Genomic DNA, 98479 nt, shown 5'->3' with positions numbered 1-98479 from the left:
ACCGGAAGACATGTGTCCGCGGACCCGGAGAAACCGTGTCCGCGGACCCGGCGGCCCACTGTCCGCCCATCCGGGGCATCAGATGACCGTTGACACTGATCAACATGTCTGGTTACGTGATCGTGAAACGGACCATCCCCGCGTGCGCGGGGAGCACTCCGGGCCGATGGCGTGCGCCCAGGCGGCGAACGGACCATCCCCGCGTGCGCGGGGAGCACCGTCGGCATGAGGTCCTGTCGGATGACCGGTGAGGACCATCCCCGCGTGCGCGGGGAGCACAGAGGGGGGCTCGGCTGCTGCGGTGGTCGGGCCGGACCATCCCCGCGTGCGCGGGGAGCACGAGCGTGAGCTGAATGCGGTGCGGGCCACAATGGGGACCATCCCCGCGTGCGCGGGGAGCACCGCCACTCCGGGCGAGATCGCGCGGCTCAAACGGGGACCATCCCCGCGTGCGCGGGGAGCACGGTCGCGTGCCAAGCTTCGCCGCATCCTCGTCCGGACCATCCCCGCGTGCGCGGGGAGCACGGTCAGGCTGCGGCTGCGGTGACGGTCAACCTGGGACCATCCCCGCGTGCGCGGGGAGCACACTTGTTGACCTGGAGGTCTATAGATCAACAGTCCGGATTTCGTTCACTTTGGTTCAGCCACCCCCAGCGGAGCAAACAACGAACACATCACTCGCCGCCCCGTCACGCACATTGCACACCAGTCCCGCGTCGCCGGATGACGTGTCCCGCCCGTGACGGTGAGCACCGTACCACCAAATCGCCATACCCCGATTCCTCCGCCAGCAGCAGTCCAGGCGCAGCACACACTCACATCACCACATCCAACCCTCCGCAGCAAGCAGGATGACGTGACACCACCGCCACACCCAGGTCAGCGCGCCAGCCACGACCGGCAACAGGGCATCGACGCCCGCCACAAGACTGGAAACGATCCCACCCTCCACCAGCCAGACCCAGCCCAATCAATCACCGGATAAGGCATGCCCACACGCCCGCAAGGCAGGCAGCGACGTCGCGCCCGCGGAACCTTTCGGTGTGCCTTTAGGGCCGCGGTAGTTCCTCATCGGCGGATCGACCGACTACGGACGCCTGGCTTGTACGCCACCAGGGCCGGCGATGGAGATCCGGCCGAATCCCTTGCCGGTCAACTTGACCACGGGCACGTTTCCCCGCAGGGGCCAGGTGCGACCTTGGCGGATCTCAGCGTGTCCCGCCTTGCCGGCCGGCGCCCTCGACATCAACGCAGTCGCGCCGCCGGCCCGCCATGCGTGCCACCACGCGCGCCGACTTGGTCGAGACCTTCAGCCGCGCCGCTACGTCAAAGACAATCCCGGCACGAACAGCACCGCCGCCTGCCGGCGTATCAACTCGCGTTTTGCCCACCCGGCCGGGCTCAACCCGCCGTCGTCCGCGGTTCGCGCATATCGATGACAGCAATCGTCCTAAGTAAAAAACGCGACACGCGAACCTGGTACATCGTTGTTCTCGAGTGCGTGGCGTCAAGCGTCCCGGTCGACGCGGACTAGGAGCGTGCCCGAGGTGAGGCCCTCGCTGATTTCGCGGGCGAGTGTTGTTCCTGCCGCTGCGGCCAGTTCAAGCCCCGCGCGGAACTCGGCCAGTTGGCGGAATGCCTCCCCATACGCCCGCTGGTCCTGCAATTTAAGCACTGGAATGGTGAGGCGCTTGAGGTCGATTCGTTGGGTGCCGCTGCCGGTGCTGGATGCTCGCCCGGCGACGCGGAGGTTGTCGGTGCGTGAGAGGACGCCGGCGACGAACCATGGATCGAATCGAGTTGGATCGACCCGTAGTAACTGCACGCCCGGTCCCAGTTGGGCGCCGACCTGTTCACGGGTTGCCACTCGGACGACGATCTCGCGGCCGGCGATGGGGATTAGGAGGTCGCCAGGGTGTACCCGCGGTGTGTTGTCGTCTTCCGCGGTGCGGGCGGCGGTGCCGGTCGGCGGTCCGCCGGAGAGGATGTCGGCGGATGTCAGCACTGTGTTGTCGGCGGTGCTGCCGGTGGATTCGGTACGGGTGGTTGTGCGCAGTATCGACATGCTGCCCGAGCGGACCAGGTCGACGAGGCTGGCCTGTGGCGCGCTCCCCAGGGCCGTCGCCTTTGCCAGCCGTACGTCGGGTAGTCCGTGCCGGAGTTCGGTGAGCAGCCGGCCGAGGTCGCTGATGCTGGCCATCGTGCGGGTCGGGTCGGTGACGAACTCGCCGGGTGACGGCAGGTAGCGCTGGGGGGTCAGGTCCACCTGGTCGTCGAGGACTTCGATGCTGGGGACGGTGCGCTGGATACCCGGTATATCGGTGTGGCTGCCGGACCGGTAGTCGCGCCACGCCGCCTCGACCAGTTCGGTGAGCGGTTGACTGCTGGCGGCGGCGTTGATGAACAGGAGTCGATCGGCGGGCGGTTGGTGTTCGTCGGGCTGGATGAGCGTCCAGATGTGCAGGCCGATACCGGCCGGTGGCATGAGGCCGGCGGGCAACGCGACGACGGCACGCAGCGCGCCGCGGCGGACGAGTTCGGCCCGGATGCGCCGGCCGGCTGGGCGCAGCGCTGCGGCTGGAGGCATCAGAACGACGGCGGTGCCGCCTGGAGAGAGGTGGGCCAGGGCATGCTGTACCCACGCCAGCTCCGGTTCGGTGCGTGGGGGCATGCCGTATACCCAGCGGGGGTCGTACGCGAGCTGGTCGTGGCCCCAGTCGTGGATGCCGAACGGGAAGTTCGCCACCACGGCTTCGGCCCGCAGGTCGGCGAAGGCATCGGCGAGCAGGCTGTCACCGACGTGCAGCACGGGCGGTGCCGTCGGGGCTCCGGCTCGCTGTGCGCGCCGATGGACGAACCACAGGCGCAGCAGGGCGATCAGCGCATACTGCGGCTTGATCTCCTGGGCGAAGCAGTGGATCGCGGTTCCGGTGCGCAGCGCCTGGTCGGCGGCCATCCGCAGGATCGATCCGGTGCCGCAGGTGAAGTCCAGGGTGCGTGCACCGTGGCCGGCGATGGTCAGCATCACCTCGACGACCGTGTCAGGGGTGCTGGCCAGGCCGGACATCGACTGGGCCGATGTCGTGTACTGGCTGTGCAGGTATTCGAAGGCGGTCTCCGGGTCCTGCTCCAGCCCCAATTGGTCGACCGTGCGCAACACGGTGGTCAGTTGTGGTCCCCATCGCTCCGGAAGTACGCCGCTGACCAGCGTAGCGAGGCCGCGGTCGACCGCGCGCAGCCGGTTGACGAGTTGTTTCGGGGTGAGCAGGTCGGTGCCAAGGGTGGGCTGGGCGGATCGGGCCAGCAGGTAGGCGCCCGCGACGCCCAGGGCGTCACCGATCTGCGCCGCGGGCTGGTAGCTCTCGAGATACCGCCAGGCCCACTGCTCGGTGCCGGCCTGATGAAGTTTTCCCTGACGGCGCAGCCACTGCTCCACCTCGCGTGCGTTGAAGCTGGGGCTGTTCGGCGTGCCACCGACAGGGGCAGGAAAGTCCGCGTAGCGGCGGCGCCAGTTACTCACAGCCGCCCGGCCGACGTTGGCCAGGCGTGCGATACCGCTGGCGGTGAGGGTGGCGTCGCCAATGGCGGTGTACTGCTCGCTTGTCACACGTGAACGCTATCACCTAGCATCTCCTTGTTGCCATAGTTCACAAGTGTCATGATGCACCGAGACGGTTCACAGACGGGAGAGATCATGGCGCGGCGTGGGCGCAGCACCACCATCGGAAAGTTCGCCAAGATTCACCAGGATCGTCGGGTCTCCGAGATCCGTGTCCTCGGTGAGTTGCTGCGTCACGAGCAGCGGACGGCGCCGATCGGGCACCCGGCCCCCGACGCGTTGTCCGGCCGACCGGACGTCTCCCACCCTCACGACTGAAGGAGGACCATGAACACCCTTGCTCGTATCCACCCTGTCAGCCACGGCAACATCGCGCTTCGAGCCGGTCGCATATCTGGTCGACGGCGCACGCCGATTCGGTAGACGGCGCCGTCACGCAACGGAGTATCCGCGGGTATGTTTCGATCCGGCGCTGGGCCGGGCCATCGCGGACGCATACATGACGGCGCCGCGCCGGGACGAACGGGCCTTCGCCGCCTACGCCGCACTCTGCGCACAGACCGTGCAGCAGTACCACTTCCTAGTGGGCCGGGTCGATTTCGGTGGGCTGGGCGTGGCGGTCTGGATCGTCGACGAGGATCCGTATCCGGATGCCGAGGCGATGGTTGAGGACGTCCGCCGGCGGCGGCTCAAGGTGTATGCCAGCGCGGCCACCGGCAATCCACATCCATACCTGAGTGATGTTGAGAACGACATGTTCCGCGCAGTTCACGATGCCTTCGGTCACGCGGCCAGCGGTCGTGGCTTCGATCCGCACGGCGAGGAGGCGGCCTGGCTGAAGCACAGCGCGATGTACTCGCCGCTGGCGCGCCGTGCTCTGGCCACCGAAATCCGTGGGCAGACCTGTGCGCGGGTGTTCCACTACGGGGGCACGGGGTTTCCGGAGCAGAAGGCGGTACTGCTACCGCGCTGGTTCAGCGATCCACGGTCGGTGCGCGTCGGGTAGTGGCGCGCAGCTCAGCGATCTCCTGCCGCAGTTCCAGGGTCGCCGGATGGTCGGGGCCTTGCACCTGGATCCGCTCCTGCAGGAGGGTCTCGAGCTGGCGCGTCGCCCGGTCGTGTTCGCCGAGGGCCAGGTGTGCGCGGGCGGCGCGCAGCCGGCAGTCGAACACCAGCGGGTGGTCGCGACCGTGCCGCTGGGCGTGCCGCTCGGCGAGTTGCCGCCAGCAGCGGGCGGCGGCTCGGAACTTGCCGGCGGCGAACAGCGCTTCGGCTTCCGCGACGGCGGCGTCGGGGTCGAGGTCGGGGCGCCGAGCTGGGGATGGCGCTGCGACGGTGCGGAGCGCGGGCTGCCGTCCGACGACGGCGGCGTAGCGCCGCACGGCGTCGACGCCGTCGCTGACCACCCCGGGAATCGGCGGCAACTGGTCGACGAGCGGGGCCAGCGCGTCGTATACCTCGACGGCGCTGGCCGGCCGGTCTTCCGGCCGTTCGGCCAGCAGTGCGTGCACCAGATCGTCGAGTGCTTCTGGCGTATCGGGGCGCAGCTGCGAAGGGCGTGGTGGCGGGTCGCCGAGTTGGTGTCGCAGCGTGGTCCCGGTGCTGGCGCCATCGAACGGTGCCTGGCCGGTCAGCAGGTGGGACAGTGTGCCGCCCAGCCCGTACAGGTCGGCGCGGTGATCGGTGGGCTCCCCCAGGATCTGCTCGGGTGCCATGTACCCGACGGTGCCCGGGCTCTCGCCGGTCCGGGTGATCCGGGAGTAGCGGTCGTCGTCGTGTATCACGGCCACGCCGAAGTCGAGGACTTTCACGGCGCCGCTCGGCTCCAGCATGACGTTGCTCGGCTTGAGGTCCCGATGTACCAGACCGATGCCGTGGGCGGCGATGAGCACGCTGCTGATCTGCGCTCCGATGGCAGCCACCCAGGCGATCGGCAGCGGGTCCTGCTCGGCGGTCAGGTCCGCCAAGGTGATCCCCTCGATCCGCTGCAGGACGAGATAGAGGCGCCCGTGGTCTTCGCCGAGGTCGAAGATGGCGGGTACGCCGGGGTGGTCGAGCCGTGCGGTCAGCAGCGCCTCGCGTCGGAATCGCCGTGCGAGGTCCGAGTTCGTCGCGGCCAGCGACTTGACGATCACGGGTCGCTCCAGCAGCGCGTCCCAGGCCCGCCAGACTTCACCCATGCCACTGTGGGCCAGTGGGAGACGATCCACAACGTATCGGCCCTTGAGGCGTGCGTCCGCCATCACGTCCGTGAGCTTACCGGCGCCATCGACCACAGCCGGAGTCCGTGAGCCGTTCGGTGGATCAGCCATCAGTCATTCGTGAACTATATATTTTGCTAACTTGCTTGTAGCCAGTGTTCACAATAGGCTGACATCGAACAGCTGGACGGGTTCGCGAGGAGGCGACAGCGTGGCCGAGCTGGGCATCGATCGGGAGTTTCTGCGCCGCTACGCCAAACTGCCCCGGCCCGTGCAACGGGCGGTTGACGCGGCGATCGGCAAGTTCGCCGAGCACACCCAGGCCGGCCTGCACCTGGAAAAGCTGACCGGCGCGCGCGACCCGAACGTCCGCACCATCCGGATCACGGACTTCTGGCGCGGCATCGTGCTGGCGCTCGGCGGCGCGAAGTACCTTCTGCAAGACGTGCTGCCGCACGACGACGCGAATGCCTACGCGGTGAGCCGGATCTTCTCGGTCAACCAGGCGCTGGGTGTCCTGGAGGTCCGCGACCAGGTGGGCATCGAGGAGTTCGCACGCACGCTGCCGGAGGCACCGCCCACCGAGGGGCTGCTCGACCATGTGTCCAACGCCGACCTGCGCCGGCTGGGCGTCGACCCCGGGCTGTTCCCGTTGCTGCCGCGGATCAACTCCGACGAGCAGCTGGAGAGCCTGTGCCGGCTGCTGCCCGAGGCGCAGCGCAACGCCCTGACCGGGCTGGCTGCCGGAATGTCCCCGGACGAGGTCATGCAGGAGGTGATCGGGCTGATCCTCGCCGGCGAGGACCCTGGCAAGGTCGACACCGGCGATCTGGAAGCGGCCGCCCGCCGCACGCCGGACCGGATCGCGTTCGTCTCCGGTCCGGTGGAGCTGGCCGCCATCCTGGCCCGCCCGTTCGACCTCTGGCGGACTTTTCTGCACCCGACCCAGCGCGATGTCGCCTACCGTGAGGTCTACAGCGGGCCGGCGCTGGTCACCGGCAGCGCGGGCACTGGCAAGACCGTCACCGGCCTGCACCGCGCGGTCTTCCTCGCCGGCAGGCTGCCTGACGACGGTTCGAAGGTGCTGCTCACCACGTTCACCCGCGCGCTGGCGGAGGCGCTCGGCAAGCAGCTGTACCGGCTCACCGACGACCCGGCGGTGCGCTCCCGCATCGACGTCGTGAGCATCGACAAGCTGGCGTACGAGATCGTGGCCCGCGTCCGGAGGGTCACGATCGCCGACGACGACGTCCTCGATCCCCTCTGGGACGCGGCCGCCGCGGCCGGGCCGACGTACCACAACCGGGCCGGCCAGGTGACCAGGTTCAGCGGCGCCTTCCTCCGGCGGGAATGGGAGCAGGTCGTGCTGGCCCAGCAATTGGCCAGCATGGAGGCCTACCGGGACGCTCGGCGTGGCGGCCGCGGTGAGGGACTGCGGGCGACGCAGCGCGACCAGGTGTGGGCTGCGATGCAGGGCGTCGCCGGCCAGCTGACCAAGAAAGGTTTGCGCACCCACACCCAGCTCGCCGACGAGGCGGCCGAGATCGCGCTGCGCTCGGCCCCGCCGTACCGGCACGTGGTGGTGGACGAGGGGCAGGACCTGCACCCGGCTCAGTGGCGATTGTTGCGGGCGCTGGTCGCCCCAGAACCCAACGACCTGTTCCTGCTGGCCGATCCGTACCAGCGCATCTACGACAACCACGTGTCGCTGGCCCAGCTGGGCATCCACGTGCGAGGCAGGACCCGCCGGCTGACCGTCAACTATCGGACCACCCACGAGATCCTGGACCTGTCGGTGCGGGTTCTCAGTGGCGACGCGGTCCTCGGTCTCGACGATCAGGACGACACCCTCCGCGGGTACCGTTCAGTCACCCACGGCGGCGCCCCCGAGGTGACCGCGCACGCCGACCGGGACGTGGAGCTCGACGCGCTGATCGAGCGCGTCGGCACCTGGCTCGACCAAGGCGTCGAGCCGCACGCGATCGGCGTCGCCGCCCGCACCGGAAACCTGGTCAAGACCATCGGCCGGGTATTGAGCGAGGCCCACATCGACGTGGCGGACGACCGGCGCGGCGTCAGCGGGGTACGGGTGTCCACCATGCACCGGATGAAGGGTCTGGAGTTCCAGTGCTTGGCCGTGGTCGGCCTGGACGCCGCGATCATGCCCGCACCGAACGCGGTCACCTCGGCGGCTGAGGACCCACACGGTCACCGACAGGACCTCCAACGCGAGCGCTGCCTGTTGTTCGTCGCACTGACCCGGGCCCGCGACGTCCTGTATCTGTCGCACAGCGGCTCGCCCAGCACGCTCCTGCCGGCGGTGGCGCAATGAGCACCGCGACGCTGGGGGCCGGGCCGCAGCTGGGCGAGGCGGCACGATCCGTCTGGGGCAAGACCGACCGCACGGGCACGTCGCCGGTGGGCTGGCTGCCGCTGTGGCGGCACCTGGCCGACGCCGCCGACGTGGCCGGACGACTCTGGGACGACTGGCTCAGCCCGGCGACGCGCCGGCGAGTCGCCGAGGAGCTGCCCGGTGGCGACGCCGACGGCCGTGCGCTCGCAGTCTGGCTGGCCGGGGTGCACGACATCGGCAAGGCTACCCCCGCGTTCGCCATCCAGGCCCCGTTGCTCGCCGAGCGGATGCGAGACCGCGGCCTCGGGTACGACTCCAGGCAGATCAAGGCCGACCGCCGCCTCGCACCGCACGCCACCGCGGGCCATTTCGTGCTCGCCGACTGGCTGCGGCAGCAGGGCTGGGAGGACCCGGATCCGTACGCCGTCGTGGTCGGTGGGCACCACGGCGTGCCGCCCACCGACGAGCAGCTGAAGGGTGTGATGGCGCGGCGGCACCTGCTCGGCGACGCCGCTTGGGAGCAGGTGCAGCGGGAGCTGCTCACCTGGATGACCGAGCGGTCCGCAGTCGGCGACCGACTCGCCGAATGGCGGGACGCGCCGCTGTCGCAGCCGGTCCAGGCGGCTCTCACCGGCCTGGTCATCGTCGCCGACTGGATCGCCAGCGCCGAGGAGTTCTTTCCGTACATCTTGGACACTGCCGACGCCAACCGGCTGCGCTCCGGCTGGGAACGGCTGAACCTGCCGATGCCCTGGCTGCCGGCCAGCCCACCGTCCGATGTGGACGACCTGTTTGCCGCGCGGTTCGACTTGCCGGCCGGCGCGACGCCGCGCCCGGTCCAGCGCACCGTCGCCGGGCTGGCCGAGACCATGCCGGCGTCGGGCATGATGATTGTCGAGGCCGCCATGGGTGAGGGCAAGACCGAGGCCGCGCTGGCCGCGGTGGAGATCCTCGCCAGGCGTACCAACGCGTCCGGCTGCTACCTCGCGCTGCCCACCCGGGCCACCAGCGACGCCATGTTCGGCCGGATGCTGTCCTGGCTACGCCGACTGCCCGACGCTCAGGTCAGCCGCGGCGACCGTGACGTGCGGCTCGCGCACGGCAAGGCGGCGCTCAATCCCGAATACGACAAGCTCCGGTTCACCTCGCTGCCCAGTGGCATCGCCCAGGACGCCGGCGGCGTCGACATCGGCGTCCACGACTGGCTGGCCGGCCGTAAGCGCACCCTGCTGTCAAGCTTCGTGGTGGGCACCATCGACCAGCTGCTGTTCGCCGCGCTGCGCGGCAAGCACCTCGCGCTGCGCCACCTTGGCCTCGCCGGCAAGGTGGTGGTCATCGACGAGGCCCACGCCTACGACGTGTTCATGAGCAGCTTCCTGGACCGGGCCCTCGAATGGCTCGGCGGATACGGCGTGCCCGTGGTGGTGCTCTCCGCGACGCTGCCCGCGCACCGCCGCGCCAAACTCATGGAGGCGTACGACCGCGGCCGGCTCGGCCCGCCGCCCCCGCTCACCTGGCGCGACCGGGGCAAACCGCGGACCGACCCCTACGCCGCCCTGCGCAGCGACCTGCGGTACCCGCTGGTGACCGTATCCGGCGAACAACGCGGCGCCACCGCGACCAGCTGCGCCGACTCGGGCCGCGGCGTCGACGTGCGGCTACGACGTCTCGACGACGACTTACCGACGCTGGCCGACCTGCTCCGCGAACAGCTGTCCGACGGGGGCTGCGCGCTGGTGGTACGCAACACCGTGGCGCGGGTACAGGAAACGGCCGCGGCCCTGCGCGCCGCGCTCGGTCCCGGCATTGCGGTGTCGGTAGCGCACTCCCGGTTCATGGCCGTCGACCGGGCCGCGAAAGACCGCTGGCTGCGGGAAACGTTCGGGCCGCCCGGCAGCGCCGAACGCCCGCACCGGCACGTCGTCGTGGCCAGCCAGGTGGCCGAGCAGTCGCTCGACATCGACTTCGACCTGCTCGTCACCGACCTTGCCCCGGTAGACCTGGTCCTGCAGCGCATCGGCCGGCTGCACCGGCATCCCCGCGCCGACCGCCCAGCCCCGCTCGCCACGGCGGCCTGCTGGCTCACCGGGGCCGAGTGGAACGAGGAGCCGCCGCAGCCCGTGCCGGGCTCGCGCCGCGTCTACCAGACGTCCACACTGCTGCGAAGCGCCGCGGTACTACTGCCACACCTGGACGGTGAGCCGCTGTGCCTGCCGGCCGACATCGCGCCGCTCACCCAGGCCGCCTACGGCGACGCGCCGGTCGGCCCGCCGTCCTGGCACCCGGCGATGGACGAGGCCGAGGCACGACGGCAGGACGAGCAGGCCGACAAGGAACAGAAGGCGGACGGGTTCCGGCTGGCCGCTCTGGGCGAGCGCGGGACATCGCTGATCGGGTGGCTCTCCGGCGGCGTCGGCGACACGGACGAACGCACGGCGCAGGGCCACGTCCGCGACACCGACGGCGAGTCACTGGAGGTCCTGCTCCTCGTCCGAACCCCGGAGGGACTAGTTGTACCGCCATGGATCGACGGGGGTGGGGTACCCGTGCCCACCGACAGCGTCCCCTCCTGGCCATTGTCCCGCCGGATCGCCCGGTGCACCCTGCCGCTGCCCCGGATGATGTCCGCCCCCGAGGTTGTCGACGACGTCATCGCGGACCTGGAGCGTCGCATTGACCTGCGCGCCTGGCAGGCCAGCCCGTGGCTGGCCGGCGAACTCGTACTTGACGTTGACGGTCAAGGTCAGGCGCGCGTGGCTGCCTTCTTCGTTCACTACGACCTCCATGAGGGTCTTCGTGTTTCCCGGATTGAGTAGAAAGCCCCGCATAGCGCGGGGAACAGTGCTGCGACCCACTATGCCTGCGGACCACCCCTCGGTTGGAGGGACCTGCAGCAGCGCCCCAGGGGGCGACGGCGAGACGTTATACCGGAGGGACGACACGACGCAAGACGCGTTAGACAGTATAGGCAACGACGCACTATGCCTGGTTAGATGATTCCGTGGGAAGGGTGGATAACTTGACCAGTCGCCTGGAGGGCCAGGGGTTCTCGCTCGTGGATGAGGCGTGGATTCCGGTGCTGGACGCCGCGGGACAGCGGCGTGACGTCTCGCTGGTGGAACTGTTCGAGCAGGCCGGCGAGCTGCGCATGATCGCGTGCGAGCTGCCCACGCAGACGTTCGCGATCCTGCGGCTGGCGCTGGCGGTCCTGCACCGCGCCAGCGGCGGGCCAGCCGGTGAGGCCGCCTGGCGGGCGCTGTGGCGGGATCGCCGGCTTCCCCTGCCCGACATCGCCGACTACCTCGGCGCGTTTTGCGACCGGTTCGACCTACTTCACCCGCAGCAACCGTTCTACCAGGTCGCCGACCTGCGCGCGGACAAGGACAACACCTACGGGTTGGAGCGGCTGATCGCCGACGTGCCCAACGGCATGCCGTTCCTGACCGCCCGCGCCGGGCACGGCATGGAGTCGATTTCGCCCGCCGAGGCGGCCCGCTGGCTCGTACACTGCCAGGCCTTTGATCCCTCCGGCATCAAGACCGGTGCGGTCGGTGATCCCCGGGTCAAGGGAGGCAAGGGATACCCCCAAGGCGTTGCTTCGGTCGGCGCACTTGGCGGCGTCTACCTGGAGGGCGCCGACCTGCTGGAGACGCTCCTGCTCAATCTGATACCTGTCGCGCCCGGCTGGCAGCGCGCCGACGAACGGGACCTGCCGGCCTGGGAACGGGAACCGCAGAGCGCCGTCGAGGAGCCGAACGCCACCCGCGGGCCGTACGGCCTGCTGAGCCTCTACACCTGGCAGTCCCGGCGGATCCGGCTCTTCGGCGACCGCGGCGGCATCACCGGCGCCATGATCGCCTACGGCGACCAGCTCGACTGGCAGGACCGGCACCTGCTGGAACCGATGAGCGTCTGGGGCCGCAGCGGGCCGAGAGAGAAGGAGCAGAAGCGGACTCCGGTGTACCTCCCCCGGCCGCACGACCACACGCGTGCCCTGTGGCGCGGCCTGCAGACGCTGCTGCCGCCACCGCCGTCCGGCAACGAACCGGCGCAGCGGCTCTCGCCCCTCATGCTGCAGTGGCTGGCCCGGGTGACGGTCAGCCAGGCCGTTGGGCAGAACTTTCAGGTGCGTCCACGCGCCACCAGCGTCACCTACGGTACCCAGCAAGCGGTCGTCGACGAGGTGTTCGGCGATGCGCTGACGATGAACGTGCTGGTGTTGGTCGAGGGGTCTCCCCTACGTACCGCCGCCGTGGATGCTGCCGCCGACGCGGAGGCCGCGGTCGGGGTCCTGGGCCGGCTCGCCACCAACCTCGTCCGCGCCGCAGGCGGCGACCCGGGCGGCGCGGCGGAGCGGGCGGCCGAACGGGGGTACTCCGAGCTGGACCGCGAGTTTCGGGACTGGCTGGCCGACCTGGGCCCGGACAGCGACCCGGCCGCCGAGCGGGCGGCATGGCAGCGCACGGTGTGGCGGGCCGTCAGGCAGCTCGGCGAGGAATTGGTCGAGGCCGCCGGGCCGAAAGCCTGGGTTGGCCGACTGATCGACGACAAGAACGGCAAGCAGGTCCATTACTCCAGCTACCAGGCCGAGGCGTGGTTCCGGACCGGGCTGGCAAAGGCGCTACCGCTGGCCTTCGACCACACGGAACAGACCCAGGAGGTACCACAATGACCGCGGTCTCAACGGATCAGGCACGCAAGGCACCCGGACGCCGCAGGGGCAAGCTGGGCGATCATGTCGCCCGGACCGTCGGCTCCTTGCAAGCGCAGGTGCTGCGTGAACCGCCCCGGCCGGAGGCGGTGAGCGCGCTGGCCCGGCTGCGTCGCGGCATCGGCCGTGCCCCCGGCTTCGACTACACCCTGGAGACCTACCTGTGGGTCCCGGACGGTCTGCTGGATCGCCGGCCGGCCGACAAGGCCGACGACGCCGAATACGCGGTGCACGACGCGGTCACCCTCTACGCGCTGCACCAGCAGTCCCGCCGGGAAGCGATGCACGTCGACGGACACGGTCTGGGCCGGGCCCTGGCTCGCCTGGTGCACGCCTCCGACGGGCCCGACGGTGTGCGCCGTCGCTTCGCCGCGCTCGGCACCGCCAGCACCTATACCGAAGGCATATATCACCTGCGCAGCCTCGTCACCATGCTGCGCGAGCACCAGGTCCCCCTCGATTACGGCCTGCTCGCCGACGACCTTCGGCGGCTGCGCCAGCCCACGAGACGCGCCGACGTACAAGCCGCGTGGGGCCGGGAGTTCTTCCGCAACCGCGTCGACGAGTCCACCGCCCAGACCCAAGAGGAGAACGCCGCATGAACCGCACCATCATCGATGTGTACGTGCTGCAGACCGTGCCGCCGAGCAACCTCAACCGGGACGACACCGGCTCGCCGAAGACCGCCGTCTACGGCGGCGTGCGCCGCGCCCGGGTGTCCAGCCAAGCATGGAAGCGCGCGGTCCGGCTGGCCTTCGCCGACCTGCTGGACAGGTCCGTCCTCGGCGAGCGGACCAAGCGGGTGGGAGAGTCGCTCGCCGTCCGGATCAGGACGCTGGACCCGATTCTGAGCGGCGAGGACGCGTCCGCGCTGGCCGCCGAGGTGTTCGCCGCGTCGGGTCTGGCCAAGGCCGAGAAGAAGAAGGGCGAGGCGAAGGACGTCGAGTCCGGCTACCTGCTGTTCCTCAGCCACCGTCAACTTGACAACATCGCGGCCGCCGCGCTGGAGTCGAAGCGCGCCGGAGCGGCCCTGGACAAGAAGCGGTTCAAGGAACTGGTGAACACCGAGCACTCGGTGGACATCGCCATGTTCGGCCGCATGGTGGCCGACATGGCCGACATCAATGTGGACGCCGCCTGCCAGGTCGCACACGCCATCAGCGTGCACGCGGTCGATAACGAGTTCGACTACTTCACCGCCGTCGACGATCGTAAGAAAGACGCCGCCGAGACCGGCGCGGGCATGATCGGCACCATCGAGTTCAACTCCTCCACCCTGTACCGATACGCCACCGTCAACGTGCACGCGCTCCACGAAACCCTCGGCGACGCGGCCGCCACCCGAGCAGCCGTGGAGGCGTTCCTGGTCGCCTTCGCACGCAGCGTGCCGACCGGCAAGCAGAACACGTTCGCCCACCGGACCCTGCCCGACGCGGTCGTGGTACGGGTCCGCGACACGCAGCCGATCAACATGGTCGGCGCGTTCGAAACCGCGATTCAGGAGACGGAGTCCGCCGGCCGGGTCAAGCTCGCCTCCGCTGCCCTGGCCGACCACGTGCTCGCGGTGGAGAACGCATACGGCGAGCGGCCGGTCGGCAGCTGGGTCACCCAGGTCGGCGAGCAGACCGCGGTGCTGGCTGACCTCGGCAAGGCGGTGACGTTCGGCGAGCTCGTCACCGGGGTTGGCGAGCAGGTCGCTCTTGCGCTCGGCCAGCCGGCATGAGCGGTACGGAGCGAAGCGGAGTGGCCGCTCATCAGGAACGCAGGTTCAGCTCATGCCGCTGCCGCAGCGAAGCGGAGGTGACGGCATGAGCGTCCTCGTACTGCGGCTGGCAGCACCGCTGCAGTCGTGGGGCTCGTCCAGCCGGTTCGCCCGCCGGGGCACCGAGGTCGCGCCGACCAAGAGCGGCGTGATCGGGCTGCTCGCCGCAGCTAGGGGCATCCGCCGTACCGAGCCGCTGACCGAGCTCCTCAGCCTGGAGTTCGGGGTGCGGCTGGATCAGCCCGGTCAGATCCTGCGTGACTTCCAGACCGCGCGAACCCTGGACGGGCAGGCCAGCGCTCCCCTGACGTACCGCTTCTATCTGGCCGACGCAGCGTTCCTCGCCGTTATCGGCGGCGACCGGGAACTGCTGACCGGGTTGGCCGAGGCGCTACAGCGGCCACGGTTCCCGCTCTACCTGGGGCGCCGCTCCTGCCCGCCGGTCGGCCCGGTCAGCCTCGGCGTGCACGACGACACACTGGACGACGCGCTGAATTCGTGGCCCTGGATCGCCGCCGACTGGTACCGACGACGGGCCTCCCGCTCCGTGCGACTGGAAATCATCCGGGATGCCCGGCCGGGCGAGCCGACCACCGAGACCGTGCACGACGAGCCGGTCAGCTTCGACCCGGCGCATCGCCAGCACACCTGGCGGGCGGTGCATCGCGGACATGTCGACATCGTCAATGAACTCGCCGAACGTGCTGGTGTCGCCGAGCACGACCCGTTGAGCCTGCTGGGAGGCTGAGCATGTTCCTCACCCGGTTCACGATCGACCCGGCTCGCCGTGGGGCGCGGAAACTCCTCGCCTCACCACAGGCGATGCACGCCGCGGTCCGGGCCGCCTTCGCCGCGCCCGAAGACCACGACCGGCCCGGCGCCCGCACCCTGTGGCGGCTGGACACCACGGTGGGCGGGTCCATCCAGCTGTACCTCGTCAGCCCCGGACGGCCCGACCTCACGCACCTGGTCGACCAGGCCGGTGCCGCCACAGCCGAGGCCTGGACGACCCGCGCGTACGACGGGCTGCTGGCGTCGCTGCGCCCCGGCCAGCGGTGGGCGTTCCGGCTCACCGCCAATCCGACACACAGCGGCCGCAAGACCTCCGAATCGAAAGACACGCAACGCTTCGGCCGCCTGCAAGCCGCAGAACAGACGCAGTGGCTGGTCGACCGGTCCGCCCGGTGCGGCTTCGCCGTGGCGGCACAGCAGGACGGCCAGCCCAACCTGATGCTGCACCGCCGCCAGACCCTGACGTTCAAACGGGGTATGCATACGGTCACCCTCACCACGGCTACCTACGATGGCGTACTGGACGTCACCGACGCCGACGCATTCCGCCAGGCGTTGACCCTCGGCATCGGGCACGCCAAAGCGTATGGCTGCGGTCTGCTGACCATCGCCCCAGCACACTGAGACCTCGCCAGGCAATGCAAATCCCTGGAGTGCCGCCAGCCGAACTCGCCGATCTCACTCGTGCCGAGGACCGGATCAGCTTCCTCTACCTCGAACGCAGCGTCATCCACCGAGACAGCAACGCGCTCACCGCCACCGATGACCGGGGAGTCGTGCACATCCCGGCCGCCTCCGTCGGCGTGTTGCTGCTCGGACCCGGCACCAGCATCACCCACCAAGCCGTCGCCCTGCTCGCCGACCACGGCGCCACTGCCGTCTGGGTCGGCGAGCGGGGCGTGCGCTACTACGCCCACGGCCGGTCGCTGGCCGCGTCCAGCCGGTTGCTCATCGCCCAAGCGGGGGCCGTCAGCCACCGCGGCCGCCGGCTCGCCGTGGCCCGCACCATGTATGCGATGCGCTTCCCAGGCGAGGACACCGCCAACCTCACGATGCAGCAACTCCGCGGCAAGGAAGGCTCCCGGGTCCGCCGTACCTACCGTGAGCACGCCGCCCGGACCGGGATCGCCTGGGACCAGCGCCAGTACGATCGGAACGACTTCGGCTCCGGCGACCTCATCAACCAGGCGTTGTCCGCCGCGCATGCCTGTCTGTACGGCATCGTCCACGCCGTCATCGTCGCGATCGGCGCTGCCCCCGGGCTAGGCTTCGTCCACACCGGACACGAACGCGCCTTCGTGTACGACATCGCAGACCTCTACAAGGCCGAGATAACCATTCCGGTCGCCTTCGATGTGGTGGCCAGCGGCTCCACCGACATCAGCGCGGACACCCGCCGGGCAGTCCGCGACCGAGTCCACGACGGTGCCATTCTCACCCGATGCGTCCGGGACATCCGAGCGCTGTTGCTCCAACCGCAGCCCACTGGTGAAATCGAGGAAGAGGACTCACTGGGCCTGTGGGACGACAACGGCTTCGAGGTGCCCGCGGGTCATAACTATGCCGGCGGGGAGGACATCGACTTCTGATGACGGTCATCATCCTCACCGCCTGCCCGCCCGGGCTACGTGGCCACCTCACCCAGTGGCTGCTGGAAGTCTCCGCCGGGGTGTACGTCGGGCATGTCAACGCACGGGTACGGGGCCGGTTGTGGGCGCGGGTGGTCGACATGGCCGGACCAGGCCGTGCGCTGATGGTGTTTCAGGTCAACGGTGAGCAGCGGCTATCCTTCAAGGTGCACGATCACCACTGGACGCCGATCGATCTGGACGGAGTAACGCTGATGCGCCGCCCCAGTGAACCCGTCTTCAACGCGGCCATGCCAACCGGCTGGAGCAAAGCAGCACGCCGCCGCCGATTCGGTCGCCGCGCGCCGTCCGCCTCGCCCACGTCCGAAAGCAAGTGAATAGAATACGGGATCTGGATCTTCATTGCCCCAGGTGAACAAGTGTGCTCCCCGCGCACGCGGGGATGGTCCCGAGCAGAGCTTATCCTCACCATATTTGGTCCCGTGCTCCCCGCGCACGCGGGGATGGTCCATGTTACGCACATTGGCCGAAGAACTGCGGAGGGTGCTCCCCGCGCACGCGGGGATGGTCCCATCACACGTACCCGGATGGTCGACGCCGTATCGTGCTCCCCGCGCACGCGGGGATGGTCCGCTCTTGTGCCAGAGCAGTTCGTCTAGCGCCTTGTGCTCCCCGCGCACGCGGGGATGGTCCGGACAAACGCGATCAGGGACCTGGTCGATGGATGTGCTCCCCGCGCACGCGGGGATGGTCCGCTCCGATAGCCATCAGCGCCACCCCGAGCAGCGTGCTCCCCGCGCACGCGGGGATGGTCCGTACGCCTGGAGGACCACTGCGGCTGGCCAGAGTGCTCCCCGCGCACGCGGGGATGGTCCTGTAGTTACCCACACGCGTAAGCCGAATAGTGTGTGCTCCCCGCGCACGCGGGGATGGTCCTCGCAATAGCTGAGTCGGGCGGAGATACCAACGGTGCTCCCCGCGCACGCGGGGATGGTCCCAGTGAGAATGAAGTCAAGTAGATCGAAAGTGTGTGCTCCCCGCGCACGCGGGGATGGTCCTGCGACGCCTGCGAATACATGTTGCGTGATACCGTGCTCCCCGCGCACGCGGGGATGGTCCCTCCCCTACGCGCGGACGCTGACCGCCAGGCAAGTGCTCCCCGCGCACGCGGGGATGGTCCTGGGCCACCGGTACGACCACCCGCAGGACACGTGCTCCCCGCGCACGCGGGGATGGTCCGCGTGGGTTGACGCAATCGAGGGTGGTTTGAACGTGCTCCCCGCGCACGCGGGGATGGTCCGGTGGCCGGTGCCTGGTGGCTGCTGACGCTGACGTGCTCCCCGCGCACGCGGGGATGGTCCCCACGACGCGCTATCTCCAAGCCCGAGCCCGCCGTGCTCCCCGCGCACGCGGGGATGGTCCGTCCTTCAAGCGTTCCCGCATTGTCTTTGCAGGGTGCTCCCCGCGCACGCGGGGATGGTCCTCCTCGGCATTGAACTTCCTTATAGTTCGCGTTGTGCTCCCCGCGCACGCGGGGATGGTCCGTGCAGGACGACCAGGCGGGCCAGGACGCGGCCGTGCTCCCCGCGCACGCGGGGATGGTCCGGCGGAGTCAACAAGTCCTGCAAGACTTCCTTGGTGCTCCCCGCGCACGCGGGGATGGTCCGCTTCACAAGAAAACCACAAAGGAAATCGTTCCGTGCTCCCCGCGCACGCGGGGATGGTCCGCAATAACGAACGTGTGAGCGATGCGGCCGAGAGTGCTCCCCGCGCACGCGGGGATGGTCCCGGGGACACCACGGCGCCGGGCGATCTCGTGCAGGTGCTCCCCGCGCACGCGGGGATGGTCCCAGGCGGACCAGCGCCGACAGGTGCCAGTCGATGTGCTCCCCGCGCACGCGGGGATGGTCCCCTCGAGGGCTCCGCCCGGTGGACGCAGACGTCGTGCTCCCCGCGCACGCGGGGATGGTCCCGCGAACACCCCGCTCCCGGCCGTCACAGCTCAGGTGCTCCCCGCGCACGCGGGGATGGTCCCTCGGCGAACGTCACGTTTGCGTCGCGCGGCCCGTGCTCCCCGCGCACGCGGGGATGGTCCCCCGGCGAGCGACTACGAGATCGACCTGATGCTGTGCTCCCCGCGCACGCGGGGATGGTCCCTCCACGCGCTCGGGGCCTGGCTGGATGACAGGGTGCTCCCCGCGCACGCGGGGATGGTCCCGTAGTGGTCAGCCGCGACGCGGCTGGCGTGGATGTGCTCCCCGCGCACGCGGGGATGGTCCGTGAAAGGGATGGGACCTAGCGCCGTGCGCGCGGTGCTCCCCGCGCACGCGGGGATGGTCCGTACCAGCGCGACGTGCTCGGCCGGGTCCCGTCGTGCTCCCCGCGCACGCGGGGATGGTCCGGCGGACACGGGCACGGGCAGGACGCGGGACATGTGCTCCCCGCGCACGCGGGGATGGTCCGTCCGGGTTCCCGTGTCTGAGACGGACGAGGGGGTGCTCCCCGCGCACGCGGGGATGGTCCTCCGTACGATGGATCGCGAAAGCCGTACAAAAGGTGCTCCCCGCGCACGCGGGGATGGTCCTGTCTCCCGGACTCGATCGATTGCGCTCTCTGAGTGCTCCCCGCGCACGCGGGGATGGTCCGGTCGGCGGCCAGATATCGAGCGCCTTCTATGGATGCTCCCCGCGCACGCGGGGATGGTCCGGCCGCTACGCGCTCAGAAGGCCAGCCTGATACGTGCTCCCCGCGCACGCGGGGATGGTCCCAGCACGTGGGCGGCGCACTACCGGCAGTCGGCGTGCTCCCCGTGCACGCGGGGATGGTCCCCACATCTCCTACAGCCACACGAAGACCGACATGTGCTCCCCGCGCACGCGGGGATGCTCCCCCCATCGGCAAAGCCGCCGTCATCGCGATCACAGTGCTCCCCGCGCACGCGGGGATGGTCCGTGGCTGTGCTTTGAGTGCCGCATCGTTGTGCCGTGCTCCCCGCGCGCGCGGGGATGGTCCCGAGGAAGCCCGTTCGGTCCGGCAGATCGTGCATAGGCTTGTACTCATCGACACCGGGCGAGATCCACAACGGAGGACCGCATGGACGAGTACGGCTATGGCTACGAAGGCAGCGGCGACTACGGATATGACGGCAACGACAGTGACGCCTACGGCCTCGGTGATTTCGACCCCGGCGCGACGAGTCTGATCAGCGACGGCAGCGGCGACATCGGATACGAAGGCGACTTCGACCCGGCCGCGGGCAGCATGATCGGCAACAGTGACATCACCGACGTGCTGTAGCGACCGTCGCGGCAGAACACCGGCCGCGTTCCGAACCGCGCGCCATGGCCGCTCTGGCCGCACGGCGGCTGGGTCGGCGCTACCACCGCGCCGCGCCGACGGTGGCGACGAAGTCGTCGGCCGCCGGGCGAACTTGCCACCTGAGGCTGCGCGCGTTACTTCTGTGCGGGGCGGCGACGGCCTCGGCGCCGCGGGGCAACAGCAGCCCGAGGGCGAAGGTGATCGCGGAGATGCTGAGCACGCACAGCGTCAGGGTTTGACGCCGCGCTGGGCAAGTGGCCCAGTCAGGTCGACCGGCGTCGCGACGGCGAGCGCCCTGCCGCCGACGGGAACGGATCGCGACCGCGGCGGCCTTCGAACGCCACGTGCTGGCCGAGGAACTGCCGGACTTCTTCACCACCGACGCGTACACCCGCCATCTCGTCGCGGTGGGATGAGACCTGTACGATTGGCGGCCTCCCCCAAGGATGGTGTCGGTGGCAGGTGTGGCGAACGGCGGGTCGGCGAAGCCCGCGACCTCGGCCAGGATCTATGACTACTTCCTGGGCGGCACCCACAACTTCCCGGCCGACCGGGAGGCCGCCCAGGCGGTGGCCCTCCGGTTCCCGCTCACCGCGGCGCTGGCCCGCAACAACCGGGCGTTCCTGCGCCGCTCCGTTCGATACCTCGCCGGCGTCGGGGTGACCCAGTTCCTGGACATCGGCTCCGGCATCCCCACTGAGGGCAACGTCCACGAGATTGCCGCCGGCGTCACCCCGGATGCCCGGGTGGTCTACGTCGACATCGACCCGGTCGCCGTGGCCGAGAGCCTGGAGATCCTCGACAACAACGCCCGGACGACCGCGGTCCTCGGCGACCTGCGCGACCCGGAGTCGATCCTCGCCCACCCCAAGGTGCGTGGCCTGCTCGACTTCGGCCGCCCGATCGGGCTCCTGCTCAATGCGGTGCTGCACTTCGTCCCCGACGACACCGAGGCCGACGCCGCCGTCGGCCGGCTGCTCGCCGCGCTGGCGCCGGGCAGTCACCTGGCCGTGTCCCATGTCTCGATCGACGGCCAGGAGGTCGACCGCAACGACCTCAACTTCGTGCAGAACACCTACCGGCAGAAGACCACGACGCCGTTCCGGCCCCGCACCCACGCCCAGATCGAGCGATTCTTCACCGGCCTGGAAATGGTCGAGCCGGGCCTGGTGTGGCTGCCGCAGTGGCGGCCGAGCACTGAGGACCCAACGGACTTCACCGCCGCGCCACCGACGAGCTCTTGCCTGGCCGGCGTCGGCCGGCTCAGGTAGCTGCTGGGTGCGGAACGAGCACCTACACATCGAGCTTGGCGCAGGGCTTGCCCTGTAGGGCCGAGAGCAGCTCGGCGAGGTTTTAAGGGCGTAGAGGTCGACGCCCGGTGTCGGTCAGGAGACGAACTGTTACCCGTCGTCGGCGACGTCCGCGGGGCTCCACGACGCGGCCAATCGGGAGGGTCGCGCGGGCGGCCGGACCTACAGTTCCACGACGACGGTTCCCAGATGGCGCCCCTCGATGACCTGCAGCAGCGCCTCTGGTGCGCGGTCGATGCCGGTGATGCGTACGCAGGGGAAGGCGATGCCGCCGGATCGGAGCCAGTCACCGAACCGCCGAAGCCACTCCGAGCGCACCTCGGGGTCGTCATCAGCGCTGTAGCCCCGGATGCTGATCTTCTTCATCAGAAGCTGGAAGGAGTCCAGCTCGACTGGGGCGGTCCGCCCGGTACCGCAGGGAGCCAGCTGTCCCGACAGAGCGCCGACCAGGATGAATCGTGCACCATCTCTGGCCGCGGTGACGGCCGCCTGCAGTTGGTCGCCGCCGACGTTGTCCAGGAAGACATCGATGCCCCCGGGAGCGGCCTTGACCAGCTGCGCGGCTAGGGGTTCGTCGGTACCGCGGACCACGGCCGCGTCGTATCCGAGTTCACTGATGAGCCGTTCGGCCTTGTCCGGCGAGCCGGTACTGCCGATCACCCGGTCGGCACCCAGCAGCCGAGCGATCTGCCCGGCCATCGAACCGATCGCGCTGCCACCGGCGGAGACGAACACCGTGTCGCCAGGACGGACGTGCACTCCTCTGGTCAGCGCCGCATAGGCCGTCTGGCCAGGTCCCAGGTAAGCGGCCGGGTCAGGCAGCGTCCCCTCCAACCGGGTGCACGCTGTCTCATCCACGACGGCGTACTCGCGCCATCCCAGGAAGTGCGCCACCAGGTCACCGGGGCACAGTCCGCTTCCCGTGGGCGCCGAGACGACCTCGCCCACTGCCTCCTCCCTGAGGGTGTCTCCAGGGCTCAGCGCGGGGAACGGTACGCCCCGCACTTCCTCGGCGCCTTGGCTGATCATCATGCGCAGGGAGGCGGAGACGCGAAAGAAACGGTTGCGCACCAGCACCTGGCCGGCCGCCGGGCGGGGCAGCGGGATCGTCACGACGTCGAAGTGCTCGGGCCGGGGCAGGCCCTCGGGCCTGGCGGCGAGCCGGACTTCACGGCAGGTCGGTGGCAGTTCGGACATCAAGTGCTCCTCACAGCGGTGGGATCGCAGGGGCCGGACGGCCCGTCTTCACGATGGCCCTCACCGCACGCGCGGCCCACTCAGCCGCCGACATGCGCCGAATTTCGACACCGATAGGCTGCGCAGACGTGGATCCACTCGACCGGCAGCTCATCCATGCGCTCCACGTTGACGGCCGGGCGCCGTTCAGCCAGATCGCCGAGGTCCTCGACGTCTCCGACCAGACGATCGCCCGCCGCTACCGCCGGCTGCGCCAGGTGGGCGCGCTCCGCGTACTCGGCCGGCTCGACCCCTGCCGCATCGGGCACGTGGAATGGGTGATCCGGCTGCAGTGCACACCCGGCGCCTCGGCTCGTGTCGCCGAGGCCCTCGCCCGGCGGGACGACACCTACTGGGTGCGTCTGGCGTCCGGCGGGACAGAAGTCGTCTGCAACGTCCGAGCCGCCAACGACCACGAGCGTGACGCACTCCTGCTCGACAAGCTCCCCGCCACCCGCCCAGTGACAGCGATCAGCGCGCACTGCGTCCTGCACACCTTCTGGGGCGGCCCGACCGGCTGGAAGGGAGTCACCTCGTACCTCACCGACCATCAGATCGCCCAGCTCGCGCCGCCGGCCACGGCACCGGACAGGCTGCTGGCACCGATCGAACTGGACGATGGCGATCGCGTTCTCCTGACAGAGCTGGCCCGCGACGGCCGCATCACCCACACCGAGCTGGCTGCGGCCACCGGCTGGCACGAGGCCACGATCCGCCGCCGGATCGCATCACTGCGGGCGAGCAAAGCACTGTACTTCGACATTGACGTCGACGACCGGCTCCTCGGCTACACCGGCACCGCACTGCTGTGGATCTCCGTCCAGCCAGACCGGCTGGCCGCTGTAGGAAAGTCACTCGCCCAGCATCCGGAGGTCTCTTTCGTCGCCGCCACCAGCGGCCCCACCAACCTGCTCGGCTCAGTCCTGTGCCCGGACGTCTATGCCTTGTACGACTATATCGCCGATCGAGTCGGCCCCCTCGCGGGTGTCCGCGAGATCGAAACCACTCCCATCCTTCGCACCGTCAAACGCGTCGGGGCAGTCAACCTTGAACCGCCCCGAGTTTCTCGGAGGCTCCGAAACCTGGAAAGGTTGGACGGCCGCTGATGGAACAGGATCGGACTTACGGCGCGCAGCACCAAGCAGAGACAAAGTGGCGCAGCTGGTGCTGCGTCCAGCCCTGTACCCGGCGCACCGGGTACAGGGCTGAGGAAACGTTCACCACATCGACGGGATGCCGGGCTGCCGGCTGTGACCACAGACGACGTGGCGCGCGCTTACGACACCTGCTCTTCGGGAACCTCGAGCACGAGGCCGTCGAGCTCCTCCGTGATGCGGATCTGGCAGGACAGCCGGCTGTTCGGCCGCCGCTCAGCGGCGGCCTCCCCCAGCATCTCGTCCTCCTCTTCGGACACCTCGGGCAGGTACTCCAGGTATTTCTCGCCGACGTACACGTGGCACGTCGCGCACATGGCCTGCCCGCCGCACTCGCCGAGGATCCCGTCGACGCCCTGGGACTGTGCCGCCAGCATCAGCGATTTACCGACAGCGAAGTCATAGGTCGCCGACGCTCCGTCGGCCTGGACGAAGGTCACCTTGGGCATGTTCCTCTTCCACTTCGTGTGTGTATCCACTTGTGCCGCGGTCACAATCCGCGTGTTCGGGTCGCTCGCGCTGGGGCCGCTACTGCGAGATCGGCATCCGCAGGATGGTCGCGGTGCCCGCCTCGACACCGACCAGTTGGTGGGTCTCGGTGGCGTCGGAGAAGATCAGCGTGCGGGCGCCAACGGTACGACCATCGATCTCCACCGAGCCCGAGGAGACCCAGACGATGAACGTTCGCTCGGGGGTCAGGTCGATCGTGCCGCCGGCCTCCCACTGGTGTGTGGTGACCCCGATGTCGCCCTCGGTGAAGTGGCCCAGGTCCTTGACCTCGGCGTTCTCGCCGGCCGGCTGCCACTCATAGGCATCGGAGTGCATGATGATCGGCGTTGCGTACTTCGGCTTCGGGATCACCATCGGCCGCTGGTAGATCGCTTCGAAGACGGCGTTGGCGCCGTCCTTGCGCACCTCGTTGCCATTCTCGTCGGTCGTCACATAGAAGCCGTCTTTGAAGGTGCCCTTCTCGGACAGCGCCTTGTATGCGGCGTCGTTCTGCTCGCGGGTGATCCAGGTCTTGCTCCACTGGATCAGGAAGATCTCCGCCTCTTCGAACCGCTCGGGTCCGTAGTAGGCGCCGGCGGGGAAGAACGCCACGTCGCCGGGCTCAGCGACCTGCAGGTGGCCGTAGTCGGTGGTGCCTTCGATGGTGAGCCGGATCTGGTCGAAGTCGTGCCGGTGCTGCGGAGCCGTGAACACCTCGTCACCACGGTGGTAGTGGACGAGGTCGCAGGTGTAGCCGACGCCCTTCGCGAGCTCGCTCTCGCGGATGAACTTGCGCGTGATCTTGCCGGTGCGGGTGTTGGCTCTCACCGGCTCCCAGGGAATGGTTTCAGTCTCCAGGATGAACATATGGTGCCTTCCTCGTCGTACGAGTCGTTCGTCGTAAGCGTCGTTCGAGCAGCGCCGGTCTGATCAGAGCCGGGCGAGCACGTCGTCGGCGGTGCCCACCTCGCCGAGGTTGGGGAAGATCCGGGTGACGCTGTTCTCGTGGGCAGCCGCGTCGAGGTCGCCGATCGCGTCGGACACCACGACGACGTTGTAGTTGCGCTCGTAGGCGGCCCGGGCCGTCGACTCGACCGCGTAGCTGGTCGTCACGCCGGTGAGCACGACCTGCTCCACGTTCAGCTCCTGCAGCAGCGAGTGCAGGCGGTCGTCGTGGAAGGCGCCCCAGGCCTGCTTGGCCAGCTTCTTGTCCGAGGGCTGTACGCCGAGTTCGTCCAGCAGCTCGGCCCAGTTCGCCGGCAGGTCAGGCGCCGCGCCCTGGTTGTCGACGCGACCCGACACACCACCGTCGACGGTGACCCAGATGACCGGAAGACCCTTGTCGCGGAAGGCGTTCGCCAGCCGCGTCGAGCGCTCGATGATCTCGGGGGCCGTGTTCGGCGTGGTCGGCAGGGAGGCGGTCGCCACCTGCAGGTCGAGCACGATGAGTGCAGCCTTGTCGATGGCTGTCACTGCCATGGGAATCTCCTATGTTATCGGTGGAAACATGGACGGTTAGGGCGTGTGGCTCAGGCCTCGAAGATGAGCTCCGCGTCGTACCAGCTGTGCCGCAGCACGTGGACGATCGGAGTCGGCTCCTTGACCTTGCGGACCGAGGAGAACTTGTCGAGGAACTGGTTGAGGAAGGTGCGCATCTGCATGCGGACCAGCTGCGCCGCGATGCAGGAGTGCGGGCCGAACCCGAAGGCGACGTTCTGCTGGGCGTTCTTGCGGCCGACGTCGTACACGAACGGGTTCTCGAACGCCTCCTCGTCGAAGTTCCCTGCGGCGTAGAGCAGGAAGATCCGCTGGCCGGCCTTGATCTCCTTGCCTCGGATCGTGGTGTCGGCGGTCGCCGTGCGCACGAAGGAGCGCGCCGGGGTGACCCAGCGCAGGGACTCCTCGATCGCGGTGTTGACCAGCGTCCGGTCCTGCTTGACCCGCGTCAGCTGGTCTGGGAAGTCGGCGAAGGCAAGCATCGTCCCGGTGAGCAGCGCACGAGTCGTGTCGCTGCCCGCGGCCAGGACGGTGGTGCAGTAGGTGAGGATGTTCGACTCGGAGACAGGCTCGCCGTCCAGCGTCGCGTTAAGCATGCTGGAGACCAGCCCGTCGCCCGGCTTGCCGCGCTTGGTCTTGAACTCCTCCTCGAAGACCGAGTTCATGCCGGCGAAGGTCCGCTTGGCCTGCTCGATCTCCTCACGGGTGTCCACCGAGTTCATCGCCTCGAGAGCGTCGCTCCACTCCTTGACAGTGTCGATGTCGAGGCCCTCGATGCCGAGCAGTCGCTGGGCGATCATGATCGGCAGGTGGTCGGCGACCTCGGCGACGAAGTCGATCGGTCTGCCGGGCTCGATCCGTCCCAGCAGCTCCTCGATGTACCCGTCGATCACGGGCCGCATCGCGTTGAGGTTCTTGGCTGCGAACGCCGGTGTGATGAGGCCGCGCAGGGTCTTGTGGCGCGGCGGGTCGGCGAAGGCGAAGTGCTCGGCGTCGGCCGGGAAGAAGCCGTCGAAGACGGACGGGCCACCGGATGATTCCTTCATCATCCGCAGGTCGTTGAGGAACAGACCATGCCCGGACGAGAAGAGCTCGCCCTGGGAGGCCGCTTCGCGGATGTCCTCGATCTTGGTCAGGATGAAGACGTCCAGCGGTTCGTAGTAGTGGACCGGGTCCTCACGCTGCAGCCGAGTCAGCACGGGATACGGGTCGTCGACGTAGAATTGGGGGTCTTCGAAGGGAATAGGCTCCCGCACGATCTCAGTCGCCATCTCAGTTCCTCACCCTGGTTCTGGTCTTGTCGTTCTCGGTGGCGGCGCCGGAGGTTATAGGGGCGGGCCGGCCAGCTGGCCGCCGTCGACGAAGAACGCTGATCCGGTCGCGAAGCCGCTTTCGTCGGAGGCCAGGAAGACCGCCGCGCCCGTGATCTCGTGTGGCTGGGCGATGCGGGGGATGGGCAACCGCCGGTAGAAGGCGTCCTGGTCGAAGCCGTCGAACAGCGAGCTCTGGCTCATCGGGGTCTGCACCCCACCGGGGTGCAGGGAGTTGACCCGGATGCCCAGCGGTCCCAGCTCGATGGCGGCCGATTTGGCCAGGGACATGTTCGCCGCCTTGCTCGCGGCGTAGGGCGCGAGCCCCGGCGTGCCGACCATGGCGGCTGTCGAGGACACGATGATCACCGATCCGCCGCCGCGCTCCTTCATGCTCTCGAGCGTCGCCTGCATGCCGAAGACAGCCCCCAGGACGTTGATGTCGAAGCTGTCCCGATAGGCCGTCCCGTCGGTGTCGGCGATCGGTCCGGCCAGCATCACCCCGGCGTTGTTGACCAGGACGTTGGGCGGGCCGAAGACCGTCCGGCAGCGCTCCACCGCCCTCGCCCAATCTTCCCGGCTGCGTACGTCGAGAGGCACGGTCACCAGCCGCTGCGAGATTCCATCCATCTCAGCGAGCTGATCCGCGAGCAGGTCGGCGGCAACCACCTGGGCACCTTCGGCGACGAACCGCTCAACGATAGCCCGACCGATGCCGCGCGCACCCCCGGTGACGATAGCGACCGATCCAGCAAGCCGACCTTCGCGCTCCATTACCACTCCCTACCTCGCGGTTGGGATACCGTATCCCATTGGTGTGGCCTGCACAACACTTGCCGCTGGAGTCGTCACTCGTCCCCGCGAAGCAGGTCAGAACCAGCTTGCGCGGCCTCGGCAGGAGGGCTCGCCGGCCTGCCATTGGCAGGCCGGCGAGCGCGGCGATGACGCGGGCACGGTGGCCACGATGCCCTCACGGTAGCCCTTGAGCTCGCGGGGGCTGAAGATCTCCAGTCACCACCGGTGACGGCGAAGTGCCTCGGTCACTTCCCGACTCCGCCGTTGCCTCGTCATGCCCATCGCCTCACTTCCCGCCTGTGCCGCTGAGCGCCGACGCGTCGAGCTCGCGCAGGTAGCCCTCGACGGCCTGCCCAGCGCGCTGCGCCGACTCGTCCTTGACCGAGTCGTAGCCGCGGATCAACTCGGGGGCGGTCGCGATGTCGACGACCGTCTCGTAGCGGGCGTCGTTGAGATCCCGAAGCAGGCCGGTCAGCGTCCGCTCGTACTCGTCGATGCGTCGGCGCTCGGCGCGGCGGTGCTCGGTCAGGCCGAACACGTCGAGCTTGGTGCCGCGCAGCCGGCGCATCGCGGCCATCACCTTGAACGGCTGCTGCAACGCCCAGAACGGGATCTCCCACTTGCGCGCACGTCCGCTCAGGGGGTCGCGCGGGTTGAAGATCTGGGGGGCGAGGTTCAGCTTGATCTTGAAGTCACCCTCGAACTCCTCGCGAATACCGCGCTTGAAGTCCGGGTCGGTGTACATCCGAGCGACCTCGTACTCGTCCTTGTAGGCCATGAGCTTGAAGAAGTACGTCGCGACCGCCCTGGACAGGTCGCCGTCGGCGTGTCCGAGCCGGTCATCGGCGGCGCGCGCTTGCTCCACGAGGGCGAGGTAACGCTGGGCGTAGGCCTCGTTCTGGTAGCGCACCAGCCTCTCCCGGCGGTCGGCGACGAGCTGCGCCACCGACTGCATGAGCCCTTCCTTGGTGGACGGCTCGACCTGGGTGAGCAGGTTGATCACCGACTCCTCCCCCACCGCGAGCAGCCGGCCGAGACGCAGGGCCTGCAGGTTCTTCTCGACGCTCGCGCCGTTGAGCTCGATCGCCGACGCGATGGAGGTGACGCTCAGCGGCAGGAGCCCCCGCTGGGCGGCGAAGCCGATCAGGAGCACGTTGGCGTAGATCTCGTCGCCGAACGCCATGACGGCGATACGGTTGGCGTCAACCAGGTCCAGCCGTCCGTCGGTGGCCGCCTTCAGCGTGTCGACCATGTGGTCGCCCGCGAGGTCGAGGTCGGGGTTGTCGGCGAAGGCGACGGTCGGCTTGACGTCCCGGTTCACCACGGCGCTCGTGGTCCGCTGGTTGTAGAGCCCGAGCGTGGCGGGCGCCGAGGCGACGACGATGTCACCGCCGATGACCAGATCGGCGTCCGCGGCAGCGATGCGCGGGGACAGCTGTGCCGTCGGCAGCGTGCTGATCCGGACGTGGCTCTGGACGTTGCCGTTCTTCTGCGCCATGCCGGTCTCGTTCAGCACCGAGACGCTGCGGCCCTCGACGAAGGCCGCGCGTCCGAGGATCGCGCCGATGGTCAGCACACCGCTGCCGCCGATGCCGCCGACGACGATGTTGTAGGTGTCCTTCCCGGCCGAGACGACCGGGTCCGGCAGGTCGACCCCGGCGAGCGAGGACAGGCCCGCGACGCTGCGCTTGCGTGGGGTGGCGCCGTAGAGCGTCACGAAGCTGGGGCAGTAGCCGTCGACGCAGCTGAAGTCCTTGTTGCACGACGACTGGTCGATGCGGCGCTTGCGTCCGAGTGAGGTCTCGACCGGCTCCACCGAGATGCAGTTCGAGACCGTATTGCAGTCACCGCAGCCCTCGCAGACCTCGGTGTTGATGTAGGTGCGCTTGTCGGGGTCAACGGCCTTGCCGCGCTTGCGCATGCGGCGCAGCTCGGCCGCGCACTCCTGGTCGTAGATCAGCACGCTGACGCCTCGCACCTTGGCCAGCTCAGCCTCGACCTGCAAGAACTTGCGACGGTGCACGACCTTCACGCCGCGCGGCAGCGAGCCGTGGCGGCGGACCCGAGCGGGGTTCTCGGTGACCACCACGACCTTCGAGGCGCCCTCGGCGAGCACCTGCCGGCAGATCTGCGGCGTGTCCTGCTGACCGGGGATCTCCTGGCCGCCGGTCATCGAGATGAAGCCGTTGACCAGGATCTTGTAGGTGATGTCCACGCCTGCCGCGACGGCGCCGCGCAGCGCGAGGGACGCCGAGTGGGCAAATGTTCCGTCGCCTACGTTCTGGAACATGTGGTCACGGTCGGCGAACTTCGACATCCCGATCCACATGGCGCCCTCGCCGCCCATGTGGTGCAGGATCTCGGTCTGACGGCCGGTCATCTGCCGCATGGTGGCCATGGCATGGCAGCCGGTGCCGCCGAGGTTCATCTCGCCAGCGGGCACGCGCGTCGAGGTGTTGTGCGGGCATCCCGAGCAGAACCCCGCGGCCCGGACGAGCCCGTTGCTCACCGGGGTGATGCTCAGCGTCGTACGAACCTCGGCCGGCGCCGACCGCAGTCCCGGCAGCTCGACCTTCGCGCGGCGCAGCCGCGCCCGCAGCACGGTAGCGACGATCTCCGCGTCGAGGCCTCCGGTCTCGGGCACCAGGCGCAGGCCGCGCTCGTCCGTCTTGCCGACGATGAGCGGCCGCTGGCCGGACGGGAGCCGGTTCGCGATCCGGTTCAGCTGGTCCTCGACGAGCGGGTGCTTGGCCTCGATCACGATGACCTCGTCGCGGCCGCGCATGAACTCCAGCGCACCCTGGTCCTCCAGCGGCCAGAGCATGCCGACCTTGTAGACGGCGATTCCCGCCTGCGCGGCCTGCTCCTCGGACAGACCCAGCCGGGCGAGCGCGTCGATCACGTCGAGGTAGGCCTTGCCGCCGACGACGATGCCGATCTTGCGATGGGGCGAGTCGGCACCGACAGCGATGCGATCAAGCTGATTGAGTCGAGCGAACCGCTGCGCCGCCGGCACCCGGATGTGCCGGATGTCGTGCTCGATCTCGAGCAGGCTCTTGCCCAGCTGGATCGGTGGCGCCCCCCGGTCGCCCGGGTCGATGAAGGTCGGCAGCGCGCCGAGGTCGACGGTCGCGGCCGCATCGGCCAGGTCGTTGAGGCAGATCATGCCCACCCAGAGCTTGCTGTAGCGCGAGAGCGCCCAGCCGGCAAGCCCGTACTGCAGGAACTCCTGCAGGGTGGCGGGGCTGAGGATGGGCATGCCCATGTGGAGGAACAGCGTCTCGCTCTGCTGTGCGGTCACCGTGCTTCGGGCGTCGTGGTCGTCGCCCGCCAGCGCGAGCACGCCGCCGTACTGGGCGGTGCCGAAGTAGCTGGCGGTGCGCATCGGGTCGGTGGAGCGCTCGACGCCGGGGCCCTTTCCGTACCACATGCCGAAGACCCCGTCGTACGGCGTGGTGACGCCGCCGACGTCGAGGTTCTGCGTTCCCCACAGGGCGGTCGCGGCCAGGTCCTCGTTCACCGCGGCGTCGAACTCGACGCCCAGGTCGCTGAGGCGCCGCTGCTCCCGGCGCAGCATCGAGTCCAGCCCGCTGAGGGGCGAGCCGGGATAGCCGCTGACGTACCCCTTCGTGTTGTGCCCGGCGATGAGGTCCAGCTTGCGCTGGATGGCCGGGAGCCGCAGCAGGATGTCGGTGCCGGTCAGATAGGCCAGGCCCTCGGTGCAGTCGAGCTCATCGAGCGCCGTATCGTGCTGCCGGCCTTTGGGTGTTGCCATGCGGGATTTCGGCCTCTCGGTACGTCGGGGGTGCGCGAACGGCGAGTCCGCCATCTACGCGACGAGGCTGCGAGCCACGTCCCCGAGCTCAGTTGAACGGGTGCTCCTCGGGCGGGAGCGGAGGATTCATGCGGAACGTCCGGTTGTGGCAGACGGGCGACGGCCAGGCTGACGTCCGGATCCGCCCAGCGGTCTCAAGCGCCGCCTGCAGGCGGTCTTCAACGGTTCCGTTCACATGCCCGACCCCCCTCCCATCGGCATTGATCGATCTACAGCCCGCCTGATCGCGGGCACGGATCAGATCCATACGCCTCAGCCGACAGCCGGCCTGTCATTCTGATGTAGCCGACAGCCAAACGGTATACGGGATATCTTTCCGGTGACAAGCATCTCACGGCGTCAACTCTGCGCACCGCGGCGGCTAAATTCAGGGAATCTGCGGACATCGCTAGCCACGATGGACAGCCCACGCGCCGCGAGGCGCCGCATCCAGCACGTCCAGTGCAGCTTCGCCCACAGCCAATCCGCAGTCTGCCTGCTGTCAGTCGATCACAAGGGGGCTGCCGTGATGGCTTCGAACGTTGCTGACGGCCGGTTCGGAATCGGGGTCCAGCTCAACTCGACCGGTGCCGGCGAACTCCGCCGCCAAGGCGCCGCCGCGGAAGAGGCGGGCTTCACCTTCGTCTCCGTCGGCGACAACCCCGAGCACATGCGCGACACCTTCGTCTCGCTGACGCAGCTCGCCCACGCCACCGCTCACTGCTCGATCGGCACCACCATCACCACGCCCCACCATCGCGATCCGCTCGTCGTGGCCAGCGCGTTCTCCTCGGTGGCCGAGCTTGCCCCAGGACGGGTCTTCGTCGGCATCGGGACGGGGCGTGCCCGGCGCCCCGCGCGCATCAGTGAGTTGCGCGAGCACCTGCAGGCTCTGCGTGCGCTGTGGTCACGCGAGGAGGTGCTCCACCGGGGCGAGACGTTGCGGCTGTCCTGGGAAGCGGCGCCGGTCCCGATCGTCGTCTGCGGGTCTGGGCCACGGGCGTTGGAGACGGCCGGGGAATACGCCGACGGCGTCATCATCGAGACGGGACTCAGCGAGGACCTCGTCGCCCGGGCGCGCGAGTGGGTCGCGGCCGGCGCGCGAAGGTCGGGACGCCGTCTCGAGGACCTGCAGCTGTGGTGGTACGCGCGCACCAGTATCGGCACCACCGCGGCGGAGGCCCACGCCGAGAGCGACGTCTCGATGGCCGCCGCCGGCGCGAACCTGGCACGACACGACCCGGGCCTGACCGACGTACCCGAGCGCTACCGCGCCGGCCTGCGAGAGCTGGGCGAGCGCTACGACATGTCAGCGCACCTGCGCACGGACGCCGACAACCCCAACCGCGGCCTGATCGGCGACGAGCTGCGCGAGTATCTGACCGACCGCATCGGTGTCGTCGGCGCACCCTCCGACTGGCTCGGCAGGATCGCTCAGCTGCGCGACAGGGGGGTCGACAACATCCTGTGCATCGGCGCGAGCGGCGATAAGAACAAGCTCATCCGGCTCGTTGGGGAACACGTGATACCGCACCTCGGTGGTCCTCGCGGTCCCATCGGCTTCGCCGCGGATCACGCAGCGCGCTAGACCCCGAGTACACCCGCCCTAGAACGAACGCGTGCCGCCCGGACTTCCGATGAGTCCGGGCGGCACGTCGATGCTGTTACTGCGGCCGGATGGTCCGCAGGGTCTGGCGCTCAGCGGCCACCGTTGACGTCGATGGTCTGTCCGGTGATGTAGGACGCCTCGTCCGACGCCAGGAACGTCACGACGTCGGAGATCTCCTTCACCTCGCCGTACCGACGCAGGGGGGTCATCTTCTTGGCGCTGTACTCGTCCTGCTCGTGGGCCTTGAAGTACTCGCGTCCACGGTCGGTCAGGATCGGACCCGGGGCGACGGCGTTCACGTTGATGCCGTACTCCGACAACTCGAGCGCCACATCACGGGTGAAGCCGTGGATGCCCGCCTTCGACGTCGAGTAGGCGGATGCGCCGAGGTAATACGACTGCCACGGCGATCCGTGCCGCGCACCCGAAGAGATGCTGATGATCCGTCCGGAGCGTTGCGCGACCATGTGGGGCGCCGCGGCCCGTGTGCAGCAGAACATGCTGCGGAGATTGAGCCGGATCACGAAGTCCCAGTCCTCGTCGGAGAACTCCCAGATCTTTCCGACCCTCGCCCCGCCGACGTTGTTGACCAGGATGTCGATGCGCCCCAGATCCTGCACAGCGGTCTCGACGAGCGTGTTCGCGACCTCTGCCTCCGTCGAGTCACCGACGACCGTGCGAACCTGCCGGCCGAGCGCGGAGACACCTTGAGCGGTCTCCTGCAGGCCCTCGGCATCGATGTCGCCGAGCACGACATCGGCGCCCTGCTCGGCAAGACTGATCGCGATGGCTCGACCGATACCCTGTGCGGCGCCGGTCACTACGGCGATGCGGTTGGCGAGTCTGCCCATTTCAACTCCTTCTTCGACAACGTCGGTTTGTTCCAAGCCAGATGCACCGGGTCAGCGCAGCGGCCTACCAGATCTCGTCCACGTAGCCGTCGCGGTGGAACAGCTTGTGCGAGCGCTCGCCGCTCCGCAGCTCCTTGGTGAGGGCGATGTCGATGTCGAACGTCTGCGGGTCCAGCACCACGCCGTAGTCCCGCCGGGCGCCCTCGACGCTGACGAAACCGCCGAGAACGTCCTCCCGGACCAGGTCGGGGGTACGCAGGAAGGGATCGCCCCAGCCCCCTCCCCCGCTGGTAAGGATCCGGATGACGTCGCCCTCTTCGACGGCGTTGCCGTCGCTCATCGGTGCGAGCTCTCTCGCCTGGGGAGTTCCGGGATTGATCGTTATCGAACCGGATCGCCCGGACATTCCGCCGGAGACACCCCACGGCGGGAACTGCACGTTGTCGATACGGATGGCGATCTGACCGGCGGGGCGCAGGAAGGTGAACTCACGCACGACCCCGCAGCCGCCACGGTGCAGTCCGGGGCCGCCGGAGTCGGGGTGGATGGAGTACTCCTCCAGCCGCACGGGGTAGGACATCTCGATGTACTCGATCGGGTAGTTCTTCTGCCCCACGTGATAGATCGCGTCGGAGCCATCGGCGTACGGCCTGGCACCTCGCCCAGACGCCATGCCGTCGGTGACCAGCAGCCAGCGGCCGGTGGCGGGATCGAACGACCGCAGCATGTAGAGGCAGTAGTTCGCCGACGCCGCGGTGGAGTCGCCCTCGGTGGCTTGCGCGAGCACGCCCTGGATCGCCGAGGCGAAGCGCTGCCAGGCCGAGCCCCGGCTCCCGAGAGCCGCCGGGAAGCGGGGCTGGACGATGGAGCCCTCTCGCAGCTGGACGACATCGGCGATGTCCGCGGCGCCGCCGTTGAACACGATCGAGGAGTCCTGCGGCAGCACGGACTGAGCGAGTGCCAGCGGGGGAACGGACGTGTGCATGAGGAAGTTCGCCGGTCCCAGCGACTGGTCGCTGCTCTCGGTGAGGTCCAGCCTGACCGAGTCACCGTCCCGCTGCACCTCCAGCCGGATCCAATGCGGTCCGTCGGCCGAGCTGGTCTCGATCGGCTCGGCGAAGCGGAGCGTTCCCTGCGGCAGCACCTCGCGGACCCGGGCACGCAGGGCCTCGGTCGTCTGCGAGAGGAACGTGTCCATCGCCTGGCGCAGCGTCTGCGCCCCGAACCGCTCGGCCGCCTCCACCAGCCGGGTCACCCCCATCTGGACGGCCGCCGTCATCGCCCGGATGTCGCCTTCGAGCATCTCCGGGAACCGGGAGTTGCGGATGAAGAGCCTGATCAGGTCCTCGTTCCACTGGCCGTCCCGGAACACGCGAACGGGCGGGACGATGATCCCCTCCTGGAAGATCTCGGTCGCATCCGGGGACAGGCTCCCCGGCCGCATCCCGCCGATGTCCCAGAAGTGCCCGAACACCTCGCAGAAGCCCACCAGCGTGTCGCCGGCGAACGCGGGTGAGATGAAGACCAGGTCCGGGGAGTGCGTGACACCACCCTGCGAGGCGTAGCAGTCGTTGTACCAGTAGATGTCGCCGTGCTGCATCGTTTCCGCGGGGTAGATGTCGAGCAGCGCCTCCACCTTGTTCGCGCCCACGGGGTTACGCAGCAGCAGCGCCCTGCCCGAAGCGTCGGTGTATCCCGCGTCGTAGTCCTTCTTCTCGTTGATGAACGGAGACATGCTCGTGCGTTCGATCAGCGTCTCGATCTCGGCCACCGCCGACGCCAAAACACCCCTGACGAGGCCCAGCGTCACCGCGTCGGGACCTGACGTCGTGCTGCCACTCACCGAATGTCCTCCTCGTCCCGTGCCGGTCATCCGCGGCCGCTCGAGTTCTGAATGATGATGTTGCCCGTGTCGTCGACCCGCGCGGTCTGACCCGGAAGCACGACCGTCGTCGTGTCCATCTGGTCGATGACCGCCGGACCCGAGAACTCGTCGTGCGGCGAAAGCCCGGCACGCTCGAAGATGGGGCACTCAACGTACCCGCCGGTCTCACGGAAATAGACCGGGCGCGTGCCGCTCGCAACGGGGCCCTCCGAGCCCGGTTCCGCGCGCAAGGCGGCCAGCTCGCCGCCCAACCTGCCGATCGCCGCGGTGCGCAGGGTCACCACCTCCACCGGGGAGGTGGGTGAGTCATAGGTGTACAGGCGCCGATGCTCGGCGTGGAAGGTCTCCACCATGCCGGCACGCTGCTCCAGATCGAACGGCCCGATCTCGACCGGGATCGTGATCTCGAACTGCTGGTTCTGGTAGCGAAGATCGGCCGACCACTGGACGGTCTGGCGCTCGCGGGGGACGCCTTCCCCTTCGAGCCAGGCCCGGGCATCGGCATCGAGCTCCTGGAAGCGCTTCGCCACTGCCTCGTCGAGCGGATCCACCGCCACGCTGGAGCTGGCGAAGTCGTTTCGGATGTCGCTGGCGATGAGACCCAGCGTGGAAAGCACGCCAGGGCTCTCCGGCAGGACCACGAACGGGATGTCCAGCAGCCGCGCGATCGGCGAGGTCTGCAGCGGACCCGCGCCGCCGAAGCCGATCAGGGCGAAGGCCCTGGGGTCGATGCCCCGCTCCACCGTGAGCACACGGATGGCCCCCGCCATACTCTCGTTCACGATGTCGAGGATCCCGATCGCGGCCTCTTCCACGCTGATCCCGAGTGGCCCCGCGACATGCTCCTGGATCGCGTTGACGGAGGCGTCGACATCCAGCTGGAGACTGCCGCCGGCAAGACTGCGCGGCAGGCGCCCCAGCGCCAGGTTGGCGTCGGTGACCGTCGGGCGCACTCCGCCCCGCCCGTAGCAGGCGGGTCCGGGAACGGCCCCGGCGCTGGCGGGACCCACGACCAGGTTCCCCGAGTCGGTGACCGAGGCGATGCTGCCCCCGCCCGCGCCGATCGTGTGAATGTCGATCATCGGCGTGGCGAGCGGCCAGCTGCCGATCTGCCCCTCGGTGGTCGAGGCGGGCACGCCCTCCCTGATCAGGCTCACGTCGGCACTGGTACCGCCGACATCGATCGAGATCAGCCCGTCGAAGTGGGCGTCGCGTCCCACCTTGCCCGCGCCGACGACGCCGGCCGCCGGTCCGGACAGCGCGGTGAGGATGGGCTGCTCCATCGCGGTCTCGGCACTGATCACCCCGCCGTTGGACTTCATGATGTAGAGCGGCGCCTCGATCGATCGCGCCTTGAGCTCGTCTCGGAGCTGGCCGATGTAGCTGCTGACGGCCGGCATCACGTAGCCGTTCAGCACGGTGGCCATCGACCGCTCGTACTCGCGGAACACGGGCAGCACCGTCGAGGACAGTGAGTACCACGCCTCGGGGTGGACCTCCGCCATGACGTCCCGCGCCCGCCGCTCGTGCGCGGGGTTGGCGTAGGAGTTGAGGAAGCAGATGGCGATGGCGTCGATGCCCCGTGACCGGTAGAAGAGGGCGGCCTGGCGGCAGTCCTCCTCGTTCAGGTCACGCAGCACGGCCCCGGACGCCAGTGTGCGCTCGGCGACCTCGCGGACCAGTTCCGGAGCGACAGGACGCGCCGGCTTGATCCAGGTGTAGATGTTCGAGCCACGGGGGACGTCATGCCGCCCGATCTCCAGCACGTGACGGAAGCCCTTGGTGGTGACCAGGCCGGTCGGGGCCCCTTGCGCTTCCAGGATGGCGTTGGTCGCGGTCGTGGTCCCATGCACGATCCGCGCCACCTCCCCGGGCTGCGCTCCGGCCAGGGCCAGCGCCTGGTCGACCGCGGCCAGGAACCCCTGTGACGGGTTGTGCGGTGTCGTCGCCGTCTTACAGCTCCAGGACTGTCCCGAGGCGAGGTCCGCGATGGTGACGTCGGTGAACGTCCCGCCGACGTCGACGCCGATGGCAAGGTTACGCACTGGGTCTATTACCTCCTGAGTTCCGCTTCTTGCAGTGGGCATGTCAAGCCCTGTCATGTCCGGGTGTCGGCGTGGGCGCGGACCAGACCTCTCGCCCACCCACGTAGGTGGCGACGATGGGCATCGACCGCAGCGTGTCGCCGTCGGCGGTCAGCGGGTCGCCGGAGAAGACCGTGAGGTCGGCGAACTTTCCGGCCTCGATCGTTCCCGAGGTCCGCTCCGAGAAGCCCAGCCACGCTGAGCTGGCTGTGATCGCCGTCAGGGACTCGTAGTTGGTGATGGCCTGGTCGAGTGCCACCTCGGTGCCGTCGATCGCCCGCCTGGAGATCGCGACGGCGGCGTCGCGGAGAGGGTCGATCGGCCAGTAGATGGGAGAGTCAGCACCGAACGTCAGGTCGAAGCCGGCATCGAGGAGTTGCCGGAACGGGAAGGACCCCTCGGTGCGAGGGGAGCCCAGGGTCTGGTTCGCCTCGTTCGCCAAGTAGTACATGAAGGCCGGGTTCGGAACGGGTGTCACGCCGAGAGCCTTCGTCCGGCGGATCCTGGTCTCGTCCATGAGCCAGTTCCCCATGTGCTCGATACGGTGCCGCAGATCGCGGCTGTCGTCCCCGATGAGCGCCTTCTCGTAGCTCTGCAGCACCATGTCCGCGGCGCGATCGCCGATGGCGTGGACACAGATGCGGATCCCGGCGTCGTGGTAGGCGGCGACCACCTCGTCGAGCTCGTCCTGCTCGATGCGAATCACCGGGTGGTTGCCGCAGGGCTCCCCGTCGACCGGGGTCCAGGCCGACATGCGGCCGGTGAACCCGCCGTCGATGCTCATCTTGATCCCAGCGAACCGCAGCATGTCGCTGCCGAAGCCACCCTGCAGGCCGAGCTCCAGCACCGCCCACTTGGAGATCTCAGACTCGATGACCCGCACGATCAGGTCGACCCGCAGCGGCAGCCGCCCCTCGCGCTCCAGCTCCTGGTAGGCACGGATCTCCTTGGCGTTGGTCACCATCTCGTGGATGGAGGTCACCCCGCGAGCCGCGGCCCCCAGCAGGTGGGCCTCGATCGAGGTCTTGTACTCCTCGAAGCCGCCCTCCAGCAGGTAGGGGCGCAGCGGAAGCTGGGCCCGCTCGTGCAGGACGCCGGTCGCTCGACCTTGCCGGTCACGGGCGATGAAGCCCCCCGCCGGGTCCGGTGTGGAGTTGGAGATCTCCAGCAGCTTCAGGGTCTGCGAGTTGACCACGCTGATGTGACCACCGAACCTGACGGCGACCGCCCGGCCGGGGACGGCCTCGTCGAGCTCCGCGAGCGTGGGCAGCCGGCGCTCCTGCAGACGGAACTCCTGCATGGGACTCGCCATCACGTGCAGGAGCTCTTGATCGGGGGCCGAGTCCGCCTCCGCGCGCAGGATCTCCAGGAGGTCGTTCACGGTCTTGATCGGACGGTAGAAGTCGCGGCAGTCCACGAACGACGACCCTGTCGCGGTCGCACCGAGGTGAGTGTGGGTGTCGACCAGGCCCGGCGTCACCACCCGGCCGGCCAGTTCGACGACACGCGCCCCGGGGGACACCGTCGGTACGACGTCCTCTCGACGCCCCACGGCGCGAATGGTGCCGCCACTGATTGCGATGGAGTCCGCGCTGTAGCTCGGCCCGTCGGCCATGGTGAGGATTCGGCCGCCGAGCAGAAGCAGTTCCGACGGTTCTGGCATGGGGATTCTCCCGTTCTCGCCTCGGGTGCGGGCATGTGACACGCCGGGGCGGGGCTGGACGAGGTCCAGCCCCGGCCCCGGGGCGTCAGCCCACGTCGACTGTGGTGGGGCAGTGCATTTGGCTACTCCTCGCCGGGCGCCGCACCCACGCCCAGATAGCCGCGCACGATCGCGTCCTCGTCGAGCTCGGAGGGCAGGCCGTCGAACGCCACCGCCCCGCGGTGCAGCATCACCACCCGGTCCGCCATCGCCAGCGCGCGGGTCACGTACTGCTCGACCAGCAGCAACGCCGCACCCGTGGCGGCCAGCTTCTGCAGCACCTGGAAGATCTCCTCGACGATGCGGGGCGCCAGACCCATCGACACCTCGTCGAGCAGGACGATGTTGGCCTGCGACAGGAACGCCCGGGACAGTGCGAGCATCTGCTGCTCACCGCCCGACATCGTCCCTGCGACCTGGTTGATCCGGCGCTGAAGGATCGGGAACATCTCGATCACTTCGTCGACGCGGTCCGCCGTGGCCCACTTCGGGACCTGAAGGCGGAGGTTCTCCCGCACGGTGAGCGATCGCCAGATCCCCCGGCCCTCCGGAATCAGGCAGAGACCGGCCTTCGCCCGGCGTGCCGCGGAAGCCGTCGTCAGATCGGTGCCGTTGACGGCGATCGTGCCGGCGGACGGCCTGAGCAGACCGCTGGCAGTGCGCAGCAGCGTCGTCTTCCCGGCACCGTTCGGCCCCAGCAGGGCCACGATCTGGCCACGCGGAACCGTGAAGGACACGTCATGCAGGACCGTCGTGGTCCCGTATCCCCCACTCACCGAGCGCAGTTCCAGGGCAGCCTCCGGCAGGGCGGCACCACGCTTCACCGTTGTCGCGGACTCAGCTGTCATCACACCGTCTCCGTCGCGCTCGCGGACTTGGCGGCCTTCTCGGTCGCCGATGCGGTCTCCAACTCGTCACCGAGGTAGGCCGCCCGAACGATCGGCGAACTGATCACATCGGCGGCGTCGCCCTGATAGATCAGCTTCCCGAATTCGATCACGTAGATGTACTCGCAGATCTCCGACACCAGCGCGATGTCGTGCTCGACGAGCAGGATTCCCACGCCCCGCTCAGCGACGACACGCTGCAGGATCTCGCCGAACTGCGCCGTCTCGGCACGATCGAGCCCGGAGGACGGCTCGTCCAGGAGCAGGATCTTGAACGGCCCGGCCAGGCACCGAGCCAGCTCCACCAGGCGGCGCTGACCGGTGGACAGACCACCCGGGGTCAACTCGGCCAGGTCTTCGATATGACACAAGGCCAGGGCCGCGTCCGCGGAGGCCAGCGCCTTCTGCCTGACCGTCCGGGACCCCATCATGTGACTGAGGATTTTGGTGCCGGCGAACCTGGCCTCATACCCCAGTGCCACGTTCTCGCGCACGGTGAGACTGTCGAACAGCTCCATGCGCTGGAAGGTGCGGCCGATGCCGTTCCGGGCGCGCCTGGCGACCCCGAAACGTGTCACATCCTTGTCCTGGAAGAGCACCCGGCCACGCGACGGCCGCAGGAAGCCGGAGGCCACGTTGAAGATCGTCGTCTTTCCCGCCCCGTTCGGCCCGATGAGCCCGGTGATGACCCCGGTCCTCGCGGTCAGCGAGACGCCGTCGACTGCGGCCAGGCCACCGAACTGGACCCGCAGGTCGTTGAGCTCGAACGTCGCGGGCTCCGCCCGCAGTACCGGCGGCGCGACCGCGGCCGCCGCACGACGCACCAACGCCTTCGGCTTGCGGAACACACCGTCGAGGAACCGACGCAACGGCTCCGGCGTGTCACCGGCATCCTGAACCTTCTTCAGCGTGTAACCGAGCGCACCGAGCCCGAAACCGAGCTGCAGCCAGGCGGCCGCGGAGGCGTTGCTCCAGTACGACGGGATCAGGGTGCTACCCATCGCCGCGCCGAGCGCGTACCACGGCGCGTTGCCCAGGTTGATGATGATCAGGCAGAAGAAGGTCAGCGACATGAGCGGCATGTACGCCGTCTCCGTGGCGATCCCGAGCCCGCCCGCCTCCAGCACACCACCGATGGCGGCCAGGAACGCCGAGATGCAGAACACCAGCAGACGCGTCAGATGGATGGAGGTACCGCTCGCCGACAGGCCCGCCGAGCTGTCGGCCAGGGCCCGCAGCAGCCGGCCCAGGCGGCCACCCACGATCGCCAGCACCAGCACCAGCGTCAGGACCGCCATCAGCAGGACGAAGTAGTAGTACGTGGTGTCCGTGTCGGGCAGACCGATCGAGGCGAAGTCCGGACGCGGCACGTCGACGCCGACGCCCATCTTCCCGAACATGTACCCGCTGCCGTACATGATGTACTGCAGCATCAGCCCGAAGCCGAACGTCGCCAGCGCCAGGTAGAGGCCCGAGAGTCGCATGGCGGGGATCGCGAGCAGCGCCCCGATCGGCACCGCGATCAGCCCGGCCACAAGGACCGCGGCCAACCAGGGCCAGCCGTGAACCACCATCAACCTGGAAAGGGTGCACGCCCCGATCGCCATGAAGCTGACATGACACAGCGAAACCTGCCCGGAGGTACGCACGAGCAGCCCGAGCGACAGGAAGACGATCACCATCGCCAGGGTCCGTGACCAGTCCGTCAGATGCAGACCGGCGAACTGAGGAACGAACAGCAGGACCACCAGCAGCACCGCACCGAACCCGGCCTGCACCTGCCACGGCCCCTTCCACGCCGCCGCGGCACGAGGCAGCAACGGCGCCGCATCGGCAAGGTGACGACGCGGAGAGACCAGCAGCACCAGGAACAGGATCAGGAACGGCAGCGCGGCGGAAAGCCCCGCCCACAACCCGGTCGTGAACCACTTCGTCGCGAAGGCGGCCGCGACGCCGATGATGAGCGCGCCGGCATAGGTTCCCGGCAGGCTGCGGAACTGGCCGATCGCCGCCGCACCGAACGACGCGATGACCAGGAACGTGAGCGTCGTCGCGTCGAGGGCGATGAACGGGACGATCAACAGGCCCGACACAGACGCGAACACGGAGCCGATGACCCACGCGGTACGACGCACGACCGTCGGGCGCATGCCGGCGATATCGAGCAGCGACGGGTCCTGAACGACCGCGCGCATCGCCAGACCCATGCGGGCGTAACGCAGGAACAGGTAGAGGACGGCGGTGGCCACCAGACCGGTGCCGATCACGATCAACTGGTCGGTGGTGACCACAGCGCCACCGACATGGATCGGATCAGTGGGCAGGAACTTCGGGACGTAGCGGACCTCGTGGCCCCAGATGATGACCGCGATGGCCTGGACCATCAGCAGGATGCCGATCGTGGCCGTCACCCGCATCACGAGACTCTGGCCCTCAAGCCGCCGAGCCACGAGTTCCAAGGCCAGACCGAGCAACGGCGCCGCGATCAGCACACAGATGACCGCGGACAACTGCCACGACAAGCCCTGCTGGACATGCAGGAAGTAGAAGAGATACGCGGCCGCGGTGGCCAACGCACCATGGGCGAAATTGAATAAGCCCGATGTTCGATAGGTGAGGACGAGCCCGACCCCACTGACGGCATAGGCAGAGCCGAGCGTCAAGCCGGCAATGATAAAGGGTATCAAAGTCGTCGTCCCCTTAGGTTCACGTAAATGCGCCGATTCATCGCTAATCGGCCTTTCTCAGGGTTGGGCCGAGGCCGTGGACACGACCTCCGTGCTGCCGCTCTCTCACAGCACTGCGACCGGTCCGGCAAGCTGGCCACCATCGACGATGATTCGACTGCCGGTCGTATAGGAACTCGCGTCGGAGGCGAGGAAGAGAGCCGCCTGAGCCACCTCCTCGGCCAGGCCGATCCGAGGAATCGGCAGACCGCCATACCAGGCGTCCTTGTCGATGGCTTCGAACTCCGGGCTGCGACTCATGTCCGTGTCGACCCCACCGGGGTGGATGGAGTTGACCCTGATCCCGGTGCCGGCATACTCGACCGCCGCGTTCCGGGCGAGGGATGCGTTGGCGGCCTTGCTGGTGCCGTAGGCGGCGTGGGCGGCGATGCCCGTGTCGCTCGCCGCCGAGGACATCACGACGATCGACCCGCCACCCTTGCTCCGCATCACCGGCGCGACGGTCTTGATGCCCAGGAAGGCGCCGATCACGTTGACCTGGAACACCCGCGTGAGGTCGTCGACGGTCAGGTCCGCGATCAGCTTGGGACAGTTGACGCCGGCGTTGGCCACCAGGATGTCCGGCGGGCCGAACGCTTCGGTGCAAAACCGAACCGCCTGCTCCCACGCGGCCGGCTGGGTGACATCCAGATCGGTGTAGGCGGCTTCAGGCCCCAATTCCTCCGCCAGGGCAAGACCCTCGTCGCGGAGGACGTCGGCGATCACGACCGACGCTCCCTCCGCGACGAACAGCCTTGCGATTGCCGCGCCAATTCCTCGTGCGGCGCCGGTGACGACCGACACCTTGGCCTCGAGACGACCACTGCCGTGCATTTCGGTCCTTTATCATCTAGTGGTGCGATCCGATGAGTTCGCGAACGAACAGGCTCGACGGCGGTGGCCGCCCCGAGGGCAGCGCACTAGCCCTTGAGGGAGGCGACGATCTTCGCGATCTCGTCGGCGGGCGCACACTTCGGCTTCACACCGTCAGGCGTGCCGAACTTGCCGGCGTTCAACGAGTACGTGTAGTAGCAGTTGTTCTGGAACGGCTCGCCGGGCTTGAAGTTCAGCGGTCCGGTAAGGCCACCGAGCGTCTCGTCCTTGAGGGCGTAGAGACCCTTCTTGACGCTTTCAGCGGTGATCTCGCCCTCGGGGGAAGCCTTGACAGCGGCCTCGAAGAGCTTGCCGGAGACCCAGATGCCCGGGTCGATGAAGTTCAGCGGCTTGTCCTTGCTGCCCAGTTTGGGAGCGAACTCCCGAAGCGCGTCGTGGAACTCCTTGGTAGCCGGCGTCGACTCGTCGAAGAACGGGAACCGCGCGTCGACGAACTGGACGTTGTTGAACCCGGGCTGACCGGCCAGACGGCCACTCGCGGTCTGCGAGATCATCGGGATGTCAAGGCCCTGGGTCTCACACTGCTCCGCGAACCGCTTGGCGACGTCGGAGGTGAGGCTGATGGAGAAGCTCTTCGCTCCCGAGCCCTTGACTGACTGACAGAGCGCGGTGAAGTCGGGGAGGGACCCGTCCACGGCACTGGAGTAGGCGACCTTGACACCCAACGGCCCACCGAGCGCGTTGAGCAGGTCGACGGTCGTCTTGCAGGTTGCCGAGCCCGCGCAGTAGAGCTGCGCCATCTTGTCGCCGTTCTTGGCCGCGGCCTCGGCCGTGCCGTAGAACAGCGCGATCAGGTTCGCCGAGGTCGAGAAGTACATCGGCGAGAGCATCGCGTTCATGTTGGAGCCGTTGCCGCCGACGAAGGGCACGCCGGCCTTCTCCAGCGCCGGCGCCCAAGCGCTCTCGCCGGAACCCTGGGCGTTCGAGCCGACGACCGCGACGACCTTGTCCACGTTGATGAGCTCGTTGATGTACTTGGCCGACAGGGCGGTGTTGCCCTGGTCGTCCTTGATCACGAGCTCGATCGGGCGGCCCCTGAGGCCACCGTGCTTGTTGACCCAGGATGCCCACGCCTTCGACACCTCGGCACCGGACGCGGCGTCCGCGGAGAGGGGGCCGGTCAGGGTGTGGATCGCACCGACCTTGATGGGCTCGCCGGTGAGGCCGCCCTTGTCCCCGCCTCCATTGTCGTCGCTGCACCCCGCCAAGGCGGTCGCAGCCACCAGCGTCAGGGCCACCAGGGAACGCTTGGCAGCGCCCTGAAGGCTGCGCGTTTTACCGATCACTTTTTTCTCCATTTGGTCAGTTGGGCGAGGCCGGCGCGGCCCGCACACAGCCGATTACGGCGACGACCGCTCGGACGGCTTCGCGATCCCCTTTGCGAGGGCCCTTCGCGGAAGAGTTTGCATACCGTATACGGTATGTGATGAGCACAACAAGAGGTATCCCATCACAATTTCGTATACCGTGTACAGAGGAATTCGGCTACCAGGAGACGCACCTATGGAACGAATCTGGGATCAGTTCTTAACCGACCGTGATCGGCAGTGGCTGGAGCGGTTTCCCCGGCGCCCGCGCATGGGCTTCGGCTCCCGACCGGCGCTGGTCATCGTCGACAACATCAACAAAACAGTGGGGCCGCGGGGCGAGGACATCCTCGCGACCATGCGGGACCAGGTCTTCAGCATGGGCCACGAGGCCTGGGCCGGAATCGACGCCACCGCGGCCCTGCTCGATCTCGTTCGCCGGATCGGTCTCCCCGTCGTTCACGTCTCGACGATCTCCGGCATCAACAGCCCGTGGGACTTCCTGACGTACCAGCGCCGTCCCGACGTGACCTTCGCGCGCGATCAGCACGAGCCCGAGGCCGAGTGGAGGATCGTCGAGGCCCTCACACCACGGCCCGACGAGCTGCACATCCAGAAGGCCGCCCCCAGCGCGTTCTTCGGCACTCCCCTGCTGCCCTCGCTCATCCGCTTCGGTGTCGACACGCTCGTCATCTGCGGCAACAGCACCAGCGGATGCATCCGAGCGACGGTCCTCGACGCGGCCTCGCACGCCTTCAAGGTCGTCATTCCGGAAGAGTGCGTCTTCGACCGCACCCAGGCGTCGCACGCGATGAATCTGTTCGACATGGACCAGAAGTACGCGGACGTGCTGGGTGTCGAGGAGGTCGCTCGACGTCTAACGGAGTTCGGGGCTGACTGATCGCGCTGCGCGCCCGCTCACCAACTGCCGGTGCGCGCGACGTAGTCCTCGGCGACGCCGAGCTCGGCCAGTATGTCGACCAGAGCCCGCACCCGCTCGCCCGCGACCTCGTCGCCGCCCGGCAGGTCCAGCAGAAGACCGTCGATGAGCTTGTCGGCAGCAAGATCACGAACCCGGGATGCCAAGGCACGAAGCGCCGTGTCCGCCTCACCGGAAACGAGCGAGGTCCGCAGGTGGATCCGAGGAGCCGCACGGCCTGCCCGCTGCGCACCCTCGGCCAGGGCGGCCCGGGCCGAGACGAGCGCATCCGGGCTGGGGTCCTCGGCGATCCACACATCCAGGCTCGCCCCAGCCAGGGACCGGGCTGCCGCGGAATCACCGACGCCGAAGATCGGCGGACGAGGAAGCTGGGTGGGGAACGGTCGTTTGGAGTGTCCGTGGACCCGGACATGCCGGCCTTCGAACTCGACACCCTGCTCGCGGCCCTGCCAGATGGCTTCGACCGCCGCGACCACCTCCGCGGCCCTGTCGACCTGCGCCTCCACCGGCAGTTCCTCGTCCAGGCCGTAGAGCCGGGCGGCCTCGTCTCCCCTGCCCGTGGCGACGCACCAACCCCAGCGACCCTGCGACAACCAGTCCAGGTGGGCGCCGAATCGGGCGACATGGGTGGGCGCCGTGAAGTTGGTGCGCAGCACGGTGACCACCCCGAGCCGCTCCGTGGCAAGGATGACCGGGACCGCCCAGAGCACCGAACGCAGCCCACGCTCCGCGGAACCCCCGCCAGCGTATCCGTCGGTCAGCAGCACGTAGTCGATGCCGGCGCGTTCGAGCGCCTTCGCCGACTCCACGTGACGCGTCCACTCGAGCTGGCCCGGGTCGAGCCCGGCGGTGCCGCCGGCATCGCCCGCCAGGTCGGCGCGCCACAGGGCCCCGATTTTGAACGTCGGCTCCTGGCCGGCGAGCGTCGCGCGGCGGGACGGCTGGACGACGGGCGGCTGCTCCCACCGGACCGCCACGGCCGCGTCGATCCGAGCCTCGAGGTCGGGTGACGTCGCCGCGCTCTCCACGATGTCGGGACCTGTCACCACAGCGAGCTCCTCTGCGCGATCGGCTGCCAGACGCCCGCCTCTTGCAGGCGCGCGAACATCCGGCCGTAGCGCGGCATCTCTCCGGCGGTCCAGTACGGCGTGTTGACCAGAATGCCCCGATAGCCATGATCGTGATAGAGCTCGATCAGCTCCTCGGCCACCGTCTCAGGGGTTCCGACAAGCGGATTCAAGGCACCCTCCTTCCTCTCAGCCTGCAGCGCCCCACGCCCACTGTTGGTCGCGTACGCGGCACCCTTGCTTCCCTGGGCGATCGTCTTGGCGAAGACGTTGAGCTCCTTCGAAGCATCCATCGACGCCTTCACGACCTCCCACTCGTCCCGCGCCTCCTGCGCGTCGTCGCGCAGCAGGCAGCGAACACCGGCGAGGACCTTCGCGCTCCTGTCACGGCCCGCGTTCTCGGCCTCCTCCCGCATCCGCTGGTTGAGGCGCTCAAGGTGGGCATGGTCCACCACCGGGGCGAACAGGTAGTCGCAGTAGCGACCCGCGAGACGCAGACCCTGATCGGAAGCACCGGCATTGACCATCGCCGGTCCCCCGGGAGTCGCCGGCCCCGGACCCGGAAGCCGGCCACTCAGACTCACCCACGTGCCCCGCTGCTCGACCTGCGGACGGTCCTGCGCCCAGAGCTTGCGGACCGCGACCACGGCCTCCTCGGCGATCCCGTACCGCTCGTCGTGGTCAGCGAGGCCGTCAGCACCGAACAGCCGCGGCTCATCCGGCCGGTAGCCCGTGGTGACGTTCCAGCCCCACCGCCCGTTGCTGACATAGTCGAGCTGAGCACCGAACTGAGCGAGATCGATCGCGTCGATGAACGTCGGATGCATCGTCGAGATCAGACCCATCCTCGACGTCACCGAGAACAGGGCCATCGCCCACACCACGGCGTGAATGGACGGATCATGATGCCCGATGCGCGACGACTCCTCAGAGACTGTCCCATAGGCATCGGCGAGGACTCCGAAATCGAATCCCGCCGCCTCGGTCTCGACAGCCAGTCGCTGTTGGGCCGCTAGGTCCAGTGCTTCAGGGTTCTGCTCACACACATAGGCGGTCGGGAAGACCGTGCGCGACGTCGGCCAGAACAAGCCGACGCGCAGCAGGTCGTCGGAGCCAGATCGATCAACCAAGGTTCCTCCAGAATTCATCGACTATTAGCATACGGTATCCAATGTACCGTCTACCATGGTCGGTTGGCCAGACACGGACCGGAAAACGATCGAGTCCGCACCGGCGAACACTCCCGCCGACAGAGGGCGGACCGGGTAAGAAGGTTTCACTGACGAGGTGCCCCTCTCGGGTCGGCCGGATGCTGACGTCGCAATCAACATCGCCCCTGTTCAGGAGGGCATTCAGGTGCTACGACACGCGCACACCAGCGCCGACGCCCGGTGGATCAGGGCTGGGCGGGACACGGTTGGATGACGACTTTCGTCGAGGTCGTCAAACCCTCGTGGAAAAGGCCCCGGAGTTGCCTCGCGAACGGGTAAGCGACTGGCGCCGAACAGGTTGCGCAGAAGAATGTCTTGACGACATATCGATCCTCGGTTCACCACATACCGAATGCCACGGAATGGTCACCCGTCGCAAGTCGCCTGCAGCAGCCTGAATCGCGTCTGGTGATAGATGAGCGGGTTGGCCGACTCGGCGACGCTGACCGCGTGCACCCTGAACACGACGACCTCATGGTCGCCGGCCTCCGTCACGGCCGCGATCGAGCAATCCAGCCAGCTGATCGCCTCCTGAACGAAGACCGCCCCCGCCTCCCCCGACTCGGTCACCAGGCCTCGGAAACGGTCCTGCCCCCGGGCGGACAGCTGCTGGCAGACCGCACTCTGGTGCTCACTGAGGATGGAGATACCGATGTGGGGCGCCCGGCGCAGCACCGGCCAGGTCTGGGAATCCTTGCGCACCGAGAACAACACCATCGGAGGGTCGTAGGAGACACCCACCGCGATGGAAGAGGCGATCAACCCGGTGCGCTCACCGTCGACCAGGGCACAGACCGCCCCGACCGCGGCGGGAAACTGGTTGAACGCGGCCTTGACCTGAGCCGAATGAGGGTCGGCGGGAAGCATGCCGCCCAGATCGTGCACGAACTCGCCCGACCGCCGGTCGCTGACCGCGGCGCTCATCGCGCTCCTCCCGCCACCGCACCGGCCTTGGCCTTCGCGATGGCCCTGATCGCCTCGAGGCCGATCGCGTTCTCCGCGACCCACTCACGCAGCAGCACGTCGGCTCGATCCATGAGCGGAGTCTCGAAGTACAGCCCGCGCGTCGGGACGATGGCGCCCAGCTCGACGAGCAGCGGCCGTAAATTGACCTCGGGACCCATGGCGTGGGTACGGTTGGCGCCGGTCATCACTGGAATGGCGCAGACGTCCTTCAGGCCGGCCGCGGGATACCGATCCAGGAAGCCCTTGAGCAATCCCGTGTAGGTCGCCTTATAGGTGGGCGATCCAAAGATCACCAGATCACTCGCCGCAACTGCCTCGTTCAGTTCCGACAACTCCTCGGACGGCCACTCGAAGATGCGGTGGGCGTACCGCGCGAGGTCGACGACCCGAGGCTCGGATCCGTGCTCGATGAGCGACGCCAGGCCAACGGCCAACTGGAGGGTCCGGGAGTCGGGCTTGGGATTACCGACAACAACCGTTATCAACATGTCGTAGTCCATCTGTCGAGTGCGTACCGGATCGAGACAGCGATTCGGCGTGGGCGAAAGAGGAGCCAGATTCATCCACTGGCCTGGGCCCGCCGACTTGGGTGACTCAATCGAGGTCTTTTGTCTCGAGAGATGTGCGACGGCTTACGTCGCTGGCACAAGTGTGCGGCGCCGCGCCGCATTGGCGCAACCCGTCCGGTATGAAGGTTTGCATTGTCGAACTCGCCCGGAGCACGTCGCTCGGGCCGCGACCCCCAGGGGTCACCACGCTCGGTGTTGATTGACGATATCCCGTATACGGTTTACTGTCCAGCCATCCACCGGCCTGCGCAGCCAGAGTGCCGCGCACTCAAGAGCCTGCCCTCAGCGGGCACACGCCGGGCCTTCACTACCGAGAGGTGACCCATGGATATCGGAGTGTTTCTACCCATCGCGAACAATGGCTGGTTCGTTTCGAAGACCGCCCCGCAATACAAGCCCACCTTCGAGCTCAACCGCCGCATCGTCGAGAGCGCCGAGGAGCACGGACTGGACTTCGCCCTGTCGATGGTGAAGCTTCGTGGGTACGGCGGGGAGACCGAGTTCTGGAACTACGCCCTCGAGTCGTTCACCCTCATGGCCGGACTGGCCGCGGCGACCGAACGAATCAAACTGTTCGCATCGACCCCGGTCCTGGCGCTGTCGCCGGCCCTCGCGGCACGCATGGCGGTGACCATCGACTCGATCGCACCCGGACGATTCGGCATCAACCTCGTGTCCGGCTGGCAGAAGGCCGAGTACCAGCAGCTCGACCTCTGGCCAGGGGACGAGCACTACAGCCGTCGCTACGACTACGCCGGCGAGTACGTGACGATCCTCCGAGAGCTCCTCGAGACCGGCCGATCCTCCTTCCAAGGCGACTACTTCCACTTCGACGACTGCCAGTTGCAGCCGCTGCCCAGCGCACCGATCCCGCTGGTCGGCGCCGGCCAGAGCCAACGCGGCATCGACTTCTGCGCGCAATACGGCGACTTCAACTTCGTCAACATCAACGGCATCAACCAGCCCACCTCGTTCGCGCCGCTGGCCGAGCGCGTCGCCGCCGCGGGAAGCGCGGCGCAGCGCGACGTCGGTGTGTACGTCCTGGTGGCGATCATCGCCGCCGAGACGGACGAGGAGGCCTGGGCCAGGTGGCGGCACATCCAGGGCGGGGTGGACGTGAAGGCGCTGGAGGGAATCGGCAGCCAGATGTCGCTGGACACCGTCCACAGGGATCAGGAAACCTCTTCCGTGAAGCGCGCCCTCAAGGTTGTCGAGGACACCAGCTCGTCGGTCTGCGGCCTGCTCATCGGCTCCTACCAGAGCGTGGCCTCGATGCTCGACGAGATGGCCGCCGTCGAGGGAACGGCGGGCATCATGGTCGTCTTCGACGACTTCCTCGACGGACTCGACGCCTTCGGCAAGCACATTCAGCCGCTCATGACCTGTCGGGCAGATCGTTAACACGCTGTTTGTCCCTCCGCTCTGACCCGAAGGGCCCCGTCCGGCTCCACCACCGGACGGGGCCCTTCCACACGAGCAGCGGCCGGCGTATCGGCCGATCGCAGGCAACGAGTGCTGTCAGGCCACCCCGTAGGTCTTGATGTTGGCGAACTGATCCATCCCTGACCGCCCGAGCTCGCGCCCGAGTCCAGAGGCCTTGGTGCCGCCGAAGGGGATCTCGATCGGTGCGCCCAGAATCCTGTTGATGCCGACCCCGCCGGTGTCGAGCCGGCGGGCGACCCGGTGCGCCTGGTCGAGGTCCTCGGCGTAGACGGTCCCTCCCAACCCGAACATCGAACTGTTGGCCGACGCCACAGCCGCGTCCTCGTCCGAGACGCGATAGATGATCGCCAGCGGTCCGAACGCCTCCTCGGAGTAGAGCCGCATCTCAGGGGTGATGTCGGTCAGCACGGCGGGGGCGAAGAAGAAGCCCGCGCCCGGAAGCCGTCCGCCCGGCACGAGAACCGTCGCACCCTTGGCAACCGCGTCGTCGTACTGCTCCTGAAGCAGCTCCGCGGCCTTTTCGCTGGCCATTGGACCGACAACGGTCGCAGGGTCCTGCGGGTCTCCCACCTGGTGTGTACGGAAAGCCTCGACGAAGGTGTCGATGAACTCGCCGGCAACCGGCTCTTCCACGATGATGCGCTTGGGAGAGGTGCACACCTGGCCGCTGATCAGCAGTCGGCACAAGGCAGCCGTCTGCGCGGCCTGGCTGACGTCCGCCGAGGAAAGGACGATGAACGCATCCGACCCGCCGAGCTCCAGAACCACCGGTTTGATGTGCCGACCGGCCTGCTCGGCGATGCGCGTCCCAGCGCGGTGCGAACCCGTCAACGTCACCGCCCTGACCCGCGGGTCGGCGAGGTAGGCGGAGACCTGATCGAACGTCAGAAGAGCCGTTTGATAGGCACCCTCGGGAAATCCCGACTCCACGAAGAGCCGGTCGAGCAGGAGTGAGGACCCTGGGCAGATCTCTGCCGGCTTCACGATGATCGTGTTGCCGAGCATCAGGTTCGGGGCCGCCGCCCTCGCCGCCTGGCCCAACGGCCCGTTCCACGGCTCGATCGCCAAGGTGACGCCCATGGGCTCCCGCCGCGTGATCAGGCTCGTGAACCCCGCGGCCTTCGCCTCCTCGTCGGCGAGCAACTCGGATGCGTGGTCGGCGTAGTAGCGGAAGATCTCGACGAACGAGTCGACCTCAGCCCTTGCGAAGAACTGGGTCTTGCCCATCTCCTCTGTGACCTTGTCTGCGAGCTCGTCGCGCCTTTCGGCGACAGCGTCCGCGACGCGGCGGAAGAGCTCGACCCGGTGCTCCACCGTGGTTTCGCGCCAGCCGGCATAGACCTCGTGCGCTCGGGCCAGAGCGGCCTCGGCCGTCTGGTCGTCATAGGCCGGAAACTCCTGAACGAGCTCACCCGTGCTCGGGTTGATCGTGCGATACGCGTCCTGCTGCAGGTTCATTCGCGCAGACTCCTTGTCGGTCGTCAGAACGTGACCACGCCGCGAATGTTCTTTCCATCCAGCATGTCCTGGTAGCCCTGGTTGATGTCCTTGAGCGCATAGCGCGTGGTGACCATCTCGTCGAGCTTGAGGGTCCCCGCCTGGTACAGGTCGATCAGGCGCTGCATCGACCGCCGCGGCGATCCGGTGCCGTAGATGACGCCCTGGATCCGCTTCTGGTACATCCCGAGCTCGGTGAGGTTGAGGCGCACCACGTCGTCCCCCGCCAGCGAGCCCTGCGCCGTGACGACGACGGTGCCGGCCTTGCGGATGGACCTGAAGGCCTCCTCGACCCGTTCACCGTGGACGTTACCGACGGTGATGACGGTGGCGTCGGCTCCCTGGCCGTGCGTCAGGCTCTTCGCGTACTCGGTGGCCTGGTCCATGTCGGCGAACGCCGCGGTCGCGCCGAGGGTGAGCGCCGTGTCGCGCTTGAAGGCGACGGGGTCCACCGCGATGACATGGGTGGCCCCAGCGTGGCTGGCACCCTGCACCGCACTCATGCCGACACCGCCACACCCCATCACGATCACGGTGCCTCCGGGCTGGGCATTGGCCGCGTTCACGGCCGAGCCCCATCCCGTGGTGACGGCACAAGCCACGATGCAGACGACATCGAGGGGAAGCGACGAATCGATCTTCACCAGTGAGGTCTCGTCGTAGACCTGCCACTCGGAGAAAGTGCCGATGCCCGTCCCCACGGGCTTGCCCTGGTACTGCATCGGATAGGTGACACCGTCGAGCTGAGCTCCCGACATCACGTTGGCGCCGCTGTCGCACAGATTCTGCTTGCCCTCGGCACACCACCGACACCGGCCGCAGGAGGGAATGAACACGGTGAGCACGGAGTCGCCGACTTTGAGATTGCGCACGCCTCGCCCGACCTCGCGCACGACGCCCGCACCCTCGTGGCCTCCGCACCACGGAGTGATGCCACCGAACACATTGAAGTCGGAGGCCCCGTTGGCCATGTGCTCGTCCGAGTGGCACAGGCCCGTGGCCACCATCTCGACGAGAACCTCGCCCTCGCCGGGTCCGTCGAGGTCGACCTCAGTGACCTCCCACCGGCCGGGCTGCTGGAACAACAGGGCTGCATTGGTCTTCATGGCTACCACCCAGGGATCGGCTACTTCATTTGACCGGCACGGCGAAGAACGCAGTGCAACGGCGGGCTACTGCATTCCGGATACCGTATATCGTTGTGAGTGGGATGTCCATCACATCCGCACCGCCGAGCCGACCGTCGGTGCTAGATCATCTGTCGAACCGACGATCTTGCGTGAACGGGATCGGTCCAGGTGTGCCCGCCGAGGGCCGAGATCACTGGGCGGACGACCGGATCCACCAGCCGTTTCGGCGGTCAGCGCGCGAGACGGAGCGCGGGTGCGGTAGCGGCGCGAGCCAACCGGGAAGCGACCAAATCGTGATCTTCGGCTACCAGGCCGACCGTCACCCGCAGATGTGGCGGCATTGGACCGACCGTGAAAGCCGCGCCCGCCGCGGCGCTGATACCGTCACCGGCCAACGAGAGCAGAGCCGCCTGCTCGTCCGCCACGGGAAGCCAGAGATTCAGCCCGTCACCGACCGGCAGTTCGAAGCCGGCACGTGACAGCGCTTTGACCATGCAGCGTCGCCTGCGGGCGTACTCCTCACGCGCGTTGCGGACCGCAGCGACCGACGAGGGCTCGGTGAGCAGGCGCGCCATCAGCTGCTGAAGCAACCGGCTGGTCCAGCCCTGGCCGAGCAGGCGCCTCTCCAGCACCGGGTCGAGCACCGCGGCGGGGCCGCCGACGGCCGCGAGCCGCAGATCCGGGCCGTGGGACTTGGAGAAGCTGCTCACGTGCACGGTCTGCATCGGCAGGGAGGCGCCGATCGAGTACAGCGGCGCCATGGAGATGTCACCGGCCGAGTCGTCCTCGATAACGCAGACCGCGGGATGCCTCGCCAGCACGAGGGCCAGCTCCGCCGCGCGCTTCTTCGACCAGGAGGCGCCCGTGGGGTTGAGCGCGCGAGGTTGCAGGAACACCGCGACCGGGCGCTCCATCAGCGCCGCCGCCAGCCTGTCGGGCAGGATTCCCTGAGCGTCGGTGTCCACGCCCACCGGCCGAGTGCCGATCGCCTCGAGCAGGTCGAGCAACGGCGGAAAACTGGGTCTTTCCACGACGACCCGATCACCCATGCGCAGCAGAGCCGAGGCGATCTGGTCAATCGCATCCATCGCACCGTCGAAGACGCCGATGCGTTCGGGTTCGTAGGGCCAGCGCTCGCGCAGCAGCACCGCGAGCTCGGGATGGACTGGCTCGTCGAGATAGCTGCCCGGCACGGGGAAGATCCCGGTCAGGGGCGGCAATGGTGGCAGCAGCTGTGGATCTGGCACGCCGGTGGAGAGGTCCAGCGGGAATCCAGTGCGGCTGCGCAGGGCTGCGCGATACCGACCTGGCCCACCCGTGCGAGTCTCGGCGATGGTCGTGCCGCGGCGCCCGTCGGTGCGGATGGTGCCCGAGCGCCGCAGCAGTTGCCAGGCCGCCCCCACCGTCGTCGGGGAGACCTGCAGCGCGTCGGCGACCTGACGCACGGGCGGCAGCTTCGCTCCGGCGCTGAGCCGGCCCTGCCCCACCGCCTGGCTCACCGCCTCCGCAAGTCCGCGAGCCGTCGGCTCGCGCAGCAGTTCCCGCAGCACGTCAAGCATTTTGAAACAGTACAATTTCAATATTGTACGGTCAACGGCTGTTACGTAATCTCCGAAGCATGCCTCGCATCGCACACTGGATCGGCGGCGCCGAAACCGCCGGCACCTCGGGCCGCGTCGGCCCCGTCTTCAACCCAGCCACCGGCGAGCAGATCGCCGAGGTCGACCTGGCCTCGACCGCCGAGGTCGGCCACGCGGTCAAGGCCGCCACCGAGGCGGCCCGGGTGTGGCGCTCGTCGTCGCTGTCCCGACGGGCGGCAGTGCTGTTCAAATTCCGCGAACTGCTCGCCGAACGGTCCGGCGAACTCGCCCAGATCATCACCCGGGAGCACGGCAAGGTGCTGTCCGACGCGGCCGGCGAAATCGCCCGCGGACTTGAGAACGCGGAGTTCGCCACCGGCGTGCCGCACCTGCTGAAGGGTTCATACTCCGAACAGGCGTCGACCGGCGTCGACGTCTACTCGATCCGCCAGCCACTGGGCGTGGTCGCCGGGATCACACCGTTCAACTTCCCAGCCATGGTGCCGCTCTGGATGTGCACCACCGCGATCGCGGCCGGCAACGCGTTCGTGCTCAAGCCGAGCGAGAAGGACCCATCCGCGTCGCTGTTCCTCGCCCGGCTCTGGCAGGAGGCGGGACTTCCGGCCGGCGTCTTCACCGTCATCCAAGGCGACAAGGAAGCCGTCGACGCCATCCTGGCCCATCCCGACATCGCCGCGGTCAGCTTCGTCGGCTCAACCCCCGTCGCCAAGTACATCTATACGACCGGCACCGCGCACGGCAAACGGGTACAGGCACTCGGCGGAGCCAAGAACCACATGCTGGTGCTGCCCGACGCCGACATCGACGCCGCCGCGGACGCCGCGGTAAGCGCGGCCTACGGATCAGCCGGCGAGCGTTGCATGGCGATCTCGATCGTGGTCGCGGTCGGCGACGTGGCCGACCCACTGGTGGACGCCATCGCGAGCCGGCTGCCCAAACTGCGCATCGGCGACGGCACCGACCCGGACGCCCAGATGGGCCCCCTGGTCACCCGAGAACACCGGGACAAGGTCGCCGGATATGTCGAGCGCGGCGCAGCAGCCGGCGCGACCGTGATCACCGACGGCCGGACCGCGGACGTGCCCAAGAACGGCTTCTTCCTCGGGGTCACGCTGCTCGATCACGTCACGCCCGAGATGGACGTCTACCGCGACGAAATCTTCGGACCGGTCCTGGGAGTGGTCCGCGCCTCGACGTACGCCGAGGCGCTCGCCCTGATCAACGACAACGAGTACGGCAACGGCACCGCGATCTTCACACGCGACGGCGGGGCAGCCCGGCGGTTCCAGCTGGACGTCAACGCCGGCATGGTCGGGGTGAACGTGCCGATCCCGGTCCCGGTCGCCTACTACTCCTTCGGCGGGTGGAAGGCGTCGCTGTTCGGCGACACTCACATGTACGGCCCGGATGGCATCCACTTCTACACCCGCACCAAGGTCGTCACCTCACGCTGGCCAGACCCGGGCACCTCATCAATCGATCTCGGCTTCCCCCAGACCCGGTAGAGGACCAGAGCGATGAACGACAAGACCGTGCGCGCCAACGACCGCGCCCATGTCTTTCATTCCTGGGCGGCTCAAGGCCTGATCGACCCGTTGCCGGTGGCGGGTGCCTCGGGAAGCTACTTCTGGGACTACGCGGGCAAGCGGTACCTCGACTTCTCCTCCCAGCTCATCAACGTCAACATCGGCCACCAGCACCCACGGCTGGTCGCGGCGATCCAGGAGCAGGCGGCCCGGCTCTGCACCATCGCGCCGGCCTTCGCCAACGACAAGCGTGGCGAGGCGGCCCAACTGATCGCCGAGCTCGCCCCGGCGCCCCTGAACAAGGTGTTCTTCACCAACGGCGGCGCCGAGGCGAACGAGAACGCGATCCGGATGGCCCGGCTCCACACCGGCCGGCACAAGGTACTGGCCACCTACCGCAGCTACCACGGCGCCACCGCCACCGCGATAACCGCCACCGGCGACCCGCGACGCTGGCCCAACGAGCCGGTCGCGCTGGGCGTCGTGCACTTCTGGGGACCGTACCCGTACAGGTCGCCGTTCCATGCCGCCGACGAGGCGCAGGAGTGCACCCGGGCGCTGCAGCACCTACGCGACACGATCGTCTTCGAGGGCCCGGCGACAGTTGCCGCGGTGTTGCTGGAGACCGTGGTCGGCACCAACGGCATCCTGGTGCCACCGCCGGGTTACCTGGCCGGGGTACGCGAGATCTGCGACGAGTTCGGCATCGTCTTCATCGCCGACGAGGTGATGGCCGGGTTCGGCCGGTGCGGCGAGTGGTTCGCGGTCGACCGGTGGGGAGTAGCCCCCGACCTGATCACGTTCGCCAAAGGGGTGAACTCGGGCTATCTGCCGCTCGGCGGCGTGGTCATCTCGGACGAGATCGCCGACACCTTCCGCGAGCGGTCGTTCCCGGGCGGGCTGACCTATTCCGGGCACCCGCTCGCCTGCGCCTCGGCGGTAGCCTCGATCCAGATCTTCAAGGAGGAGGGGATCGTCGAGCACGCCCGGTCGATCGGCGAGGATGTTCTCGCCCCGGGCCTGGCCGAGCTGGCCGCCAAGCACCCCTGCGTGGGCGACGTACGCGGCCTGGGCGTCTTCTGGGCGCTTGAGCTGGTGCGCGACCGCGAAACCCGGGAACCGCTCGTGCCGTTCAACGCGGCCGGCGCGGACGCGAACCCGATGAACGAGCTGGCAGCGGCCTGCAAGCAGCGCGGGCTGTGGCCGTTCACCCACTTCAACCGGGTGCATGTGGCGCCGCCGTGCACGGTCAGCGCCGCTGAGGTTCACGAGGGCCTGGCGATCCTCGACGAGGCGCTCACGGTCGCTGATCGGTACTCCACCGCACAGGACCAGTGAGACCACGAGGTTTTCTGGTGTCCGGCGGGCCGAAGAAGCCACGGTCCGCCGGGCACGACGACGGTCATGGTCTTCCTTGAAGAGCTGACGCAGGTTGGCCCGGGTCGCGGCGGCCGACGGCAGTCGCGCCGGCGACCGTCGCGGCGAAGCCTGCGAAACCGACCAGCGCCATGACGTCGAACACCCGGCTGTCGAGATCGGCGGCGAGGCGGGGCCCGAGCAGGCCGCGCGGATCGACGACCACGTCGACCGGGCTGCCGTACTCGTACACAACCGTGTCGCGGAACTCGCCCGGCAGCGGGGCGCCGGATGCGTCGTGCAGCGTGTAGCGGTACAGGCACCGGCCGTGGCGGGTCGAAGTCTCCAGGCAGGACATCTCGCGGACCGTCGCGGTGGTGCGGGTGCCCGCGGCGCGCAGGTACCAGTCGCCCGGGCCGGCGTACGCGGTCAGCAGCAGCACGAACACGAAAGCGAACGCCACCCAGGTCGGCCAGGTCCGCTCGCCGCTGAGCCAGAACAACAGGATCGGCGCGACGAGCAGGGCCGCGGTCGGCAACGCCGCCACCGCCCACCACACCCAGCTACCCAGCGCACCCGCCACGCCAGCGATCAGCCAGACCAGCGCGGTGGCGCCGACCAGCAGCGCGGCGTGCGGCCAGCTGCCCCGCCCCACGAGCCTCTTCATGATCGAATTGTGGCACCGGTACCGCCGCCGGGGCTGTCGGCTATCGGTCGTTTCGTGGTGATGCGGCGGTCTGTTCGCCGTCTTGCGTGGCGCGGCGGCACGTCTTGCGCCGCGTGGATCAGCTCGCGGCCAGTTGGGTGCGGACCAGTTCGCTGAAGGCTCCGGGCCTGGCGAGCAGGTCGTCGGGGCGGCCGGTCTCAACGACACGGCCGTGGTCGAGCATGACGATCCGGTCGGCGGTGCGGATGGTGGAGAGCCGGTGAGCGATGACGAGCGTGGTCCGTTCGGCGCTGGTCGCCTGGATCGCGGTCGTGAGCTCGCGTTCGCTTTGGGCGTCGAGGTTGGAGACGGCCTCGTCGAGGACGAGGATCGGGGCGCCGGTGAGCAGTGCGCGAGCGATGGCGAGGCGTTGCCGTTGCCCTCCGGAGAGCAGGTTGCCGAGTTCCCCGGCGATGGTGTCGTAGCCGTCGGGCAGGTCCTGGATGAAGCCGTGGGCGTGGGCGAGTTCGGCGGCCTTCTCGATCTCCGCCTGGGTGGCCTCGGGGCGACCGAGGCGGAGATTGTCGGCGATGGAGATGTTGAACAGGTGGACGTCCTGGGGGACGTAGGCGATGAGCCGGCGCAGGTCCTCACGGGCGATGGTTCGCAGGTCGTGACCGCCGATGGTGATGGCGCCGGCGCCGACATCCCAGAGCCGCAGGAGCAGGTGGGCGCAGGTGGACTTGCCTGCTCCGGAGTGCCCGACGAGTGCGACGGTTTCGCCGGGCTCGATGGTGAAGCTGATGTCCTGGACCGCCTGCGGGAGCGCGGGGGCATAACGGAAGCTGACCTGGTCGAAACCGACCCGGGTGTCGATGTGCTCGACACGGGCCGGGTGGCCGGGTTCGGGTACGGCCTGCTCCACCGCAAGGAGGTCGCGGACGCGGGCCGCGGCGGCCGAGACGATGCTGAGGTCGCGGGCGACGTCGACGACGGCGGTCACCGGCGCCAGGGAGAAGGCGGCGAGGACGACCGCAGCGGGCAGCAGGTCCACGGGGAGCCGGCCGGACGCGGTGAGTGCGCTGCCGACGAGGAGGGCGACGAGCACGCCGAGCGTGACGAGGGCGTCGGTGGCGGCGAGTTCGACGCCGGCGCGCCGGCTGTGCCGGGTCCGTGCGGCGTCAAGCGCGCGGCCACGATGCCGCAGCCGTGCCGCCTGAGCCTCGCCGGCGCCGAAGGCGAGGATCTCGCGGAGGCCCTGGAGTGCGTCGACGGCTTCGGCGTTCAGCGCGCCGGCCTCGGCTCGGACCGCGTCGCCGTGGGCTTCCGCCCGGCGGCGCAGCCAGATCGGGATGCTGGCCAGAGCCAGCAGCACGGGCAGCAGCGCCAGGGACAGGGCGGGGTCGACGAAGGCGAGGGCGATCAGGGCCCCGGCGGGTACGACAGCGGCGGAGACGAGCGGGCTGAGCGTGTGCGCGAAGAAGGTTTCCAGCAGTTCGACGTCGCTGATCGCGGTGGAGCCGAGTTCGCCGGAGCGGCGGGCGAGCAGGTCACCGGGTGACATCCGGGCGAATGCGTCGTAGACCCGGCCGCGCAGGTCGACCAGGACGCGGAACGCCACGACGTGGGCGAGTTGGGTTTCCAGCCAGGGCGCGACGACGAGCGGGATAACGAGTGCGAGCAGGACCGCGAACCCGCCGCGCAGGCCGGTGGGGTTCGCGCCGGTCAGCGCGCGGCCGACGAGGATCGCGCCGAGGACGGCACTGGCGATGGTGAAGACGTGCGTGGCGATGCCGCTGAGGACGGCGAGGGCGAGGATCCGCCGGTGGCCGCGCAGCAGCCGGAGCAGCGGCAGGAGCCGGGGCGTGTAGCCGGCCGGCGCGGTGGTCGGGGCGTGGCTCATGCGATGGACTCCTGGGTGGCGACCAGCCGGGCGAAGGTGCCGGACCTGGCCATGAGCTCGTCGTGGCTGCCGATCTCGGTGATCGACCCGTGGTCGAGGACCACGATGCGGTCCGCGGCGCGGACGGTGGACAGCCGGTGGGCGATGGTCAGCGTGGTTCGTCCTGCGGCGGCCCGGCGCAGTGCTTCGGCGATCGTGCGTTCGTTGGCTCCGTCGACGCTGGAGGTCGCTTCGTCGAGAATGAGCACGGGCGCGTCGGCCAGGAGCGCGCGGGCGATGGAGAGCCGCTGGCGTTCGCCGCCGGAGAGTTTCATGCCGCGTTCGCCCACGACGGTGCTGAGCCCGTCGGGCAGCGCGGTCACGAACGCGCGGGCGTTGGCCGCGTCAAGGGCCTGCCATACCTCGTCGTCGGTGGCGTCCGGGCGGGCCAGGGTGAGGTTGTCGCGTACGGAGCGGTGGAAGAGGTACGTGTCCTGCGACACGACCGCGATGCGGTGCCGCAGTTCGTCCAGCGGCCAGTCGGTGACGGGGATGCCGCCGAGGCTCACCGAGCCGTGTTGGGGGTCGAACCAGCGCAGCATGAGGCCGATCAGGGTGGTCTTGCCCGCGCCGGAGCGGCCGACCACGGCCACGTGCTCGCCGGGGGCGATGTCCAGGGTCAGGTCACGGACCGCCGGTTCGGTGCGGCCGGGGTAGGTGAAGCGGACCCGGTCGAAGGCGACCGCCAGCGGGGTGCGGGACGGGCCGGCGGGTGTACGCGCGGCGGCGGGGCTCTTGACCGGCGGGTCCGCGTCGAGGATCTCGAAGATGCCGGCCGCGGCGGACAGCGCCGGGGCGCCGGCGTGGAAGGCGTTCTGCAGGTCGCGCAGGGGACGGAAGCACTCCCGGGTCAGCAGCAGGATCATCAGCAGGGCGAGCGCTCCGATGGCCGCCTCGGCGTGCCGGACGGCGCCGAGGCCGGCGGCGAACGCGGTGCCGAACCCGACGGCGAGCCCGACCACGCCGACGTAGAGGACCGTCACGGCGCACAACCGGATGGAGGCGCGGCAGAAGTCCTGGGCTCGCGCGGTGAGTTCCAGTCCGCGCCGCTGAGCCGCGCCGAACACCTTCAGCGTGGCCATGCCCTGGATGGCGTCGAGGTTCTCGGCGTAGAGGGCACGATAGGCGGCCATCCACGGATCCATCCGGCTGGCCAGGACCCGTTGCGACAGCTGCGGTACCAGCGGCACGATCAGGCCGCAGGCCAGGACGACGCCGCCGACCACCGGGTCCAGGGCGAGCAGGAAGCCGGCGATCGCGGCCGCGCCGATGACGGCGGCGACCGCCTGTGGCAGGAACTTGCCCACGTACGCGTCCAGGGCCTCCACGCCGTCGACGAGGATGGACTGCATCTCTCCGGTACGCCGCTGGCGCACGTCGGCGGGGCCGAGGCGCCGCAGTTGCTGATACACCTCGGCCCGGACCGACTCCTTCACTGTGGCGGCGGCGCTGCTCGCGGCCACCTCCCGCCGCCACAGCAGCCCCGCCCGGACCACCTGGACGAGCACCAGCCCCAGCACACCCGGAATCGCCCCGGTGGGGCTAGCGCCGCCGATGACGTCGTCCACGACCACCGCGAGGAGCAGGCCCTGGGCGGCGTAGGTGGCGGTGATGGCGACCGAGAGGCCGACCAGTTCGGCCATCCGCCGCCTGGCCCGCATCGCCCATCCCAGCAGGCGAACGTTCGCGCTCGCCCGTGCCTGCGGCCGGCTCATCGGACGGCGAGCAGGACGCGGTCGTCGAGGTTCTGCCAGATCGTGGCGATCTCCCCGAACCCGGCCTCGGTCAGGGCGGTGACGTGCGTGGCCAGCGAGGTCAGCCGGTCACCGTCGCGCGGGCCGTACACCTGGTCGGCCAGTTCGCGCCGGGCCGTGCGTTCCCGGGCCGCCGAGGCGAGCAGGTCGTTGCCGGCGGCCTCGGACCACCACCGCTCCCAGTCGGGCACGCCGGCAATGGTGAACGCCTCCCGGGCGGCACGCTCGTTGGCCGCCTCGGCGAGCCGCTCGTGGGTGGCCTGCCCGGGGTCGTACGGCATGTTGTCGCCGTTGAGCAGGATCCCGCCGGGGCGAAGCAGTTGCGCCACCCGGCGGTAGACCGCGAACAGGACGCCCGGCTCCAGCCAGTGCAGTGCGGTGGTGGACACGACGACGTCGACGCTGTCGACACCCAGGCTCTCGTGCCAGTGCGGATCGCGCAGGTCGGCGTCGACCCAACGCAGCCGGTCGGCGTAATCCGACAGGGCGTGCCGGCCGAGCTCCATCAGCAGCGGGTCGGCGTCGACGGCGATGGCGGTGGCAGCGGGGTGGGCGGCGAGGATGCGCTGCGACAGCGAGCCCGGCCCGCAGCCGAGGTCGAGGGCGACGAAGCTGTCGCCGATCACCTCGCCGATGGTCCGGGTCATCATCGCGAAGCGTTCCTCGCGGCGGGGCAGGTAGCCGGTCTGCTGGTCGTCCCAGGACGCCAGCAGCTTCTGCCACGGGTCGACGGCTGCGGTCATGTCGATGGTCCTTTCGATGGAGGTACGGGTTGGTGGACGGAGTCCATGCGGAAGAAGTCGCGGGCGGCGACGAGTTCCCGGCTGGTCCGGTGCCGCGCGGTGGTCGCCATGGCGCCGAGGTGAAGCTCGTCGACGATCCGGCCGCCGTGCATGACGGCGATGCGGTCGGCGACGTGCTCGACGACACCGAGGTCGTGGGAGATCACGACCATGGCCAGGCCGTCGTCGCGAAGGCTGCGCAGGAGGTTGATGACGTCGGCCCGGTGCACGCAGTCCAGGGCACTGACGGGTTCGTCGAGGATCAGCAGATCGGGGTCGCAGGCCAGGGCCCGAGCGATGACCGCGCGCTGGCGTTCCCCGCCGGACAGTTGCCACGGTCGGCGCCGGCCGTGCTCGGCGGTGAGACCGACCCGCCGCAACAGCGCCGTTTGCCGGGCCGGCAGGTCGATGGCGCGGACACCGTGCAGGTGCAGCGCTTCGGTGAGCGCGCCGCCGATGCTCTGGCGGCGATCCAGGGCTGCGGCCGGGTCCTGGAATACCAGGTGGACGCGCTGGCGCCGGGGGTCGACCGGTCGTCCGTCGAGTTCGACCGTCCCCCGCAGCCGTGGCTCCAGCCCGGCCAGGGACCTGGCCAGGGTCGACTTGCCGCAGCCGGAGTTGCCGACCAGGCCGACCACCTCGCCGCGGTGCACGGTCAGGTCGGCCCCGGCCAGTGCCGGCACCGCCGGGCGGCAGCCGTGGGCCGGATGGACGAGGTGCAGGTCCCGTGCCGTGAGCAGGACCGGGGTATCCCCGGTGTCCCGGCCGGACCGCGGTGGTGGAAGGTCGGCGGCGGCGATCAGCCGCCGGGTCACCGGGTGCTGCGGGGCGTGCAGTACCGCGTGCGTGTCGCCGGTCTCGACCACGCGGCCCCGGTCGAACACGGCGAGGGTGTCGGCCAGCCGCGCGGCGACGCCCAGCTCGTGCGTGATGATCACGAGGCTGGTGCTGAGCCGGTCCCGGATCTCGCCGAACAGCTCGACGAGCCCGACTGCGGCAGTCGCGTCCAGGGAACTGGTCGGCTCGTCGGCGACCACCAGGGCGGGCTCACCGGCGAGCGCGGCCGCGAGCAGCACCCGTTGGCGCATCCCGCCGGACAGTTCGCCCGGGCGCTGGCGGGCGACACGGGCCGGGTCGTCGATGCCGACGAGGGCGAGCAGTTCCAGTGCGCGGCGCTCGGCGGCTCGGCGGCGAAGTCCGCGGTGCAACACGACGACGTCGGCGACCTGGGCGCCCACCCGCCGCAGCGGGTGCAGCGCGCCACCGACATCCTGCGGGATGTAGGCGACGATCCGGCCACGCACCTGGCGCAGCGCCTTCTCGTCGAGTCCGACGAGTTCCCGTCCGGCGAGGCGGACCGAGCCAGTCACCCGCGCCGACACCTGCGGCGGGAGCAGGTCGAGCATGGCGAGCACGGTCATGGTCTTGCCGCTGCCACTGGCGCCGACGATCGCGAGGGTTCCGCCCGCCGGTACGGACATCGTCACGCCGTCGACCACACGGGTGTATCCGTTGCCGTCGTGCAGATCGACGGACAGCTCGGTCACCTGTAGCCGGGCCTCGGCCGGGATGTCGGTGGCCGCCGCCCGGGTGGCGGGCCGCGCTGCCGTTGCCGGGCGGGTCACGGCGCCGGCGCGGACGCCGTGGGTGAACCAGGTACCCAGCCGGTCGGCCAGCAGGTTGCACGCCACGGCGACGACGGTGACGGCGACCGCCGGTGCCAGGAACAGCCAGGGCGCCGACGACAGGTACGGACGCGACTCGACCAGCATCGAGCCCCACTCCGGTATGGGCGGGCGGGCACCGAGCCCCAGGAAGCTCAGGGTCGCGACCCCGACGATGACCTCCGCGGCGGTGATCCCGAGCAGTACCGTGACCGGGCCCCCCAGCGCCGGCAGCACGTGCCGGAGGAGGATTCGCGGTGGCCGCGCCCCCAGCAGCAGCAGCGCCTGGTTGCTCGGCGCGTCGCGCCGCAGCCGGGTCTCGGTGCGGATCACCCGCACGTACGGCGGCCAAAGCGTGGCACCCAGCGCGAGGGCCACCTGCCACTGGCCGCCGCCGAGCAGACCGGCGAGGACGAGCCCGAGCAGCAGCGTCGGCACGCTGGTGACGACATCCACCACGCGCAGCACGAACCGGTCGAACAGACCACCCCACCAGCCCGCCGCGACGCCGAGCCCGCCGCCGAGAACCAGGCAGACCACGAGGACCGCCCCGACCGCGATCAGCGATCCACGGGCACCGGCGACCAGCCGCACCAATTCGTCGCGCCCGAGGTGGTCGGTGCCCAGCCACGCGCCGACGCCCGGGGCCAGCAACGCCCGGTTCAGGTCCGTGTGCCGCTCGCGACCGGCGGTGAGGATCGGACCCGCTATGCCGGCGAGCACGAACGTGGCCACGACAACCGCTGGCAACGGCCACCAGCTGCCGGTCAGGACACGGCGGACCGCGCCGCCGCCGCGCCGGATCACCATGTACTCCGGGCACGCTCATCGACGATCGTGGCCAGGCTGAGGCTCACCCCACGCACGACGATCACGACGACACACAGCAGCAGGACGGCCGCGTTCAGCGGATACCAGTCCCGGTACCGCAGGGCCGCGATGAGGTACGAGCCGAGCCCCGGCCAGCCGAACACCTCCTCGACCACGAGGGTGCCGGTGCCCAGCGCGGCGAGGATGTTCCCGGCCACCACCAGCGAGGTGACCGTCGCGTTCGGCAGCGCCCAGCGCAGCAGGCAGGTGAGTCGTGAGTGCCCCTGGGCGCGGGCGGTGACCAGGTAGGGCTCGGCCAACACCTCCCGCAGGCGGGTGGAGAGCACCCGCCCGAGCGCCGCGCCGGCGGGCAGGCCGAGGACCAGAGCGGGCAGCACCAGGGACCACGCACCAGCGTCGGTGCCCTGGGTCGGGAACCAGCCGAGTCGCAGCGAGAACTGGGCGACAAGCCCGAACGCCAGCGCGAACCCCGGGACCGACACCAGCAGCAGCGAGCCGCCGCGCAGCAGTGCTGGCACGAACCAGCCCCGCGCCGCCGCCTCGGCCAGGCCGATGAACAGGCCCACGACGATGGCGACCACGCTGCCGGCCAGTGCCAGCGTGACGGTGGGCCCGATCCGCGCCGCGATCTCACCGCTGACCGGCCGGCCGCTACGGATGGAGACGCCCAGATCACCACGGACGGCCCGGGTCAGCATGTCGGCATACCGCTGCGGTGCCGGCAGGTCCAGCCCGAGCCGATGCCGCTCGGCCTCGATCCGCGCGTGAGAAACCGCACCGCCCTGCTCCCGCACGACCGACGACGCCGCGTCCCCGCGGGCGAGCAGCAGCAGGCCGAAGCTGACCAGCGAGATCGCCAGGACCAGCGCGGCCATCTCGGCCAGCCGTGCGGCGGCGGCCGCTACCGGGCCGCCGCCCATGCGTCGGACCATCGCGGTTACCCGGCCACGCCGACCTTGGTCAACGGCAAGTCGTACTCCGTGACCCCCAACTCGAACCCGCGGACCTTCGCGCCGACGGCCCACACCCGAGGCAACTCGACCACCGGCGCCACCGCCCAGCTGTCGTTGAGCGCGGCCCACACCTTGTCGTAAGCGGCGGCCCTGGCCTCGTCGGTCGTACCGGCGAGCGCCTCATCGATCAGGCCGTCGATCGCCGGGGACCCGTAGAGGAATGCCGGTTCGGTGCTGCGGAAGTTCCCGTTCAGCATCGCGAACGGGTCGTAGGGCGGCCCGTAGGTCCGATAGAACAGCAGGTCGTACCGGCGCTTCGCGGCCGCCTCCGTATACGCCGCCGTGTCCAGCTGGTCGATCTGGACCTCGAGGCCGACTTTGGCGAGATCCGCCTGGATCGCCTCGCTGAGCGCCCGCGCCTGGGGCAGCATGCCGGGATCCAGGATGAGCCGGAGTTTGCGCCCGCTCTTGCCCGCCTCGGCCAGCAAATCCCGTGCCTTCTGCGCGTCCAGGTCCAGCGCACGCGGCTGCTGCGGAGCATACGGAATGCTCGCCGGGAACACCTGCGTCGCCGGGCGGGCGAGGTTGTGGAACAGCGCTTTCGAGTAGGCCTGCCGGTCGAGGGCGTAGTTGACGGCCTGCCGTACCCGCGGATCGGCCAGCGCGCTGTCGCCGGTCGTGGTGTTGAACGCCAGCAGCAGGTTCGTCGACGCCGGCTCGGTCAGCACCTTCACCCGGCTCTGTCCACGCAGGTCCAGCGTCTCCTCCGGAGCGAGCGGCGCCATGTACTCACCACCGACGAGGTCGACCTCGCCGGCCTTCAACGCCGCCAGCCGAGCCTGCGAACTCGGAATGACCTTGAAGAGGACCTTGTCCAGGTTGGGCCGGCCGCCCCAGTAGGTGTCGTTGCGGACCAGCACGATCTCGGTCTCCGACGAGGACTCCAGCCGGAAGGGCCCGGTGCCGATCGGCTTGACGAAGTTGCCCGCCGAGTCGAACGAGTTCGGGCTTCGGAATCGCACCGGCCGCATCAGCGTCAGTTCCTGTACCGCCGGGTAGTACGAGCTTTTCAGTCGTACGACCAGGGTCGCGTCGTCCGGGGCTTCGACCGCCGCGATGGTACGGGAGATGCCGAGGAAGGGCGTGTCGCCGATCCAACGCTGCATGTCGGTCTTGGCTACCGGCGCGGTGAACGCCGCACCGTCCGAGAACGTCACGCCCTGACGAAGGTGGAAGGTCAGGGTGAGCCCGTCCGAGCTGACCTCCCAGGTCTGGGCGAGCCCGGGCAACAACTTGCCCTGCGGGCCGTAGCGCACCAGTGGCTCGTAGATCTGATCCAGGACATTGAACGAATGCGTCTTGTAGCTGAGGCTGTTCAGGTCCGCCTCCGGCTGCCCTAATGCCACCCGCAGCGTGCCGCCGGCAGGGACCGCGGCGTCGTCACCCGCACCGGTCTCGCCACCGCCCCCGCACCCCGTGAGCAGCAGAGCCGTCACCGCGGACAGCACCGCCATCCGCCATCGCTTCGCGCTGTGAACGGACCCCATCATCGCCCCCACCTGCTGCCGGTCAGAGGTATTTGCAACCTTGTGGCAATTACGGGCCCGAAACTACTGACACTGCGACCACCCGGACAACCATCCGGTGAACAAGATCACTAGGACAGTGATCAACTGGGCACAACGGCTGAACAGCCGATGGCATCACCGTTGCCGCGGAACACACAGCCGGCGTCGCCGCCGCCGGCTGAGCGCGACGGCCGGAGGATCGCACGCGAACGGCGGTCCTCCGGCCGGAGCGTTGGTCAGCCCTGCGGGTTGAACGCGATCCCGGCGGGCTTGGAAGCGGCAAGCAGCGACTCGAACCTGCCGTCACTGATCTTGATCGTTGCCGCACCGAAGTCGGCAGCCATCAGCCGGTCGCGCAGCGCCGTGCTGGGCCATCCATTCCAGTCCACCAACGGCGGATAGCGCCAGTTGTGGTAGTGATTTTCCGGCGGCTCGTCGTTGGCGTTGGCGAGCCGGAAGAAGTGGGTCGACGCGCCGTCCTTGTGATAGACGGTCTTGGGATGGGTTCCGTCGAACCGCACCTGCGAGCGCGCGTACGTCACCTGGCTGCTGTGCTGCGTCGTGGTCACGTACTCGACCTGGTTGCTCGCCTGGTTGACCCAGGAGATGACGTGCTCCCAGTCGTGCCGGTGGCCGCCGAGGCTAATGCCGGGCAGGGCCTGGTCCTTCTCGAAGTAGCTGGCATAGACGATCGCGCACCAGCCGTTGTTGCACTTCGACCGGGCATACGTTTGCGATCTGTCCAGGTCGGACTGGTCCCGGCAGTTGCCGTTGAGGGCCCCGGTGGGGTTCAGCCCCGGGTTGAGCGTGCCGGTGGGGCTGATGGCCGCGACGGCGTAGCAGCCATCGGTGTCGTAGTCGTACGCGGGTGAGAACGACTGCTCGTAGCCTCCCGCGTTCTGCGGCAGATTGGGCAGCGAATCGGCGAAGGCCGCCGTCGCGGGCAACATGACCCCGAGCGCGGCCAGCACGGCCACGACCCAAGCCATGGTGCGACGACACCCGGCGAACGGGCCGCCGGACCGGGCCGCGGATGTCCCCGGCGGGGCAACTGATGACGATGACACGTGTTCCAACGCTTGCCTTTCGTGGATCGATGCTCATCGGCCGCCCGAGTCGGCGACCATCAGAAATATCGATGAAGACGAGTATGTTGTACGACCGGCAAGGTGTGAACATCCCGTGACCGCCCGACGAAACCCTCAGCGCGGCCGGCGCACCAGGCCGTCGCGCCACTCTGCTCGACGGCGATCTTCTGAGAGTTGGCTGAACCTGCAACGGATCACTGTTCCAAATCCGTCTATAGGGACGAAACACGGACGCGCGGTTCGGGGGGATATCGTGGCGCGCCGAGGGACCGTTGGTTTCGGGGAGTGACATGACAAAGAAGCGTGGGAAGAAGGACCCGCTGTGGGCGCGGTTGTCCCTGGTTTTCGGCGCGTTACTGCTGCTCGCCAGCGGTGGCGCCCTCGTCGGTGGCAATCTGTTGCTGAATCACTACAGCGACCAGATCACCCATGATGGCGGCCTCGGCAGCGCTGCGGCCGGCGCGACCATCGACGGGCCGATCAACCTGCTCCTCGTCGGCATCGACGAGCGCGTGGGTGACGAGGCGATGGGCGCGCGCTCCGACTCGATCATCATCGCGCACGTGCCGGCCACGCACGACGCGGTGTACCTGATGTCGATCCCCCGTGACACTCGGGTACAGATCCCGCCGAGCCCGAAGACCAAGTACCCCGGCGGCACCGACAAGCTCAACGCGGCGTTCCAGTTCGGATACCAGAACGGCGGCGGTCGCAACACCGGTCTGGCGCTGCTCGCCGAGACCGTCACCCATCTGTCCGGCGGGCTGAAGTTCAACGGTGCCGCGATCGTCAACTTCGACGGGTTCCGCGGCCTGGTCGAGGCGCTCGGCGGCGTGCACATGTGCGTCGACGAGAAGGTGACGTCGATCCACGTCGGCCGCAACACGAAAACGGGCGAGGTGGGAAAGACCATGCCGTACAACTTCACCAACGGCAACCCGACGTCGCTGAAGCCGAACATGGAGCCGAAGGTGTACGAGGTCGGCTGTCGCGACTTCCTGCCGTGGGAGGCCCTGGACTACGTCCGCCAGCGCGACAAGCTGGCCAGCGGCGATGGCGACTACGGCCGGCAGCGCCACCAGCAGCAGTTCATCAAGGCGATGCTCAAGAAGGCCACCAGCGCCGGCGTGATCACCAACCCGCTCAAGGTCAGCGAGATGCTCAACTCGGTCGGCCAGGCCGTGTCGTTCTACAACAACCGCGTCTCCCTCGGGGAGTGGATCCTCACGCTCAAGGGCGTCAACCCCGACAAGATGATCACGCTGCGCACCAACAACGGCCAGTACAACCCCGAAAAGGTCAACGGCCAGTTGTTCGAGAGTCTCGACCAGACCGCGCTGGACCTGCTGAAGGCGTTCAACAACGACACGGTCGCCCAGTTCGTGGCCAACCACCAGGAGATGATCGCCAACGACGCCGCGACGCCGGCCTCGAACCCGTCGAACTCGGGCCGCTGACCGGCCCAACCCGCACCGCGCGGTCCCGCCCACCGGGCGGAGCCCGCACCGTTTCCCATCATGAACATGCCAGGCCGATCGATCTATGGGTGGACCGGCACCGCCGGGCTCCGGATAGCGCCACGTCGACCTTGCCGCGCGTCCGGGCGCGGATGGCGCGCCTAGGGTCCGGACATGGCTCGATCTCATCCACTGCGCACTGACGCTCCCACCCCTTCCATTGGACTGCGCGAGCCCGCTCGGACACCTGTGCTACGGCCCGATCGGGTGCTCCCCTGCCGTGAGCGAGACGTCGTCGTCTGTACGGTCACTCCCCCGCCGTACGGCCGAGCGCGCCGGACCGGAACGCACGGCATCGCTGCTGTGGCATGGTTTCCTGCCCGGGAGCCGTGGCGCGAGCACCCGCCCAGACGGGGCTGACGGCGCGCACCTCCCGCCACGCGTTGACCGTCCGGACGTGCGTCTTGTCCCCTCGCGTGTTTGAGAAGTGCTCTGGTTCGCTCGCCGAACCTGCGTAACCGTCGGCGTCGATGCGGCCAGAGTGGCCGAATGTCTCGGCTACCCATCGACCCTGGCCGACGAGCAGGTCTCGACCCGTCTGACCGACCTGTCGGCCGGTTCCGCACCTGACGCTGTACCTTCCCTTGTGGCCTACTTCGCGGACCTGACGCCCTACGCGTACTCGCACAGCGATGAAGACATCGTCTGGCGCGAATGGGGCGAACTGAGCTACCGCCCGCGGTACGAGCGGCGCAACATCGGCTGGCTGGACGCGTCGCACCCGTTTGACCGAGGCCCGGTCCCGGCCTGGTTCGCTGGCGCGCTACTCGACGTAATCGACGGCCCACCCGTCAACGAATCTCGCGGCCTGCACGACTGCGAGTTCTGCCCGCCTGACAAGGGCAGCATCGCCTATCCGCGGCCGAGCCGGAACTGGCTGGCTTACTACGAGATCAGGGTGCCGGCCAGGCCGGGCGTGATGTTCGCAGCGCCGGCGCTGGTCTGGCATTACGTCACCGCGCACGACTACCGGCCGCCAGCGGAGTTCGTCGAAGCGGTGCAACGCTACGACGCCAACTGGGCCACCGAGCCGAGCCCCTGGATCCCACCCGACGCGGAGCGCGACATCTGGAACCGCACCGCCGGCAACCACCACCGACACCACCCTCGCCTGGGACCGGTTGCATCCCCGCCTGGCCCGCCGGGCTGCGTGGGATCCGCTGGGCCACGATCACCACGATGATCAGCCGCATCGCCCGAGGCCAGCCCGCCACACGCCAACCACGTTGGCACTGGCCCGACGACAAGTGAGCCCGCTCGCCCCCGTCCGCGGAAGGTGCAGCCGATCAAGAATGTGGCCAGCCAGGACTGGTTGACGCGGACAGCGGGTTCAAACGTGTCCGGCACTATCGACGAGCCGGTCCGGCCGGATGACGATGGTGCTGACGGTGCCGTTGCCCCAGAGCGTTGTATTCAGCAGCATCTTTCCGTCGAGGAGAGCACGGTGAACTCGGCCCATACTCGGTGGCCATGCGCCACCAGTCGGCGTTGACCTTCGTTGCCAGGGCGGGATCGTCGACAGCGATGGAAGCGGAATCGAACCGTCCATGCTGCGGCAGGCAGCTGGCCGGACCCTGATTGGGCGGCAACGGCTGGTGGACCTCCCCGCGCACCGTTCAACGAACTGCAGGCCAGCTGGGCCAGTTCAGCCGAGACGGCAGCATCGGCCAGCGACATCAGCGAGCAAGAGCTGACCTCTGGCCCGCGCGGCTTCATGCCGCTGCCCGTGCCAGATCCGCGGACCGCGCCAGACCGGCGCGAGCAGGACACCACTTCTCAAACACATTCTTACGGACCGAACGGATGAATATAGATCGCCCGAAAGGCCGACATGGGTAAATCTGTCTGATTCCGAAGTATTGACGTGGACAAGTCAGCGACTGGAAGCTTAGGTGCTTTGAAGCGCGTCATGCGATGTGAACGGAGGCATTGATGCGGACGGCTGCACTGCCCGCGGATCGGAAACATCCGGTCTTCTTCGACCACCCGGTCGACCACCTGCTCGGGAACCTGCTCGTCGCCGGTCTGCTCGGCCTCGCCGACGAGGTTGCCGGCGGGGCGCTGCAGCAGACTGCCGGATGCGGCTCGCATCACGTGCTGCACCGCAGCGACCAGGTCGCGGTCACGCACGGCTCTACCCGCATCCCCGACGTCACACTCTTCGAGCTCGACGGCACCGCGGGCACCGTATGCATCCTCCCGGAGAAGGAATGACCCAGTTCCCGTTCGACAGCCGCCCCGGCGTCGCGCTGGACCCCGAGCAGGCGGCGCTGTTCCGGCGAGAGGCGCTCGTGCCGGTCCGCATCCGCGGCAACCACCCGGCGCTGCTCGTCACCGGCCACGCCGACGTGCGGACCGTGCTGTCCGACGCCCGGTTCAGCCGCCAGCAGTGGCACGGCGGCACCATGTTCGCCCGCAGCCCCGACACCCTCGCCCTGGCCACCACCGACCCGCCGCTGCACACCCGCCGCCGCCGGACGGTGCAGGCCGCGTTCACCCACCGCGCCGCCGAGGCCGACCGGCCATGGATCGAGCGGATCGCCGAGGACCTGCTCGAAGCGGCCGGCGCCAAACCCGGGACAGTCGACCTCGTCGCCGCATACCTGCGGCCGCTGCCATACCTCGTCGTCGCCCGCATCATCGGCGTCCCCGACGGCGACGTCGAGCAGCTGTGCGCCTGGACCGACGCCATGATGTCCGCCGGACACTTCCCGGCCGAAGAGGTCACCGCGGCGACCACCGCCATGCACGCCTACTTCCGCGATCGGCTCGGCACCGGCGACGGCCTCCTCGGCACCCTCCCGGCAGCCCAGGACCCGCTCAGCGACCAGGAGATCGTCGTCATGGCCTCCGGTCTCGTCATGGCCGGCGGGGACGCCACCGCGAGCCATCTGAGCAGCTGCGTGTACCACCTCCTGCACGACGACGAGCTACGCCGCACCCTGGTCGCCCGGCCCGACCTCATCCCGGCCGCGGTCGAGGAGCTGCTGCGCTGGGTGTGGTTCGCCGGCACCGGCGGCCAGCCCCACGTCCTGCTCGCCGACGCGGAGCTCGCCGGGGTGCCGCTGAAGGCCGGCCAGGTCGTCATCCCGCTCGTCGACGCCGCCAACCGCGACCCTGCCGTCTTCACCGACCCCGACACGTTCAGCCTCGACCGGCCCGCCAACCCGCACCTCGGCTTCGGCCACGGCCGGCACATGTGCCTCGGTGCACCGCACGCCCGGGTCGAGCTGCGCACCGCGATCGGTGCCCTCCTGCGCCGCTTCCCGGACCTCGCCCCCGCGCCCGACCTGGACGGCCCGGCGTGGCGGGACCGGATGTTCCTGCGCGGCCTGTGGCGCCTTCCGGTGTACCTGCGGTGAGGGCCTTCATCCGCGGCAGTTATCCCCTGGTGCCGTCCGTGCTGTTCGCGGTCTGCTGGGCGTACGGTGTCACCGGCCTCTTCGCCCTCACCGACCCGCACGGCGGCACCTGGCGCCCCGGCGTCGGCACCGCCCTCGCCGCGCTCACCATCGCCCTCGACATGCTCCTCATGCGCATCGTCGACGACATCCGCGACCTGCCCTACGACCGCGCCCACAACCCGAAGCGCCCCCTGGCCCGCGGCGCCGTCACCGTGCCCGCGCTGCTGCGCTGGTATGCCGCGATCGCGGTCCTTCTGCTCGCCATCAACCTGTACGACGTCCGTGCCGCCGCCGTCCTCGCGATCCAGCTGGTCTACGCCCTGCTCCTGCTGCTGCCCGGCCCCGACCCCGGGCGCCTCGTGCTGACCCTTGTGCTGAGCTCTCCCGTACAGCTCCTGCTGCACCTGTATCTGTACCTCGGCTACCTTCGCGCCACCGGCGGCTCGTTCGACGCGTCGTTCTGGCCGGCCCTGGCGGTGGTGGTCCTCGCGACGCTGCACCTGGAGCTGGCCAAGAAGATCACCCGGGCCCCGCGACCGGGCGAACGCACCTACGTCACCACGTTCGGCCTTGCTCCGATTGTGGCAACGGCGCTGCTCGCCGCTGCCGGTGCCTGCGCGGTGCTGCTCCTGACGGTCCGTCATCCGAGCTGGTGGATGCTGCTCGCGCTGCTGCCCCTGGCCCTGCCCGCCCTGGCCTGGCGGCGCTTCCGCCGGGCCGAGCGCTGGGATGCGCAGCTCGCCGCCTACTTCCTGCTCGGCTCGCTCGCCACCTGGGCGGCGACGGCCATGGTCTGAGCCCGTGCGTGCCGCGAGCGGAGCGCGGGACAGTGCCGCAGCGCGACCTTCATCCGGCGTTCCGGATCCATTGTCCGACAACATGATCTTTGTTCCGGCAGCTCGTCGGCAATAGACCCCGTACCCACAGCGGATACGAGGAGTACGAGACATGCCAAACAACCCCAGCCGCCGCAGCCTTCTGCAAGGCCTCGGATTGTTGGGAGCCGGCGCGGCCGCGGGAACGGTCCTGTCCCCTGCCGCCGCGTACGGCGCTGACGATGACGAGCAGGGCCGACAGCCGGACCCGAACGCACCCCGGTTCACGCTCGCGGTGATCCCCGACACGCAATACCTGTTCGACGCGGATCGCGGCGACCCCGCGCCGCTCAGGGCAACCTTCCAGTACCTGGTGACGGCACGCGCCCGGGAGAACATCGTCTTCACCGCACATCTCGGCGACGTTGTGGAGAACAAGGCCGCGGCGGAACTGGCCCAGGCGGGCAAGGTGTTCGAGATTCTGGACCGGCAGCGGATGCCCTACAGCGTGTTGGCCGGAAACCACGACATCGACGACAAGAAGGACGACCAGCGCGGTCCCAGTCCCTACCTGGACGTGTTCGGACCAGCCCGATACCGGAAGATGTCCACCTTCCGCGGTGCCACCGCCGACGGCTACAACACCTACCACATCTTCACCGCCGGCGGTCGGCAATGGCTGCTCTTCGCCCTCGACTGGCGCCCATCGGCGGGGACGCTCACCTGGGTCCGGGAGGTGCTCGGCGCACACCCGCAACTGCCCGCGATCCTCACCACCCACGACCTCGCGTCAGCCGACAGCAACGGCCAGGCGCGGCTGTCCGGGCACGGCCAGCGGCTGTGGGATTCGCTGGTCAAGGAGCATGACCAGATCTTCCTGACCCTGAACGGTCACTACTGGCCGCCGGGCCGTACCGTGCTGCGCAACAACGCCGGGCACGATGTCCACGTCCACATCACCAACTACCAGGACCGCTACTACGGCGGCAGCGGCATGGCCCGCCTCTACCACTTCGACCTGGCGCGCAACACCATCGACGTCGAGACCTTCTCGCCCTGGATCCTCGACAAGGACCCGAGCCGGCGCAACGAACTGGAGCAGCAGGAGGTGGAGCTGACCGACCCGGTGAACCAGTTCAGCGTGGCGATCGACTTCACGAAGCGCTTCGCCGGCTTCGCACCGGTCCCGCCACGCGGACCCAGGCCGGTCAGCCAGATGCTCGTCCCCGGCACCGTCGCGTACTGGCGCTTCGACGCGGTCGGCCCCGACGGCACCCCGGTCCCCGAGGGCGCGCAAGTCGCCGACCTTTCCGGCCGCGGAAACCACCTGACCCGGGTCACCCTCCCGGGCAGCGACCAGACCGCGATGCGCTCCAGCGCCGAGCACCATGCCGACCAGCCCGCGCACGGCAGCATCTTCCTCAACGGGAAGAAGCAACCGGCGCGGGGAGCGTACCTGCGGACCGCGGACGACGCGGCGCTCAACCGGCTGACGTTCGCCTCCGGATACACCATCGAGGCGTTCGTCAAGCTGCCGGCGGACGTACGAGCCACGAAGCACGCATGGATGAGCTTGCTGTGCCGGATGGGCAGCGGCCAGAACGCGGGCAAGACCGGCGACGATCCGGCCGAGCCGCTCGCGACCCTCAGTCTGTCCGACGGCATGGCGCTGCAATGGGCGGTCTTCCCGCTCAACCAGAACGGCATCTCGACCAACTGGGGTCACGAGATGCGGGCCGGGGAGTGGTTCCATGTCGCCGTCGTCAATGACGGCCGGAACACCACCATGTACGTCAACGGCGCGAAACTGCTGCGCAACCCGTCCACCCCCGGCCAACGGCCTGGCCACCAGCAACGAGCCGTGGCTTGTCGGGGCGTACCACTACGACCGGATCATCGAGCAGGGCTTCTACGGCTGGCTCGGAGACATCCGGATCGTGGACCGGCCGCTGCCGGTCCGCCAGTTCATGCGCGCCTGACGGATGACGTAGGGCACGGTCAGGAAGGGTCCCTTCCCAGTCGAGCAGGAACTCTTCCTGACCGCTGCCCGCCGCGCACCCGACGGACGCGATCTCCACCCACGCTGGCGATGGAGTTCGCGCCCAGCCCGGACGACCCGTGGGACGAGGACTCGGCCACCGACCGGCCCGAGTCGCCGGCGGTGCTCACCATCGCCGTGTACCCGGACCGCACGATCGTGCGCGCCTTCGACGTGCTCACCGGCAAGCAGATCAACGAAATTGAGGTGGCCAGGCCGGAAGCGAGCCGCTGACCTGCGCTCCGGCCCCGTCCGCATACCCCGATACCGTTCGGGGACCGTGCCGGGCGGGGCCGGTTCGTGCGTCGGCAGTCGCCCACACGTCACCCAGGCCGGATGACCGGCCATGAGCCGATCGCACGTCCGCCGGCTGACCGGCGGCATTCCTGCGGTTCGCGGTCCTGGACCTGCACACCGCAGGCCACAATGAGCTTCGTACGGGCAGGCAGCCGACCACGTTCTGAAGGTACGCGCGATGACATCCGTTAGACGTCGCCGGCATTCGATCACCAGACGCGTCCGCTTGGCTGGTGCTACCGAAGAGAGTACAGCGGCCGGAATCTACGGCGTCATCGTCAGCGCGGCTGTCATGGCATCCTCGCACGCCGGCTCGGCGACGGCCCTCGTCGTGGCGGTAGCGGTCACACTCATCGTCTATTGGAGCGCCGAACGCTACGCCCGGCTGGTGGCGGAGCGCATCCATGAAGGCCACCGGCCGGCATGGCACCAAGTGCGGCAACAGCTGACGACCGGTTGGGAGATCGTGACCGCCTCCGCTCTGCCCGTTGCCGTCCTCGTCGTGCTACGCCTGATTGGCCTCGACCTGTACCTTGCGGTGCTCTGGGCGTTGGTTTGCAGCACGCTGTTACTGTGCCTGGCCGGCTGGGACGTGGGTCGACGTGGTCAGCTCACCGGCCCCGAACGATTGGCGTCGGCAGCGGCCACCGGGATGTTCGGCGTCGTGATGATCTTGCTCAAGGTTGTGCTGCACTGACGCTCATAGTCGCGGACCGTCGGGACGGCAGGGAGCACGAGCAGCAGGACCAGGTAGGGCACGGCAAGGAGTCCTCCGGTGAGCACGGTCAGCAGCAGCACGACGGTTCGTACCCAGTCGATGCGGAACCCGCCGTACGCCGCGACGCCCAGGCAGACGCCGCCGAACCATTTGCCCTCGTTGATCCGGCACCAGAATCGGCCACGCGAACCGCTCTCTGCGGAAGGCGGCGAGGGGCGTGCTGGGCTCACCGGTCCGAACTCAGCCAGGATCGCTGCCATCTGGTCACCGGTCACCGAGTCCTCGCCCGTGCGAGTGCTCAGCCGGCTGCCGATCGCGGACTCGAGATCCCGGACGATTTCGTCAGCGTCCGGGTCAGAGCGCAGTTCGCGTCGCGCGTCATCGAGATACTGCCGCAGGGCGTCACGTGCTTCGCGCGTGGCCGGGAAGACCGCGACATGCCCGGTGAGGCGGATGGGTGTCGGCTCGTTCATGGGTCATCGTCCAATCGCGTTGATCATGCGGGTCAGCTCGTTCCAGTGCTCGCGGAACGCGGCGAGCTGGTCCCTGCCGGCGTCCGTGAGGGAGAAGTACTTCCGCGGCGGCCCCGACAGTGACTCACGCCACTCGTGCTGCACAAGACCGTCTCGGCGAAGTTTGCTCAGGAGCGGATACAGCGCGCCCTCCTGAGCCGGGAAACCCGCCTCCTGTAGCGCGGCGAGGATCTCCGCCGCGTATCGCTGCTGGGACTCGACGGCAGCCAGTACGAGTGGTTCGAGCAGGCCGCGCCGCAACGCGGCGAGCTTTGGATCAGTCTGCACGCTACTACCTTGCCACAGCAAGGTACCTTTGGTGAATTGCCGGTCCCCCCGTTGCCGCGCCGCGGCTGATCAAGCAGACTGTGCGACCATGGCCGCCTGCGGAAACGGCGCGCTGTGCGATCGACGGAAGGAACCGCACCTGTGGGCATGGTGTTGATCGGGCGGCGGCTGTCCGCCGATGAGCTACGGGCAGTGCTGGAGGATCCGGCGAAGGTCGACGACCTGCTCTACGGCGACCTCGATGACGACGAGACCGAGACGCCCGGTCCTGAACTGGATCTGGACAAGTCCTGGCACGGCATCCACTACCTGCTCACCGGTACCGCATGGGAAATCGGTTCGGACGCGGCCGGCGCGGCGATCCTCGGCGGCGACGAGATTGGCGAGGACGTTGGTTACGGGCCGGCCCGGCTGCTGCGCCCCGGAGCCGTCCGCGGGATCGCCGCAGCGCTGGATGGGCTGAGTGTCGAGGCACTCCGCGCCCGTTTCGACCCGGAGGCGATGAAGGCCGCAGACATCTATCCGAGCATCTGGGCAGACGGCATTGACGAGTTCGACAGCTACCTCGCGCCGCACTTCACCGAACTTCGCAGCTTCTACCAGGCCGCCGCGGCCGACGGCCAGGCAGTGCTGCTCGCCGTCACCTGACCGGCGACACGGACCACGGATCCGTCGCCGGTCCGGAAACGTCCCACGGGCCGTGGCAACCTGGTCGGCGTCGATCCAGTGCTCAACCGCGCCGGGCGGTGACGATTATCGCGGTGAGCGTGCCGGCGGAGAACAGCACCTGGTTGGCGAGCGCGGCCTGCGGGTGTTGGCTGACGATGGCGAACAGTGCTGGCCAGAGTCCGAGAACGGCGAGGTCGATGCCGCTGAACAGCCACATGAACAGCCCGGTCGGCAGCGTTCCGGTGGGCGAGACGATCGGTGCGATGTCGTGCCGCACCTGCTGGCGGCGGGCCGAGCGCAGCGCGCCCGCCGCGAGGCCCGGACCCGCGCACGCGCCGAGCAGGGCCCAGGTGCCCAGCCCGCCGGACGTCGCCTGCGCCCCGACCGCCAGCAGCGCGACCGTGCACCAGACGGTGCAGACCACGACCGGTACGGCCACCCGGCCGGTGAACAGCTGGCCGTCGGTGAGGCCGAGCAGCCGGGCGAGGGCCCGGTCGTCCCGATCGCGGCGGGCGTTCGCCGTGCTGGACGCGGCGGCGGCGACCCCGGACAGCAGCCACACGCCGGCGATCACCCAGCGTGACACGGGCAAGCCGGTGGCGAGCACCGGGACGGTGGCGAGCGCCGCGGCAAGCAGCAGCCGCACGGGCGAGCGGGCCAGCAGCAGCGCATCCTGGCCGGTCGCGGCGAACCGGCCGGCGAGGCGGGGCAGCCGGTCCGGGCCGAGGCGACGCCCTCGCCAGCGGCGGTCCTCGGCTGCGCGCGACGCGAGCCCAGGGTCCAGCGTGACGAACACAGCCGTCGCGGCGCCGCTGCTCTGCGCGGCGTCGGTGAGGTTGGCCAGGGTGAGCGCCCGCAGCCGGTACCAGATGAAGATCGGCACTCCCAGCGCAGCGGCACCGACGAGCGCCGCCACCCAGCCGTGCTTCGCGGTGACCAGCGGCCAGCCCCACGGGCCGGTGTAGGCGACCGCGCCCATCGGCAGACCGGCGGCGGACCCGACGGCGACGGCCGCGGCGGCCAGCACCAGGACGGTGGCCCACCGCGACAGCACGCGCGCGGGGCGGCGGCTCGCGGCCTGCACGCCGACTGCGGCGCCGACGCTCAGGACCCCGCCGGCCAGCGCGGCCAGCAGCACCGCACCGGCTCCCGCGGTCGAAAGGGTCAGGGTCAGCAGGCCCTGCGTCAGCCCTGCCAGCAGTCCGATGCCGACCACCTGCGCGCCGGCCGGCGCCAGCAGCGCCCGCCGGTCGAGGGGCGTGGTGAACAGCCACTGCAGCGCCGGGGCCGATGTCGAGACCGGCCCGAGCGCCGCCGCGGCTGCGAGGAGCGCCGCCGTCCAGCCCAGACCGGCGGCAAGGACGACACCTTCACGGGTACCGGCGGACGCCGCCGTCTGTCCACTGAGGATGGACTGCAGCTGTGCCCAGACGGCGTACCCGACCATGGCGACCAGCAGCACGAGCGTGTACACCGTCTCGAAGCGGTCCGACCCCTGCGCGGCGGCGCGCTGGCGGCGTCGGATCCACCGGCGCACCCGGCCGACGCCGATGCCCACGTTCGCCGGCGCCGTCACGCCTCGGCCGTCTCGTCGTACCAGTCGTAGCCCAGTTCGACGACCGCACAGCCCCCGGTCACGGTCGGATCGTGCGAGGCGAGCAGCGCCGCGCCGCCGCGCCCCAAGTACTCCCCGACGAGCGCGGCGACGACAGCCCGACCGTCCTGGTCGAGGTGGCGCTCCGGCTCGTCGAGCAGCAGCAGGCGGCTGGGCCGATCGAGCACCATCGCCAAGGCCAGGCGCTGCCGCTGCCCCGAGGACAGGCTCGACGGCGCCGCGTCCGCGAAGCCGTCGACCCCGAGCCGCTCGCTCAACTCGCCCTCGGCGAACCAGCCGCCGTCGATGGGCCTGTTCGCCAGCCGGACCAGGCTCAGGTGTTCCTGGGCGGACAGCCCGGGATACCAGGCGGGCGAGTCCAGCAGCGCCGCGACCGTCCGGCGGAACGCCGCGCTGCGCTCGTCGACCCGCTCGCCAGCGACCCGGATGGTGCCGTTCATCGGCATCAGCAGCCCGGCCACACAGCGCAGCACCGTCGACTTGCCTATCCCGTTCGGCCCGCGCAGGGCCACCCCCTCGCCGCCCCCGACGGTGAGAGACAGCTCCTCGATGACGACCCGGTCGCCGTATCCGACCTTGAGCCCATCCATCTCCAGCATCGGCCGAGTGTAGATGCCGCGGCCGGGACAATATGAGTGATGGCCACACGGCATTGGCGCCCAGTGCGCCAGTACGCGGTCAGCCACTCAAGAGAGATCGGACAGGTGCGAACGTACGGCGATGCGGTCGGCAGACGCCAAGCGCGTTCAGAGCCGCGATCGCCGGCGCACCGTAGCCCTTGTTCTGGGCAAAACCATAGCCGGGGTGCAGCGCGTCCAAGCGAACCATCTCAGCATCACGGGCAACCTTCGCCAGGATGGCAGCAGCCATGATCGCTTCCTCTGTCCTGTCGCCGCCGGGCACCGCTCTCACCTCGGCCACCTCCAGCTCCGGGGCGTGGGCGCCGTCAACGAGGCACAGTGTCGGGCGCGGGTCCAACTGGGCGACAGCCCGCGCCATCGCAGTCCAGGACGCGGACAGGATGTTCAGTGTGTCGATCTCCTCTACGGACGCGCTCGCGACGGCGAAGAGCTGTGCGCGTTGGCGGATCTGCACAGCCAGCTGTTCGCGTTTGCCCGCACTGATCTTCTTCGAATCACGAAGGCCGACGATGCCGTGATCGGCGGGTAGCACGACCGCGGCCGCATAGACCGGTCCTGCGATACAGCCCATACCTACTTCGTCGACCCCAGCGATCAGCACGCCTCCATCGTCCTGGCAATGTCAAGCGGCTACTTCAGCGACTCGTCGTTACCTCGTGCAAGCTGCGGTAGAAGCTACCTTGAAGGGGCACCGTTCAAGGAGGCCACTTGATCATTATCGCCGGAACACTCCATGTCGACCCGTCCGACCGTGACCGATACCTGGCCGCGGTCATCGACGTCGCGCGTCTGGCCCGGCGCGCGCCAGGCTGCTTCGACTTCGTGCAAGCCCCAGATCCTCTCGATCCCGAACGGATCAACGTGTACGAGCGCTGGGAATCCGACGATCATCTACACCGATTCCGTACCGCGGGCGGGCCGGGTTTGGAGCTTCCCCCGCTGCGATCCGCCGACGTGCACAAGTACCGGATCGCCGGCGTCGAAGCGCCGTAGCGCCCGTCGCTGGCCGGAGACCCGGCTGAAATCACGGACACGACCGCGCCGCATTCATCTCGACCACGGATCGAAGCCGCCGGCATGGGTGGAGGTTCGTGGCTGGTCGGCCGTATCGGGTTCGCCAGTCGGTTGCCGTGGCTGTATGAACGGCAGGGTCGCGTTGATCAGCGCTGACACCCCCAGGACGTTCAGCCGTCGGGGTACGAAGGCGTGTTGATGCCGGTTCATGCCGTGAGTCTCGTCGCGATGGGTCTGTGGCTGCTCGACAACTGTGACCTGGAGGGGTGCGCAACGACGGCTGCCGAGGTCGGCCAGTGGGACTTCCACCTCGCGGTCGCACCGGTCCGCTTCGCCGGCACGTCGGGCAGCCCAGTCAACCCGATCGCCACCTTCTGACGGCGGTCCACGAGGGGTGCACCAGACGGAGCACGTTGAAGGCGTTGCCGCGGCCGGAGTCCGCGGCGCCGAGGCTCCAGCGGGGTGCTGGGGCCTCGGCGCCCTACGGCTCGCTCGACAGGGCGGGGGATGCAACAGCCGGCGGGGTGTCCGGCGGCTGGAGCGATCCCCGTCAATCAGGCCTGCAGGTGTACGCGGCGGCGCCGCGCGACGAGCACCAGCGCGACGCCAGCCGCGACCGCGACCGCACCCGCGCCGACGAACAGCATGGTGTTGTCGCCGGTGACCGGCAGGCCCGGGCCGGCGCTCGACGAGACTGACGGCGAGACGCTCGGCGAGACGTTCGGCGAGCTCACGGCGACCTTCTTCGCCGGCACGTAGACGCTTGGCTCGTCGCTGTCGTCGGCGCTGACCTGCGCCAAGGTGTGGTCGTCGTTGCCGCTCTCACCGGCCAGGATCTTCCAGCCCGTCGGGGCGGTGAAGGTCAGCAGGACGTCGCCAGCCGGGAGGTGGGCGAGACGGAACAGGCCTTTGGCGTCCGTGACGGCCTCGGCGTACTTCGTCTTGCCGTCGACGCTAGCGGCGACGACCTTGACACCCGGGACGCCGGGCGTCTGGGGCGTCCATGTGGCGTTATGGGACCCACCCTGGAAGACATAGCCGCCGAGATCGTCGAAGGCCCCCGCTACCAGCAGCCGCACGCCGGTGACGTTGTCGGCGTCGTTGGCCTCGCCGTTGTCGGCGGTGAGCTCGAAGGCGACGTATCCGCGGCCGTACCGCCACGCCTGGTGGTTGGTCTTGCCGGTGAGCTGGACGGTCTTGGTGGCGCCAGCGGCGAGGTCGAAGCCGGTCGACAGCACGCCGTAGTCAACACCGTCGACGCCCTCGCTGTCGCCGCCGGTGTAGTGCACGTGCTTGGCGTCGACGGAGCTCTTGTTCTTCACCGTGACCGTGATGGTGAAGGTCTCGCCCTCGGCGTAGTTGGCCTTGTCGGCGGCGGAGGTCACTGCGATGTCCGGCTTGGGGTCGGCGGCCAGGGCGGCCGTCGCCGGGAGGACAGCCACGACCACGCCCGCGAGGGCGGCGGCGGCAAGTGCGCGCATTGGGATCTCCGTAATGGGGGAAGGAATCAATGCGACGGTAGCGGCTGGGCGGGTCGCTCCGCTGTCCCGCGATGAAGAACCGAGATCGGAAAGATATCTGATCACCCTTCGCTTGATCTTCTCGTCACTTGTCGTTCTCGTCACTTGCTCGCTCGCCGGACCTGCCGCCAATTGGCCCGCGGAGTGGAACAACATCAAATCGGCGTGTAAGAATCCGCCGGCATATGCGGGTGACCGCCGGCGTCCTCCCAGTACAGCCCGCAATGCCGCTTAGCGTAAGTTGATCATGCTGCTCGGGGTTGGATGGGATACAGCGCGATCGTGGCTGGTCCGTGGTGGCGGGTGCTGGCCGGCTCGTCACGTCGTTTGACGCGGTACTGGTTGTGGCGGGCGCGTTTGACCGCGCGGGGGCAGGTCCGGTGCCGCCGTGGCGGGTTGAGCTTCGCGGTGATCTCGGTGTGGATGGCTGGTAGGGCCTGGGTCCAGTCTTCAGGGGGAAATGGCCGCGGAGGTGGCGCCGCGGCGGACGATCCGCAGGGTTCTCGTGAAACCGACCCGGTCGGGGTCGATGTCGGCGGCTTCCGCGGCCCGGGTGATCAGGACCGCGAGGGCGTGGTGGACCAGGAGCCAGGCCCAGATCTCCTGCACGACCAGGTCCGGCAGCCGTGAGCGCAGGACACGGCCCGGCCCGCGCAGGTGGGTCTTGAGCTGGTCGTTTCCGGTTTCCTGTTCCCAGCGCAGTGGTAGGCCTCGGCGAGTTCGTCGGCGCGGGCCGTGCCCGGGTCGCCGATCGTGCTCAGCAGCACGATCAGTTCCCCGGTGCCGTTGCCGGCCCGGTCGGGGATGTCGTACTCGACCACCCGGGCCACATGTGCCACCGGCAGGCCGCGCTCGTCGACGGCCTCGCGCAGCACGGTGAGGTCGTTCCCGGCGCGGGCGGCGGCCAGGATCGCCTCCCGCCGGGCACCCCGGACCGCCGGCTTGATCAGGACGGTCAAGGTAGGTGCCGTCCGCCAGGACCCGCACCACGGGCAGGTGCAGGCCGGTCGGGGCCCGCCACAGCAGATCCGCCCCCGTCGCCGCCGCACGGTCCCACGCCGGCCAGGAGTAGAAGTTACGGTCAGCGGTCAGCAACTCACCCCGGCGCAACCGCGAGTACAACGGCATCGCCAGGGTCTTCTCCCCAGTGCCCCACGCCCCGACCTGCGCAGCCAGGAACGCATGCGTGCCACACTCAGCCAAAGCCACCACCCGGGCCTTCGGATACGCCGAACGGTTCGCCCCGGACCCGGCGTGGCCGAACTCCTCGGCGTTGGCCGGGGTGTCCGGCACATCCACATCGAACCCGTCGATGGCCAGGACCCGCCACGAACGCAGCATCGCCCCCCGGGTCAGCACCGAACCGACCGGCTGCGCTGAGGTGTTCGAAGTTCGAGCCCGGCGCCCCACTTCACGCGACGGCTCAGCCTCGAACTTCGGCCGTGATTCCGATTGACTGCCGCCGCGGGCGGCGGCCGGCCCGCGGGTTCATCAGCGGTTGCACAGTGAGCTATTCCGTGCAACGGTCGTTGAGCGGTCGGTAGTCACCGGCTGGGCTGGTTGAGACGGGCTGCGCTCGTTGTGGTGCAACGTAAAGACGTAGAACCTCGGTATGAAGGCTCCCGCGTACGGGACGCGGCGGGCACACCGCCGGTCCAGCCGCGTCCCGCGGAAGCCCCGCCGCTGACGCTCTCCTGCAGGATGGAGAATTCGGCGTCCGCCGTCACACGTCCGGGATCGACCTCAGCTCGGTGATCTGTAGTCCCCACGGGTCGGCACTCGTTGCTCGGTCGGCGAACGCGCCGTGCGGCGCTACGTACACGTACCAATCGCCCTCGATCGGCTCGACGAAGAACTCGCCCTCACCCCATGGCGCGTCCGCCAGTGTCGAGCCGGGGCACCAGACGAACCCGGACGACGCCGCCATGCCAGGGCCTTGCAGGTCGTAGCGAACGCAGGCGTTTGTCCGGCTCACCGTGTTAAACGAATAGGGTCCGACGTTGGTGGGCTCATACGCGGGCGCCCGGTTGGCGAGCCGCTCCAGATCCGCCCGGTAGTGCGCAAATGTGGCCTTGCCGACGAGGTCGCCGGATGCCGTCCACCAGCTTGCCGTGAACACAGCCGGCACCACGACGAGCGGCCACAGCCGCCATCGAGGCTCAGGAGGAGAGTCCCCGAGCCACGCCACGCCGGTCACCACCCACGCCAGCCCCACGATCGCCCAGCCCCACAACGCCCCAACCAGGGGGTCGTAGTAGCCGCCGGGCACGCTCACGCCGTAGAGCATCAGATCGGCCGGCACCACCACGGCCCCCGCGGCCCACCACGGCGATTTCCACCACGAATTCATGCCGCTCATCATGTCCGGGGTCAGCGGTCCCGGGCGACCCGGCACCGGCCAGGCAACAAACCTTCCGTCTAACGGCTCGTTGGACCACCTTCATACCGGGGTTCTGCGTCTTTCCGTTGCACCACAACAGGTTCCGCGTGTCTCAACCGGCGCGATCGACGCCCACCTACCGTCCTGAGACCGTTGCCCGGAATGGCTCAGTGCCGGCGACCGGACCGGCGCAGGCGGGTGCGAGGGTCTCGAACCCTTGCGTTCCGGCAATACATTGTCGAGCATCATTGTATGACTTCACTACTCCGTCGCCTCGCGCTGGCATCCGCAGTGGGCATAGGTTCGCTTGTGCTAGCGCCGGTCACACCGGCTGCCGCGTACAGTGCGTGCGCGGCTGGCACGATGTGCGGCTGGCTCTTCTACTCCGACATCGCGCGCACCCACCAGCAGGGCGGGCACACCACGAACTGTCAGGGTGTCGTCCTCGACTGGGGCATCAAAGCCGGCTACTCCACCTACATCGTGCAGAGCTGCGGGACCGGCCCCGGCCCGGCGTGACGCCCGGCCGGCCGCGACCCGGCTGAACAGGCGGCACTGCAGGACTACCGTTGCTCCGCGTGACCCACGTCGAGATCGAGATCACCGAAGAGCTGGTCCGGGATCTGGTGCGCGACCAGCACCCCGACCTCGCCGATCGCCCGGTTCAGCTGGGCGCGCTCGGATGGGACAACCAACTGTGGCGGCTCGGCGACGACCTGGCCGTCCGGCTTCCCTGGGCGACCGGGTCCGCGGACGCGCTGCTGCGCAAGGAGCACTCCTGGCTGCCCACGCTTGCCCCGCGCCTCCCGCTGCCGATCCCCGTCCCGCAGCGACTCGGCGAGCCCTCCGAACGGTTCCCGCGGCCGTGGCTCATCACCACCTGGGTTCCGGGCACACCCGCCGACCGAATCCCCGTCACGCGCGCTCGGGATGCGGCCGAATCGCTGGCCGCTTTCCTGACTGCTCTTCACCAACCCGCCCCCAGCGGCGCGCCCGCCGGTCGGGACCGTGGCGGGCCGCTGGCCGACCGAGCCGAGGGATTTGCCAGGGGGCTCACGTCCGCCACCGAACGAGGGCTGATCAACGACCCGGACGCCGTCCGCGCCGTCTGGCACGACGCGGTCACCGCGCCTCAATGGACAGGCCCACCGCTGTGGCTCCACGCCGACCTGCACCCGGCCAACGTTCTCGGTGGGCGGCGGAATGCGACACCCGAACAGCGGCCCGAGTTGGCGCATGGTCAGGTTGGTGCGCCAGTAGGCGGCGACCAACAGGACCCGGTCGGCCAGTGGCAGCGTCCACTGTCGGCCGGGGCGTCCGTCGGCGATGGCGTCCCCGCCGCGTTGGGCGAGGCGCACCAGCCGGCGGAACTGGGCCGGGCGTAACCCGGTGAACGGCACGATCCACTCCGGGTGTGCTGCTCGAAACCCCGGCCGAGTACGACGCGCACCTCGCTTGCCGAGAGAGAGAGAGACGGAGATCAGGCCCGCAACATCCCTGTAAAGCGATAGGTTAAGTATGATATTCTCCCGGGCATGGAGACCTGGGACGCGCTGGCGTCACGGCGCAACGTCCGGCAGTACAGCCCGGATCCGATCCCGGATGCGGATCTCGGCCGCATCGTCGAGGCCGGGTGGCGCGCCCCGTCGGCGTCCAACCGCCAGCACCGGGACTTCGTCGTGGTCACCGACCGGGAGCAGCTGCAGCGGCTGGCGACGGTGTGGCGCGGCGCCCAGCACATCGCCGGCGCGGCGGCCGCCATCGCCCTCGTGGTGCCCGACACCGACGACGAGCGCACCCGGCTGATCGACCAGTTCGACCTCGGCCAGGCCACCTTCGCGATCCTGGTCGCCGCCGCCGACCTCGGCATCGGCACCGGCCACTCGTCCGTGGGCGACCAGGACGAGGCGCGCGCGATCCTCGGCGTGCCAGCGGGCCACACGATCTGGTATCTGATCGGCGTCGGCTACCCCGCCGACAGGCCGCTGCGCCCGATCGCGAAACTCGACCGCCGCCCGGTCGAGGAGGTCGTGCACCACGGCCGCTGGCGGTCGCGGTGACCCTCCGGAGCCTGGCCTTCCTGACGCCGGGCAACTTTGCCGATGACGAGCCGCATGCGGGCCTTGAAGCGACGCTGCAGCTGTTCGAGTACGGTGAGAATCTGGGCTTCGACGGAGCCTGGATTCGGCAGCGTCACCTCGAGCACGGCGTCGGGTCCGCGGCGGTGTTCCTCGCCGCGGCCGGCCAGCGCACGACACGCCTGCAGCTCGGCACCGCGGTCATCCCGATCGGCTACGAGAGCCCGTTCCGCCTCGCCGAGGACCTGTCGATGGCCGACGTGCTGTCGGGCGGCCGGCTCCAGGTCGGGTTCAGCGCCGGCGCCCCGCCGCACGCCGACCTCATCGGCGACCTGGTCTTCGACGGCGACTGGCGCTCGTTCGATCTGTCCTACAACCGGATCGCTCGCCTGCGGGACAACCTGCGCGGCGAGTTCATCGGCGGCCCCGACACGGTCATCCACTCCCCCGGCAACGTTCAGCGCCCTCGCCTGCAGCCGTACAGCAAAGGCCTCGTAGACCGACTGTGGTACGGCGGCGGCAGCCTGCGATCGGCCCGCTGGGCGGCGTCGGCCGGCCTGAACCTGCTCGCCGGCAACATCGTCTCCGGCGAGGGCACCGACGACTTCGTGACGGCGCAACTCGCGCACATCAGTGAATACCGCGCGATCATCGGCCGCTCGGCCCGGATCGCGGTGGGCCGCGTCATCGTTCCGCTGGACAGCGCCGATCGCAAGACCCGGCAGCAGTACCTCACCTACGCCGAATCGCGCCGCGAACGCACCCTCAAGCCGCACGGCGAGCGCCGCACACTGTTCGCCCCGGACATCATCGGCACCAGCGACGAGATCGTGGACCGGCTGCGCGGGGATGCCGCCGTGCAGACGGTCGACGAGCTGCGTCTCGAGCTGCCGTACGAGTTCGACCGGGCGCAGTACGAGCAGATCCTGCACGACGTGGTGCACTCGGTGGCGCCGGCGCTGGGCTGGCAGCCCTCGTGAACGCTGGGTGATCGGTAGCCGGCCAAGGCCGGCTTCCGGGTCCAGGTCGTCGATCCGGTGCCGGAGCACGTGAGCGAGGCGGCCGCCCGACCCGGTGTGACGGCCGCGCTCGGCGACGCCCCGGCGCTGCCGCGCGTCGACGCGGTACTGCATTCCTCAATCCGCGTCCGCGCCGCGCGAACGTGCGTTAGCCTCTCCCGCGACTCGGCCTGATCGGCGGGCGTAGTGGAGATGATCACGCCCTCAGACCGAGACGTCCACCGGCGGCCGCAGCGGAGCGAGGGCGGCGACGGTGTCGTGCGCCGGGTGCTTGGCGAAGGCTTCCACGACGCCGCGGTCCGCCGGCCGTGGGTCTCGGTCGAACGCGGGCGCGATCAGCCTGCTCGACGGCTGGCGGGCGGTCGTGCGGCGCCGGTGCCCGTATGGTCGAGGGCCGGGGCGTGCAGCAGGGGCATGAGCACCTGGTCGACGACCGCGGCGACCATCGTCTCGTTGGGCACGTCGCCGTCGATGGCGCGGCTGCGCAGCAGCGCCGGGCCGACGTCGGCGATCAGGTCGGTGGCCCGGTCGGGACGGATCTCGCCGCGCTCGGCCGCGGCCCGGAGCACGGCGAGGATCGCCCGGTGGGCCGGGCCGAACACCCGCTCGTCGGCAAGCCGGCGGCAGTCTTGGCCGGCCTCCGCGGCAACGACGTGGAAGGCGATGCCCTTGGTGACCACGAACGCGGCACACAGCCCACCGAAGATGGCCAGCAGGTCCTCGCGCAGGCCGAGGCCGGGTGGTGTCTCTGGCACGCTCGGCAGGCTCTCCCGTAACGCGTCGAGGACGAGCGCCTCTTTACTGTCCCAGCGCCGATACAGCACGGGTTTACTCGTGCCAGCGGCGGCCGCGACCCGATCCATGGTGAGCCGGGCATAGCCGATCGCGCCGATCTGCTCGAACACGGCGTCGAAGATTGCCTGTTGCAGCTCGTTGCCGCGGCGCCGGATCATGCCCCATCTTCCCACGTGCACCATAGGAAACTTTTCCGTTTCTTATGGGCGCCATGCGATGGTACCTTCTGCCCAAGACACCAATTCGTTTCCTATCTACGGCAGTGTCACCGGAGGTCCCGTGTCCACGTCCGAAACCGCCCCGGCCCGGGACCACTCCGGGCTGATCCTCACCGCGATCGCAGTGAGCCAGCTGATGGTGGTCCTCGACTCCAGCGTGGTCAACATCGCGCTGCCGGCCATCCGCGCCGATCTCGGCTTCTCGCCCACCGGCCTGTCCTGGGTCCTCAACGCCTACATGCTGACCTTCGGCGGCTTCCTGCTGCTCGGTGGACGGGCCGGCGACATCCTGGGCCGCCGCCGGATCTTCCTGGCCGGCATCTGGCTCTTCACCCTGTCGTCGCTGCTGGCCGGTCTCGCGCCGAACGCCTGGGTGCTGGTCACCGCCCGCGCGTTGCAGGGCATCGGCGGTGCCATCGCCTCACCCACCGCCCTCGCGCTGATCGCCACGAACTTCACGGGACCCGCACGCGCGAAGGCGATCGGCGTCTACGGCGCCGTCTCCGGCGCCGGTGGTGTCGTCGGCATGATCCTCGGCGGCGTGCTCACCCAGTGGGCGTCGTGGCGCTGGACCATGTTCGTCAACGTCCCCATCGGGCTGTTCGTCGCCGCCCTCGCCACCCGCCACATCAGGGCGTCGGAGCGGGCGAGCGGCCGGTTCGACCTCGCCGGCGCGCTACTGTCCACGGTCGGCGTCACCGCGCTCACCTACGGGCTGATCCGCACGCCACAGCACGGCTGGGACGACCCGCAGGCGCTCACCGCACTCGCCGCCGGCGTGGTCCTGCTGGTCGCGTTCGTGGTCGTGGAGAGCCGGCACACTGCCGCGCTGATGCCCCTGCGGCTCTTCACGCACCGCAACCGGGTCAGTGCCAATCTGCTGCTGTTGCTGCTCGGCGGCACCACCTTCGGTCTCTTCTTCTTCGTCACCCAGTTCCTGCAGAACATCCTGCGACTCGACCCGTTCGAGGCGGGCTTCGCCTTCGTGCCGTGGGGAGTCGGCATCTTCGCGTTCTCCCATCTGGTCAAGCCCCTGGCGGAACGCTTCGGCGTCAAGCCCGTGCTCATCGCCGGCGCGGCGAGCACCGCGGTCGCCACCATCTGGCTGAGCCGGATCACCGAGCACAGCTCCTACTGGACCGCGGTGTTCGGGCCGATGACCCTGTTCGGCATCGGCGTCGGCCTGCAGTTCGCCCTCATCACCCGCATCGCGCTCAGCGACGTCCCGCCGCAGATCGCCGGCGCGGCGTCGGGCGTGCTCAACGTCGCCCAGCGGCTCGGCGGCTCCTTCGGCCTCGCCGTGCTCGTGGCCGTGTTCGGCAGCGTCGTGGCGAGCGCCGACCACAACCCGGTGCATATCGCCCATGGCTACCGGGTCGCGTTCTTCGTCGGCATCGGCTACGCACTCGTCGCGCTGCTGCTGGCCGTCTTCGGTCTCACCACGGCCGCGAAGCCCGCCAGCCGGCCCGCGCCGGGGCTCGCCGAGGCATCCGCGTGAACACCGATCACATGACAAGGCCCCCGTCCCGGCCAGTACCGAGAGCACGGTGATGTCGAGGGCGGGGCGCCCAACGTCAAGGCTGGATGTCCAGGCCGAAGGCGTAGAGCCGACGGCCGGCGACCAGCCGGGTCTCGCGGTCGGGGAGGCGGCGGAACCCCAGTTCGGCGTAGAGCCGGTGTGCTGCCGTCATCTCCGGGCCGCTGTTCATCACGACTCGTACCGCACCGCGCTGTCTGGCCAGCTCGATGACGTGCACGACGAGCAGTCGCCCGACGCCGTGGCGCCGGGCCTGCGGCGCCACGGCGAGCAGCCGGAAGTCGAGCTCGCCGGCGCGGGCGAGCTCGCCGATGTGGCGGCCCGGGCGCGGCGTGGCGACTGTGCCGAGCAGGGCATCGACGGCGTCGACCGCGACCCACACCTCGTGCTCGGCGGCTCTGGCCGCGACGTCGCGGATGTTGGCCCGGTAATCCTCCGAGATCTGATAGTCGTGGCTGTATGCGGCCTCGCCCAGCGCCGCGGCCGCCTCGTACTCGGACGGGGCGACCGGGCGGATGCGGATGCCGGTGATGGTGCTCATGGTTCAGAACGCCAGGGCCAGGCGGTGGACGGCCTCCCGCAGTTCGTCCGGCGTGCGATCACCGAAGGCGAAGCGCAGATAGCGGGCCGACTCGCGCTGCGGGCTCGCGGCGAAGAACGCGCCCTGCTGGTAGGCCACGCCCTTGGCGAGCGCCCGCTGGTAGAGCGCATCCGGGTCGATGTTGTCGTCGGTGAGCCGTGGCCAGAGGAACAGCCCGCCCTCCGGTGCCTGGGTCTCAAACGCGCCGGGCAGCTGCTCGTGGAGCGCGTCGATCAGGACACCGGCCCGTTCCCGGTACAGGGCGTTCGCGTGGGCCAGAACCCGGTCGAACCACTGGCCGTCGCCGGTGACCAGCCGCTCGACGATCGTCTGGGTCACCGTCGGACTGTGCGAGTCGCCGCGGTTGCGCAGCCGGATCACCGGATCGACGAGGTGGTCGGGCAGCACCAGCCAGCCGAGGCGCCAGCCGGGGCCGAGGGTCTTGGTGAAGGTGTTGACGTGGATCGCCCGGTCCGACTGGTTGAACACGGCGACGCCCTGCTCCTCCCCGGCGAAGCGCAGTTCACGATACGGGTTGTCGACGATCACGTAGAACCCGTAGCGCTCGGCGAGGCCGATCAGTGCCTGCCGTTTATCGGCCGACAGCGTGACCTGGGTTGGGTTGTGGAAGTCGGGCACGATGTAGGCGGCGGCGATCCGTTCACCCGCGGCGAGCCGCCCGGCGAGGTAGTCCACGTCGAAGCCGTCGGCGAGGACCGGAACCGGCAGGGTCTGGGTCGTTGAGACCTCCAGCGCGCGCAGGAACAGCGGAAATACCGGGTCCTCCACGGCTACGGCGGCACCGCGCTCGACGACCGTCAGCACGGCCAGCGACAGGCCGTGCATGCCGCCGTTGGTCATCACGATCCGTCGCGGATCGACGCCCTCGCGCTGGGCGATCCAGTTTCGCAGCGCGACGAACCCGTGCGTCTGCGAGTACTGCAGGCTCGCCACCGCCGCGTCCCGGTCCTGCCACAGCTCGGCCGTGGCCCGTCCGATGTCCTCGACGGGCAGGGCCTCGGGAGCGGGTATCCCGCCCAGCAGGCGGATCGCACCCGGCGCGGCGGCGATCAAACTGGCGTCGCCGAAGCCCTGCGGGGCCGTGAGCTGGCGCGAGAAGGCGGTCAGCTCGGAGATGTTGTGGTCGTTGACGGCAGCGGTCATCGAGATTCCTCGCTTTGCTGGGGTGCGCTGAGGAGCTGGGCGGGACGAGGCGGGACATGTTCGCGAACCCAGCCGGTCACGATGCCGGCCAGATCGTCCTGGCTCTCGTAGAAGGTGTGGGTCGCGCCGGGGATCACCGCGACGCGCGACCCTTCGGGGAGCAGGTGCGCGCCCCGGGCTGTGATCGCTGCGAGCCGCTGCTCGTGCGCTCCGGTGTCACCGTGCACGACGAGCACCGGGACGCGCACGGAGGTGAGCAGCTCCTCCTGCGTGCCGGTGGCGCCGAGCCGGGGACGGCGTCGGTTGACGGTGACGTGGGAGCGCACCGCCGATCCCTCGATCGGCAGGTGGACGTCTTCGTCGCGGTGCCAGGCGGCGAGTTGGTCCTCGTCCAGGAACGGGTAGGGCCGCTCACCGTCCCCGGCCCCGGTGAGGGCGCCGGTCAGCACGAGCGTGACGACCCGCGGTCGCTGCGGTGCGATCCGCAGCGCCACGGCCGAGCCCAGACTCTGGCCGTGCAGGATCTGCCGCCTGTAGCCGAGCGAGTCGAGGTGATCGAGCGCCGCGCGCGCGTCGTCGAGCAGCCGTTCGCCGTCCACGACTGCACCGTCGGAGTCTCCGAAGCCGCTGAAGTCGAAACGCAGCACGGCGTGCCCGAGGTTCGAGTACTCCTCGGCCAGTCGGTCGAAGCGTCCGCCGGCGCGCCGGTCGGACAGGAACCCGTGCAGCAGGACGACGGCGCTGTCGCCAGTTGCGGGTGTGAACGTCGCCGCGAGGCGGTCGCCGGTGCGGCTGCGCAGCTGCAGTTCGGTACCGATCGCCGCGCTCACGCGAGGTCCAGGTGCTCGCGCAGCCGGCGCAGGCTGACGGCCGCCCGGAGAACGGTCGCCGGTGGCGGTCCACCGATCTGACTGACGGACACAGGGATGCTCCCTCCGAAGGAGTCGACACAGACGGACGGGCCTTTCAGGCGTGCCGTCCGGATCACCGCGAACGGCGTCAACATCGGGTATCACCCGATGTTGACGGTGTTGCAGCAGAGGCTATGCCGCGGAGATTAAGCGATTATTCCTATCTATGCAATAGGATATTGCGCACCGGGCCGGCGCAACGCGGGAGGATCAGACCGAGCGCGGGCACCGGGGGAACGCCCAGGTGAGGTGCGCCGCGGCGACGTATGACGCGGCGGCAGAGGTGCCACAGTACGTTGAGGGACCGTGCCGAGGCCGCGTGCGGCGTGCGCGGCGGGCGTCGGCGCGTACGGGCGGGTGAGATGGGACGGGCGAGCAATCGTGCACGGCGTGTGAAGGCCGGCTCGCGGAGCGAGCGAGCGGCAGCACCAGCGGTGGGCCGCGTACGCGGCCCGGGGTTGGACGACCGCCGCACGACCGGGCCGGACGACCGCCCGGCCGTTCCTGGCGTCTACATCGGGTCGGCGCGCCGCCGGCGGATCCGCCTGCACCGGGTGCTGCTGGTGTGCGTGCTCACCGCCGTGCTCCTGGCCGGCGGCGCGGTGGCCACGGCCGCGGTGCTCGCCGGCCGGTTCGACCGCGCGGTGAACCACGCCGACCTGCTCGGGGACGCCCGCTCCGGGCCGCGCCAGGACGTCGCCGGCCCGCTGAACTTCCTGCTCATCGGGTCCAACTACCGCGCTTGGGACCCGAGCAACGGCGAGCGCGCCGACTCGATCCTGGTCGTACACGTGCCGCGCAGCATGGACCGCGCATTCCTGGTCTCGGTGCCCCGCGACCTGTACTACATGATCAAGCCGTACCCGCCGACGCAGTTCGGGGGCAGCACGGAGAAGATCGACGCGGCGCTCAACTTCGGCGGCATGCCGCTCATGGCGCAGAGCGTCGCGGACCTGATCGGCGTGCGGTTCGACGGTGCGATCGAGGCCCGCTTCGACGGCTTCACCAAGGCCGTTGAGGTCCTCGGCGGGGTCGACATGTGCGTGGACGAGAAGACCGTCTCGATCCACGTCGGCCACGACAAGAACGGCAAGCTCGCCACCCCGTACACGGAGACTGAAGCCGAGCCGATCCCGGTGCCCGGCGTCACTCCGCAGGTGTACTACCCGGGCTGCCAGCACCTGGCCCCGTGGCAGGCCCTCGACTTCGTCCGGCAGCGGGAGCTGCTGCCCAACGGCGACTACGACCGGCAGCGCCACCAGCAGCAGTTCCTGATGGCCGTGCTCAAGCAGAGCACCTCGGCCGGCACCCTGTCCGACCCGGTCAAGCTCGACCGGGTCCTGCAGGCGGTCGGCAAGTCGCTGACCGTGGACACCAACGGCACGTCCGTGGCCGACTTCGTCTTCGCGTTGCGTGGCATCACGGCCGACTCGCTGGTCGGGCTCAAGACGCCGTCGCACCCGGAGATGATCGGCGAGACCTCGTACGTGATCGGCGACCCCGGCATGGACGATCTGTGGCAGGCGATCCGCGACGACACGCTCGGCGGCTGGGCCGCGGCCCACCCGCAGTTCGTCAACTCGCTGCGCAACGCCGCGCCCGTCGCGCGGAAGTGAACGCGGGCGGCGTGAGCCCGCTTCCGTCAGCCCTACATGGCGGAGTCGTAGGCCGTACGCGCGGCGTCGATGTCGCCGATGTGGCGCTGGGCCCACTGGGTTACCACTGCCATCACCGGAAGCAGGCTCTCGCCCAGCGGCGTGAGCCTGTACTCGACGCCCGACGGCACTGAGGCGGTCGCCGACCGGGCCACCAAGCCGTCGCGTTGCAAGCCGCGCAGCGTTTGCGTGAGCATCTTCTGGCTGGCGCCTGCGACCGCACGCGCCAGCTCGCCGTGCCGGCGCGGCCCGTGCGCGAGCTCTTTGAGGATCAGGCTGACCCAGCGCTCACCCATCCGGTCCAGGACGCGATGCGTCGGGCATGCGGCCATCGACATCAGGTACGTCGAACGCGCGCCGGCTCGGCGTTCATGTGCGCTGCTGATTGCCATCGGATCCTCCAGGCACTTCAAAGTGCGTACTGCCGCCGGGACAGCCGCCAGCTTAGCGTCGGGTCATGAGTGTGATCGGAATGCTCGGCGCCGGCAACGTGGCCCGTGCGCTGGCCTCAGCCCTGTCCGCCGCGGGCCACGACGTCATCGTCGGTACCCGCGATCGTCTGGAGTCCGCAGCGGCCTCGGCGGAGATCGCCGTCAACGCACTGCCGGGTGCGGTGTCGGTGGAGGTACTCGAAAGGTTGCGGCTGCCTTTGGCGGGCAAGGTGCTCGTTGACGTCGCCAACGCCGTGGAGCAGGGCCCGGACGGCTTCGCGTCTGGTCTGCTCT

Annotated in this window: 81 protein-coding genes, 3 pseudogenes and 2 CRISPR repeat arrays (1 of these 86 only partly in view); of the genes and pseudogenes, 37 read left to right on the top strand and 47 right to left on the bottom strand. The window is 69.1% G+C overall.

Features of this window, described 5'->3' with window-relative positions:
• Positions 1 to 129: 129 nt before the first annotated feature.
• Positions 130 to 586: a CRISPR direct-repeat array (repeat unit 28 nt; unit sequence GGACCATCCCCGCGTGCGCGGGGAGCAC).
• A 921-nt stretch (positions 587 to 1507) separates the two neighbouring features.
• Positions 1508 to 3607, bottom strand: a complete 2100-nt coding sequence (locus AB0367_RS23430) for an N-6 DNA methylase (protein WP_366228515.1) — start codon at positions 3605 to 3607, stop codon at positions 1508 to 1510.
• Between the two features lie 87 nt (positions 3608 to 3694).
• Here AB0367_RS23430 and AB0367_RS23425 point away from each other — a divergent pair, with 87 nt between their 5' ends.
• A complete protein-coding gene (locus AB0367_RS23425; protein WP_366228514.1) occupies positions 3695 to 3877 on the top strand; it encodes a hypothetical protein in 183 nt (60 codons plus the stop codon).
• A 181-nt stretch (positions 3878 to 4058) separates the two neighbouring features.
• Positions 4059 to 4565 carry a hypothetical protein gene (locus tag AB0367_RS23420; protein ID WP_366228513.1) on the top strand — a complete coding sequence of 169 codons (507 nt, stop codon included), beginning with the start codon at positions 4059 to 4061 and terminating at the stop codon, positions 4563 to 4565.
• On the opposite strand, the gene AB0367_RS23415 is transcribed toward AB0367_RS23420, so the two are convergent.
• Positions 4534 to 5802 (bottom strand): serine/threonine-protein kinase, encoded by a 1269-nt coding sequence (locus tag AB0367_RS23415; protein WP_366228520.1) that lies wholly within the window; start codon positions 5800 to 5802, stop codon positions 4534 to 4536. The genes AB0367_RS23420 and AB0367_RS23415 overlap by 32 nt on opposite strands.
• 169 nt (positions 5803 to 5971) lie before the next feature.
• On the opposite strand from AB0367_RS23415, the gene AB0367_RS23410 reads away from it, so the two are divergent.
• The 10 genes from AB0367_RS23410 to AB0367_RS23365 all read left to right on the top strand — a co-directional run bounded on the left by AB0367_RS23410 (position 5972) and on the right by AB0367_RS23365 (position 20264).
• On the top strand, positions 5972 to 8092 hold the full coding sequence (locus AB0367_RS23410) for a UvrD-helicase domain-containing protein (protein ID WP_366228512.1): 2121 nt from the start codon (positions 5972 to 5974) through the stop codon (positions 8090 to 8092).
• Positions 8089 to 10929: a CRISPR-associated helicase Cas3' gene (gene cas3, locus AB0367_RS23405; protein ID WP_366228511.1), complete on the top strand. Its 2841-nt coding sequence runs from the start codon at positions 8089 to 8091 to the stop codon at positions 10927 to 10929. The genes AB0367_RS23410 and cas3 overlap by 4 nt, the downstream gene beginning before the upstream one ends.
• Before the next feature lie 203 nt (positions 10930 to 11132).
• Positions 11133 to 12785 (top strand): type I-E CRISPR-associated protein Cse1/CasA, encoded by a 1653-nt coding sequence (gene casA / locus AB0367_RS23400; RefSeq protein WP_366228510.1) that lies wholly within the window; start codon positions 11133 to 11135, stop codon positions 12783 to 12785.
• A gap of 86 nt (positions 12786 to 12871) precedes the next feature.
• On the top strand, positions 12872 to 13426 hold the full coding sequence (gene casB / locus AB0367_RS23395; protein ID WP_366228509.1) for a type I-E CRISPR-associated protein Cse2/CasB: 555 nt from the start codon (positions 12872 to 12874) through the stop codon (positions 13424 to 13426).
• Positions 13423 to 14547, top strand: a complete 1125-nt coding sequence (gene cas7e / locus AB0367_RS23390) for a type I-E CRISPR-associated protein Cas7/Cse4/CasC (protein ID WP_366228508.1) — start codon at positions 13423 to 13425, stop codon at positions 14545 to 14547. The genes casB and cas7e overlap by 4 nt, the downstream gene beginning before the upstream one ends.
• A gap of 85 nt (positions 14548 to 14632) precedes the next feature.
• On the top strand, positions 14633 to 15334 hold the full coding sequence (cas5e, locus tag AB0367_RS23385) for a type I-E CRISPR-associated protein Cas5/CasD (RefSeq protein WP_366228507.1): 702 nt from the start codon (positions 14633 to 14635) through the stop codon (positions 15332 to 15334).
• A 2-nt stretch (positions 15335 to 15336) separates the two neighbouring features.
• Complete coding sequence (cas6e, locus tag AB0367_RS23380) at positions 15337 to 16002, top strand: type I-E CRISPR-associated protein Cas6/Cse3/CasE (RefSeq protein WP_366228506.1); 666 nt, start codon at positions 15337 to 15339, stop codon at positions 16000 to 16002.
• Positions 16003 to 16016: 14 nt separating this feature from the next.
• Positions 16017 to 16967, top strand: a complete 951-nt coding sequence (cas1e, locus tag AB0367_RS23375; protein ID WP_366228505.1) for a type I-E CRISPR-associated endonuclease Cas1e — start codon at positions 16017 to 16019, stop codon at positions 16965 to 16967.
• On the top strand, positions 16967 to 17344 hold the full coding sequence (cas2e, locus tag AB0367_RS23370) for a type I-E CRISPR-associated endoribonuclease Cas2e (RefSeq protein ID WP_366228504.1): 378 nt from the start codon (positions 16967 to 16969) through the stop codon (positions 17342 to 17344). Before cas1e ends, cas2e begins: the two co-directional genes overlap by 1 nt.
• Before the next feature lie 44 nt (positions 17345 to 17388).
• Positions 17389 to 19979: a CRISPR direct-repeat array (repeat unit 28 nt; unit sequence GTGCTCCCCGCGCACGCGGGGATGGTCC).
• An 81-nt stretch (positions 19980 to 20060) separates the two neighbouring features.
• Positions 20061 to 20264 carry a hypothetical protein gene (locus tag AB0367_RS23365; RefSeq protein ID WP_366228503.1) on the top strand — a complete coding sequence of 68 codons (204 nt, stop codon included), beginning with the start codon at positions 20061 to 20063 and terminating at the stop codon, positions 20262 to 20264.
• A 79-nt stretch (positions 20265 to 20343) separates the two neighbouring features.
• Here the strand turns inward: AB0367_RS23365 and AB0367_RS23360 are convergent, their stop codons facing one another.
• The gene (locus AB0367_RS23360; RefSeq protein WP_366228502.1) at positions 20344 to 20505 is read right to left on the bottom strand and encodes a hypothetical protein; all 162 of its coding nucleotides are present in this window, start codon (positions 20503 to 20505) and stop codon (positions 20344 to 20346) included.
• A 235-nt stretch (positions 20506 to 20740) separates the two neighbouring features.
• Here AB0367_RS23360 and AB0367_RS23355 point away from each other — a divergent pair, with 235 nt between their 5' ends.
• Complete coding sequence (locus AB0367_RS23355) at positions 20741 to 21556, top strand: SAM-dependent methyltransferase (RefSeq protein WP_366228501.1); 816 nt, start codon at positions 20741 to 20743, stop codon at positions 21554 to 21556.
• A gap of 201 nt (positions 21557 to 21757) precedes the next feature.
• Here the strand turns inward: AB0367_RS23355 and AB0367_RS23350 are convergent, their stop codons facing one another.
• Positions 21758 to 22792 (bottom strand): NADP-dependent oxidoreductase, encoded by a 1035-nt coding sequence (locus AB0367_RS23350; RefSeq protein WP_366228500.1) that lies wholly within the window; start codon positions 22790 to 22792, stop codon positions 21758 to 21760.
• 53 nt (positions 22793 to 22845) lie between these two features.
• Between AB0367_RS23350 and AB0367_RS23345 the strand changes: the two genes are divergently transcribed.
• Entirely contained in the window at positions 22846 to 23937 is a 1092-nt protein-coding gene (locus tag AB0367_RS23345; RefSeq protein WP_366228499.1) for an Lrp/AsnC family transcriptional regulator, read from the top strand.
• Positions 23938 to 24107: 170 nt separating this feature from the next.
• On the opposite strand, the gene AB0367_RS23340 is transcribed toward AB0367_RS23345, so the two are convergent.
• The 6 genes from AB0367_RS23340 to AB0367_RS23315 form a co-directional block, all read right to left on the bottom strand.
• A complete protein-coding gene (locus AB0367_RS23340) occupies positions 24108 to 24434 on the bottom strand; it encodes a 2Fe-2S iron-sulfur cluster-binding protein (protein WP_366228498.1) in 327 nt (108 codons plus the stop codon).
• Between the two features lie 79 nt (positions 24435 to 24513).
• On the bottom strand, positions 24514 to 25302 hold the full coding sequence (locus tag AB0367_RS23335) for a hypothetical protein (protein WP_366228497.1): 789 nt from the start codon (positions 25300 to 25302) through the stop codon (positions 24514 to 24516).
• Between the two features lie 102 nt (positions 25303 to 25404).
• Positions 25405 to 25953 (bottom strand): cysteine hydrolase, encoded by a 549-nt coding sequence (locus AB0367_RS23330; RefSeq protein ID WP_366228496.1) that lies wholly within the window; start codon positions 25951 to 25953, stop codon positions 25405 to 25407.
• A 50-nt stretch (positions 25954 to 26003) separates the two neighbouring features.
• Positions 26004 to 27242: a cytochrome P450 gene (locus tag AB0367_RS23325; protein ID WP_366228495.1), complete on the bottom strand. Its 1239-nt coding sequence runs from the start codon at positions 27240 to 27242 to the stop codon at positions 26004 to 26006.
• 54 nt (positions 27243 to 27296) lie between these two features.
• A complete protein-coding gene (locus AB0367_RS23320) occupies positions 27297 to 28055 on the bottom strand; it encodes a glucose 1-dehydrogenase (RefSeq protein WP_366228494.1) in 759 nt (252 codons plus the stop codon).
• Positions 28056 to 28362: 307 nt separating this feature from the next.
• Positions 28363 to 31851, bottom strand: a complete 3489-nt coding sequence (locus AB0367_RS23315) for an indolepyruvate ferredoxin oxidoreductase family protein (RefSeq protein WP_366228493.1) — start codon at positions 31849 to 31851, stop codon at positions 28363 to 28365.
• Positions 31852 to 32419: 568 nt separating this feature from the next.
• Here AB0367_RS23315 and AB0367_RS23310 point away from each other — a divergent pair.
• Complete coding sequence (locus AB0367_RS23310; RefSeq protein ID WP_366228492.1) at positions 32420 to 33478, top strand: LLM class flavin-dependent oxidoreductase; 1059 nt, start codon at positions 32420 to 32422, stop codon at positions 33476 to 33478.
• Between the two features lie 110 nt (positions 33479 to 33588).
• Here AB0367_RS23310 and AB0367_RS23305 read toward each other — a convergent pair whose 3' ends face one another.
• From AB0367_RS23305 to AB0367_RS23270, 8 genes are all read right to left on the bottom strand, one after another.
• Positions 33589 to 34350 (bottom strand): SDR family NAD(P)-dependent oxidoreductase, encoded by a 762-nt coding sequence (locus tag AB0367_RS23305; protein ID WP_366228490.1) that lies wholly within the window; start codon positions 34348 to 34350, stop codon positions 33589 to 33591.
• A gap of 64 nt (positions 34351 to 34414) precedes the next feature.
• Complete coding sequence (locus AB0367_RS23300; RefSeq protein ID WP_366228489.1) at positions 34415 to 36193, bottom strand: hydantoinase B/oxoprolinase family protein; 1779 nt, start codon at positions 36191 to 36193, stop codon at positions 34415 to 34417.
• A 26-nt stretch (positions 36194 to 36219) separates the two neighbouring features.
• On the bottom strand, positions 36220 to 38322 hold the full coding sequence (locus AB0367_RS23295; protein ID WP_366228488.1) for a hydantoinase/oxoprolinase family protein: 2103 nt from the start codon (positions 38320 to 38322) through the stop codon (positions 36220 to 36222).
• Between the two features lies 1 nt (position 38323).
• Positions 38324 to 39982, bottom strand: a complete 1659-nt coding sequence (locus AB0367_RS23290; RefSeq protein WP_366228487.1) for an amidohydrolase — start codon at positions 39980 to 39982, stop codon at positions 38324 to 38326.
• A gap of 122 nt (positions 39983 to 40104) precedes the next feature.
• Positions 40105 to 40869, bottom strand: a complete 765-nt coding sequence (locus AB0367_RS23285) for an ABC transporter ATP-binding protein (RefSeq protein WP_366228486.1) — start codon at positions 40867 to 40869, stop codon at positions 40105 to 40107.
• Positions 40869 to 43571, bottom strand: a complete 2703-nt coding sequence (locus AB0367_RS23280; protein ID WP_366228485.1) for a branched-chain amino acid ABC transporter permease/ATP-binding protein — start codon at positions 43569 to 43571, stop codon at positions 40869 to 40871. Before AB0367_RS23280 ends, AB0367_RS23285 begins: the two co-directional genes overlap by 1 nt.
• Positions 43572 to 43700: 129 nt before the next feature.
• Positions 43701 to 44468: a glucose 1-dehydrogenase gene (locus AB0367_RS23275; protein ID WP_366228484.1), complete on the bottom strand. Its 768-nt coding sequence runs from the start codon at positions 44466 to 44468 to the stop codon at positions 43701 to 43703.
• An 86-nt stretch (positions 44469 to 44554) separates the two neighbouring features.
• Positions 44555 to 45814: an ABC transporter substrate-binding protein gene (locus AB0367_RS23270; protein ID WP_366228483.1), complete on the bottom strand. Its 1260-nt coding sequence runs from the start codon at positions 45812 to 45814 to the stop codon at positions 44555 to 44557.
• 217 nt (positions 45815 to 46031) lie between these two features.
• On the opposite strand from AB0367_RS23270, the gene AB0367_RS23265 reads away from it, so the two are divergent.
• On the top strand, positions 46032 to 46736 hold the full coding sequence (locus AB0367_RS23265; protein WP_366228482.1) for an isochorismatase family protein: 705 nt from the start codon (positions 46032 to 46034) through the stop codon (positions 46734 to 46736).
• 17 nt (positions 46737 to 46753) lie between these two features.
• Here the strand turns inward: AB0367_RS23265 and AB0367_RS23260 are convergent, their stop codons facing one another.
• The 4 genes from AB0367_RS23260 to AB0367_RS23245 all read right to left on the bottom strand — a co-directional run bounded on the left by AB0367_RS23260 (position 46754) and on the right by AB0367_RS23245 (position 50519).
• Positions 46754 to 47824 carry an LLM class flavin-dependent oxidoreductase gene (locus AB0367_RS23260; RefSeq protein WP_366228481.1) on the bottom strand — a complete coding sequence of 357 codons (1071 nt, stop codon included), beginning with the start codon at positions 47822 to 47824 and terminating at the stop codon, positions 46754 to 46756.
• Positions 47818 to 48990: an LLM class flavin-dependent oxidoreductase gene (locus AB0367_RS23255; protein WP_366228480.1), complete on the bottom strand. Its 1173-nt coding sequence runs from the start codon at positions 48988 to 48990 to the stop codon at positions 47818 to 47820. The genes AB0367_RS23260 and AB0367_RS23255 overlap by 7 nt, the downstream gene beginning before the upstream one ends.
• Positions 48991 to 49419: 429 nt before the next feature.
• A complete protein-coding gene (locus AB0367_RS23250) occupies positions 49420 to 49977 on the bottom strand; it encodes a flavin reductase family protein (protein ID WP_366228479.1) in 558 nt (185 codons plus the stop codon).
• Complete coding sequence (locus tag AB0367_RS23245; RefSeq protein WP_366228478.1) at positions 49974 to 50519, bottom strand: NAD(P)H-dependent oxidoreductase; 546 nt, start codon at positions 50517 to 50519, stop codon at positions 49974 to 49976. Before AB0367_RS23245 ends, AB0367_RS23250 begins: the two co-directional genes overlap by 4 nt.
• A gap of 393 nt (positions 50520 to 50912) precedes the next feature.
• On the opposite strand from AB0367_RS23245, the gene rutA reads away from it, so the two are divergent.
• Positions 50913 to 51989 (top strand): pyrimidine utilization protein A, encoded by a 1077-nt coding sequence (gene rutA, locus AB0367_RS23240; RefSeq protein ID WP_366228477.1) that lies wholly within the window; start codon positions 50913 to 50915, stop codon positions 51987 to 51989.
• Between the two features lie 117 nt (positions 51990 to 52106).
• Here rutA and AB0367_RS23235 read toward each other — a convergent pair whose 3' ends face one another.
• From AB0367_RS23235 to AB0367_RS23225, 3 genes are all read right to left on the bottom strand, one after another.
• Positions 52107 to 53489 carry an aldehyde dehydrogenase family protein gene (locus AB0367_RS23235; protein WP_366228476.1) on the bottom strand — a complete coding sequence of 461 codons (1383 nt, stop codon included), beginning with the start codon at positions 53487 to 53489 and terminating at the stop codon, positions 52107 to 52109.
• Positions 53490 to 53512: 23 nt separating this feature from the next.
• Positions 53513 to 54634: an NDMA-dependent alcohol dehydrogenase gene (locus AB0367_RS23230; RefSeq protein WP_366228475.1), complete on the bottom strand. Its 1122-nt coding sequence runs from the start codon at positions 54632 to 54634 to the stop codon at positions 53513 to 53515.
• 254 nt (positions 54635 to 54888) lie between these two features.
• The gene (locus AB0367_RS23225) at positions 54889 to 56217 is read right to left on the bottom strand and encodes an aminotransferase class I/II-fold pyridoxal phosphate-dependent enzyme (RefSeq protein ID WP_366228519.1); all 1329 of its coding nucleotides are present in this window, start codon (positions 56215 to 56217) and stop codon (positions 54889 to 54891) included.
• Positions 56218 to 56276: 59 nt separating this feature from the next.
• Between AB0367_RS23225 and AB0367_RS23220 the strand changes: the two genes are divergently transcribed.
• Together AB0367_RS23220 and AB0367_RS23215 are read left to right on the top strand one after the other, a co-directional pair.
• The gene (locus tag AB0367_RS23220) at positions 56277 to 57764 is read left to right on the top strand and encodes a CoA-acylating methylmalonate-semialdehyde dehydrogenase (protein WP_366228474.1); all 1488 of its coding nucleotides are present in this window, start codon (positions 56277 to 56279) and stop codon (positions 57762 to 57764) included.
• A gap of 12 nt (positions 57765 to 57776) precedes the next feature.
• Positions 57777 to 59123: an aspartate aminotransferase family protein gene (locus tag AB0367_RS23215; RefSeq protein WP_366228473.1), complete on the top strand. Its 1347-nt coding sequence runs from the start codon at positions 57777 to 57779 to the stop codon at positions 59121 to 59123.
• A 64-nt stretch (positions 59124 to 59187) separates the two neighbouring features.
• Here the strand turns inward: AB0367_RS23215 and AB0367_RS23210 are convergent, their stop codons facing one another.
• The 8 genes from AB0367_RS23210 to AB0367_RS23175 form a co-directional block, all read right to left on the bottom strand.
• Complete coding sequence (locus AB0367_RS23210; RefSeq protein WP_366228472.1) at positions 59188 to 59808, bottom strand: hypothetical protein; 621 nt, start codon at positions 59806 to 59808, stop codon at positions 59188 to 59190.
• A 118-nt stretch (positions 59809 to 59926) separates the two neighbouring features.
• Positions 59927 to 61690 carry an ABC transporter ATP-binding protein gene (locus AB0367_RS23205; protein ID WP_366228470.1) on the bottom strand — a complete coding sequence of 588 codons (1764 nt, stop codon included), beginning with the start codon at positions 61688 to 61690 and terminating at the stop codon, positions 59927 to 59929.
• Complete coding sequence (locus AB0367_RS23200) at positions 61687 to 63390, bottom strand: ABC transporter ATP-binding protein (protein WP_366228468.1); 1704 nt, start codon at positions 63388 to 63390, stop codon at positions 61687 to 61689. Before AB0367_RS23200 ends, AB0367_RS23205 begins: the two co-directional genes overlap by 4 nt.
• A gap of 50 nt (positions 63391 to 63440) precedes the next feature.
• Complete coding sequence (locus tag AB0367_RS23195) at positions 63441 to 64226, bottom strand: methyltransferase domain-containing protein (protein ID WP_366228467.1); 786 nt, start codon at positions 64224 to 64226, stop codon at positions 63441 to 63443.
• The gene (locus tag AB0367_RS23190) at positions 64223 to 66739 is read right to left on the bottom strand and encodes an ATP-binding cassette domain-containing protein (RefSeq protein ID WP_366228466.1); all 2517 of its coding nucleotides are present in this window, start codon (positions 66737 to 66739) and stop codon (positions 64223 to 64225) included. Before AB0367_RS23190 ends, AB0367_RS23195 begins: the two co-directional genes overlap by 4 nt.
• Positions 66733 to 67680 carry an ABC transporter permease gene (locus AB0367_RS23185; RefSeq protein ID WP_366228465.1) on the bottom strand — a complete coding sequence of 316 codons (948 nt, stop codon included), beginning with the start codon at positions 67678 to 67680 and terminating at the stop codon, positions 66733 to 66735. The genes AB0367_RS23190 and AB0367_RS23185 overlap by 7 nt, the downstream gene beginning before the upstream one ends.
• A 17-nt stretch (positions 67681 to 67697) precedes the next feature.
• Positions 67698 to 69263, bottom strand: a complete 1566-nt coding sequence (locus AB0367_RS23180) for an ABC transporter substrate-binding protein (RefSeq protein ID WP_366228464.1) — start codon at positions 69261 to 69263, stop codon at positions 67698 to 67700.
• A 254-nt stretch (positions 69264 to 69517) separates the two neighbouring features.
• A complete protein-coding gene (locus AB0367_RS23175; protein ID WP_366228463.1) occupies positions 69518 to 70258 on the bottom strand; it encodes an NPP1 family protein in 741 nt (246 codons plus the stop codon).
• 401 nt (positions 70259 to 70659) lie between these two features.
• On the opposite strand from AB0367_RS23175, the gene AB0367_RS23170 reads away from it, so the two are divergent.
• The 7 genes from AB0367_RS23170 (at position 70660) to AB0367_RS23140 (ending at position 79137) form a co-directional block, all read left to right on the top strand.
• Positions 70660 to 71826 carry an LCP family protein gene (locus AB0367_RS23170; protein WP_366228462.1) on the top strand — a complete coding sequence of 389 codons (1167 nt, stop codon included), beginning with the start codon at positions 70660 to 70662 and terminating at the stop codon, positions 71824 to 71826.
• A 487-nt stretch (positions 71827 to 72313) separates the two neighbouring features.
• Positions 72314 to 73069: a hypothetical protein gene (locus AB0367_RS23165; RefSeq protein ID WP_366228461.1), complete on the top strand. Its 756-nt coding sequence runs from the start codon at positions 72314 to 72316 to the stop codon at positions 73067 to 73069.
• 749 nt (positions 73070 to 73818) lie between these two features.
• On the top strand, positions 73819 to 74100 hold the full coding sequence (locus tag AB0367_RS23160) for a hypothetical protein (RefSeq protein WP_366228460.1): 282 nt from the start codon (positions 73819 to 73821) through the stop codon (positions 74098 to 74100).
• A complete protein-coding gene (locus AB0367_RS23155) occupies positions 74097 to 75248 on the top strand; it encodes a cytochrome P450 (RefSeq protein ID WP_366228459.1) in 1152 nt (383 codons plus the stop codon). The genes AB0367_RS23160 and AB0367_RS23155 overlap by 4 nt, the downstream gene beginning before the upstream one ends.
• On the top strand, positions 75245 to 76087 hold the full coding sequence (locus AB0367_RS23150; RefSeq protein WP_366228458.1) for a hypothetical protein: 843 nt from the start codon (positions 75245 to 75247) through the stop codon (positions 76085 to 76087). Before AB0367_RS23155 ends, AB0367_RS23150 begins: the two co-directional genes overlap by 4 nt.
• Positions 76088 to 76238: 151 nt before the next feature.
• Positions 76239 to 78377 carry a LamG-like jellyroll fold domain-containing protein gene (locus AB0367_RS23145; protein ID WP_366228457.1) on the top strand — a complete coding sequence of 713 codons (2139 nt, stop codon included), beginning with the start codon at positions 76239 to 76241 and terminating at the stop codon, positions 78375 to 78377.
• A 241-nt stretch (positions 78378 to 78618) separates the two neighbouring features.
• Positions 78619 to 79137: a hypothetical protein gene (locus AB0367_RS23140; RefSeq protein ID WP_366228456.1), complete on the top strand. Its 519-nt coding sequence runs from the start codon at positions 78619 to 78621 to the stop codon at positions 79135 to 79137.
• Here the strand turns inward: AB0367_RS23140 and AB0367_RS23135 are convergent.
• Together AB0367_RS23135 and AB0367_RS23130 are read right to left on the bottom strand one after the other, a co-directional pair.
• Positions 79047 to 79631, bottom strand: a complete 585-nt coding sequence (locus AB0367_RS23135) for a PspC domain-containing protein (protein WP_366228455.1) — start codon at positions 79629 to 79631, stop codon at positions 79047 to 79049. The genes AB0367_RS23140 and AB0367_RS23135 overlap by 91 nt on opposite strands.
• Before the next feature lie 3 nt (positions 79632 to 79634).
• The gene (locus AB0367_RS23130; RefSeq protein ID WP_366228454.1) at positions 79635 to 79958 is read right to left on the bottom strand and encodes a PadR family transcriptional regulator; all 324 of its coding nucleotides are present in this window, start codon (positions 79956 to 79958) and stop codon (positions 79635 to 79637) included.
• 147 nt (positions 79959 to 80105) lie between these two features.
• On the opposite strand from AB0367_RS23130, the gene AB0367_RS23125 reads away from it, so the two are divergent.
• A complete protein-coding gene (locus AB0367_RS23125) occupies positions 80106 to 80606 on the top strand; it encodes a YfbM family protein (RefSeq protein WP_366228518.1) in 501 nt (166 codons plus the stop codon).
• An 82-nt stretch (positions 80607 to 80688) separates the two neighbouring features.
• Here the strand turns inward: AB0367_RS23125 and AB0367_RS23120 are convergent, their stop codons facing one another.
• From AB0367_RS23120 to AB0367_RS23110, 3 genes are all read right to left on the bottom strand, one after another.
• Entirely contained in the window at positions 80689 to 82203 is a 1515-nt protein-coding gene (locus tag AB0367_RS23120; protein WP_366228453.1) for a DUF6297 family protein, read from the bottom strand.
• Positions 82200 to 82841: an ABC transporter ATP-binding protein gene (locus AB0367_RS23115; RefSeq protein WP_366228452.1), complete on the bottom strand. Its 642-nt coding sequence runs from the start codon at positions 82839 to 82841 to the stop codon at positions 82200 to 82202. Before AB0367_RS23115 ends, AB0367_RS23120 begins: the two co-directional genes overlap by 4 nt.
• 79 nt (positions 82842 to 82920) lie before the next feature.
• Complete coding sequence (locus AB0367_RS23110) at positions 82921 to 83484, bottom strand: ribonuclease HII (RefSeq protein WP_366228451.1); 564 nt, start codon at positions 83482 to 83484, stop codon at positions 82921 to 82923.
• A gap of 107 nt (positions 83485 to 83591) precedes the next feature.
• Here AB0367_RS23110 and AB0367_RS23105 point away from each other — a divergent pair, with 107 nt between their 5' ends.
• Together AB0367_RS23105 and AB0367_RS23100 are read left to right on the top strand one after the other, a co-directional pair.
• Positions 83592 to 83876: an antibiotic biosynthesis monooxygenase family protein gene (locus AB0367_RS23105; protein WP_366228450.1), complete on the top strand. Its 285-nt coding sequence runs from the start codon at positions 83592 to 83594 to the stop codon at positions 83874 to 83876.
• 234 nt (positions 83877 to 84110) lie between these two features.
• Positions 84111 to 84275, top strand: coding sequence for a hypothetical protein (locus AB0367_RS23100; RefSeq protein ID WP_366228449.1), 165 nt, complete (start codon positions 84111 to 84113; stop codon positions 84273 to 84275).
• 176 nt (positions 84276 to 84451) lie between these two features.
• Here the strand turns inward: AB0367_RS23100 and AB0367_RS23095 are convergent, their stop codons facing one another.
• The 3 genes from AB0367_RS23095 to AB0367_RS23085 form a co-directional block, all read right to left on the bottom strand.
• Positions 84452 to 85378, bottom strand: coding sequence for an SdrD B-like domain-containing protein (locus AB0367_RS23095; protein WP_366228448.1), 927 nt, complete (start codon positions 85376 to 85378; stop codon positions 84452 to 84454).
• Between the two features lie 596 nt (positions 85379 to 85974).
• Positions 85975 to 86376 carry a hypothetical protein gene (locus AB0367_RS23090; RefSeq protein WP_366228447.1) on the bottom strand — a complete coding sequence of 134 codons (402 nt, stop codon included), beginning with the start codon at positions 86374 to 86376 and terminating at the stop codon, positions 85975 to 85977.
• Positions 86377 to 87140: 764 nt separating this feature from the next.
• The gene (locus AB0367_RS23085) at positions 87141 to 87767 is read right to left on the bottom strand and encodes a hypothetical protein (RefSeq protein WP_366228446.1); all 627 of its coding nucleotides are present in this window, start codon (positions 87765 to 87767) and stop codon (positions 87141 to 87143) included.
• A 393-nt stretch (positions 87768 to 88160) separates the two neighbouring features.
• Between AB0367_RS23085 and AB0367_RS23080 the strand changes: the two genes are divergently transcribed.
• Positions 88161 to 88316, top strand: coding sequence for a hypothetical protein (locus tag AB0367_RS23080; RefSeq protein WP_366228445.1), 156 nt, complete (start codon positions 88161 to 88163; stop codon positions 88314 to 88316).
• Between the two features lie 59 nt (positions 88317 to 88375).
• Positions 88376 to 88987 (top strand): annotated as a pseudogene (locus tag AB0367_RS23075) (phosphotransferase); the annotation flags it as partial.
• Positions 88988 to 89008: 21 nt separating this feature from the next.
• On the opposite strand, the pseudogene AB0367_RS23070 reads toward AB0367_RS23075, so the two are convergent.
• Positions 89009 to 89200, bottom strand: a pseudogene (locus tag AB0367_RS23070) (transposase family protein); the annotation flags it as partial.
• A gap of 132 nt (positions 89201 to 89332) precedes the next feature.
• Here AB0367_RS23070 and AB0367_RS23065 point away from each other — a divergent pair.
• The 3 genes and pseudogenes from AB0367_RS23065 to AB0367_RS23055 form a co-directional block, all read left to right on the top strand.
• A complete protein-coding gene (locus AB0367_RS23065) occupies positions 89333 to 89857 on the top strand; it encodes a nitroreductase family protein (protein WP_366228444.1) in 525 nt (174 codons plus the stop codon).
• The gene (locus tag AB0367_RS23060; RefSeq protein WP_366228443.1) at positions 89854 to 90855 is read left to right on the top strand and encodes an LLM class flavin-dependent oxidoreductase; all 1002 of its coding nucleotides are present in this window, start codon (positions 89854 to 89856) and stop codon (positions 90853 to 90855) included. The genes AB0367_RS23065 and AB0367_RS23060 overlap by 4 nt, the downstream gene beginning before the upstream one ends.
• Before the next feature lie 21 nt (positions 90856 to 90876).
• Positions 90877 to 91005 (top strand): annotated as a pseudogene (locus AB0367_RS23055) (class I SAM-dependent methyltransferase); the annotation flags it as partial.
• 224 nt (positions 91006 to 91229) lie between these two features.
• Here AB0367_RS23055 and AB0367_RS23050 read toward each other — a convergent pair.
• Entirely contained in the window at positions 91230 to 91847 is a 618-nt protein-coding gene (locus AB0367_RS23050) for a TetR/AcrR family transcriptional regulator (RefSeq protein WP_366228442.1), read from the bottom strand.
• Positions 91848 to 91968: 121 nt separating this feature from the next.
• Here AB0367_RS23050 and AB0367_RS23045 point away from each other — a divergent pair, with 121 nt between their 5' ends.
• Positions 91969 to 93405, top strand: coding sequence for an MFS transporter (locus AB0367_RS23045; protein WP_366228441.1), 1437 nt, complete (start codon positions 91969 to 91971; stop codon positions 93403 to 93405).
• A gap of 76 nt (positions 93406 to 93481) precedes the next feature.
• On the opposite strand, the gene AB0367_RS23040 is transcribed toward AB0367_RS23045, so the two are convergent.
• From AB0367_RS23040 to AB0367_RS23030, 3 genes are read right to left on the bottom strand one after another with little or no spacing between them, the layout of a single operon-like run.
• A complete protein-coding gene (locus AB0367_RS23040) occupies positions 93482 to 93985 on the bottom strand; it encodes a GNAT family N-acetyltransferase (protein ID WP_366228440.1) in 504 nt (167 codons plus the stop codon).
• A 3-nt stretch (positions 93986 to 93988) separates the two neighbouring features.
• A complete protein-coding gene (locus tag AB0367_RS23035; RefSeq protein WP_366228439.1) occupies positions 93989 to 95188 on the bottom strand; it encodes a PLP-dependent aminotransferase family protein in 1200 nt (399 codons plus the stop codon).
• The gene (locus AB0367_RS23030; protein ID WP_366228438.1) at positions 95185 to 96018 is read right to left on the bottom strand and encodes an alpha/beta fold hydrolase; all 834 of its coding nucleotides are present in this window, start codon (positions 96016 to 96018) and stop codon (positions 95185 to 95187) included. Before AB0367_RS23030 ends, AB0367_RS23035 begins: the two co-directional genes overlap by 4 nt.
• 539 nt (positions 96019 to 96557) lie before the next feature.
• Between AB0367_RS23030 and AB0367_RS23025 the strand changes: the two genes are divergently transcribed.
• Entirely contained in the window at positions 96558 to 97715 is a 1158-nt protein-coding gene (locus tag AB0367_RS23025) for an LCP family protein (protein WP_366228437.1), read from the top strand.
• A 32-nt stretch (positions 97716 to 97747) separates the two neighbouring features.
• Here the strand turns inward: AB0367_RS23025 and AB0367_RS23020 are convergent, their stop codons facing one another.
• Positions 97748 to 98146: a helix-turn-helix domain-containing protein gene (locus AB0367_RS23020; protein ID WP_366228436.1), complete on the bottom strand. Its 399-nt coding sequence runs from the start codon at positions 98144 to 98146 to the stop codon at positions 97748 to 97750.
• Positions 98147 to 98211: 65 nt separating this feature from the next.
• Here AB0367_RS23020 and AB0367_RS23015 point away from each other — a divergent pair, with 65 nt between their 5' ends.
• A protein-coding gene (locus AB0367_RS23015) for an NAD(P)-binding domain-containing protein (RefSeq protein WP_366228435.1) crosses the window boundary here: on the top strand, positions 98212 to 98479 show its 5' end (the start). 320 nt of this gene lie beyond the right edge of the window; only the first 268 of its 588 coding nucleotides appear in the window; its start codon is at positions 98212 to 98214; its stop codon lies beyond the right edge, outside the window.

The organism is Dactylosporangium sp. NPDC051484, from assembly GCF_040689395.1.
Taxonomy (GTDB): Bacteria; Actinomycetota; Actinomycetes; order Mycobacteriales; family Micromonosporaceae; genus Dactylosporangium.
This window is presented reverse-complemented; position numbering and strand designations above follow the sequence as displayed.

What these genes read in the sequence shown, in the direction of transcription:
- AB0367_RS23310 (WP_366228492.1), top strand. Translation starts at nt 32,420, where the DNA reads ATGGCTTCGAACGTTGCTGACGGCCGGTTCGGAATCGGGGTCCAGCTC.
- AB0367_RS23050 (WP_366228442.1), bottom strand. Translation starts at nt 91,847, where the DNA reads ATGATCCGGCGCCGCGGCAACGAGCTGCAACAGGCAATCTTCGACGCC.
- AB0367_RS23340 (WP_366228498.1), bottom strand. Translation starts at nt 24,434, where the DNA reads ATGCCCAAGGTGACCTTCGTCCAGGCCGACGGAGCGTCGGCGACCTAT.
- cas1e (WP_366228505.1), top strand. Translation starts at nt 16,017, where the DNA reads ATGCAAATCCCTGGAGTGCCGCCAGCCGAACTCGCCGATCTCACTCGT.
- AB0367_RS23080 (WP_366228445.1), top strand. Translation starts at nt 88,161, where the DNA reads ATGTGCGGCTGGCTCTTCTACTCCGACATCGCGCGCACCCACCAGCAG.
- AB0367_RS23290 (WP_366228487.1), bottom strand. Translation starts at nt 39,982, where the DNA reads ATGCCAGAACCGTCGGAACTGCTTCTGCTCGGCGGCCGAATCCTCACC.
- AB0367_RS23155 (WP_366228459.1), top strand. Translation starts at nt 74,097, where the DNA reads ATGACCCAGTTCCCGTTCGACAGCCGCCCCGGCGTCGCGCTGGACCCC.
- AB0367_RS23085 (WP_366228446.1), bottom strand. Translation starts at nt 87,767, where the DNA reads ATGAATTCGTGGTGGAAATCGCCGTGGTGGGCCGCGGGGGCCGTGGTG.
- AB0367_RS23210 (WP_366228472.1), bottom strand. Translation starts at nt 59,808, where the DNA reads ATGAAGAGGCTCGTGGGGCGGGGCAGCTGGCCGCACGCCGCGCTGCTG.
- AB0367_RS23140 (WP_366228456.1), top strand. Translation starts at nt 78,619, where the DNA reads ATGACATCCGTTAGACGTCGCCGGCATTCGATCACCAGACGCGTCCGC.
- AB0367_RS23115 (WP_366228452.1), bottom strand. Translation starts at nt 82,841, where the DNA reads ATGCTGGAGATGGATGGGCTCAAGGTCGGATACGGCGACCGGGTCGTC.
- AB0367_RS23420 (WP_366228513.1), top strand. Translation starts at nt 4,059, where the DNA reads ATGACGGCGCCGCGCCGGGACGAACGGGCCTTCGCCGCCTACGCCGCA.
- AB0367_RS23305 (WP_366228490.1), bottom strand. Translation starts at nt 34,350, where the DNA reads ATGGGCAGACTCGCCAACCGCATCGCCGTAGTGACCGGCGCCGCACAG.
- AB0367_RS23325 (WP_366228495.1), bottom strand. Translation starts at nt 27,242, where the DNA reads ATGGCGACTGAGATCGTGCGGGAGCCTATTCCCTTCGAAGACCCCCAA.
- AB0367_RS23135 (WP_366228455.1), bottom strand. Translation starts at nt 79,631, where the DNA reads ATGAACGAGCCGACACCCATCCGCCTCACCGGGCATGTCGCGGTCTTC.
- AB0367_RS23220 (WP_366228474.1), top strand. Translation starts at nt 56,277, where the DNA reads ATGCCTCGCATCGCACACTGGATCGGCGGCGCCGAAACCGCCGGCACC.
- AB0367_RS23245 (WP_366228478.1), bottom strand. Translation starts at nt 50,519, where the DNA reads ATGGACTACGACATGTTGATAACGGTTGTTGTCGGTAATCCCAAGCCC.
- AB0367_RS23415 (WP_366228520.1), bottom strand. Translation starts at nt 5,802, where the DNA reads ATGGCGGACGCACGCCTCAAGGGCCGATACGTTGTGGATCGTCTCCCA.
- cas2e (WP_366228504.1), top strand. Translation starts at nt 16,967, where the DNA reads ATGACGGTCATCATCCTCACCGCCTGCCCGCCCGGGCTACGTGGCCAC.
- AB0367_RS23425 (WP_366228514.1), top strand. Translation starts at nt 3,695, where the DNA reads ATGGCGCGGCGTGGGCGCAGCACCACCATCGGAAAGTTCGCCAAGATT.
- AB0367_RS23185 (WP_366228465.1), bottom strand. Translation starts at nt 67,680, where the DNA reads ATGGGCGGCGGCCCGGTAGCGGCCGCCGCCGCACGGCTGGCCGAGATG.
- AB0367_RS23235 (WP_366228476.1), bottom strand. Translation starts at nt 53,489, where the DNA reads ATGAACCTGCAGCAGGACGCGTATCGCACGATCAACCCGAGCACGGGT.
- AB0367_RS23275 (WP_366228484.1), bottom strand. Translation starts at nt 44,468, where the DNA reads ATGCACGGCAGTGGTCGTCTCGAGGCCAAGGTGTCGGTCGTCACCGGC.
- AB0367_RS23250 (WP_366228479.1), bottom strand. Translation starts at nt 49,977, where the DNA reads ATGAGCGCCGCGGTCAGCGACCGGCGGTCGGGCGAGTTCGTGCACGAT.
- AB0367_RS23215 (WP_366228473.1), top strand. Translation starts at nt 57,777, where the DNA reads ATGAACGACAAGACCGTGCGCGCCAACGACCGCGCCCATGTCTTTCAT.
- AB0367_RS23095 (WP_366228448.1), bottom strand. Translation starts at nt 85,378, where the DNA reads ATGCGCGCACTTGCCGCCGCCGCCCTCGCGGGCGTGGTCGTGGCTGTC.
- AB0367_RS23315 (WP_366228493.1), bottom strand. Translation starts at nt 31,851, where the DNA reads ATGGCAACACCCAAAGGCCGGCAGCACGATACGGCGCTCGATGAGCTC.
- AB0367_RS23190 (WP_366228466.1), bottom strand. Translation starts at nt 66,739, where the DNA reads ATGGTGATCCGGCGCGGCGGCGGCGCGGTCCGCCGTGTCCTGACCGGC.
- AB0367_RS23345 (WP_366228499.1), top strand. Translation starts at nt 22,846, where the DNA reads ATGGCCCTCACCGCACGCGCGGCCCACTCAGCCGCCGACATGCGCCGA.
- cas5e (WP_366228507.1), top strand. Translation starts at nt 14,633, where the DNA reads ATGAGCGTCCTCGTACTGCGGCTGGCAGCACCGCTGCAGTCGTGGGGC.
- cas3 (WP_366228511.1), top strand. Translation starts at nt 8,089, where the DNA reads ATGAGCACCGCGACGCTGGGGGCCGGGCCGCAGCTGGGCGAGGCGGCA.
- AB0367_RS23320 (WP_366228494.1), bottom strand. Translation starts at nt 28,055, where the DNA reads ATGGAGCGCGAAGGTCGGCTTGCTGGATCGGTCGCTATCGTCACCGGG.
- AB0367_RS23265 (WP_366228482.1), top strand. Translation starts at nt 46,032, where the DNA reads ATGGAACGAATCTGGGATCAGTTCTTAACCGACCGTGATCGGCAGTGG.
- AB0367_RS23365 (WP_366228503.1), top strand. Translation starts at nt 20,061, where the DNA reads ATGGACGAGTACGGCTATGGCTACGAAGGCAGCGGCGACTACGGATAT.
- AB0367_RS23205 (WP_366228470.1), bottom strand. Translation starts at nt 61,690, where the DNA reads ATGAGCCACGCCCCGACCACCGCGCCGGCCGGCTACACGCCCCGGCTC.
- AB0367_RS23040 (WP_366228440.1), bottom strand. Translation starts at nt 93,985, where the DNA reads ATGAGCACCATCACCGGCATCCGCATCCGCCCGGTCGCCCCGTCCGAG.
- AB0367_RS23285 (WP_366228486.1), bottom strand. Translation starts at nt 40,869, where the DNA reads ATGACAGCTGAGTCCGCGACAACGGTGAAGCGTGGTGCCGCCCTGCCG.
- AB0367_RS23170 (WP_366228462.1), top strand. Translation starts at nt 70,660, where the DNA reads ATGACAAAGAAGCGTGGGAAGAAGGACCCGCTGTGGGCGCGGTTGTCC.
- AB0367_RS23065 (WP_366228444.1), top strand. Translation starts at nt 89,333, where the DNA reads ATGGAGACCTGGGACGCGCTGGCGTCACGGCGCAACGTCCGGCAGTAC.
- cas6e (WP_366228506.1), top strand. Translation starts at nt 15,337, where the DNA reads ATGTTCCTCACCCGGTTCACGATCGACCCGGCTCGCCGTGGGGCGCGG.
- AB0367_RS23295 (WP_366228488.1), bottom strand. Translation starts at nt 38,322, where the DNA reads ATGCCCACTGCAAGAAGCGGAACTCAGGAGGTAATAGACCCAGTGCGT.
- AB0367_RS23225 (WP_366228519.1), bottom strand. Translation starts at nt 56,217, where the DNA reads ATGCTTGACGTGCTGCGGGAACTGCTGCGCGAGCCGACGGCTCGCGGA.
- AB0367_RS23035 (WP_366228439.1), bottom strand. Translation starts at nt 95,188, where the DNA reads ATGACCGCTGCCGTCAACGACCACAACATCTCCGAGCTGACCGCCTTC.
- AB0367_RS23330 (WP_366228496.1), bottom strand. Translation starts at nt 25,953, where the DNA reads ATGGCAGTGACAGCCATCGACAAGGCTGCACTCATCGTGCTCGACCTG.
- AB0367_RS23200 (WP_366228468.1), bottom strand. Translation starts at nt 63,390, where the DNA reads ATGCGGGCCAGGCGGCGGATGGCCGAACTGGTCGGCCTCTCGGTCGCC.
- cas7e (WP_366228508.1), top strand. Translation starts at nt 13,423, where the DNA reads ATGAACCGCACCATCATCGATGTGTACGTGCTGCAGACCGTGCCGCCG.
- rutA (WP_366228477.1), top strand. Translation starts at nt 50,913, where the DNA reads ATGGATATCGGAGTGTTTCTACCCATCGCGAACAATGGCTGGTTCGTT.
- AB0367_RS23255 (WP_366228480.1), bottom strand. Translation starts at nt 48,990, where the DNA reads ATGAATTCTGGAGGAACCTTGGTTGATCGATCTGGCTCCGACGACCTG.
- AB0367_RS23350 (WP_366228500.1), bottom strand. Translation starts at nt 22,792, where the DNA reads ATGTCCGAACTGCCACCGACCTGCCGTGAAGTCCGGCTCGCCGCCAGG.
- AB0367_RS23145 (WP_366228457.1), top strand. Translation starts at nt 76,239, where the DNA reads ATGCCAAACAACCCCAGCCGCCGCAGCCTTCTGCAAGGCCTCGGATTG.
- AB0367_RS23160 (WP_366228460.1), top strand. Translation starts at nt 73,819, where the DNA reads ATGCGGACGGCTGCACTGCCCGCGGATCGGAAACATCCGGTCTTCTTC.
- AB0367_RS23230 (WP_366228475.1), bottom strand. Translation starts at nt 54,634, where the DNA reads ATGAAGACCAATGCAGCCCTGTTGTTCCAGCAGCCCGGCCGGTGGGAG.
- AB0367_RS23125 (WP_366228518.1), top strand. Translation starts at nt 80,106, where the DNA reads ATGGTGTTGATCGGGCGGCGGCTGTCCGCCGATGAGCTACGGGCAGTG.
- AB0367_RS23020 (WP_366228436.1), bottom strand. Translation starts at nt 98,146, where the DNA reads ATGGCAATCAGCAGCGCACATGAACGCCGAGCCGGCGCGCGTTCGACG.
- AB0367_RS23195 (WP_366228467.1), bottom strand. Translation starts at nt 64,226, where the DNA reads ATGACCGCAGCCGTCGACCCGTGGCAGAAGCTGCTGGCGTCCTGGGAC.
- AB0367_RS23180 (WP_366228464.1), bottom strand. Translation starts at nt 69,263, where the DNA reads ATGATGGGGTCCGTTCACAGCGCGAAGCGATGGCGGATGGCGGTGCTG.